The sequence below is a fragment of the Polyangium sorediatum genome, from assembly GCF_029946465.1.
In the GTDB taxonomy this organism is placed as follows: Bacteria; Myxococcota_A; Polyangia; order Polyangiales; family Polyangiaceae; genus Polyangium; species Polyangium fumosum.
The window spans coordinates 1-115343 of sequence record NZ_JARZHI010000010.1; the positions used below are offsets into that span (position 1 = coordinate 1).

The 115343-nt window shown below is 68.9% G+C and carries 93 protein-coding genes, 1 tRNA gene and 1 pseudogene (1 of these 95 running past the window's edge); 48 read left to right on the plus strand and 47 right to left on the minus strand.

Going from position 1 to position 115343, the window contains the following annotated elements:
* From QHF89_RS14110 to QHF89_RS14125, 4 genes and pseudogenes are all read left to right on the plus strand, one after another.
* Positions 1–897 (plus strand): annotated as a pseudogene (locus QHF89_RS14110) (hypothetical protein); the annotation flags it as partial.
* Positions 898–1078: 181 nt separating this feature from the next.
* Positions 1079–3094: an HTTM domain-containing protein gene (locus QHF89_RS14115; RefSeq protein ID WP_284720462.1), complete on the plus strand. Its 2016-nt coding sequence runs from the start codon at positions 1079–1081 to the stop codon at positions 3092–3094.
* A 72-nt stretch (positions 3095–3166) separates the two neighbouring features.
* Positions 3167–3242: transfer RNA gene (locus QHF89_RS14120), tRNA-Ala, on the plus strand.
* A 303-nt stretch (positions 3243–3545) separates the two neighbouring features.
* Positions 3546–4181, plus strand: a complete 636-nt coding sequence (locus tag QHF89_RS14125) for a DUF4360 domain-containing protein (protein WP_136966738.1) — start codon at positions 3546–3548, stop codon at positions 4179–4181.
* A 63-nt stretch (positions 4182–4244) separates the two neighbouring features.
* Here QHF89_RS14125 and QHF89_RS14130 read toward each other — a convergent pair whose 3' ends face one another.
* Positions 4245–4868, minus strand: a complete 624-nt coding sequence (locus QHF89_RS14130) for a histidine phosphatase family protein (protein WP_136966739.1) — start codon at positions 4866–4868, stop codon at positions 4245–4247.
* Between the two features lie 215 nt (positions 4869–5083).
* On the opposite strand from QHF89_RS14130, the gene QHF89_RS14135 reads away from it, so the two are divergent.
* The gene (locus QHF89_RS14135; RefSeq protein WP_136966740.1) at positions 5084–9022 is read left to right on the plus strand and encodes an isopeptide-forming domain-containing fimbrial protein; all 3939 of its coding nucleotides are present in this window, start codon (positions 5084–5086) and stop codon (positions 9020–9022) included.
* Positions 9023–9094: 72 nt separating this feature from the next.
* On the opposite strand, the gene QHF89_RS14140 is transcribed toward QHF89_RS14135, so the two are convergent.
* Positions 9095–10252 (minus strand): hypothetical protein, encoded by a 1158-nt coding sequence (locus tag QHF89_RS14140; RefSeq protein WP_136966741.1) that lies wholly within the window; start codon positions 10250–10252, stop codon positions 9095–9097.
* Between the two features lie 196 nt (positions 10253–10448).
* Between QHF89_RS14140 and QHF89_RS14145 the strand changes: the two genes are divergently transcribed.
* On the plus strand, positions 10449–11003 hold the full coding sequence (locus tag QHF89_RS14145) for a GNAT family N-acetyltransferase (RefSeq protein ID WP_284720463.1): 555 nt from the start codon (positions 10449–10451) through the stop codon (positions 11001–11003).
* A gap of 4 nt (positions 11004–11007) precedes the next feature.
* Here the strand turns inward: QHF89_RS14145 and QHF89_RS14150 are convergent, their stop codons facing one another.
* Both QHF89_RS14150 and QHF89_RS14155 read right to left on the minus strand, forming a co-directional pair.
* Entirely contained in the window at positions 11008–11886 is an 879-nt protein-coding gene (locus QHF89_RS14150) for a 1-acyl-sn-glycerol-3-phosphate acyltransferase (RefSeq protein WP_284720464.1), read from the minus strand.
* A complete protein-coding gene (locus QHF89_RS14155; RefSeq protein ID WP_284720465.1) occupies positions 11883–12656 on the minus strand; it encodes an alpha/beta fold hydrolase in 774 nt (257 codons plus the stop codon). The genes QHF89_RS14150 and QHF89_RS14155 overlap by 4 nt, the downstream gene beginning before the upstream one ends.
* A 387-nt stretch (positions 12657–13043) precedes the next feature.
* On the opposite strand from QHF89_RS14155, the gene QHF89_RS14160 reads away from it, so the two are divergent.
* From QHF89_RS14160 to QHF89_RS14170, 3 genes are read left to right on the plus strand one after another with little or no spacing between them, the layout of a single operon-like run.
* Positions 13044–13568 (plus strand): hypothetical protein, encoded by a 525-nt coding sequence (locus tag QHF89_RS14160; RefSeq protein ID WP_136966745.1) that lies wholly within the window; start codon positions 13044–13046, stop codon positions 13566–13568.
* A 31-nt stretch (positions 13569–13599) separates the two neighbouring features.
* Entirely contained in the window at positions 13600–14544 is a 945-nt protein-coding gene (locus QHF89_RS14165; RefSeq protein WP_136928817.1) for an ABC transporter permease, read from the plus strand.
* On the plus strand, positions 14541–15239 hold the full coding sequence (locus QHF89_RS14170; RefSeq protein ID WP_284720466.1) for a hypothetical protein: 699 nt from the start codon (positions 14541–14543) through the stop codon (positions 15237–15239). The genes QHF89_RS14165 and QHF89_RS14170 overlap by 4 nt, the downstream gene beginning before the upstream one ends.
* Before the next feature lies 1 nt (position 15240).
* Here the strand turns inward: QHF89_RS14170 and QHF89_RS14175 are convergent, their stop codons facing one another.
* Entirely contained in the window at positions 15241–16125 is an 885-nt protein-coding gene (locus QHF89_RS14175) for a hypothetical protein (RefSeq protein WP_136966746.1), read from the minus strand.
* A 68-nt stretch (positions 16126–16193) separates the two neighbouring features.
* Entirely contained in the window at positions 16194–16748 is a 555-nt protein-coding gene (gene orn / locus QHF89_RS14180; protein WP_136928815.1) for an oligoribonuclease, read from the minus strand.
* Positions 16749–16882: 134 nt separating this feature from the next.
* Here orn and QHF89_RS14185 point away from each other — a divergent pair, with 134 nt between their 5' ends.
* Complete coding sequence (locus QHF89_RS14185) at positions 16883–17980, plus strand: cation diffusion facilitator family transporter (protein WP_136966747.1); 1098 nt, start codon at positions 16883–16885, stop codon at positions 17978–17980.
* Positions 17981–17983: 3 nt separating this feature from the next.
* Here the strand turns inward: QHF89_RS14185 and QHF89_RS14190 are convergent, their stop codons facing one another.
* Together QHF89_RS14190 and QHF89_RS14195 are read right to left on the minus strand one after the other, a co-directional pair.
* Positions 17984–19192: a CAP domain-containing protein gene (locus QHF89_RS14190; RefSeq protein WP_136966748.1), complete on the minus strand. Its 1209-nt coding sequence runs from the start codon at positions 19190–19192 to the stop codon at positions 17984–17986.
* 19 nt (positions 19193–19211) lie between these two features.
* Complete coding sequence (locus QHF89_RS14195; RefSeq protein WP_136966749.1) at positions 19212–20522, minus strand: tetratricopeptide repeat protein; 1311 nt, start codon at positions 20520–20522, stop codon at positions 19212–19214.
* A gap of 110 nt (positions 20523–20632) precedes the next feature.
* Here QHF89_RS14195 and QHF89_RS14200 point away from each other — a divergent pair, with 110 nt between their 5' ends.
* The 4 genes from QHF89_RS14200 (at position 20633) to QHF89_RS14215 (ending at position 25763) form a co-directional block, all read left to right on the plus strand.
* Positions 20633–22099 carry an MlaD family protein gene (locus tag QHF89_RS14200; RefSeq protein ID WP_284720467.1) on the plus strand — a complete coding sequence of 489 codons (1467 nt, stop codon included), beginning with the start codon at positions 20633–20635 and terminating at the stop codon, positions 22097–22099.
* A 183-nt stretch (positions 22100–22282) separates the two neighbouring features.
* Positions 22283–22735, plus strand: coding sequence for a hypothetical protein (locus QHF89_RS14205; RefSeq protein WP_136928810.1), 453 nt, complete (start codon positions 22283–22285; stop codon positions 22733–22735).
* Between the two features lie 275 nt (positions 22736–23010).
* Positions 23011–24075, plus strand: coding sequence for a hypothetical protein (locus QHF89_RS14210; RefSeq protein WP_136966750.1), 1065 nt, complete (start codon positions 23011–23013; stop codon positions 24073–24075).
* A 56-nt stretch (positions 24076–24131) separates the two neighbouring features.
* Positions 24132–25763 (plus strand): multiheme c-type cytochrome, encoded by a 1632-nt coding sequence (locus QHF89_RS14215; protein ID WP_136966751.1) that lies wholly within the window; start codon positions 24132–24134, stop codon positions 25761–25763.
* A 207-nt stretch (positions 25764–25970) separates the two neighbouring features.
* Here QHF89_RS14215 and QHF89_RS50180 read toward each other — a convergent pair whose 3' ends face one another.
* On the minus strand, positions 25971–26207 hold the full coding sequence (locus tag QHF89_RS50180) for a helix-turn-helix domain-containing protein (protein ID WP_425440842.1): 237 nt from the start codon (positions 26205–26207) through the stop codon (positions 25971–25973).
* The gene (locus tag QHF89_RS14220) at positions 26093–26803 is read right to left on the minus strand and encodes a small ribosomal subunit Rsm22 family protein (protein ID WP_284720468.1); all 711 of its coding nucleotides are present in this window, start codon (positions 26801–26803) and stop codon (positions 26093–26095) included. Before QHF89_RS14220 ends, QHF89_RS50180 begins: the two co-directional genes overlap by 115 nt.
* Positions 26804–27003: 200 nt before the next feature.
* On the opposite strand from QHF89_RS14220, the gene QHF89_RS14225 reads away from it, so the two are divergent.
* Entirely contained in the window at positions 27004–28221 is a 1218-nt protein-coding gene (locus tag QHF89_RS14225; RefSeq protein ID WP_284720469.1) for a hypothetical protein, read from the plus strand.
* 2 nt (positions 28222–28223) lie between these two features.
* Here QHF89_RS14225 and QHF89_RS14230 read toward each other — a convergent pair whose 3' ends face one another.
* The 4 genes from QHF89_RS14230 to QHF89_RS14245 form a co-directional block, all read right to left on the minus strand.
* The gene (locus QHF89_RS14230) at positions 28224–28637 is read right to left on the minus strand and encodes a hypothetical protein (protein ID WP_136966752.1); all 414 of its coding nucleotides are present in this window, start codon (positions 28635–28637) and stop codon (positions 28224–28226) included.
* A 150-nt stretch (positions 28638–28787) separates the two neighbouring features.
* The gene (locus QHF89_RS14235) at positions 28788–29333 is read right to left on the minus strand and encodes a hypothetical protein (protein WP_136966753.1); all 546 of its coding nucleotides are present in this window, start codon (positions 29331–29333) and stop codon (positions 28788–28790) included.
* A 1-nt stretch (position 29334) separates the two neighbouring features.
* Entirely contained in the window at positions 29335–30078 is a 744-nt protein-coding gene (locus QHF89_RS14240) for a 3'-5' exonuclease (protein ID WP_136966754.1), read from the minus strand.
* Positions 30075–31139 carry a DsbA family protein gene (locus QHF89_RS14245; RefSeq protein WP_136966755.1) on the minus strand — a complete coding sequence of 355 codons (1065 nt, stop codon included), beginning with the start codon at positions 31137–31139 and terminating at the stop codon, positions 30075–30077. Before QHF89_RS14245 ends, QHF89_RS14240 begins: the two co-directional genes overlap by 4 nt.
* A 79-nt stretch (positions 31140–31218) precedes the next feature.
* Between QHF89_RS14245 and QHF89_RS14250 the strand changes: the two genes are divergently transcribed.
* Positions 31219–31962 (plus strand): response regulator transcription factor, encoded by a 744-nt coding sequence (locus QHF89_RS14250; protein WP_136966756.1) that lies wholly within the window; start codon positions 31219–31221, stop codon positions 31960–31962.
* Here QHF89_RS14250 and QHF89_RS14255 read toward each other — a convergent pair.
* The 4 genes from QHF89_RS14255 to QHF89_RS14270 form a co-directional block, all read right to left on the minus strand.
* Entirely contained in the window at positions 31925–33109 is a 1185-nt protein-coding gene (locus tag QHF89_RS14255) for a metallophosphoesterase (protein ID WP_136966757.1), read from the minus strand. The two genes, QHF89_RS14250 and QHF89_RS14255, sit on opposite strands and share 38 nt — an antisense overlap.
* Positions 33110–33166: 57 nt before the next feature.
* A complete protein-coding gene (locus tag QHF89_RS14260; protein ID WP_136966758.1) occupies positions 33167–34003 on the minus strand; it encodes a hypothetical protein in 837 nt (278 codons plus the stop codon).
* Positions 34004–34329: 326 nt separating this feature from the next.
* The gene (locus QHF89_RS14265; protein WP_136966759.1) at positions 34330–36399 is read right to left on the minus strand and encodes a fibronectin type III domain-containing protein; all 2070 of its coding nucleotides are present in this window, start codon (positions 36397–36399) and stop codon (positions 34330–34332) included.
* A gap of 62 nt (positions 36400–36461) precedes the next feature.
* A complete protein-coding gene (locus QHF89_RS14270) occupies positions 36462–38327 on the minus strand; it encodes a SpoIVB peptidase S55 domain-containing protein (RefSeq protein ID WP_284720470.1) in 1866 nt (621 codons plus the stop codon).
* Positions 38328–38561: 234 nt separating this feature from the next.
* Between QHF89_RS14270 and QHF89_RS14275 the strand changes: the two genes are divergently transcribed.
* Positions 38562–38813 (plus strand): hypothetical protein, encoded by a 252-nt coding sequence (locus tag QHF89_RS14275; RefSeq protein WP_136966760.1) that lies wholly within the window; start codon positions 38562–38564, stop codon positions 38811–38813.
* 21 nt (positions 38814–38834) lie between these two features.
* Here the strand turns inward: QHF89_RS14275 and QHF89_RS14280 are convergent, their stop codons facing one another.
* Positions 38835–39581: a hypothetical protein gene (locus tag QHF89_RS14280; protein ID WP_284720471.1), complete on the minus strand. Its 747-nt coding sequence runs from the start codon at positions 39579–39581 to the stop codon at positions 38835–38837.
* A 436-nt stretch (positions 39582–40017) separates the two neighbouring features.
* Positions 40018–40860, minus strand: coding sequence for a Uma2 family endonuclease (locus tag QHF89_RS14285; RefSeq protein WP_136966762.1), 843 nt, complete (start codon positions 40858–40860; stop codon positions 40018–40020).
* A gap of 165 nt (positions 40861–41025) precedes the next feature.
* Between QHF89_RS14285 and QHF89_RS14290 the strand changes: the two genes are divergently transcribed.
* Entirely contained in the window at positions 41026–42297 is a 1272-nt protein-coding gene (locus QHF89_RS14290; protein WP_136966763.1) for a serine/threonine-protein kinase, read from the plus strand.
* Between the two features lie 15 nt (positions 42298–42312).
* A complete protein-coding gene (locus QHF89_RS14295) occupies positions 42313–44439 on the plus strand; it encodes a DUF2169 family type VI secretion system accessory protein (RefSeq protein WP_136966764.1) in 2127 nt (708 codons plus the stop codon).
* 22 nt (positions 44440–44461) lie between these two features.
* Here QHF89_RS14295 and QHF89_RS14300 read toward each other — a convergent pair whose 3' ends face one another.
* Genes QHF89_RS14300 through QHF89_RS14320 form a run of 5 tightly spaced genes read right to left on the minus strand, consistent with a single transcriptional unit; the run spans position 44462 to position 49170 of the window.
* Positions 44462–45508, minus strand: coding sequence for a hypothetical protein (locus QHF89_RS14300; protein ID WP_136966765.1), 1047 nt, complete (start codon positions 45506–45508; stop codon positions 44462–44464).
* The gene (locus QHF89_RS14305) at positions 45505–45879 is read right to left on the minus strand and encodes a hypothetical protein (RefSeq protein ID WP_136966766.1); all 375 of its coding nucleotides are present in this window, start codon (positions 45877–45879) and stop codon (positions 45505–45507) included. Before QHF89_RS14305 ends, QHF89_RS14300 begins: the two co-directional genes overlap by 4 nt.
* Positions 45880–45883: 4 nt before the next feature.
* Complete coding sequence (locus QHF89_RS14310) at positions 45884–46726, minus strand: DUF4123 domain-containing protein (protein WP_284720472.1); 843 nt, start codon at positions 46724–46726, stop codon at positions 45884–45886.
* Positions 46723–47091 carry a PAAR domain-containing protein gene (locus QHF89_RS14315; protein WP_136966768.1) on the minus strand — a complete coding sequence of 123 codons (369 nt, stop codon included), beginning with the start codon at positions 47089–47091 and terminating at the stop codon, positions 46723–46725. Before QHF89_RS14315 ends, QHF89_RS14310 begins: the two co-directional genes overlap by 4 nt.
* A 3-nt stretch (positions 47092–47094) precedes the next feature.
* Positions 47095–49170 carry a type VI secretion system Vgr family protein gene (locus tag QHF89_RS14320; protein WP_136966769.1) on the minus strand — a complete coding sequence of 692 codons (2076 nt, stop codon included), beginning with the start codon at positions 49168–49170 and terminating at the stop codon, positions 47095–47097.
* Positions 49171–49259: 89 nt separating this feature from the next.
* On the opposite strand from QHF89_RS14320, the gene QHF89_RS14325 reads away from it, so the two are divergent.
* Positions 49260–50462: a hypothetical protein gene (locus QHF89_RS14325; RefSeq protein WP_136966770.1), complete on the plus strand. Its 1203-nt coding sequence runs from the start codon at positions 49260–49262 to the stop codon at positions 50460–50462.
* Positions 50463–50472: 10 nt separating this feature from the next.
* Here QHF89_RS14325 and QHF89_RS14330 read toward each other — a convergent pair whose 3' ends face one another.
* Positions 50473–51552: a DUF362 domain-containing protein gene (locus QHF89_RS14330; protein ID WP_136966771.1), complete on the minus strand. Its 1080-nt coding sequence runs from the start codon at positions 51550–51552 to the stop codon at positions 50473–50475.
* Positions 51553–51731: 179 nt separating this feature from the next.
* Here QHF89_RS14330 and QHF89_RS14335 point away from each other — a divergent pair, with 179 nt between their 5' ends.
* From QHF89_RS14335 to QHF89_RS14370, 8 genes are all read left to right on the plus strand, one after another.
* Positions 51732–52301 (plus strand): ComEA family DNA-binding protein, encoded by a 570-nt coding sequence (locus QHF89_RS14335; protein WP_284720473.1) that lies wholly within the window; start codon positions 51732–51734, stop codon positions 52299–52301.
* A 33-nt stretch (positions 52302–52334) separates the two neighbouring features.
* Positions 52335–53045: a hypothetical protein gene (locus QHF89_RS14340; RefSeq protein ID WP_136966773.1), complete on the plus strand. Its 711-nt coding sequence runs from the start codon at positions 52335–52337 to the stop codon at positions 53043–53045.
* Positions 53046–53138: 93 nt separating this feature from the next.
* Positions 53139–53903 carry a ribonuclease PH gene (gene rph / locus QHF89_RS14345; protein WP_136966774.1) on the plus strand — a complete coding sequence of 255 codons (765 nt, stop codon included), beginning with the start codon at positions 53139–53141 and terminating at the stop codon, positions 53901–53903.
* A complete protein-coding gene (gene rdgB, locus QHF89_RS14350) occupies positions 53900–54565 on the plus strand; it encodes an RdgB/HAM1 family non-canonical purine NTP pyrophosphatase (RefSeq protein ID WP_136966775.1) in 666 nt (221 codons plus the stop codon). Before rph ends, rdgB begins: the two co-directional genes overlap by 4 nt.
* Positions 54562–54969: an AtpZ/AtpI family protein gene (locus tag QHF89_RS14355; protein ID WP_284720474.1), complete on the plus strand. Its 408-nt coding sequence runs from the start codon at positions 54562–54564 to the stop codon at positions 54967–54969. Before rdgB ends, QHF89_RS14355 begins: the two co-directional genes overlap by 4 nt.
* Positions 54966–55454: an ATP synthase subunit I gene (locus QHF89_RS14360; RefSeq protein ID WP_284720475.1), complete on the plus strand. Its 489-nt coding sequence runs from the start codon at positions 54966–54968 to the stop codon at positions 55452–55454. The genes QHF89_RS14355 and QHF89_RS14360 overlap by 4 nt, the downstream gene beginning before the upstream one ends.
* A gap of 60 nt (positions 55455–55514) precedes the next feature.
* Positions 55515–56288 (plus strand): F0F1 ATP synthase subunit A, encoded by a 774-nt coding sequence (atpB, locus tag QHF89_RS14365; RefSeq protein WP_136928779.1) that lies wholly within the window; start codon positions 55515–55517, stop codon positions 56286–56288.
* A gap of 209 nt (positions 56289–56497) precedes the next feature.
* Positions 56498–56839 carry an ATP synthase F0 subunit C gene (locus QHF89_RS14370; protein ID WP_136928778.1) on the plus strand — a complete coding sequence of 114 codons (342 nt, stop codon included), beginning with the start codon at positions 56498–56500 and terminating at the stop codon, positions 56837–56839.
* 100 nt (positions 56840–56939) lie between these two features.
* Here the strand turns inward: QHF89_RS14370 and QHF89_RS14375 are convergent, their stop codons facing one another.
* The 4 genes from QHF89_RS14375 to QHF89_RS14390 all read right to left on the minus strand — a co-directional run bounded on the left by QHF89_RS14375 (position 56940) and on the right by QHF89_RS14390 (position 63539).
* Positions 56940–58658 carry an ABC1 kinase family protein gene (locus QHF89_RS14375; RefSeq protein WP_136966776.1) on the minus strand — a complete coding sequence of 573 codons (1719 nt, stop codon included), beginning with the start codon at positions 58656–58658 and terminating at the stop codon, positions 56940–56942.
* A 12-nt stretch (positions 58659–58670) separates the two neighbouring features.
* Complete coding sequence (locus tag QHF89_RS14380; RefSeq protein ID WP_284720476.1) at positions 58671–59963, minus strand: L,D-transpeptidase; 1293 nt, start codon at positions 59961–59963, stop codon at positions 58671–58673.
* A gap of 43 nt (positions 59964–60006) precedes the next feature.
* The gene (locus QHF89_RS14385; protein WP_284720477.1) at positions 60007–61776 is read right to left on the minus strand and encodes an FHA domain-containing protein; all 1770 of its coding nucleotides are present in this window, start codon (positions 61774–61776) and stop codon (positions 60007–60009) included.
* 113 nt (positions 61777–61889) lie between these two features.
* Positions 61890–63539, minus strand: a complete 1650-nt coding sequence (locus QHF89_RS14390) for a HEAT repeat domain-containing protein (RefSeq protein WP_136928774.1) — start codon at positions 63537–63539, stop codon at positions 61890–61892.
* A 218-nt stretch (positions 63540–63757) separates the two neighbouring features.
* Between QHF89_RS14390 and QHF89_RS14395 the strand changes: the two genes are divergently transcribed.
* From QHF89_RS14395 to QHF89_RS14410, 4 genes are read left to right on the plus strand one after another with little or no spacing between them, the layout of a single operon-like run.
* Entirely contained in the window at positions 63758–67096 is a 3339-nt protein-coding gene (locus QHF89_RS14395; protein WP_136966778.1) for an FtsK/SpoIIIE family DNA translocase, read from the plus strand.
* Positions 67097–67120: 24 nt separating this feature from the next.
* Entirely contained in the window at positions 67121–67489 is a 369-nt protein-coding gene (locus QHF89_RS14400) for a hypothetical protein (protein WP_284720478.1), read from the plus strand.
* Entirely contained in the window at positions 67486–68775 is a 1290-nt protein-coding gene (locus QHF89_RS14405) for an outer membrane protein assembly factor BamB family protein (RefSeq protein WP_136966780.1), read from the plus strand. The genes QHF89_RS14400 and QHF89_RS14405 overlap by 4 nt, the downstream gene beginning before the upstream one ends.
* A gap of 13 nt (positions 68776–68788) precedes the next feature.
* Positions 68789–71488, plus strand: a complete 2700-nt coding sequence (locus QHF89_RS14410) for a hypothetical protein (protein WP_136966781.1) — start codon at positions 68789–68791, stop codon at positions 71486–71488.
* A 38-nt stretch (positions 71489–71526) separates the two neighbouring features.
* Here the strand turns inward: QHF89_RS14410 and QHF89_RS14415 are convergent, their stop codons facing one another.
* From QHF89_RS14415 to QHF89_RS14425, 3 genes are all read right to left on the minus strand, one after another.
* Positions 71527–72258, minus strand: coding sequence for a hypothetical protein (locus QHF89_RS14415; protein ID WP_232379474.1), 732 nt, complete (start codon positions 72256–72258; stop codon positions 71527–71529).
* Between the two features lie 5 nt (positions 72259–72263).
* Positions 72264–73388: a M50 family metallopeptidase gene (locus QHF89_RS14420; protein WP_136966782.1), complete on the minus strand. Its 1125-nt coding sequence runs from the start codon at positions 73386–73388 to the stop codon at positions 72264–72266.
* Positions 73389–73560: 172 nt separating this feature from the next.
* Positions 73561–74136, minus strand: coding sequence for a hypothetical protein (locus tag QHF89_RS14425; protein ID WP_284720479.1), 576 nt, complete (start codon positions 74134–74136; stop codon positions 73561–73563).
* A 218-nt stretch (positions 74137–74354) separates the two neighbouring features.
* Between QHF89_RS14425 and QHF89_RS14430 the strand changes: the two genes are divergently transcribed.
* Entirely contained in the window at positions 74355–76403 is a 2049-nt protein-coding gene (locus tag QHF89_RS14430) for a TonB-dependent receptor plug domain-containing protein (RefSeq protein ID WP_136966783.1), read from the plus strand.
* 30 nt (positions 76404–76433) lie between these two features.
* On the opposite strand, the gene QHF89_RS14435 is transcribed toward QHF89_RS14430, so the two are convergent.
* The 3 genes from QHF89_RS14435 to QHF89_RS14445 form a co-directional block, all read right to left on the minus strand.
* Complete coding sequence (locus tag QHF89_RS14435) at positions 76434–78422, minus strand: hypothetical protein (RefSeq protein ID WP_284720480.1); 1989 nt, start codon at positions 78420–78422, stop codon at positions 76434–76436.
* A 48-nt stretch (positions 78423–78470) separates the two neighbouring features.
* Entirely contained in the window at positions 78471–80927 is a 2457-nt protein-coding gene (locus QHF89_RS14440) for a patatin-like phospholipase family protein (protein WP_136966785.1), read from the minus strand.
* A 113-nt stretch (positions 80928–81040) separates the two neighbouring features.
* Entirely contained in the window at positions 81041–81826 is a 786-nt protein-coding gene (locus tag QHF89_RS14445) for a hypothetical protein (protein ID WP_136966786.1), read from the minus strand.
* A gap of 585 nt (positions 81827–82411) precedes the next feature.
* On the opposite strand from QHF89_RS14445, the gene QHF89_RS14450 reads away from it, so the two are divergent.
* From QHF89_RS14450 to QHF89_RS14465, 4 genes are all read left to right on the plus strand, one after another.
* Positions 82412–83788, plus strand: coding sequence for a hypothetical protein (locus QHF89_RS14450; RefSeq protein ID WP_136966787.1), 1377 nt, complete (start codon positions 82412–82414; stop codon positions 83786–83788).
* Positions 83713–85200 carry a tetratricopeptide repeat protein gene (locus QHF89_RS14455; RefSeq protein ID WP_136966788.1) on the plus strand — a complete coding sequence of 496 codons (1488 nt, stop codon included), beginning with the start codon at positions 83713–83715 and terminating at the stop codon, positions 85198–85200. Before QHF89_RS14450 ends, QHF89_RS14455 begins: the two co-directional genes overlap by 76 nt.
* 76 nt (positions 85201–85276) lie before the next feature.
* Positions 85277–86044: a class I SAM-dependent methyltransferase gene (locus QHF89_RS14460; protein WP_136966789.1), complete on the plus strand. Its 768-nt coding sequence runs from the start codon at positions 85277–85279 to the stop codon at positions 86042–86044.
* A gap of 344 nt (positions 86045–86388) precedes the next feature.
* Positions 86389–86895, plus strand: coding sequence for a hypothetical protein (locus QHF89_RS14465; RefSeq protein ID WP_136966790.1), 507 nt, complete (start codon positions 86389–86391; stop codon positions 86893–86895).
* A 66-nt stretch (positions 86896–86961) separates the two neighbouring features.
* On the opposite strand, the gene QHF89_RS14470 is transcribed toward QHF89_RS14465, so the two are convergent.
* Positions 86962–87246, minus strand: coding sequence for a hypothetical protein (locus QHF89_RS14470; RefSeq protein WP_136966791.1), 285 nt, complete (start codon positions 87244–87246; stop codon positions 86962–86964).
* A gap of 188 nt (positions 87247–87434) precedes the next feature.
* On the opposite strand from QHF89_RS14470, the gene QHF89_RS14475 reads away from it, so the two are divergent.
* Together QHF89_RS14475 and QHF89_RS14480 are read left to right on the plus strand one after the other, a co-directional pair.
* Positions 87435–88370, plus strand: coding sequence for an ankyrin repeat domain-containing protein (locus tag QHF89_RS14475; RefSeq protein WP_136966792.1), 936 nt, complete (start codon positions 87435–87437; stop codon positions 88368–88370).
* A 99-nt stretch (positions 88371–88469) separates the two neighbouring features.
* A complete protein-coding gene (locus QHF89_RS14480) occupies positions 88470–89108 on the plus strand; it encodes a macro domain-containing protein (protein ID WP_136966793.1) in 639 nt (212 codons plus the stop codon).
* Between the two features lie 31 nt (positions 89109–89139).
* Here the strand turns inward: QHF89_RS14480 and mgtA are convergent, their stop codons facing one another.
* Both mgtA and QHF89_RS14490 read right to left on the minus strand, forming a co-directional pair.
* The gene (gene mgtA, locus QHF89_RS14485) at positions 89140–91587 is read right to left on the minus strand and encodes a magnesium-translocating P-type ATPase (protein ID WP_284720481.1); all 2448 of its coding nucleotides are present in this window, start codon (positions 91585–91587) and stop codon (positions 89140–89142) included.
* Complete coding sequence (locus tag QHF89_RS14490) at positions 91584–95027, minus strand: protein kinase domain-containing protein (RefSeq protein ID WP_284720482.1); 3444 nt, start codon at positions 95025–95027, stop codon at positions 91584–91586. The genes mgtA and QHF89_RS14490 overlap by 4 nt, the downstream gene beginning before the upstream one ends.
* A gap of 78 nt (positions 95028–95105) precedes the next feature.
* Here QHF89_RS14490 and QHF89_RS14495 point away from each other — a divergent pair, with 78 nt between their 5' ends.
* The 6 genes from QHF89_RS14495 to QHF89_RS14520 all read left to right on the plus strand — a co-directional run bounded on the left by QHF89_RS14495 (position 95106) and on the right by QHF89_RS14520 (position 101257).
* Positions 95106–96917, plus strand: a complete 1812-nt coding sequence (locus QHF89_RS14495; RefSeq protein WP_136966796.1) for a PD40 domain-containing protein — start codon at positions 95106–95108, stop codon at positions 96915–96917.
* Between the two features lie 69 nt (positions 96918–96986).
* Complete coding sequence (locus tag QHF89_RS14500; RefSeq protein WP_136966797.1) at positions 96987–97817, plus strand: SDR family oxidoreductase; 831 nt, start codon at positions 96987–96989, stop codon at positions 97815–97817.
* A gap of 74 nt (positions 97818–97891) precedes the next feature.
* Positions 97892–98383 (plus strand): thiol peroxidase, encoded by a 492-nt coding sequence (gene tpx / locus QHF89_RS14505; RefSeq protein ID WP_136966798.1) that lies wholly within the window; start codon positions 97892–97894, stop codon positions 98381–98383.
* Between the two features lie 220 nt (positions 98384–98603).
* Positions 98604–99992, plus strand: coding sequence for an NHL repeat-containing protein (locus tag QHF89_RS14510; protein ID WP_284720483.1), 1389 nt, complete (start codon positions 98604–98606; stop codon positions 99990–99992).
* 101 nt (positions 99993–100093) lie between these two features.
* Positions 100094–100555, plus strand: a complete 462-nt coding sequence (locus QHF89_RS14515; RefSeq protein WP_136966800.1) for a hypothetical protein — start codon at positions 100094–100096, stop codon at positions 100553–100555.
* Between the two features lie 63 nt (positions 100556–100618).
* Positions 100619–101257, plus strand: coding sequence for a hypothetical protein (locus QHF89_RS14520; protein WP_136966801.1), 639 nt, complete (start codon positions 100619–100621; stop codon positions 101255–101257).
* A gap of 4 nt (positions 101258–101261) precedes the next feature.
* On the opposite strand, the gene QHF89_RS14525 is transcribed toward QHF89_RS14520, so the two are convergent.
* Genes QHF89_RS14525 through QHF89_RS14545 form a run of 5 tightly spaced genes read right to left on the minus strand, consistent with a single transcriptional unit; the run spans position 101262 to position 106092 of the window.
* A complete protein-coding gene (locus QHF89_RS14525) occupies positions 101262–102068 on the minus strand; it encodes a carbohydrate ABC transporter permease (protein ID WP_136966802.1) in 807 nt (268 codons plus the stop codon).
* Positions 102065–102943 carry a carbohydrate ABC transporter permease gene (locus QHF89_RS14530; protein WP_136966803.1) on the minus strand — a complete coding sequence of 293 codons (879 nt, stop codon included), beginning with the start codon at positions 102941–102943 and terminating at the stop codon, positions 102065–102067. Before QHF89_RS14530 ends, QHF89_RS14525 begins: the two co-directional genes overlap by 4 nt.
* Positions 102940–104211, minus strand: coding sequence for an ABC transporter substrate-binding protein (locus tag QHF89_RS14535; RefSeq protein ID WP_136966804.1), 1272 nt, complete (start codon positions 104209–104211; stop codon positions 102940–102942). Before QHF89_RS14535 ends, QHF89_RS14530 begins: the two co-directional genes overlap by 4 nt.
* Positions 104208–105293: an ABC transporter ATP-binding protein gene (locus tag QHF89_RS14540; RefSeq protein ID WP_136966805.1), complete on the minus strand. Its 1086-nt coding sequence runs from the start codon at positions 105291–105293 to the stop codon at positions 104208–104210. The genes QHF89_RS14535 and QHF89_RS14540 overlap by 4 nt, the downstream gene beginning before the upstream one ends.
* Before the next feature lie 4 nt (positions 105294–105297).
* Positions 105298–106092 carry an HAD family hydrolase gene (locus tag QHF89_RS14545; protein ID WP_284720484.1) on the minus strand — a complete coding sequence of 265 codons (795 nt, stop codon included), beginning with the start codon at positions 106090–106092 and terminating at the stop codon, positions 105298–105300.
* A 190-nt stretch (positions 106093–106282) separates the two neighbouring features.
* Here QHF89_RS14545 and QHF89_RS14550 point away from each other — a divergent pair, with 190 nt between their 5' ends.
* Positions 106283–106666 (plus strand): translational machinery protein, encoded by a 384-nt coding sequence (locus tag QHF89_RS14550; protein ID WP_136966807.1) that lies wholly within the window; start codon positions 106283–106285, stop codon positions 106664–106666.
* Positions 106667–106672: 6 nt separating this feature from the next.
* Here the strand turns inward: QHF89_RS14550 and treS are convergent, their stop codons facing one another.
* Together treS and QHF89_RS14560 are read right to left on the minus strand one after the other, a co-directional pair.
* Positions 106673–109984, minus strand: a complete 3312-nt coding sequence (gene treS / locus QHF89_RS14555) for a maltose alpha-D-glucosyltransferase (RefSeq protein ID WP_136966808.1) — start codon at positions 109982–109984, stop codon at positions 106673–106675.
* The gene (locus QHF89_RS14560) at positions 109981–111993 is read right to left on the minus strand and encodes an alpha-1,4-glucan--maltose-1-phosphate maltosyltransferase (RefSeq protein WP_136966809.1); all 2013 of its coding nucleotides are present in this window, start codon (positions 111991–111993) and stop codon (positions 109981–109983) included. Before QHF89_RS14560 ends, treS begins: the two co-directional genes overlap by 4 nt.
* A 104-nt stretch (positions 111994–112097) precedes the next feature.
* On the opposite strand from QHF89_RS14560, the gene QHF89_RS14565 reads away from it, so the two are divergent.
* Positions 112098–112952 carry a DUF6929 family protein gene (locus tag QHF89_RS14565; protein ID WP_136966810.1) on the plus strand — a complete coding sequence of 285 codons (855 nt, stop codon included), beginning with the start codon at positions 112098–112100 and terminating at the stop codon, positions 112950–112952.
* A gap of 15 nt (positions 112953–112967) precedes the next feature.
* Here QHF89_RS14565 and QHF89_RS14570 read toward each other — a convergent pair whose 3' ends face one another.
* On the minus strand, positions 112968–114530 hold the full coding sequence (locus QHF89_RS14570; protein ID WP_284720485.1) for a 4-hydroxyphenylacetate 3-hydroxylase N-terminal domain-containing protein: 1563 nt from the start codon (positions 114528–114530) through the stop codon (positions 112968–112970).
* A 144-nt stretch (positions 114531–114674) separates the two neighbouring features.
* On the opposite strand from QHF89_RS14570, the gene QHF89_RS14575 reads away from it, so the two are divergent.
* A protein-coding gene (locus tag QHF89_RS14575) for a hypothetical protein (RefSeq protein ID WP_136928742.1) crosses the window boundary here: on the plus strand, positions 114675–115343 show its 5' portion. Its footprint extends 48 nt past the window's final position; the window shows 669 of its 717 coding nt (coding positions 1–669); the start codon lies at positions 114675–114677; its stop codon lies beyond the right edge, outside the window.

The following is a 115343-nucleotide window of genomic DNA, read 5'->3' on the forward strand; positions in this document are numbered from 1 at the left end:
GCCGCTCGCGCGAAGGGCACGGTCGCTCGCGCGAAGGGCACGGTCGCTCGCGCGAAGGGCAACGAGGCTCGCGCGAAGGGCAACGAGGCTCGCGCGAAGGGCACAGTCGCTCGCGCGAAGGGCACGGTCGCTCGCGCGAAGGGCACCGAGGCTCGCGCGAAGGGCAACGAGGCTCGCGCCAAGGGCAACGAGGCTCGCGCCAAGGGCACGGTCGCTCGCGCGAAGGGCAACGAGGGCGAGCTCGCCCCCCTGCTCGAATCCATTCACGTCGACAAGGGGACGTCGGCCAAGGACCTCGCGTTGAAGCTTGGCGAGACAGGGCAAAAGCTCGGGGCCATCGAGAACCAAAAGCCGCAGGCCGCCGCCGAGGCGCAGAAAATCGCAATTGCCCCGGCCGAGGTCCGAAAGCGCACGCGCGCTTGGGCCACGGTCGCGGAGACGATTCTCGCGAACCTGGAGCAATCGACCGCGCCCGCTGCGGTGGTGGACGCGGTTCGCGCCCCCTTGCTTGCGGCGGCGGAGAAGGCGACTGCGCGAAGGCGTCCGAAGCGCCTACGGATACGACGAAGGGTTGAAGAGGGGCGGGGGCTCGCCAAGAGAGTCGCGCCGCCGGAGGGCGCGAGCGTCACGCCGAAACGACGTAACCTTGTCAAGAACCAACCGAGAGCGCTCCGCCTACACCCCGCCCGTCCGAGCGCTCTCCGCGGGCGCCTCGGGTGCGGCCGGCGGCGAAACCGCTTCGGTTCGAGATTTCCACAGATGATGGATCACGCAGATCGCGCAAAGCGTCCAGGCGATCTGTGTCGCTCGATGGTCCAGCAGCCGGTCGAGGAGGACCTGCCGCGCGAAGTCCCATACCCGCGGCCCGCGGGGCGTCTCGCCGGGGATCAGGCATAACACCCCTGCGATGAACGTGCACCAGGCCAGGGTCTTCCGTTCCGTAGCGTCTAGCATGCGATAGCCCCGCGCTGGATACCCACGCGTGCGCCGAGCCTAACGCAAACGGCCATGTCCGGGAAGGGGAGGGGAAGGGAAGAGGTGCGGCGGCTCGAAATTCGCGCTAATGGGGGAGCGCCCCATGAGCTCCGCCACCGGCCAGCCGCCCATCGACGCAAGCACGGCCTCCGAGGCCCTCGACGAAGCGCCGGAAGAGCCTTCCGAAGCCGCACCCGCGAAGCCGACCGGGCTCGGGTGGCTCGCGTGGCACCTCCAGGGCTACTGGACGATCCTCCGCGACGTCTACCTCACCATCGACCGGCGGACCCTCGGCTTCGCCCGGATCATGCTCGGCTTCCTCCTCGTCACGGACCTCGTCCGGCGCACGCCGGACTGGCTCCACATGTACTCCGACAAGGGGGTCTTGCCGACGCACCTGAACCTCTTCCGCCCGCAGGCCTGGGGCGCGTTCACCCTCTTTAATGCCTTCTCCACCGCCCCGGAGTTATGGGCCCTCTGGGCGGTCCTCCTCGTCACGTTCACCTGCGTCCTCGTCGGCTACAAGACGCGGATCGCCCACGTGTTCGCCGCGATCTTCGTGGCCAGCATGAATGGCCGCATCCTCCTCATCGAGAATGGCGGATACGTCGTTTTCAACCTCCTCGTGATGTGGACCGCGTTCCTCCCGATGGGGGACCGCTTCTCCGTCGACGCCCTGCTCGACTCGATGCGCCGCCGCAAAGAGGCGAACGCGGACGAGCTCAACGACCGCACGGACGTCATCGATCCGCGGCGCCTCGCGCCCCACGTCTCGCTCGCGGCCGGCGTGATCCTCCTCCAGATCATCGCCATTTATTACTTCAACGTCATTCACAAGACCGGGGCGGCCTGGAAAAACGGCACCGCCGTCCATTACGTGCTCTGGGTCGACCGCATGGTCACCCCGATCGTGGCGGCCGTGCGGGGCCTCGTCCCGCCGGCGCTCATCATCGTCGGCACGAAGTTCGTCTTGATGGCCGAGGCCACGATCCCGATCTGCCTCGCCTCGCCGCTCGGCCGCGTCTGGGCCCGAAGGCTCGCGGTCGCGCTCATGTGCATCCTCCACATCGGCTTCGGCGCGACCTTCGTCCTCGGCCCCTTCGCCTGGGCCATGTGCGTCTTCTCCACGCTGCTCTTCACCTCCGACGACTGGAACCTCGCCGCCCGCACGATGCGCCGCGGCCACCGCGCGCGTGTCGTCCTCTTCGACGCCTCGTCCGGCGCCTCGCTCTGGCTCTGCCGCGTGCTCAAGCGCCTCGACCTCTACGAGCTGCTCGCGTTTCGCGCCGAGGAGGGCCTGACGCGGGGCGTCGCTGCCTCGCGCCCCAAGGACCACGCGCGCCTCGAACGGAGCGCCGCGCTCGCCGACATCATCGCCGCGTTGCCGCTCGGTCCTGCGATCGCCTGGCTCCTTCGCGTGCCTGGCCTCTCGCACCTCGTCGACGCGATCTGGAATGCCGTCACGACGCGCGACCTGTCGCGGATCTTCGGCCTGCGTGTCCCGCGCGCGCCGGGGGCGGTGAGCGTCGCGGAGCCCTCGCCGCTTCGCCGGAAGGCGGGGCGTTTCGTCGTGACGTTGCGCGAGCTCGCGGTGGTCGCGATGCTCGCGGGCGCGGTGAACCAGGCGATGGTCGAGCTCTGGGTCATCAACCGCCGCGTGAAGGTCCCGCACCCCGAGCCGCTGCGCGTGCTCGCGCAGAAGATGCGGTACTTGCAGGGCTGGTTCATGTTCTCGCCGAACCCCGTGATGGACGACGGCACGATCGTGGTCGACGCGAAGACCATCGACGGCCGCTCGATCGACCCGTTCACTGGCAAGCCGCCGGAGTTCGACCTCACGAAGGCGCAGAGCCTCCGGTACAACCAGATCTGGAGCGACTACTTCAACCGCATGCACCTGCCGGCGAACTCGGCGTACCGGGACGCGATGCGGGACTTCATCTACCGCTACCCGGAGCGCACGGGGCGCCCCGAGGACACGATCGTCTCGGGCGAGGTGTACTGGGTGCAGGACATGAACCCGCCCTTCGGCAAGACCGCGTCGTACAAGCTGGAGAAGAACAAGCTGTTCTCCTTCGAAAACCCCGCCGCCCGCGCCCAACCGAGGCCGGGGGGTTGACCGAGCGGCCGAAACGTAAACTTTCGTCTTGACTCGTGAAGCTCTATCAGTAGAGTCCCGCGAGTCGCTGACGGGCCTGTAGCTCAGTTGGGAGAGCGCTAGAATCGCACTCTAGAGGTCGCAGGTTCGATCCCTGTCAGGTCCACCAAGAACCCGCAGCGAAAGAAACGCCGTGTTCCAATCTGGAACACGGCGTTTTTCGTTTTCCATTTCCCCTCGCTTCCGCCAGGAGAGCAGGAGAGGGCCGGGGGGAGGCCGGCGCCTTCGAAAACGCGGGAAAGGAAGCGCGCCGTGAGCGCCGTCCGAGGCTTGCGGCTGCCTGCTCGCCTCCATAGGTTCGGAAGCGGACGGCACGGCGGGGGGCGGTCTGGGCGGACCCCTGCGCTCTCGTCGTGCCCATGCACCGCCGCGGGTCGTCACCCGCGAGCGATCGAACAAGGGGGGTATCAGAATGAAGAAGCTGCTCGTTGCGCTCGTCGCGGCCGGTTCGGCAGTCCTCGGCGTCTCTTCGCAGGCCGATGCACAGCCCTACGACCTCGTCGACGCACCCGAGGGCGTCCTGATCCGCGGGCTCGTGTACAACGGGACAGGCTGCCCGCAGGCCTCGGTCGCCGGCACCCTTTCCGAGGATCGAAAGGCCCTGGAGCTCATCTTCGGGGCGTTCACCGCCGAGGCGAGCCAGGTCGGGCTGCCGAGCGAGGCGCGCAAGTTCTGTCAGATCACCGTCGATCTGGCGTTCCCGCAAGGCTACAGCTTCTCGCTCGTCTCGGGCGACTACCGCGGTTACGCCGACCTGCAGGCGGCGGTCGTCGGCACGCAGACGTCGAGTTACTACTTCACCGGCGGCCTTGGTTACACCTTCCGGACGAAGCTCGTCGGGCCCTTCTCGGAGAACTACTTCCGCCGCGACAACCTCGCGCTCGAGGCCGCGGTGTGGTCGCCGTGCGGCGCGACCCGTCCGCTCAACATCAACACGCAGGCGGCCGTCTCGACGCTCGCGAACCGCGCGGGCAGTGGTCTCATGACCCTCGACACGCTCAGCCTCGTCGTGCGCCAGACGTACGGTCTCGCGTGGCGCAAGTGCTGACGCGCGTCTCGTGAACGAACCACGGGCCTCCGGACGAGCGTTCGTCCGGGGGCCCATTCCATTTCAGGTCAAACCGTCGAGGTGGCTGCGGTCGTTGATGCAGGCGATGCGCACGGTGTCGTCGTGGCGCTCGACGCGCTGGACCGAGCAGTTGTCCACGCGGAAGACGACGGGCGGCGGGGCTTCGACCGGCACGCCGAGCAGGTGGTAGAGGAGCTGGTTGATCGCGACGCCGTGGCTCACGAGCACGATCCGACCCTCGGCGCCGCGGGCGAAGAGGCCCTCGACGAAGCCCGCGATCCGGGCCCGGCAGTCGGCGTTCGACTCGCCGCCCGGCGGGCGGAAGAGCGGGTCACGCGCGAGCAGCGCCCGCCACACGTCGGGGTGGCGCGCTTCGATGTCGGCGAAGGAGGTGCCCGTCAGATCGCCAAAATTTCGCTCGCGCAGGGCCGGGTCTGCGACGAGCTCTACGCCTGTCTTCTCGACGATGGGCGCTGCTGTCTCCAGGGCGCGCGGCAGGTCACTGGCGTAGATCGCCGAGACCGACTTCTCGGCGATGCGTCGCGCGACAGCGTCAGCTTCACGACGCCCGCGCTCGGTGAGCGGGGAGGGGCCGTGTCCCGTGAAGACACGATCACGGTTTCCTTCGGACTGGCCGTGGCGAACGATGATGAGTTCGATGTGCATGGTATGAGAACGCTGCCCTGTGGTGCGCGGCGAGCATAACGCCTCCGCGCGGGGTGAGGACGACGAGCCGCACACGATCGATGCCTACAGGCATCGATATGAAACTTTCTTCATCGAGCAAGACCGCGCGTTTCTTGGGGATGACGTGCGCGTCGACTGCTGGTACGGAACTTGATCATAGCCAACGTGACCATCCGATTGCTTGGAGAGGATGAATGAGAAGAAGAACGGCCCTGGGCGGTATCGTCGCCACGCTCGTCTGCGGGGCGGCGGGGACTGCGAGCGCAGAACCGGCGCTGCGCGTGCAGGTCACCCAGCGGGGTGACTTCGCTTTGATCGGCAACACGCTCGCGCAGGACTGCGGCGCCAACGTCCCGGCACCCGTCGTTCCGGCGAACTTTAACAAGAATGCGTGCGGTCTCAACACGAGTGACACGGCGCCCGACGTGTACTTTCGCGCGGACGATCCTGGTGCGGGGCAGGTCTCGTACGACCTTCTCATGCTCCCAGGGCTCGCGCGGACGACCGCGAACTTGAGCCTGCCGGTCGACGCCACCGTCACGCACGCGTACCTCTACTGGGGCGCGCGGAGCGTCGCCGGCGTACCCGACCTCAGCGTGACCCTGGAGCGCCCAGGTTCGTTCTCCGAGGACATCACGGTCATGATGTCCGACGTCGTGATGGGCAATTCGAGCTTCATCACTTCCTATCAGGCCGTTGCCGACGTCACGGAGCTCGTGAAGCAGCACGGCTCGGGTGCCTACCGTCTCGGCGGCGTCGACGCGTTTCCGCTCGCGAACGTCAACAACGCGACGCCGTTCGCTGGCTGGTGGATGGTCGTGCTCTACGAGCTCCAGAGCGAGCCGCCGCGCAACATGGCGCTCTTCGACGGCTTCGAGGAGGTCACCGACGGCGCGAGCTCGACGGCCACGATCTCGGGCTTCAAGGTGCCGCTCGCCGGCTACAACGCGAAGCTCGGCGTCGTCGCGTACGAGGGTGACAACGGCTCGGTGGGCGACAGCCTGAGCTGGAACGGCACGACGCTCTCGAACGCGCTGAACCCCGCGAACGACTTCTTCAACAGCACGCGCTCGTTCCTCGGAATGCCTGTCTCCGTGGTCGGTGACCTGCCGCAGCTCACGGGCGGCTTGGGCAGCATGAGCGGCATCGATCTCGACGTTCTCGATATCACCGGCAACGTGATGCCGGGCTCGACGTCGGCCGCTATCGAGGCCGCATCGCAGGGCGACACCTACGTCCTCGGCGGCTTCATCACCTCGATCTCCACGCTCAAGCCCGACTTCACCACGTCCGCGAAGAGCGTGTCCGATCTCAACGGCGGCGTGGTCGATCCCGGTGACGAGCTCGAGTACACACTCCTCGTCACCAACACGGGCGACGACACCTCGAAGGACACGATCCTCACGGACAAACTGCCCGCCGAGGTCACCTACGTCCCCGGCTCGCTCGAGATCGTTTCGGGCCCGAACATGGGCGCGAAGACGGACGCGACGGCCGACGATCAAGGCGACTTCGACGCGGGTTCGGGCACGGTCACCGTCCGCCTCGGCACGGGCGCGAACGCCACCCTCGGCGGCAGCCTCAACGTCGGCCAGTCGACCTCGGTCCGCTTCCGCGTGACGGTGAACCCCGGCGTCGGCGGCAGCATCCTGAACCAGGGCGTGATCAACGCGAGCGGCACGCAAGGCGCGCCCGCCGAGGACACGCCCACCGACGGCAACGGCGGCGACCCCGGCGCGCCTCCCACCGTGATCATCATCGACTCGGACGGCGACGGCCTCTCGAACGACGACGAGAACGCGGCCGGCACGAATCCGAACGACGCCGACTCGGACGACGACGGCGTGCCCGACGGCGACGAGCCGCAGTGGAACATCGATTCCGACGGCGACGGCCTCATCAACGCGCTCGATCCCGACAGCGACAACGACGGTCTGCTCGACGGCACCGAGCTCGGGCTCGACTGTTCGAACCCCGCGACCGACGCCTCGAAGGGCGCATGCCGCCCCGACGCGGACATGGGCGCGACGAAGACCGATCCGCTCGACGCCGACACCGACAACGGCGGCGTGGGCGACGGCTCCGAGGACGGCAACCTCAACGGCCAGATCGATCCCGGCGAGGGCGATCCGAACGATCCGAGCGACGACAACACGATCGACGACACCGACGGCGACGGCCTCTCCGACATCGTCGAAGCCACGCTCGGCTCCAATCCGAACGACGCCGACAGCGATGACGACGGCGTCATCGACGGCGACGAGCCGAACCCCGGGATCGACACCGACGGCGACGGCGTGCCCAACGTGCTCGACGCCGACAGTGACAACGACGGCCTCTTCGACGGCACCGAGCTCGGGCTCGACTGTTCGAACCCCGCGACCGACACGAGCGCCGGCACCTGCCGGGCGGACGCGGACATGGGCGCGACGAAGACGAGCCCGATCGACGCCGACACGGACGACGGCGGCGTCTCCGACGGCTCGGAAGACACGAACCTCAACGGCCAGATCGATCCGGGCGAGACGGACCCGAACATCTTCGCTGACGACAGCACGAACACCGACACGGACGGCGACGGGCTCTCGGACAAACTCGAAGAGACGCTCGGCACCAATCCGAACGACGCGGACTCGGACGACGACGGCGTGCCCGACGGGCAAGAGCCGAACCCGGCCGAGGACTCGGACGGCGACGGCCTCATCAACGCGCTCGATCCCGACAGCGACAACGACGGTCTGCTCGACGGCACCGAGCTCGGCTACGACTGCAACGGGCCCGGGACGAACAAGGCCGTCTGCGTGCCCGACGCGGACATGGGCGCGACGAAGACGAGCCCGATCAACCCCGACACCGACGGCGGTGGCATCAAGGACGGCTCGGAGGACTCGAACCTCAACGGCCAGATCGATCCGGGCGAGAAGGATCCGAACGATCCGAGCGACGACAGCACCGTCGTCGACACGGACGGCGATGGCCTCTCCGACGACCTCGAAGAGTTCCTCGGCTCGGATCCGAACGACGCGGACTCGGACGACGACGGCGTGCCCGACGGGCAGGAGCCGAACCCGAGCGCCGATACGGACGGCGACGGCCTCATCAACGTGCTCGACGCCGACAGCGACAACGACGGTCTGTTCGACGGCACGGAGCTCGGCCTCGGCTGCGACAACGACGCGACCGACGCGAGCGCCGGCCGCTGCGTGCCCGACGGCGACATGGGCGCGACGAAGACGAACCCGCTCGACGCGGACACGGACGACGGCGGCCTCTCCGACGGCTCCGAGGACTGGAACCTCAACGGCGTCGTCGATCCGGGCGAGGGCGATCCGAACACCCCCGGCGACGACAACACGATCCTCGACACGGACGGCGACGGGCTCAGCGACGAGCTCGAGGGCTTCCTCGGCTCGGATCCGATGGACGCGGATACGGACGACGACGGCGTGATCGACGGCAAGGAGCCGAACCCGGCCGAGGACACGGACGGCGACGGCATCAAGAACGTCGTCGACCCGGACAGCGACAACGACGGCTTGCCCGACGGCCTGGAGCTTGGTCTCGACTGCTCGAACCCGGCGACGGATCCGGCGGCGAACATCTGCAAGCCCGACGCGGACATGGGCGCGACGACGACGAGCCCGATCAACGCGGACACCGACCACGGCGGCATCGCCGACGGCGTCGAGGACGCGAACGGCGACGGCGCGGTCGACGGCGGCGAGACCGATCCGAACGACCCGAGCGACGACATGGCCTGCGCGACGGACGCCGATTGCGGCGGCGAGACGAGCGGCATGGTGTGCAACCCGAACAAGGCTTGCGTCGAGGGTTGCCGCGGCGTCGGCGGCAACGGTTGCCCGACGGGGCTCGAGTGCACCTCGATGGACAGCACCATCGGGCAGTGCGTGGAACCGACCGGCGTGGGCGGCGCAGGCGGCGCCGGTGGCGCGGGCGGCGAGGGTGGCGTGGGTGGTGGTGGCACGGGCGGCGCCGAGCCGGACGACGGCATCGCGCTCTCCGGTGGCTGCTCGGGTTGCGCGGTCGCGTCCGACGACGACGCTTCGCGTGGCCTGCTCGCGGCGCTCGGCGCTGCGCTCCTCGCCTTCGGCCGCCGCCGTCGGCGCGCCTGAGACAAGGCAAAAGGGGCTCGGCCTTCCGCGCCGAGCCCCTCCTTCCCCCCGTTCATCCCTCCAAACCAGGGCTCACTTGCAGCAGAAGGTGACCGCGCCTTCCGGGCTGAGCTCTCCGGTCGGCTGGCCGCCCGTGGCGGTGCAGCCGCCGCTCGGCGTGGCCAGGACTTGCTGGATCGACCACGTGTTCGAGTCGAGCGACGCGCCCACGTTCCTGCACGTGTTGCTGTCGACGGCGATGGGATTGTCGCCGCCCTCCGTGCACATGTCGTAGTCGAAGAAGCGATACTGCCCGCCCGTGCACGTCGTCGGGGGCGCACACGAGCACGCGCTGCAGGCGCGCGTGTCCGTGGCGCTCTTGTAGCTCACCGTCTGTGTGAAGCCGTCGGGGCAGGCGTGATCGCCCTCCTGACGGATGCACAGGCTCTCCGTGTCCATGGCGGGCTTCGGCGCGCAGGCCGCGCCGGCGCCGCATCCGCCGTTCGAGGTCTTCGCGGCGCACGCGAGGATCCGCCCGGCGAAGGGCTCCTTGTTCTGGAAGTCGCTCACGGACGGCGGACAGCTCCCGGGCGAGGTCACCATCGCGCTCCCGTTCAGGCGGCAGGAGAGCAGGGCTGCGAAGCCGAGCAGGTCCGTCGGTTTCACGCAGGTGGCGCCGCTCTGGAACGCGCTCGTCCAGCTCGCGCCGCCGCCGAAACAGTTGCCCGAGTTCGGATGACATTGCAGCCCCGGCATCGAGCACGCCCCGCCTTGCAGATCCCCGCAGGTACACGCCGAGCACGCGGCCGCGCCCGCGGGATCCGTGAAGAGCTCCTCGGGCGCAGGGCCGTTCCCGCAGGACGGGGGCGGCGCGTCGCCTTCCGCGGTCCACGCGTACGACCAACCCGCGGGCGCCTCGTCCACGCAGGTAAACCCTGCCGTACAATCGGCGTCCTCGCAGTCGACGTCGCCGTCGCCGTCGTTGTCCTTGCCGTCGAGGCAGTCCTCGGACCCGCTCATCCCGGCGCCCGCGCCGCCTTGCCCGCCGCCGTCTCCGCCTTGCCCGCCCCCTGCGCCGGCTTGCCCTCCGGCCCCGGCCGAGCCGCCCGTGTTCGTGCTGTTTCCTGCGCCGGCGCTCCCGCCGGTCTGGAACACGTCCGACGTCTCGGCGCCGCATCCGAAGAGCGACGCGCCGAGGAGAGTGAGCGCACCACCGGCAAGGGCGGTGGACGTGATGACAGAGAGACGCAATGTGCGACGAGGCCGAACGCGGGTGAACATGGCAAGCTCCCGGGTTTTTTGAAGGATTCGAACAGCCCCGAGAGATATCGTGAAACGTGGGATTCGAGAAGGATCGTCTTGAACGTTACTGCTTCCATTGCGCGAGAAGGCGACTGCCCTTAGCATCGCGCCTCTCCGGACCCCCACCGCGCTCTTTGCGATGACGATGTCCTTCTCTGCGGTCTCGCGTGCTCTCCAGGTCCAGCTCGTGCCGCCGCGCGCCGCGCATGCGCTGCTTTGGTTCGGCTGGCGGAGCGAGGCGCACGCCCAGCGTCACATGCCGATCGAGCCCTGGTCGGTGGATGCGCTGCGCCGCCGCCTCGTCGCGTCGACGCCGGACCTCGCGGACCCCGAGAAGCAGGAGCATCGCTGGATCGTGCAGTGGCAGGAGGAGTGCGTGGGGATCGTCTCGATCCTGCGGCCGAGCCTTCGCCTCGGCCACGCCGAGCTCTCCTACCACGTCGCGCAGGCCCACCATCGCCGCGGCATCGCCACGGAGGCGGTGGCGGCGCTCGTGGATCGGGTCTTCGAGCAGACGGACCTCGCGCGGCTCTTCGCGTACATCAGCGAGCCGAACCGCGCCTCGCGCAAGCTCGCGGAGAAGCTCGGCTTCGTGCACGAGGGCACGCTGCGCGAGCATTTCATGATCCACGGCCGCCGCATCGATCAGTGCGTCTACGGCCTGCTCCGCCGCGAGTGGAGCTCGCCGCGCAAGCGCTGAAGGATCAGCCGAGGACGGGGTACTTGCGCTCGTCGTAGAGCTCGCCGAGGCGCTTGCGCATGCGGCCGACGACGAGGTCGAAGCCGGCCTGCACGATCTCCGGATCGGAGGCGTGATCGGGGTTCAAGTCACGGCCGAGCGCCTCGGAGAGGTGGATCGGGGGCAGCACCTCGGTCGTGATCTTCGCGGGCAGCGGGATTTGCGGCAGGAACGGCAGCGCCCACACGCCCCACGGCAGCCCTGCGAGCAGGGGCCAGACATCGGCGGAGCGGACGATTTTCGGGATGCCGAGCATCTTCGCGAAATCGTGGCCCCCCGACAGAACGACGACGGTCTCGTGCGAGCCGGCGGAGACCACGGGCGTGATGGGCAGCCCCCAGCGGATCGCCTGCGCGATGAAGCCCTTGCGGCCGCCGAGGTCGATGTTCTTGCGGTGCCAGAACGGGCGGAACGACTCGCGCGCGGCGCCGGGGAAGATCAGGACGGATTGCCCGCGCTCGAGCACGGCGTCCATGGCCTTGCGGTCGGCGCGGAGCAGGCCCGAATCCGCGAGCAGGCGGGAGAACGGATCCCACAAGCTGTGCAGGAGATCGTGCGTGAGGACGTAGAGCGGACGATCGAAGCCGAAATGGTCGTACCAGTGGACGCCGAGGCAGATGCCATTGATGGGCAGCACGCCGCCGTCGTGATGGGTGACGAGGATCGTCTGTGACGAAGGGAGCCTTTCGGCGCCGCGTATCTCGCTGCGAAAGTACGATTTCACGATCCGCGAGAGGATGCGGTGGGAGCGACGGACGACGTCGCTGCGAATCTCGGGAACGATGTGCCCGTGTCTCCGGGTGCTTCGTGACGCGCTCGAATGCTGCGCGACTGCGGATTTCATGCGGGGGCCGTCCTGGTCACCTCGGGCGCGATCACGGAGCCGAAAAAGCCCTCGATCGTCCGGACGACCTCGTCCGGGCATTCGATCATGGGCAAGTGGCCGCACCCAGGAATGACTCTCATTATAACCCTCGGTAGCTTGGCTGCCACCTCCGCCGCGCTCTCCTGTGGAATCAGCCGGTCTCGCTCTCCCCAGACGACCAGGACTGGCATGCGGAAGAGGTGCGCATTCTCCAGGATCGTCGGGGACACCAGATCCTTTGCCAGGTCGTGAAACACCTTCGCCATTTCATCCATGGTCGGGCGAACCGGTCTGTCGAGGGAGTCTTTCACGAATTTCTCGGTATACGCGTTTCGCGCGACGAACACGTGGTCGAGCATCGGCATCGCGAGCCGATCGAGCGTGCGCGACAAGAGCCAGGGCTGAAGGAGCGTCTCGGCGAGCCACGGCGTTCCAGGCGGGTACCGGCGCATCCCCGCCGAACCGATCAGCACGAGCCGCTCGACTCGATCCGGCGCTTGGAGCGCTGCCCGCGCCACGACCTGCCCCCCGGCCGAGTGCCCGATGAGCGTCACCCGGTGCATCCCGCGCGCATCCATCCATTCCAGGAGCGTATCGGCGTACCCCGCGATCGTGTTTCGCGTCGTCGGTTTGTACGAGAGCCCGCAGCCCGGAAGATCGAGCCCTGCGAGGCGAAATCGCCCGGCGAGGGGCTTCATGAGATGCTCGAAGTGCGTGAAATCACCCACGAGTCCGTGGACGAACACCACGCTTTCACCCTCTCCGGCGTCGAAGTAAGCGACGTTCCCACGGCGGAGCGCGGCGAAGCGCGTAGGGAACGGAAACGACTGCGAACGCCCCTGGCCCTGACCACCGGATACGACCACGGGCCCGAGGGTAGTGACGAGGCGAGCGACGTCGAGCGAAACCATTCGGCGTGACGCACCTCCGGGTCGGGGCGCGCGTCGCGCCGAACCCGTGAAATATTGCCCACATCACGCCACGACACGAAGGAAAGCTTTTTCGTAGGGTGCCTCGTGGGGGCTCGACGGCGCGCCCACACCGAAGTACATACGCCGCTCGCTCGGCCTCGATCCGGGGCTGGAACGGGCAAAATGACACCTCCTCGAAATCGGCGAAGGTCGGCCTCTCCTCGGGTGGAATCGGAAAACCACGGCGAGCCGGGCTTCGTGCACGCAAGCCGCGACGCGCAGGTCGATTGGGTCTTCGAGATCCTGTTCGGCAAGGGCGCGCTCGACAGGGACGACGCTGTCGGGCAAGCGCTCGACGCGCTCGTCCTGCTCGGTCTCGCCGACGAGGAGGACGAAGCCAAGAAGGCCAAAGCGCGCGTCGCCGTCGAGCGAGCGATCGACAACGGCCTGCGCGTGGGGCGCTTCGATCGGCCGAAGCGCGGCCAGATCCGGGCCATTCGTACCGACGCGAAGGATTATTCGTCCGAGGATTGGACGCTCTGCCTGATGAACGCGCTCGACCGCGAGCCGACCGATCGCGACGCGGCCTTGCGCTTCGCGGCCTACTGGGCCGCGTCGAACACGGGTCTGGCGTTTGCGCGTTTGCAGCGCGGCGGGTCGATCCTGACGGGCCTCGACGGGGCGCTCGAGTCGGCCCTGCGGCGGGGCCGCTTCCTCGACGTGGGCGGCGGCTGCGTACGCAAGGTCTGACAACCGATCGCTTCGTGATACGTTCCGCGCCATGTTCGGCCGGATCGGCGTCATCGCCCTGAACACGTACCGCGAGTCGGTGCGCGCGCGCATCTTGCTCGGGCTCGCGGTCATGGCCTTCTTCGTGTCGCTCTACGCGCTCGTGGTCGGCGCCTTCACGCTGAAGAACGCGCCGCGCGTCGTGAGCGACCTCGGCGCGGCCTCGATCTCGCTCTTCAGCTTGCTCGTGGCGATCGTCATCGGCGCGACCTCGCTCTACCGCGAGCTCGAACAAAAGACGCTTTTTCCCATCCTCGCGAGGCCGATTCGCCGCGGCGAGTACCTCGTCGGCAAGTACCTCGGCACGCTCCTCACGATCGGGGTCTTCGTCATGGCCGACGCGGGCCTCGTGCTCCTGCTCAGCGCGGGCCTTGGTGCGGGCGACGAGGTCGCGCATCTCTATCGTATCGGGGGCGCCGCGCTCGGCTGGCTTTTGCTCATGGGCCTCGTCGGCTGGAAAATCCCGGCGATGCGCACCTATGGCGTGATCCCGTGGGCCGCGGGCATGCTCGTGCTCGGCGTCGTGCTCTCCGGCGTCGCGCCCGACGAGCGGCGCGTGGTGCTCGCGTCGGGCGCGCTCACGATCCTCGAGATCGCGATCGTCGCCGCGGCGGCCACGCTTTTCTCCTCGTTCTCCACGCCCTTCCTTTCGGCGCTTTTGACGCTGGGCGTGTGGATCGTGGGCCGGCAGGCGGACAGCTTGGCGCGGCTGCCCGTGAAGCAATTCGGACAGACGATTCACGACATGGGTGTCGGGCTTTCGAAGATCGTCCCGAACCTGCAAATCTTCGTGCCGCCGCGTCCGCTGCTCGTCGGCGAGGCGATCGACGTGAAGCTCTCTTCGTACCTCGGCATGGCTTCGCTCACGTCGCTCGGCTGGTCGATCGGCCTCCTGGCCGTGGCTGCGCTCGTCTTCAACGAGCGTGATTTTCTGTGAGCGACGCGGCCCCTTCGCCCTCGATTTCGCCGGCGCGCGCGCGCTTCGTCACGCGGGTCGTACGCGCGCTCGGGGCCGCGGCGATCGTCGGGCTTTTGCTCGGCGCGGTGACGGCGCGTGTCGTGTGGTCGGGCGAATCGGAGATCGCCGAGAGCACGGCGGCCTTGCGGCGCGGCGATGCGTACGAGGCGACGGTGCGGGCGCGGAGGGCGGCGGGCTGGTATGCGCCGGGCGCGCCGCACGTGCGGGTCGCCTACGAGCGGCTCGCGTCGATGGCTACGACGGCGGAAGGTCTCGGCGATCGGGATCTCGCGCTCCTCGCCTGGCGCGGCGTCCGGACGGCGGCGATCGAGACGCGCTGGCTGCTCGTGCCGCACCAGGAGGACCTCGACCGCGCGAACGTGGCCATCGCGCGGATCGAGGCCGCGGCGCCGCGCCCGCCGGGCACGCGGACCGAGCCGCCGCAGCGCATCGAGGAGAAGCAGCTCGCGGCGTTGCTCCGGGACGAGGCGCCGCGCACGCCGTGGGTCGTGCTCCTGCTCGTCTCGTTCGTCGCGTGGGCGGGCGGCGCGGCGTGGGCCGTGCGCCGTTCGAGCGCGTCGCCGGGCGACTTCGATCTCGCGCGGGCGCGGGCGGGCGTCTTCGTCGCGCTCGTTGGTGTTTTCTTGTGGGTGCTCGCGCTCTGGCGCGCGTGATTCAGGGTTTGGCGAGGCCCATTTCCGAGGCCACGCCCGTCCCGGGCGAGGACGCGACGACGGGCGGGGGCAGGAGCTTCGGCCTCGGCTGCATGCCGTGCGTGGCCTCGGCGAAGGCGACGAGCGCGTTCGTCTGGACGTGCACGCGCTTGGCGAGCGAGCGGGCCCCGTCCGCCGCGATCTTTCCTTGCTCGTCGCGGTGCGAGCGCGCCGCGCCGATCATCTGCTCCTTCTTCGACACCTGGAGCGGCTCGGTCACCGAAAACAGGATCGTCCCCGTGCGTACGTCGAGGAAATCGGCCTGGGCGATCCCCTGGCTCTCGACCGTCACGCCGGGCGCGAGGAACATGCCGATGACGGTTGGATAGAGCCACGCCCAGCCGTTCAGGTGCGTGCTGTCCTCGAAGCGCTCCGAATAAAGGACGAGATACCGGAGCCGGTAGCGGGCGGCGATCACGCGCAGCCCCTCGATTCCGCCCACGTTCGGGAGATCGGTCGAGATGTCGGTGACCTGCGAGAAATGGGGGTTTCCCGCGAGGGCCTTGGCGAAATGGTGCGACGCGGTGTTGCGGAGGCCGAGGGAGGGCGCGCCCTTCGGATCAAAAGGTTCGGCCAGGGGAATCACGCCGATGCGGGCGGGGAGCTGCAGATCGATCGGGGCTTCGAGCACGGTTTGCAGGTCCTGCTCGGTGAGCGCGCCGGTGACGTCTTTCGTGAAGTACGAGCGCTGGAGCGGGGGCGCGGCGGGCGCGACCATTTCGGGCCGCGCGGCGGCGTAGGCCTGGGGGTCGGCCATCGGCGAAGGCGCGCCGCCGCAGCCGGCGAGGAGGGCGATCGAGGCGAGGACGGGGGCGATTGTCGAGGCGAGGTGGGTGCGGGCGATCATGGCGGGTTCCGTTCTCCGTGGCGTGTGCAGGAGAACGAGGCCCGAGGCTTCGCCTTACACGGCGATCTTCAGGTCCGCGCGAGAGGGGCAAAGAGCAGCGATCGATAATGGGCGAGCTCCTCGATCGATTCGCGGATGTCGTCGAGCGCGCGGTGCGTCTCCTTCTTCTTCGGCGCCTGCCGCTCGGGACACCACCGCTTCACGAGCTCCTTCAGCGTGGACACGTCGATCATGCGGTAATGCAGGTGCGCCACGAACGCGGGCATGTAGCGGTCGAGGAACTCGCGGTCCTTCCAGACGGAGTTTCCACACAGAGGCGCCGTCCCTTTCGTCACGTGCTTCTGCACGAAGGCGAGCGTCTGCGCGGCGGCGTCGTCGAGGGTGACGTTCGAGGCCGGGATCCGTTCGAGCAGCCCCGAGCGCGCGTGCAGGTCGCGGACGAAGTCGTTCATGGTGGCGAGCACCTCGGGCGGCTGGTGGATGACGAGGTTCGGGCCCTCCTCCACGACGCGGAGGTTACAGTCCGTGATGATCGTCGCGATCTCGACGATCGCGCAGCGCTGTGGATCGAGCCCGGTCATCTCGAGATCCACCCACACGAGGCGGTCCGACGGTTCGGCCATGGGGCGGAGCATAGTCAACGAAGCCCGTCCCCCGCCAAGTTTTGACCCGCTCGGCCCGCCCGAGCGCAGGGCCCAGGGCCCGAGCGCGTCGATCGGTGTCTTCGCCCGCGCGTGGATGGACTACCCTCCCGGCCATGGCCCGTGCGGCGCATCCCGACGACCACGCGCATCACGACCACGCGCATCCCGACGGTCATGAGCACGATCACGATCACGACCACGCGCACGACGATCACGACCACGCGCACGACAAACGCACGAAGGGCCACGCGCACGACGACCACGACCACGGCCACGCGCATGGCCTGAGTGAGCTACGGCGCACGCCGATCCGACGGCTCGTCGTGGCGTTCACGATCACCGCGGGCTTCATGGTCGTCGAGGCGATCGTCGGCTTCCTGTCGGGCAGCCTCGCGCTCCTCGCGGACGCGGGCCACATGCTCGCGGACGCGGCGGCGCTCGCGCTGGCCATGATCGCGCAGCGCATCGCGTCGCAGCAACGCACGCGCGCCCGCACGTACGGCTATCGCCGCGCGGAGGTGCTCGCGGCCTTCGCGAACGGCGTCGCGCTTGCGCTCACGGCCGTGTGGATCTTCGGCGAGGCCGTGCAGCGCTTCCAGGAGCCGCGCTCGATCGACGGCACGGCCATGACGGCGACCGCGGTGGGCGGCCTCGTGGTCAACCTCCTCGCCGCGGCGGTGCTCTCGCTGGGCGACAAGGGGCACAACATCAACACCCGCGCCGCGCTCGCGCACGTCCTCTCCGACGCGCTCGGCTCCGTCGGCGCGATCGTGGGCGGCGTGCTCGTCCTCTCGCTCGGCTGGACCCGGGCCGACCCGGTCATCAGCGGCGTCATCGCGCTCTTGATCTGCTGGGGCGGCTTCAAGCTCGTGCGCGACACGTCGCACGTGCTCATGGAGGGCAGCCCCATCGAGGTCGACATCGCGCACGTGGAGGAGACGCTCCTGCAGGTGCCTGGCGTCGTGGGCTTCCACGACCTGCACGTCTGGTCGATCTCCGAGGGCTTCGACGTGCTCACGGTGCACATCGTCATCGCGCGCGGCTTTCACGGCACCGACGTCGTCCAGGCCGTCGCCGCGCGCATGCGCGAGGCCCACGGCCTCGAGCACTGCACCATCCAACCCGAGCCCTCGTCCGAGCCCCAGCTCGTCCCCCTCCGCCGCAAATCCCAGCCGAAAAACCCTTCGACCTCCAACGAAGGGAAGAACTGAGCGTCACGACCCCGAGAACAGCTCCGTCACCCAGTACGACCCATCCGTCCCGCGCGACACGGCCACCCCCACGCGCGAAAATCGCTCCAGCAGCAGGTTGCCCCGGTGCGACGGGCTCGCCCAGAGCGCCCGGTGCGCGTTCGGCAAGGAGCTCGCGCTCGCCACGTTTTCCCCGGCGATCGTCGCCTGGATCCCCGCGGCCTCGATGCGCTTGCGTGGATCGCCGCCGCCCACGTCGTGGCCCACGAGCCGCGCCTTCATCATCTCCTCCGAGTGCGCCCGCGCCACCTTGTCGAGCGCTGCGTCCCGCACGAGCGGCTTGCGACCTTCGGCGATCCGCGCTGCGTTGATCATGCGCAACATCGCGTCCGCGTCGTCCTTCGCGCCCGCCGCGGCCTCCTCGCCCGGCACTGCGGCCCGAACGAACTCACTCGGCGGCTTTTGCCCGGCGTAGATCGTCGTCTCCAGCACGGGCCGCGGCCCCGTCGAAACCGTCGCGAGCACCTGCACGAGCCACGCGCCCGGCTGGTCCACGGCAAACGTCGAGCGAATCTTCCCGCCCGACAGCGAGCTCGGCACCGTGCGCGGCGCCGCGCGTGGCCCGAGCAGCACGACCTGCACGCCCGAGGCCGGCACGAGCATCGTCCCTTCCAGCGTGATCCACTGCCCCACGCGCGCTGCCGTCGTCACGGGCGCCATGTCCGCGAGCGCGTCGAACGTGATCACCGTCGCGACCGACGCGCCTCCCTCGCCGTCGAGCTTCGCGACCCCACACCGCCGCGCGCCGAGCGCCCGAAGCCCGTTGATCCAGCCCTTGAAGCGCGTCTCCGTGTCCGCGTCGTCGAGGTTCACCCCGGACAAGGACCACGCCTTCGGCCACACGTGCGGGTCTCCCGCGGCGCGCAGCGCGAAGGCGAGCTCGTCGGCCGTCAGCGCGCTCGCCCCGTCGAGCTGACGGCGCGCCACGAGGCCCGCGACCTCCATGAGCGCGCTGTCGGCGGGCCCGCAGAGGCCGAGCAGCGCGGCTTCGCGGGGCCCGGCCTTCGCGGCGGGGTGTGGGGACGAAACGGCTGGCTTCCAGGTGACGCGCAGCGCGCCGGCTTCGGCGGAGGCGACGAGCGGCAGCGCGAGGGCGGCCAGGGCGGGCAACGAGCAAACGAGCGCGTGGAGGAGGGACGGACCTCGGTGCAATCGGCGCGCATGAGCGTTCATCGACGATCTCCGGGTGGTGTCAACGCGCCGCCGTGTACACCCCTTGCGCGGGGTCGGCGACGAGCGGCGCGCCGAGCATCGTGCGTTCGACGTAGCGCACCATGGCCTGATGCACCTCGCGTGGCGCTCCTCGCGCCCGCTCGGGACGGTGCCGGCCCAGGATCTCGGTCATGACGTATCCGCCGAGCCCCTCCTCGTGGGCGACCTCGAGCAGCGCCTCCATCGCCGGATCCGCGGGCGCGCCCTCCTTCGACATCCGCGCGGCGATGTACGTCCCGATCGCGGACTCCAGGCAGATCAGCTCTTCCATCATCGTGAGGTGGTAGGGCACGTCCTCGGGCTGCTCGAAGATCCGCGCGCGGACCTCGGGCTCGTAGCGCATCACGGCGCGGCAGCCAGCGTAGATCCGGGCGGGATCGCCGCCCGAGGAGCCGACGTGGATCGCGCCTGCACTGTCGACGTCGAGGAAGACGTGGAACAAGGGCAGGCGCGTGTGACGCGACGAGGCAAGGCCGTTCGAGAGCCGGTCGGCCAGGGCCATCGCGCGGCGCGAGGCGGGCCAGAACGCGATGGCCTCGGCGAGCCTGCGGCGCGCCTCCTCGCGCTCCCCTCGCTTTTCGGCGAGCTCGGCGAGCCGGAGGTGCGCCGTCGCGAGCGTGGGGTCGATCCGGATCGCGTCCTCGAAGGCCTCACGTGCTTCCTGCGGATGCTTTTGCGCGACGAGCATCTCCCCGAGCTCGAGCGCGATCCCCGCGGCCCGCGTGAACCCGCGCGCCGCGCGAAACGCCTCGACGGCGGCCTTCGTCTCGCCCGCGTCGCGCTTCGATCGCGCTGTCGCGAGCGACGCCTTCGCCTCGTCCGAGAGCTTCACCGGAACCAGCGAGAGCGCGCGGTCCTTGCGAACCACCTCCACCGTTTGCCACGGATCCGGCTCTGCGGCCGGGGGCGGGCCGTACTGCGCGACCAGGTTCGCGAGCTCGGGGGCCGCTTTGTCGAGCGCGTAGAGCCGCGGTGACTTCTCGATCACCGTGATGATCAACGTCGAGAACCGGAGCGTCCTCTTGATGTCGTCGAGGCGCGCGGGGCCTGCGTACTCGAACCGATGCAGGTCCGGATACACGCGCGGCGCGGGCACCTGAATCGGCGTTTCGACGGGGGCGAGCAACGCCCGCTGCGCATCGGTGTACGCGGGGAGCCACGCCGGCGCGTCCCCTCTGGCTTGCGATTCTGTGGCCGGCGCCCCGGGGGCGGGCGTCATCGGCGCGGCGCCGGCGCAGCCCATCCCGCTGAGCGCGAACGTCACGAGCGCTGCCCGAGCTCCGCCACGCATGCCCCAGGTGGTAGCAAATTTCGGCGCGCCTGTCGCTCCCTGGTGATCGTCGCAGTGACCACGCGAAACGCGCGCGTCTCTTCGGCATTTCCGTGGTACGCTCGGTTTGCTTGGGCATCGAGGTCAATAAAGGCGCCAAGGTCGGCTTGATGACCGTCGCGCTCGCGGCTGCGGCGTGGGGCGCGTATCGCTTCATCTCGCCGGATGCGGGCACCGAGAACGGTTATCGCGTCTGGGCATATTTGCCCGACGTGACCGGCGTCGCGCCTCACTCGCGCGTGATGATCCAGGGCATCCAGGTCGGCACGGTCGACCGCATCTGGCTCGACGGCGGCAAAGCGCGTGTCGACATCAAGATGTTCCCGACGGCCCCGCTTTACGACGATGCCGCCATTGGCAAGCGCGCGACGAGCCTGATCGGCGAATACTACATCGTGCTGGCGCCCGGGACGGAAGGCACGCCGCGCATCCCGGATCGCGGGCAGATCACGCACTACATCGAAGAACCCTCGATCCAGTCCTTGCAGGGGCAGGTTTCGGAGATCCTGAAGGACGTCAAAACGGTGACCGAGTCCTTGAAGGGCACCGTCGGCAGCGACACGGGCAAGGATCAGCTCGAAAAGATCCTGAAAAACCTCGCCGAGGTGACCGAGGCGCTGAACGAGACCGTCAAAGAGAACCGCACGGCGGTCCGTGACACGATCAACAACATCAACACGATCACGCAGAACTCGCAGCCGAACATCAACGCGATCCTCGACAACCTGCGGCAGGTGACGGGCGACGTCCGCAAGATGACGAGCGCGCCCGGCGAGAACGGCAAAGGGGGCGAGCTCCGGAACGCGGCGACGCGCATCGACAAGGCGACGAGCTCGCTCGAGAGCGCGCTCGCCCATGCGGACAACGTCGCGGCGCGGATCGATCGGGGCGAGGGCACGCTCGGCAAGCTCTCGAAGGACGAGACGCTCATCAACGAGGTCGAGAGCGCCGTCGGCGACGTCGGCGACCTCGTCGGCGGCATGGGCCGGCTGCAGACCATTGTCGGCCTGCGGACCGATTACAACTTCCTCGCGAACACCATCAAGAGCTACGTCGAGCTGCGCCTCCAGCCGTCCGAGGACAAGTATTACCTCATCGAGCTCGTCAACGACCCGCGCGGCCTCACCACGTTCGAGCAGATCGACGTGGACACGACAAACCCGAACGACCCGCCGCATTACCGCGAGGTCCGCACGGTCACGACGAACGCCTTCCGCTTCTCGTTCCAGTTCGCCAAGCGATTTGGCCCCTTCACGGGCCGCTTTGGCATCAAGGAGTCGACCGGCGGCATCGGCCTCGACTTGCACCTGCTCGACGATCGATTCGAGCTCCGCCAGGACCTCTTCGGCTTCGGCGAGCAGGTCTCGCCGCGCTGGAGGGTCGCGCTCGCGTACGAGTTCATCCGCAAACTGTGGCTCCTCGGCGGCGTGGACGACATCTTGAACGCCGACCGGCGTGATTACTTCATCGGCCTTCAGCTCCGCTTCAACGACAAGGACCTGAAGACGATCCTCCCCTTCGCGCCGCCCGTGTTTTGACGTCCCGCGCGCGGGTGCGGAGCCCGCGCCGCACCGAACTCTCCGCACGTCGCCCCCGCGGCGACTCCTCCGCAGCCGATTTCCCGCGAAAATCGCGGATATGTCGCGCGAACGGGCTCGGCACGGTGCGTGCAATTCCTCCTCGCGAGCGCCGAGACAAGGCGCTGTCCCAAGGAGCCAGCCATGACGTACGTCCCCTCGTTCTTCCGCCCCCTCGCCGTCGCTCTTTGCCTCGCTTTCGCCGCCGCACCCACGGTCGCTTTCGCGGGTGAGGGCAGCGCCCCGGCCGGCGCCAAGGCCAAGGACGAGGCCGGCAAGAAGCCACGCATCGCCTTCCCGATCCCGGCCGAGCAGTTCACGAAGCACGTGGAGAAGCGCATCGAGAAGGCCCGCGGACGCATGGAGAGCCACATGAAGGAGAAGAACCTCCCCGAGGCCGACCGCGCCGCGCGCCGCAAGGCCTTCGACGCGAGCGCGACCGAGGTCCGCGCCGCCGTCAAGCGCGCCGCGCAGGACGGCACCGTCACGAAGGACGAGGCCCAGGAGGTGCGCAAGCTCGCGAAGGGCCTCAAGCAGGGCGGCCACGACAAGAAAAAGGGCCGTCACCACGACAAGAAGCCCGGAAAAGCGGCCTGATCCATCGCCCGCCCGCCTCGACCGGAGGCCCCCGCTGTACTACTGAACAACCGAACCCTGTTCACTCCGGTCGAGGCGCCTCGAAGAACGTATCCCATCCAACGTAGCGCCTGTTCGTCCCCTTGGAACTGCAGGCGTTTTTCCGCAGTGGATCCTGTGCCGAACCTGGATCGCGCGCCGGTTGACATGAACTGAAACTTCGTTCAGTATCCGGTCCAGGTCGCGCCTCGCCCGGACGTGCTGCTCGGGCGTGCTCGCGCGCCAGGGAAGTCGTCATGGCTCCGCCCAGCGCCAGTCATCGTGTCGTTTGCCTCGGGGTGCCCGGCGTTTCGCAGCTCGGGTGCGAAGAGACCAATGCGCTCGACGTGTTTCGCCTGTTCACGGGGGCGCTCGGGCCCACGGGCACCGTCGCGACGTGCCTCGTGGGCGAGGACGCCACGAAAAAGGCCGTCAACGGCGCATTTGATGCGGCGTCCCGCGAGAGCACACCGTTCTTCGTGGTGTATTTCTCCGGCCGGGCCACGGACAAGGGGCTTCACGTCGCGGATGGGTGCATTGGCGTCGAGGCGCTCGCTCGCCATTTCGAGCGCGTGCCCGCGCCGTCCGTGCTTTTCGTCCTCGATCTCGTGGTGGGGGCCGTCTCCGATGACGACGTCGTGCCGAAATGGGTCGAGGCGGTGGCGAGGGCGCGCAAAGGCCTGCGGGTCGCGGCGGCGCGGGCGACGCGGATCGGCGTCGGGACCGAGGGGGAGGGACGCGCGCGTTTCACCGGGGCCCTGCTCGAAGCGCTGCAGACGTCCGACGGGGATCTGGAGTTTCAGGGTGCGAAGTACATTTCGGATATGCGGGCGCTCGACGAGTCGCAGGCGATTTTGCAGCGACGGTGGCATGCGACCCACGTCCCCGTCCGCATGGGACCATTCGGGGATTTTCCACTCGCGCGGTGCCAGGGCGCCGCGGGCGTCGGCAAAGGAAGCATCCTCGGCGTCGCGGCGGGGACGCGCCTCTCTGCGACCGTGCGTTATTCGATCGAAGGGCGCGCCCACGTGCCGACGACGCTGCATTACGCGCTCGAGGATACGAGCCACGAGGTGCTCGGGGAGGGCGACGTCGTCGTGATTGCCGACGGCGACGTCCACGTGGGCCGCCAACGTATTCGCTTGCCCTCGCGCGTGCTCGCCCACCACACCGTGTGGGGGCCGACGCTCGACCTCGGCGAACGCGTGCACGTCCGCTGGCGCGTTTCGATGCGGGATGCTCGGGGCCGCACGCTCGATCGGAAGGTCTTCGGCCACGAATACGCGGCGCTGCCGAAGTCGTCCCGGCGCTCGCGCGGCTGAGCGGCGCGGCGGCCGGCCGGCGACGAAGCGTCGCGCGCTGTGCTACAAGCCGTCCGATGCCTCGCGCGCTTCCCAGCACGGCTCTCATCGTGTCCCTCGTCCTCGGAGCCACCGTGGCCGCGTGTCAGGGGTGCCGGACGCCTCCTGCCGTCACGGCCGAGGAGGACGCGGTCCCTGCGCAGCCGACGGTACGCCTTTACCTCCTGAGCACGGTCGCCGGCGCGATCGAGCCGTGTGGTTGCACGAAGGATCAGCTCGGAGGCGTCGATCACCTGGCGGCGTTCCTCCGCGCGGAGTCGGCCGCCGTGCCTGCGAGCCTGGTGCTCGGCGCGGGCCCGATGCTCTTCGGCGAGCCGACGCTCCGGCCCGAGGAGGTGACGCAGCAGTCGTGGAAGGCGGAGACGCTCGCGGCGGCGGCGAAAGAGCTTGGGCTCGTGGCGTGGGCGCCGGGCTTGAACGACTGGGCGGCGGGCGGCGAGGCGCTCACGAAGTACGTGTCGGCCGCGGGATCGGCGCTGCTCGCGGGGAACGTGGACGGCGTGCCCGGCGTGACGGGCGTCGTGGTGCGCGAGGTGTCGGGCGTGAAGGTGGGGATCATCGGCGTGGCCGAGCCGCGGGATCGCGCGGGGAAGCTCCCCGACGGAATCAGCACGAAGCCCGCGGTCGACGCGATGAAGGCGGGGGTCGCGGAGGCGAAAAAGCAGGGCGCGCGCGTGCTCGTGGGGCTCGCGGCGATCCCGCGCGGCGAGGCGCTGCGGCTCGCGGACGCGATTCCCGAGCTCGCGGTGCTGGTGCTCGGCAAACCGCAGGAGACCGACCACAACAACGACGCGCCGAAGCCGCCGATGCGCGTGGGCTCGACGCTCGTCGTGGAGACCTCGAACCACCTGCAAACGGTGGGCGTCGTGGATCTTTACGTGCGGGCGCGGGATTCGGAGGTCCTCGCGTTCGCGGATGCGAGCGGCATCGAGCGGGCCGAGGAACTCGTCTCGCTCGCGGGCCGCATTCGTGACCTCGAGACGCGCATTCAATCGTGGGAAAAGGGCGGCAAGGTGAAGGCCGAGGATCTCGCCGCGCGCAAATCCGACCTCGAAAAGCTGCGCGCCGAGCGGGCGAAGCTCGAAGAGCCGATGCCTTCGCCGAAGGGCAGCTTCTTCCGGTACAAGCTCGTCGAGGTGCGCGAAAAGCTCGGCGCTGACCCGACGATGGCGACGAAGCTCGTCGATTACTACAAGCGCGTGAACGAGCACAACCGCACGGCGTTCGCCGACCGCAAGCCCGTGGCCGCGGCGGCGGGGAAGGCGACCTTCATCGGCATCGAGGCGTGCACGGTTTGCCACGACGAGGAGCGCAAGGTCTACGACGGGACGGCGCACGCGAAGGCGTACGCGACGCTGCAGAAGGATTTCAAGGAGTTCAACCTCGACTGCGTGAGCTGCCACGTCACGGGTTACGACAAACCCGGCGGCTCGACGGTCACGTTCGTGGACAAGCTCAAGGACGTGCAATGCGAGGAGTGCCACGGCCCGGGGTCGCTCCACGCGAGGAAGCCGGATGCGGAGGGGCTCATCATCCTGAAGCCCGATCCGCAATCGTGCGTCTCGCAATGCCATCACCCGCCGCACGTCGAGAACTTCGACCCGGTGGCGAAGATGGAGCTCGTGCTCGGGCCGGGGCACGGCAAGTAGCATTCCGGCGCGCGGCCTGCGCGGCTGCGAGGGACCGCTCACCGCGACCGTGCTCGAGACCCAGGTCACCTCGCGCCACCGCGAGTTCGATCGGACGCCTCGCCGCCTGGGTCGGCGACGCTGTTCTCGACCTCTCCCCACAGGATCTCGCCGCCTGGATTGCCGTGACGAACGGCCATTGACGGCCGGGCGCCCTTCGCACCCCCCTTATCCTTTCCATCGCGGCCGCGGCATTCCCAGCATCTCCGCGGCGCGGGTCTGGTTCCCTCCGTAGGGCCCGAGCGCCTCGTCGATCCGACGACGCTCGATCGCCAGGTTTGCCCCTGTATTCAGCCGCGCGCGGACAACCCTGCGTTCATCATGACCCGCGTCGCATTGCCGTCCCCCTCGTCGATGCCCGGCTGGGCGCGGAGCACGACGCGGTCGCGGAAGCGGTACGTGCACTCGATCGACGAGAGGCCTGCTACGTCGAGGCGTTCTTCCAGCTCGGGGAGCTGAAGCCTGCGCACGGGCCCGTCGAGGCCGCCGCGAGCCCAGGGCGCGCCGAGCGTCTCGACGAGGAACAAGGTCCCGTTCGGCGCGAGCATGGCCGCGAGCTCTTCGAGCGCGCGATCGAGCCACGCGAGCCCGTCGCGGAGTGTCCCGCCGCGCAGCTCCATGATGGGCATGAGCACGCTGCCCACCGTGGCGACCGTGGCGAGCGGCGTGATGGCGAGCCCCCCTTCGCCGAGCCCCTGCGCGATCGACTTGATGCGTGTCGAGGAGCGCGTCAGGGCTTCCGCGAGCGACCGCTCGGCGCGGATGATCTTCTGGATGTTCGGCTCGACCAGCGTGATGCGGCCGAGCTCGGGGTACGCCGCGGCGATGAGGCGCGTCAGCTTGCCCGTACCGGCGCCGACGTCGACGAGGTGGTCGTCGGCGTCGAGCGGCGGGAGCGAAAGCACGAGCTCGCGGTAGTGCTCGGGCTCCCGCTCGGGCCCGGCCGTGAAGGTGGTGTCGTGCAGGTCGTACCAGTCGGGGTGCTCCCACGGGGGCAACATGCCCCGAGCTTATCGCGGCGCCGCCGTCCGCGCCACGCGCCGCCCGGCCGGCCCCGGGGGGCTGCGCGTCCGCTTCGGGCAGGTTCGGCCGGACGTACCCAGGGTTTGCCCTGGGACACACCCGTTGAAAAAAAACCGACCCGGGACAAACGTCGAGGTTGTCAAACGTGGTCGCGGAGCCTATAGTTTGCCTCGGAACAATGTTCGTCTGGACAATCGATGGCGAGACACACTGCGCGGGATTCGACGAGACCGGCGCGCTCTTCGGAGGCGCCGGTGCGCTCGTGTTCGGGGGGCTTCTCGCGGTGCTCCTCTCCCTGCCTTCGGCCTGGGTCCTCGGGGGGCTCGGGATCGTCGTCACGTTGTGCGTGGGCTGCCGGTATTCGATCCGGATCGGGCCGGACGGCATTCGCTTGACGCTCTACCGCTTCTGGCTCGTCCCCGTCCACCGGCGACATTCCTTGCTCGACGCGAACATCGACCTTCATCAAGACCTCGACGTGGCGGAGCTCCGGGGGCTCGTCATTCGCGAGCTGTACGCCGATCCCGGCTTCGACAACGAGTCTGACGTGTTCGGGCCTCGGTTCGGCCAGACGCGCCTCGTTCGTCTGCACGCGAGGCTCGTGGACGCGCTCGAAGCCATGCGCGCGGCCGCGGCGAGCGTGCCCGTGCCGCCCGAGCTCCGCAACTTCAGGCTCGGCCCGCAGATGGGCGCGTTCGACCTCGTCCGAGCGATTCGCGACGACCGAGGCCGCCTTCGACGGGTCCGATCCGTCTCCCCCGTCTACGTCGGCGAGGTCGAGGTCCCGCCGGGGTCGATGTTCCATTTCAATGAAGACCGCTTCCTCGATCCACGCCGCGAAGACCGGCTGCACGAGGTGGTGCTCGGCGGGCCGATTCCGCTGCTCGGAAAGACGATCCGCCCGGGGGCGAGCCTCGTCTTCACGCCCTCGGGGCGTTTGTCGAGCTTGCGCGGCGCCTTCGAATCGGAGGTGGAGATCGACGGGACCTGGGTGAACGGGCGCGACGTGCTGTCGTTCAATGAAGAGGGCGAGCTCATGGGCTTCACGCTGGCGAAGGACGGGCGCGCCGCCGGCCGTCGTTTTCCCGTGGGTAGCCGGTTTCAATGCTGGCCCGGCGACGCTCTCTTGCCCACGCGCTGGACCGTACGCCTCGGAGGTCCCCTCGAATTGCCCGACATCACGCTGCGCGCCGGGGAGTGGATCGAGCTCTCGGACGACATCTCCCGGATCACGGCCATCTGGCCGCGTTACGACGTGAAGGCCTACAGGCTCGTGGTGCGGGCCGGCATCGTGCCGATTCCGCTCCGCAAGGACGGTCGTATCGATCTGGCTGGCTGCTTGAAGAGCGGAATCTTGCGGCCCCGCGGGGAGGCCGAGGCGCAACGAGGCTGCTGACCTCAGGCCTTCGGCATCGGCGGCGTCGGCACGAAGAAGCCTTCGAATTCGTCCCAGCCTTCACGCGGACCGGGGAACCCGAGCACGGCGAGCGTCCGCCGCGCCGGCTCGACGACCCCGGGCGGCAATTGCTCCTCGATGGGAGCACCCCCCGGCAGCGCGTCGCAGATCTCCTCGACGAGCGTCGCCGCCTCGATCACGCGGCCGACGTCGCCCGAGAGCGAGCCGTTCCGAGACCGGATCCCTTCTGCCGTGCGCACGAACGCGCGGAGCGTCTCCGTCGCCGAGGCGAGCGCTTCGGGGCTGGCCGATCGGACGGAGGCGAACACGCGGGGCGCCGCGAACATGAAGAGGAGGTTCATGCACTGGGACATCGCATGCGCGACCTCGGCCGCGCGGCTGGCGCTCGCATTCATGGGGGGACATGGTACCACGGACTTTCGGCGTCGGAAAAGCCCTTCGCCGCCTACAGCACAGCCACGACGAGGCGCGCCCGCCGCTCCGTCCACAATGGAGAATGACCGTACGATCACTCCGCCGACGAGGAGAAAACTCGTTTGGCCGGGTCAATCGTGACGTTGTGGAGCCTGCTTTTCGGCGGGATGACGGCGCGCGACGCCCAGGCGGGCGCCCAAAAAGCCGAAGAGCGCGCCCAGCCCGCCGAGCACGACGAGCAGCGCGGCCCAGATCGGGGCGCCGGGGCCCGGCGTGGGCGCCGCCGCTGCGAGCGCCCACGCGAGGGCGGCCGCGACGAATCCGCCCACCGCGCCCTCCTTCGGCCCCGCCTTGCCGCCGAACCGACCCACGAGAAATCCACCCGCGAGCGTGGCGATCAAAAACCCCACGAGCTGCAGGCCGATGAACGCGAGCTGCGCCGAGAGCGGCACCGCGAGTTTTGCGTCCGCCGGCGCGGGGACGCCGAGCTCGGCTTGATCGACGAGCCGCGCGCCGAGCTTCGCCGCGATCGCCGCGAGCGGCAGCCAGACCAGGAACGTCGCGACCGCGCCGATCCCGGACCAGTGCCACGGCGGCCGATCCTCGGCGTCCGGCTCGTCCGGCGGCGGGCCCGCCTGCACGAGCGGCAGGCGTCGTTTCTTGTCTTCCGCGCTCACCCTAGCTCGGCTTGCGCCAGCGCGCGCGGGCCTCGTCCTGTATGCGGAGCAGCCGGCGCTGCTCCTGGATGAAGCTGCCGTAGGCGCGCGGGACACGCGAGTCCTTGGCGAGCGCGTAGAGCACGCGCAGCGCGGCCTCGGCGTCGTCGGTGGCGCGGTGCGCGTTGACGAGCTCGATGCCGAGCAGCGCGGCCATGTCGCCGAGCGCGCGGCTGCCCTCGTGCTTGTAGAGCTCACGCGCGAACGTGAGCGGATCGATCCAGTCGACCTCACGGCGCATCGCGGGCGGAGGGTTCTCCGGGCGAACCGAGGCGCGCTCGAGTTCGGCGAGCATGAAGCCGCGGTCGAAGACGGCGTTGTACGCGGCGGGGATCGCGCCCGCGAGCGTCGCGAGGATCTCGTTTGCGACCTCGGCGAACGCGGGCTTTCCGGCGACGTCCTCGTCGCGGATGCCGTGCACCGCGGTGGACTCGGCGGGGATCGGGCGGCCGGGGTTCACGAGCCAGCTATGGCGCGCGATCACGTCGCCGCGCAGGCCGATGACGACGGCGACCTCGACGAGCCGATCCTGCGCGGCGTTGCGACCCGTGGTCTCGACGTCGAGGAACGCGATCGGGAGATCGATCCACGGCGCGCTCGCGTCGAGCTCGGAGGCGACGCCGACGGCGCGCACCTTGAGCAGATGCGCGATGCCGGGGTAGTGCCTCCCGGTCGGGAAACAGCCGCAGGGATCGGCGACCTTCATTTCTTCGCGGGACCCGTCGCGGGAGCCGCCGAGCTAGCCGCGGGGATCGCGGAGCCGGCGGCAGGCACCGCCGAACCCGCCGCGGGGATCGCCGAACCTGCTGCGGGCGCGGCCGAACCTGCTACGGGGATCGCCGAACCTCCGGGCTTCGCGGGCGCCGGGGCCGGCTTGATGCCCGCGAGCTCGAGGTCGAGCTTGATCCACTCCTCGAGGTCTCCGTAGAGGTCCGTGAGTTTGCCGAGCTCCACCTCACGGCCGTTGATGAAGACCGTGGGCGTGCCCTGGAGACCCACGCCGTCGGCTTGCTTCTTGTCCTTCTCGATGCGCCCGCTCGTGTCGTCCGAGTTCATCTCCACGCGGAACTTCGCGACGTCGAGCTCGAGCTTCTTCGCGTACCGTTCGAGGTCCGACTGCTCCAGCCGATCCTGGTTGTCGAAGAGGAGATGGTGCATCTCCCAGAACTTGCCCTGCTTGAACGCCGCGTTCGCCGCGCGCGCGGAAATCTCTCCGTGGGGATGGCTGCCCAGCGGGTAGAACTTGTAGACGGCGCGGACCTGGCCCGGGAACCGCTTCACGAGGTCGTCGACCACCGGGTAAAACGCGCGGCACGCGGGGCACTCGAAGTCCGCCCACTCCACGATCGTCACGGGCGCGTCGGGAGGACCAAGCTCGGGGGAGCCGTCGGTCACCAGCGTGCGGACCTTCTTCGGATCAAAACGAGCCGTGTACGCTTCCTCGCGCTCTTGCTTGCTGCGCCCGGCTTGCACCTGTTTCAGGAGAAACTGCGCCGCGGGAAAACACGCCTTGCAGGGCCGCTTCTCCTGGATGCACTGGCTGATCGGGACCGGCGTCTCCGCGCAAGGGGCGAGCAGCGTCGAGACCTGCGCCGTCCAATCGCGCCGCTCCCGCGGCGTGAGCTGGCCGAGCTCGATCCCCGCGACGCTCGGATCCGGCGTCGCGGAGGGGGCGGGTTTCGGTTCACTCCGGTCGGACGAACCATGACAGGCGCCGCCGCTCCCGAGGAGAGCCAAGAGGAGAGGCGACCATCGCAGTAGGGCCATCGCGGCGCGAGCTTAGTCGGACCGTTCGTCAGGCGCTAGCCCCGTAGCCCCTTGGGCGAACTGGGTGTAGCGTGTGCGCGTGCGGAGCATCTGCTATCGGTTTCCCGACCCTCGGCAGTTCGAGCAGATGATCGGTTCGGCCGGGGATTCCGAGCTCGAGCTCGGGCTTCCTTCCGGCGAATCGGTGGAAGACGGCGAGTGGGTGCTCGCCATCTTCGACGTCGGTCCGGAGAGACGGGCCACGTCCGCGGCGGCGCGCGCCACGATCGGCCTCGAGGGTCCTCTCCTCGCGTTCGAACCTCGCGATTGGCGCAGGCTCGCGGACTTCGCGGCGATCGAGGCGTTCCATCGCCCCTCGTCGCGGCCGCCGGCGCGCGCCTCGCAGCCCGACATCGAGCTGCCGCCGAGCCTGCCGCGCTCGTGGCCGCCGCGCGCCGGCGAAGGCGCGCAGATCCTCGTCGTCGACGACGACCCCGACATTCGCGACGTCGTGAGCGCGATGCTCGAAGCCGTGGGCCTCGTCGTCACGACCCGCACGAGCGCGGAGGAAGCGCTCGAGACCGTGCAGCGCGAGAACTTCGATCTGCTCGTGCTCGACTGGAACCTGCCGAAGATGACGGGCATCGAGCTCTGCCGGATGATCCGGCGCGACCTCAACGTCACGCTGCCGGTCCTGTTCTTGACGGCGAACGCTTCGAGCCAGGACATGGTCGAAGCGTTCGCGAGCGGCGCCGACGACTACGTCGTCAAGCCCTTCCGCGCTCCCGAGCTTGGCGCGCGCATCTTCAGCTTGCTGCGCCGGACTGTAGTTCGAGGAGCGTGATCTCCGCGGGCGCGCCCACGCGCATCGGCGGGCCCCAGTAGCCCGTCCCGCGGCTCACGTAGATCTGCGTCTCGCCGAGGCGATCGAGCCCCGCGACGAAGGGCTGCTGCAGCCGCACGAACATCGTCGCGGGGAAGATCTGCCCGCCGTGCGTGTGGCCGCTGATCTGCAGGCCCACGCCGTGCGCGGCGGCCTCGAAGATCTGGCGCGGCTGGTGCGCGAGCAGCACGAGCTCGCGGTTCGGATCACGGCCCGCCACGGCCTTCGCCATGTCGGGGCCGTGCCCCTTCACGTACGAGCCGCCCGTCCAGTCGTCGACGCCCGCGAGGTCGAAGCTCGCCGCGCCCTCGCCGATCGACACGTGCTCGTTGCGCAGCACGCGCACGCCGATGCGGCCGAGCTCCTCCATCCATGCCTCCACGCCCGAGTAGTACTCGTGGTTGCCCGTGACGAAGTAGACGCCGTGCTTCGCGCGCAGATCCCCGAGCGGCGCGACGTGCTCGCGCAGCGCCTCGACCGAGCCGTCCACGAGGTCGCCCGTGATGACGACGACGTGCGGGTCGAGCGCGTTCACGCGGCCGACGATCTCCGCGAGCCACGCGCGCCCGATCGTCGGGCCCACGTGTACGTCCGTGAGCTGCACGATGCGCAGGCCCGAAAGCTCCTGCGGCAACCTGCGCAGCGCGACGTTCACCTTGCGCACCGCGACCTCGCCGAGCGCCTCCGCCGCGCCCGAGCCCGCGAGGCCGAACGTGATCACGCCGGCCGAACCGGCGATCGTGCGCGAGAGGAACTTGCGCCGCGCCTCGTCGAGCGGGCGCGAGGCGAGCTTCGAGAGCGCGTGCACCGCGGCGCGCATCGGCTCGCTGACGAGCAGCGTCGAGACGAGCAGCGCGGCCACGCCCATCCACGTGTACACGACGAACGAGACGAGCGCGCCCGCCGAGCGCGGCAAGAGCCGCACGAGGAACATCGACACGGGCAGCGCGACGCCGAGCGCGACGAGCAAGCGCTTCCCCCAGGTCTGCACGCGCTGGTGCAGCGCCGGCGCGCGCAGCAGGCGGTGCCAGAGGTAGTAGTGGATCGCGCCCACGAGCAGGGCGAAGACGACGAGGAAGATCGCGTACTGGAGGAGGGAGCGCTGCACGCGCGGCAGGATGCCACGCGTCTTTGCGCGGCGCTCCGTCCGGCCCGCTCGATCACACTACTTCACACAGACGCCGATCCCGTCGGGGTAGCTGTTCGCGCCGCCCTGGCAGAACATGCCCTCGGGGCAGTCGTTGCCGCCCGTGTGGCAGAGCGCGAGGCACTTCTTGAAGGCGGCCACGCAGAGGTAGCCCGCGGCGCACGGGCAGGCGCCGTCGAGCCCGCTCGCGCCCGGCGCCACGCAGCTCGTCGTGCCGTCCTCGCGCACGATCGTGCACGTCAGGCCCTCGGGGCACGACGTGTCGTCGAGCAGCGTGCACTCCGTCGCGGGGATGCACACGGGGATGGAGAGCGGCGTGGCGTTCATCGTGTCGTCCGCCATCGGCGCGGGCGCGCAGTACGTGTCCTCGGGACACGCCTCGACCGCGCCGCAGCAGTAGGGCCTGCACGAGCCCACGCTCGACCCGGTGAGCGCGCAGCCGAGCCCCGGCGCGCAGTCGCTCCCCTTCGTGCACGGGTCGCCGGCCTGGAAGGTGCCCGGCGTCAAACACTGGGCTGACGCGCCGTTCGGGGTCGGCACGATTTGACACGCCACCTGCGGCGTGCCGTCAGGGTTCATCGCGACGCCGCAGCCGAGCGCGCTCTCGCTCGACATGCACCCCGCGCCGCAGAGGTGCGTGTACGACGTGTTGCCGTCGGGCGGCGGGTTCGGCGGGGGAAAGTCGATGCCGCCGCCTCCGGTGTTCCCGCCCGTCCCGCCGACGCCGTCGCTCGTCGTCGGCCCTGTTGCTTCGCTGCCGCCGGAGGACCCGGAGTCGTAGTTCACCTCGTTCGAACGCTCATAACTGGCGTCGACCTGGAGGCTACACGCGACGCCGAGGACAGACGTGGCCACGAGGAAAGAGAGGAGGTGAAGGGAGTGGGGGGAGCGCTTCGTAGAGGCCATGGCAAGGAGGGGTGCGAGCGCGGGAAGGAATGCCCGAGGTTATCACCACCCCTCATTCACGTCCCGTGCCGCGGCCTCTCCACGCACGGGATCGACGCGTCAGGATCCCGCCTCCCGCCCGCGGATGCAGCACGAACGCCCCGCGGGGCACAGAGGAGGTGGGAGGCTTCGGCGTCGAGATATGACGCCCGTGTCGTGGCGCGAGGTCGAGGCACAGCACCCGGCTCTTCCCGCTCCGTCGACAGGCGCGGGAAGAGCGTCAGGGCGTCGTCGGGTTACTTCGCTTCGACGTCGCGCGTGACCAGGTTGCCGGCGCTGTCGTAGGCGCGGACGGCCACGATGTGCGCCCCGGGCGGCACGATCGACGCGATGTCGACCTCGAAGGCCTCGGCGGGCTCGTCGAGGACGCCGTCGCTCGGGAAGAGCGGGCGCCACTCGTCGGAGCCGGCGATCGAGACCTCGATGCGGGCGATGGGGCCGAGGCCGTCGACGACCTCGCCCTTCAGCTTGCGGCCTTGGATGGCGAGCGCCTTGTAGACGGGCGGCGTGTTGTCGACGAGGACCGTGGCCGATTCGAGCGAGTGCTTCTGCACGCGGTCGGGCGGGTTCGAAAGCTCGTCCGTCGCCTCGACGAGGATGCGGTAGGGGCCCTCGGGCAGGCCCGTCGTGTCCCAGTCGAGCTCGGGCCGCGTGAGCTTCTCGCCCGGCTTCTGCACGCTGCGCCACGTGTTCTGGCCTTCGAGGCGGTACGAGACGCGGTAGCGCAGGTCGTCTTGATCAGGGTTGTCGACGCGCCACGAGAGCTTGACCGAGCTCGACGGCCGCGGCGACTCGCCGCCCGAGGCGACGATGCCCATCTTGGCGCTCTTGCTGCCGCTGTTCTTCGCCGTCGCGTCGATCGAGGTGATCACCGCGCGCGCGTTGTCCGTGACGAAGTAGAGCGTGACCTCGCGCAGCACCGCCTTCGGGTCGCGGCCCCACCGCGCGCGGATCTGCACGTAGCGGCCCGGCGGGCTCTGCACGTCGCCGGGCGCGCCGAGGCCTGAAGACCACGCGCTCCACGTCGCGTCGGGCGTCTCGGTGTTGCCGCTGCGCGTGGACAGCTCGAGCTGACCTTCCGAGCGCCACGCGAGACGACCAAACGTCGCGCGCAGGCCTGCGTCGAGCACCTTGCTCGTCCACACCGCGTCGGCGCCGCCCGTTCCCTTGATCTCGCGGAACACCACGGGGTCGGTCGTCGCGAGGAAGCGCTGCTTGCCGCTCACCACGACGGCGCCGATCTGGCGCTCGTCCGTGTCGGCGACGAGGCTCGCGACGTGCGCGTCGTCGACCGTGTAGAGCCGCCCCTCGGCGCCCGTGCCCACGTACGGCGCGCCGCTCTCGTCGATCGCGAGCGAGACGTAGTGCGTGTCGTTGTCGGTGAGGAGCTGCTCGGCGATGCCGTCCTTGCCGAAGCGGTAGAGCATGCCCTTGCCGGGCTTCGCGGGCCGCGTCGACTGCGGGCCGGCCGAGCTCGTGCGGTTGCGCTTCGGCGGCGCGAAGCTCTCGCCCATCTTGTTCGCCACCACGAACATCGCGCCGTTCTTGCCGAACGCGATCGCCTTCACCTCGTCGGCGTCGAAGTCGTACGCGACCGTCGCGCGACCCGGGCCCGTGATCTTGTAGAGCAGGCCCTTGCCGTTCGAGCCCGCGTAGACCGTGCCGTCGTCGGCGACCGCGAGCGAGACGATGTGCGCCTCGTCGCTGTCGAAATGCACCTGCGCCTTGCCGGCTTGATCGACGCGGAAGACCTTCCCCTCGGGCCCCGTCGCCGCGTAGAGCGACTTCGACTTCGCGTCGTACGCGAGGGCCCACACGTCCTCCGCGCCCGGCAGATCGCCGAACGCCGCCGCGGGGCCGCCGTTGCCGCCGCCCGCGGGCAATCGATAGAGCTTGCCGTCGGGGAACGTCCCCGCGATGACGTCGCCGTTCCAGGCGAGGACGAGCGAGCTCACGGCCATCGCGCCCGTCGTCGCGACGAGCGTCGCCTTGCCGCCGGAGACCTTGAAGATCTTGCCGTCGCTGCCGGTGCCGAGCAGCACCGAGCCGTCGGGCAGCACGACCGAGCTCCACACGCTGCTCGCGTCCTGCACGGGGATCGAGCCGAGCGTGAGGCCCGCGCGCACGTTGCCGTTCGAGTCGACGCTCACGCCCGTCAGATCGCCGCCCTTCAGCTCGTCGATCGTGTCGAGCTGGAAGGTGCGGGTGCCGACGGCGGAGGCCGTCTTCGCGGGAACGACGGCGGCGGCGAGGACGAGCGCGCCGATGCCGAGGCGCGCGAGCTTTCCAGGAGAGAGGGATGTCATGCGTGGGGCTTTCTTCGGACGGCGAGAGATGATGGGCTTCAGAGGGGATGGGGGTGAGGGGGTCAGCGCAGGACGTTGCGGACCTTCACGCGCACGACGTCGCGACCGATCAGGAACTGCTTCAGCGGCACGGCGGTCTGCACCTGCGCGACGAACACCTCGGCCGAGTCGGAGTCGACGCTCGATCGGAGCGTGTCGAGCGCGCCGGCGGGCAGGCGCGAGGCGAGCTTGCCCTTGTAGGCGGCGCCGTTCTCGCGCAGCCGGAACGAGGCCACGATGCTCTCCGGATCGAAGGTCTGGTTCGGCAGGTTCGCCACGAGCTGCGCGACGTTCTCGGGCGAGGGCAGCGGGCGCTCCACCTCGTAGCCGGGGGCGAGCTCGATCTCGACCTCGCGGCCCGCGAGCTCCGTGGGCACGTCGACCTCGATGATCTTCGTCTCGGTCTTGCCCTGGTAGCGCTGCAATTCGAGCTGGATGTGCACCTTCGCGCCCGCGTCGATCTCCGGTTCGAGGATCTTCGCGCCGCGCAAGGTCACGACATCCCGCTCGTAGGAGACCTTGACCTCGGTCTCGATGCCTTCGATCGACACCGGCTCCCAGGGGTTGTTCATGAGCGAGCCGACCGCGCGCACGAGGCGGCCGCGCACGAAGTCCTCGGCGCCGGGCGGATTGCCGCTGCCGGCGCCGAAGTCCGTGAGCGTGATGGTTCCCCAGCGACCGATCTTCAGCTTGCTCGTGGCGCGGTAGGTGAGGTCGTTGCGCTCGGAGGCCGAGGTCTCGAACGCGTTGCCGATCGCCATCGCGACGAACGTGGGCGAGAGGAATTGATCCTGCGCGACCTCCAGGTTCCACGTCGGGTGCGGGACGCCGCCGGGCGCGGTGATCGTGACCTTCATCGGGAAGACGGGCGCCTTCACGCCCGCGTCGACGACGATCGCGGCCTGACGATCGTTGACGAGCGCGCCGACGGAGCGCACGGACTCGCCGATCTTGAAGCTCCGGTTCTGGCTCGCCATGATCCAGTGCACGCGCGCGACGGCCGTGGGCAATGCCTCGATGCCGCCGCCGAGCATGGGATGACCAAAGGCGACGAGCTTGTCGCCGCTCACGCGCGTGACCGTGCCGAGGCCCATCGCGGAGATGTCGCCACGGATCAACTCGACGCCGATCGCGCCGCCATCGACGAACTTCGTGGGCGCGTCGGCCGGGGGCTTCGTCGACGTGCCGCCGCCCGCCTGGAGCGGCTCCATCCCCATCGGCCCGAGCAGGTTCTGCGCGATCTTGAGCGACGATCCCGCGAGCCCGCCGAGCATGATGGGCGTCGAGGCGCGGGCGAGCGCGCTGCCCTCGGGCGGCGCGAGCAGGCTCGCCGCGCGGGACGCGAGCTGCGTCGCGTGTCCTTGGAGGTCATAACTTTCCGGCGCGCCGTGGAACGCGCGGGCGTGTTTGTCGCGCTTGACGCGGCCGTCGTCGTCGACAGAAGGCAGGGGGCCCTTGCCGGGGATGGGCATGATTGCCTTCGGCATCGGGCGGGCGAGCTCTTCGAGCATCGACTTGATGGGCGTGACGCCGGCGATGGGCTCGACGCCGAAGAGCCATCCGTAGGCGTAGGCGCCGATCATCTTGCCATTGAGGTAGATGGGGCTCCCGCTCATGCCGCCGACGGTGCGGGCGACGTCGAGGCGCGGGTGGTTCGGCGTCTTGATCAGGATGAGATCCTGGTTGGGCCGGAAATTCCTGAGCGTGGAGATGACCTCCACGTCGAAGCGCTCGGGGTTCGTCCCGGAGAACACGGTGAGCCCGTAGCCCTTCATGCCGGGCTTGACCTCGGAGAGCGGCAACGTGTCGGGCGGGTCCGTGACGGCCTCGGCGACGCCGACGCCCACGAGGGCGCTCGTGATCACGCCGAGGGCGAGGCCTGCGGGCACGACGCGGGAGCCGGGGAGTCTGTCGAGGAGGGAAGATCGAGGAGAGGCGGGGCGATCTGTGTCGCGGACGGGGAGGAGGCTTCTCGGCACGGGCAGAGCTTAGCGTGAAAATGGAGCGGGGACAGAGCCGCGAAGGTGGATCGATCGTGGGGATCGCGGCGGGTTCGTGGGAAAGGACGCGGGGAGACTGCGAAGTCGAGGCGAGTCGGCTCTGCCCGCGCTAGGCTCGGGCGCGTGTCCGGCAAGGACGTTGCCGTCGTCGTCCTCCTGATCGTGGGGTTCGCCTCGTTCGTGACCACGCATGTGTGGCTCGCGGGCAGGCTGATTCTCCACGGATCGTCCCGCCTGCGCGGGCTGCTCGCGCTCGTCGTGCCGCCGCTCGCGCCGATCTGGGGATATCGGCAAGGCTTCCGAAAAGGCGCCGTGTTGTGGGTGGCCACGCTCGTCACGTACGTGGCGGCGCGGGTCGTCGCGTATCTCGCGTGAGCGGGTGAGCGAGCGGATCGACTAACGCGTGAGCGGCTCGGGTGCCTCTTTGACGTGGCGCTCCCAGACGAGCTTGTTCGCGCCTTCGGCGACCCATCGATCCCGCACCTTCTTGGCGGCGTCGCGGTGCTCGGTGGCGACGACGGCGAAACCCTGGACGAGGCAGGTGCCCGGGAAGGACGGGTAGGCGGCGATGGCGCCGACGTAATCGTCGCGGCCGAGCAAGCTGTCGAGCCTGCCTTCGACGAGGTCGACGACCATGGGCCGGATCTCGGCGCCGACGCTTTGTGTCATGCGGACGCGTTGACGCTCGCCGATCCGGACGCCGTTCGCGTCGGCGATGGGCGTGGCCATATCGATGAACTTGGCGAGACAAGCCTCGGGCTCGTTCGGGCCTTCGATGGTCGTGTACCAGATGGAGGCGACGGCGTAGTGGTCATCGCCGTACCGATAGGAGGCGCGTGTGGGGTGGCCGAAGATGCGGACCCTGCGCCAGTTTTTCCAGTCGACGAGGGGAACGTGGAGGGTGTTCCAGAAGTCGCGGCGAAAGCCCCAGGGCTCGGCGCCGAGCCGGGCGAGGGCGGCGCTCTCGGGATCGTCGGCGTCCCCGCCCGGGTTTTCGCGGGTGACGGTCTTGGGCGTCGGGGGCGCGCCGGCGGGCTGCGTGTTCGTCTGCGAGGCGCATCCCTCGGCAGCGAGGAGAAGTGCAAGAAGAGGAAGCAAACGCGACATCGACATGGCGAGCCCCTCGGGGTGAACGAGCCTCAAGGCTAGCAGGTAGACGGAGGGCGCGTGCAGAGCACGCAGGGGCGCGGGCAGGATCGTGGGGCCTCGGGGTGGAGGTCGGGGAACTCGTGGACAAAGTCGGCGACCTCGTGGTGGAGGTCGTGGGACCTCCTGGACGAAGTCGCCGACCTCGTGGACGAAGTCAGCGACCTCGTGGTGGAGGTCGTGGGACCTCGTGGACGAAGTCAGCGACCTCGTGGACGAAGTCAGCGACCTCGTGGACGAAGTCAGCGACCTCGTGGACGAAGTCAGCAACCTCCTGGACGAAGTCAGCGACCTCGTGGTGGAGGTTGGAGAGCTCGTGTCGGAGGTCGAGGGACCTCCTGGACGAAGTCGGCGACCTCGTGGTGGAGGTCGTGGGACCTCCTGGTGGAGGTCGGAGAGTTCGTGATCGAGGTCGTGGACCTTGGGGTCGAGGTCAGGCGGGTTCGCCGATGGCGTTCGCGAAGGCACTCGCGCTCGTGGCGGTGGCGGCGAGGATGAGCCAGCGATCGAGCGTCTCGATGTCGGTGCACGTCGCAATGCGCGCGCGCGTCAGAGGCGGAACGACCAGGCCGCGAGCGAGGAGGACCCGTTCGATCGACGTGACACGACCACGTGTTTCCCCACGCGTCTCGCCGCGCGCTTCGCCTCGCTTCTCCACCCACTCGTCCGTGTAACGCGACACCTCGCGTTGATCGAAGAACGCGGTCACGGGCAGCGTCGTGAGCCCGTACTTGTCGAGCGCGGGGATCATCGGGACCTCCGCGCCGGGGCGGTAGACGACGGACGCGACGCCGCGGCGCAGGACCTCGACCTCGTGCCGCTCGGCGTGGACGATCCACACCTCGGGCCAGTCGTGTTCGAGGTAAAGCTTCACCTTCTCTTCGAGGTACTTCTTCGACTGCGTGCCGCGGATCTCGACCGCGAGCACCGGCGTGCCGCGATAGGCATCGTTTCGCGGGGCGGCGAGGTCGCTGACGACGACGACGTCGGGCGCGCGGAGCGAGGGGCCCTGCTCGTCGGTCAGGTCGCAGTAGATGTCGGCGAGGACCGTGTGTCCCTCCCGGGCATGCACGCGGAACAAGGCCGCGAGCAGGGCCATGACAATGGAGTCGGTGGCCTCGCCTCTCATTTGTTCCACCAGCTCGCCTCGGTGAAGCTCCCAGGGGCTACCGTCGTAGCAGTCGTCCGGGGTGCCGAGCCGAAGGCCGTTCGGTCCGAAGTCGCGGAGCTCGATCGGGCCGGTCCTGCGGGGAGGGCGGGTCGGTCGTGCGTCCATGGGGGGGACGTAGCACGAGCGGCCGGATCGCGACGTACGAGGGGACCGGACGTATCGGTCGGCCAGGGCGGAGGGCCGGCTCCGCGAAGGAGCGCTACCGCTCGCCGCGGGTGCGTCGCCGAAGGTCGGTGTGTTAGCGTCGCAAGAACGAGTTTTTCCGCCCGCATGAGCACCGATAGCGCCCCAAAGAGCCCCGCCGGTGCCTCGCCCGAGCCGAAGGCGCCTGAGCTGGGGGACGTCGTCGCGGGCAAGTACCGCGTCGAGCGCGTGATCGGAAAAGGCGGCATGGGGCTCGTGGTCGAGGCCCAGCACACGACGCTGCCTCAGCGCGTCGCCATCAAGATCCTCCTGCCCGAAGCGGCCAAGCAGGACGACGCCGTGGAGCGATTTCTGCGCGAGGCCCGCGCCGCCGTGTCGATCCAGAGCGAGCACGTCGCGCGCGTGATGGACCTCGGCACACTCGCGTCCGGCTTGCCGTACATGGTGATGGAGCTGCTCACGGGGGCCGATCTGCAAGAGATCGTGCGGCAGCGCGGGCCCTTGCCCATCGCGCAGGCCGTCGACGCGCTGCTGCAAGCCTCCGAGGCCATCGCCGAGGCGCACGTGCTCGGCATCATCCATCGCGACCTCAAGCCCGCGAACATCTTCGTCACCACGCGCCCCGATGGATCACCGCTCGTGAAGGTGCTCGATTTCGGCCTCGCCAAGGCGACGAGGGGCGGCGCGCTCTACACGAGCCTCACCGCGGCGAACGTGATCATCGGCTCGCCGTTCTACATGTCGCCCGAGCAGATCCGCGGGCTCAAAGGGCTCGACGCGCGCACCGACATCTGGGCCCTCGGCGTCATCCTGTATCAGATCCTCACCGGCAAGCGGCCCTTCGAGGCGGACGCGACGCACGCGCTTTTCCTGATGATCGGCGGCGATCCGCCCGCCCCGCCGCGCTGGCAGAGGCCCGAGATCCCCGCGGGGCTCGAGGCCGTCGTGCTGCAATGCCTCGAAAAAAAGCCGAGCGATCGCCCGCCGTCGGTCGCCGATCTCGCGCGGCTCTTGCTCCCGTTCGCCTCCGAGGAGGGGCGCATTTCGGTGGAGCGCATTCATCGCCTGCAAGGCGTCGCGCCGCCCGAGCGTCCGCCCTCGATCGTCGAGGGGACCGAAAAGGGCAGAGCCCTGGAGCAGGCCGCGAGGCAAGCCTTCGGCGAGGTCTCGATGTCGGACCAGGCGACGACGTTGCGACAACCAGCCAAAGCGCCTCCAGCCGAGGCGCCGAGCGCGCAGAATGGCGCCACCGTGGTGATCCCGAGGCCCGCGCCGATGCCCCCCGCGTCGATCGTCGAAGCGCCGACGTCGCGCTCGCGTGGCCTCGCCGTCGCCGTCGCGGCCGTGATCGTGGTCCTCGTCGTGATCGCCGCGGTGCTCGCCCTGCGCGCGTGGTGATAGCGTCGACGGGCCATGGACGTCGTCGCTCAAGGCCCGCTCCCCGTCGCTTCGCTTCACTGGCAATCGCGTCCCGGCGCGTGGGCGCTCACGGTGATCTGCAAAGCGACGTTTTTGCTCGTGCCCACCGAGGCGCAGCTCGCGCCCGAGCAGGATCCGATCCTCGAGCAGGACGAGCACTGGGACGACGACGAGACACGTAGCCTGCGCGCCGCGAGCGACATCGCCCCGCTCAAGCAACGCGCCGACGTCGTGCTCGTGGGCATGGCCTTCGCGCCCGAGGCGCGCCCCGTGCGCTCGTTCGTGGCGCGGATGATCGTGGGCGACATCGATAAATCGATCGAGGTGTTCTGCGACCGGGCCTTCACGCTCGACGGCGCGCTGCAAGAAGGGCCGCGCATCACGCGGATGTCCTTGCGTTACGAGCGCGCGGGCGGCGGGCCGGATACGTGGAACCCCGCGGGCATGCGGCCCGACACGCGGGATCGGCAGGGCCGCATCGCCGTCCCCAATTTGCAGCCGCTCGACAAGGTGGTGAGCGGCCCTGGAGATTTGCTGACGCCGATCGGATGGGGTCCGATCGCGGCGCGCTGGCCCTCGCGGCAGCAGAAGCTCGGTCGTCACGCAGGTCGATGGAGCCCCGCGGATCTCACGCGCGCGCCCGCGCCGGAGGACATCGAGATCGCGTATTTCCAGGTCGCGCCGCCCGATCAGCAGGTCGACGTGCTGCGCAGCAACGAGCGCATCGTGCTCGACAACCTGCACCCGACACACGCGCACCTCGTGACGAGCCTGCCGGGGCTCGAGCCGAAGGCCGTGCTCGCGGGGCGCGAAGGGGGGCCACGCGTGATCCCGATGCGGGCCGATACGCTGGTGATCGATACGGAGCGCGCGGCCCTCGTGGTGACGTGGCGCGCGCAGATTCCCCTGCGGAGCGAGAAGGAAGAGGGGCGCGTGGTGGTCACGCTCGACGCCCCAGCGAAAGCGTCCGAGGCGCCCGAGGAGAGGAGCCGGACGACGGTGTTCGCCCGCGAGGAGCGCGCGCCGTCCGAGGCCACGATGCCGTTCAAGGCGGCCTCGCCGGACGCGGTCGTCCCGTTCGCGTCGCCGCCGCCGCCACGCGCGCCGCTCGATCGGCCTCCCTCGGAGCGGACGGCGGCGATCGAGCGCGACGAGCTTCTCGCCCCCGCCGCGGCGTTGCCCTTTGCCGCATCGGCGGCGGAGGCGAACACGAGCGCGGCGGCGCCGGTGATCAAGCCGCCTGCGTTGATCTTCGACACGCCCGCGCCTTCCCCCGCGCCCGCGCCGAGCCCGTGGGCGAGCGGCGCGCCGCAGACGCCCGCGCCGGAGGCGGTGGAGCCGATCGTTGCTGCTCGAAAGACCATCGGCGAGGTCGTGGTCGAGGGCGCGCTGCCCGCGGCGCCTGCGGCATCGACCGCGGAGGCGCCGGGCTTCACGGTCGCGGAGGCGACGTACCGGGGCCCGGCGCGAGGGGATGCGCTGCTGCTCCTCTGGCTCGATCGAAAGAGCATGCCGCGCGTCGTGCGCAAGCGCGCGTGGCAGGAGATCCTCGACGCGCGGGAGGAGGAGCCGATCGATCCGGAGATCGATGATCCGGCGCTGTTCAAGGATCCGGCCGAGATGGAGGACCGCGCGCAGGCGCACGTGATCCTCGATCGCGCCGCGCCCGTGGGGTTCGGGGGGCTGCTCGACGTGGCGACGAGAGCGGCGAAGCGTGGCTCGCTCGTGCCGCCCCTCGAGATGTGCGAGGGGGAGCTCGTGCTGACCTTCGACGCGAGCGAGGCGTCGAGGCTCCGCGAATCGTACGCGGCGCGCACGCCCGCGCCCGCGGGGGAGGAGCGCGACGAGCTCGTCGCGCGCGCGCTCTGCGAGGAGCGGCATTACGAGCGGCGCCGGCTGCTCGGCGGGCCGCACCTGCGCGCGCTGCTGCACCCGCCGGGGGAGCCGGATCCGATGGTGGTTTATCTGCCGGCGGCCCTCGCCGATGAATTACCGCTGTTCTCGCGGTTTCCGGCGCGGCTCCTCGTGGAGGTGCATTTCACGGTGGACCCGCAGGAGAAGCTGCCGATTGCATTGCGGGCCGTGGCGCTCGGGCGGGTGGTTCGGCTGCCGCAGGCCTGACGCGCATCGCGGGATTGCCGGCTCAGAACTCCGCCACCCACTGGGTGCAGTGTGCGCAGCGCTCCTTGTATTTGAAATCGAAATCCGTGGCGTAGGTCTTGATCTGCTCCAGGCGCACTCCGCGCAGCAAGAGCTGAACGGCCGCGTCGACCTCTGCGCAGACGTAGACTTCCCAGGCCTCGGCCTTCTGGATGCCTTCGAGCACCGCGCGCAGCGGTTCGAGCTTCGTGGCATGGGCCTCCGCGGCTGCCGTGAAGTGGATACGCCCGTCCTCCCGCCGAAAGAAGGCCTGAAAGGGTTGGTGGTTTCCCACGGAGCTGATCCCGAACGCCATCATGTCCGTCCCTTCCACGACCGCCGTGCAGAGCGTGGGTTTTTCGTTGGGTTTTTCGTTGGCGATGGGCTTCAGTTTTTCGTTGATGGACTTCAGCACATCGGGATTTCTGAAGTGGTGCCTGTGAGCCTGCGCGAGCGCCGCCACTTCTTGCTGGTGCTGCTTCTCGCGCAGCTTCTTTTGCTCCTGCTCGGCCGCGATCAACGTCTCCTTATTCTTGTTGCCCTGCGTCCTCCTCTGCTCGTTTCGCTGGGTCAGCTTCTTCTGCTCGTTCTCCTTCTCGAACTCCCTCCGCTTGTCGTCGACGAATTCCTTGAGCGGGACGACCACGCTCTCCCACGTTTTGTAGAACGTGTTCCACACCAACTGGAAGTTCGTGTCGCTCTCGCTCGCCTCCTTTACCCTGGCCAGGGCTTGATAAAGCTGCGCGATGACCGGGGGATCCCAGAATGGTTGCTGGAAGCTGACGGCCGCGTCCACCATCTTCTCGACGTTGTCCGCGCGCAGCCAGAGCTGGTCGGCGGACATTTTCTTCTTCGCGGGTGCGCTCGACGACGGCTCGGCGACCTTGCCCGCGGCACATGCGACGCTCGCGCTGGGCGGCGTCGAGGGGAGCGCGACAGAGGCAGCGTTGATCATGCTCGTCGCCGCCGTCGAGGTCGTCGACGTGGTGGTCGTGGTCGTCGTGGTGGTCGACGTGGTGGTCGTGGTGGTCCGGGGATCGGGGGACATCATCGCGCCGTCACCTCCGGGCCCGAAGCCTCGCGCCATTCCTCTTCGGTGAGCCTGTCGCGGAGCGCGGCGATTCGCTCGTCGGGCGGGATCGCCTCGTCCGTCAGAATGGCGCGCACGGCCGGGTGCTCGTGAAACCTCGGCCCCACGACGATCGAGAGCCCCACGAACGCGCCGAGCGACGATTGCCACGTGAGCCCGAACGACCGCCCCTGCGCCACGCCCGCGCGGATGGCCGCGCGGAGGTGCGCGTCGTCGAGGCGATGAACCTCCGGTTCGGGACGCTGGCGGAGGAAGACGAAAATGCGCTCGACGAGCGCGTCCTCCACCAGCGGTTCGAAGGCCTTTTGCTGCCCCCGGCGCAACGTCAGCATCGTCCTATCCCTCCTGCCCGAGCCGCAAGAGCTCGCCCGTGGCGCCCTCGACGAGGAACGATTTGATCTCCGTCCCCAGGATCTCGCTCCGCTGCCGCGGCGTGCACGCCGGCCAGAAGAGGCGGAGGACGCGCGGATCATAGAACCTGAAATAAAGCCGCTTCCCGGTCTCCTCGTCCTTCACCAGGAGCGACCGGCGCAGCCTTTGGCGGACCTCCTTGAAGGGTCGCTCGCTCGCCAGATACACGCCCCAGCTCGCGCCCCACGCGTCCTCTACGAGGACCGAAAGCAGCGGTGAACCCGGCTGGAGGTGCACGAGGTACGGCGCCACCTCGGCGAGGGCCTCGCCTTTCGGGCCTTCGTAGAGCGAACGGAATTCCTCGTCGCATGCGGCGAGCAAGGCGCGGACGCGCCGATCCCGGGCTGCGTCCAGAATCGCGAAGAGATGCTTCTCCCGCGACAGCACCACGAGCGCCTCCCGGCGCGCCGAAAGCATCTCCGGCGAAGGCGGCGGCGCGGGCGGCGCCGGCGGCAGCTCCGACCGGAGATCCTCGCTGCGGATGCGGAACCAAAAACGCGTCGCGCCCGCGCCGATCCACGCGCCGTTCTTCAGCTCGGCCTCGTCCACGTGCTTGCCGTCGAGCTCCGTCCCTTGCCGGCTCCGGTCGCGCAGGCGGCACGTGGCGCCGTCCCATGCGAGATCGAAATGCGCCAGGGCCATTTTCTCGTCGTACGCCAGGATCAGATCCGCCTGCCCGCCGCGCCCCACGCAAAAGGGTCGCCCCAAAGGGAGCCGCACCTGCTGCCCCGCGGATCGCCCCGTGACGATGGAAAGAACGGCCTTCATGGCTCCCCGCTCGGCCCGGCGAGCGAGCTCGGCTCGCATTCCTCGCAGAAGGGCAAACCCAGCGCGGCGGCCAGGAGCAGCACCTGGATCTGCGGCGTCGTGCCGATGTTCACCGTGGCAAATCCGGTGCTGATCACCGCGCCGTCCACGGCCAGATCGTCGACGCGCGCGGCCGGCATTCCGCCGATGAACACCGTCTCGCAACCCTTGGCAATCTCGCTCGGCACCTCCTGGCAAAGGATCTCGTCCTCGACCCGCGCGGCCGGCTGGAAGCCGATGATCACCGTCGGGCACCCTTCGGTGATGATGCCCGCGCCGTGGACCTCGCACGTCAGCACGTCGTCGATGCGCGCTGCGAGGGGCATGGCCTAGCTCCCACCTTGGCCGGACGTGCCGCCGGTGCCCGTGCTCGAATTGCCCGCCGGCGCGCCGGGCGGCCTGTCGCGCGGCTCGGCCTCCGTCGCGTCCTCGGGCGCGTCGGGGGAGGCGCCCTTGCCGAAGGCCGGAAAACCGCCGCTGTTGATGTTGACGAGGAGCCCCACGATATCGATGCCCATCGGGTGGAAATCGATGAAGCCGGCCGGTCCCTTGATGGTCAGCCGCAGCCCGGCTTCGAGCACGAGCGTCATCCCCGCCTTGAGGTGGATCTCCTGCCCGGCGTCGAGCGCGTAATCGGCCCCCACCTTCTCCTGCTTGCCCATCTTCACGGTGAGCGAGACGCCGCCGTCGACCTGGCTGCGCTGGTCGAGCAACACGTGCAAATGGTCCTCCGATTCGATGAGCTGCTTGCGCGCGCCCTTCACCACGAGGTCGGACGTGCCGTCCACCGTCTCCATCTTGTTGTGCTGCGTGCGGAGCACCTCGTCGTTCTTGACGAGCTTGTGCAAGTCCCGCTCGGCCTGCACGTAGACGCGCTCCGATCCGGCCTTGTCGTCGAATTTGATCTCGTTGTAGCCGCCCGTGGCCGGGGAGGATTGGCTCTTCCACGTGCTCACGGTCATGTCGTCCGGCAGCTTGTACGGCACCTGCTCGATCGCATTGTAGACGCGGCCCGTCACGATCGGCCGATCCGGGTCGCCGTCGAGGAACGTGACAAGCACCTCCTGGCCGACGCGCGGAATCGTGATCATCCCGTACGCCGTGCCGGCCCAGCCCTGGCTGACGCGCATCCAGCACGAGGAGCGGTCGTCGCTCTGGCCCTCGCGATCCCAGGGGAACTGCACGCGGACGCGGCCGAATTCGTCGGTATGGATCTCCTTGCCCGGCGGGCCCACCACGGTCGCGCTCTGCACGCCGAAGACCCGCGGGCGCGGCGTCTTGACCGGCGGGCGATACGGGGCGGCGGGGTCGGAGAAGACCGCGGCGCCGCGCATGGTCCATGCGTCGCCCGGCGTGCCCTCCACGGCGAACGACGAGACGAGCAGCCGCTGGCTCGGCGCGAGCGAGGGGTGCAAATGGTCCTCGATCGTGAAGACCGCGCCGGGGAAGAGGTCGAGGGTGTTCGTGTCGAACGTGACCCGACGTCTGTCGGCGCGCAGCGATTGCAGGCGGCGCGTCGCGAGGTCTGTCCCGTATTTGGGGTCGTGCCGGGCGATGCCCTGATCGTCCGCCACCGGCGTGCCGCCGCCGCCCATCGTGCCCTCCACGAGGAACGCGCCCGGGCCGTAGGTGTATTGCTCGTATTTGCCCTCGGGGCCCGTCGCGGCAGGGGTGGCCTCGCCGAGGAGCTCGAAGGAGGGTTTGCGGAAATCGTGGTCGCGCATCACGTGCGCGCCCGGCCGGACCTCGTGGCCGAGGCGTACGAGCGAGAGGAACTCGCGCTGCGCGGCCTGGTTCGGGTTGTCGACGAAAGGAATGGGCGGGCGCGGCGCCGCCGCGTGCAGCTTGTCGCCGAACGTGAGCACGGAGCCCGCGCCGTCCTGGTCCGAGAACCAGAACGTGATGCCGGCCTCTTCGAGCAGGCGAGACAGGAACGTGAAATCGCTCTCGCCGTATTGCACCTTGAATTCGAGCTTCGGATAGAGCCCACGATCGATCTGCCAGGTGGGCTTGACGCCCCATTCGCCGAGGAGCACGTCGGCGATGTCGGGGATGGAGAGGTGCTGGAAGATGCGGTGGTTCGTGCGCTGCGTGAGCAACCAGAGGTCGGGGACGATGGACAGGTGATAGGTCGAGAGCCCCGTCTCTTCGGTCTGGGCCTGGTATTGCTCGATGTAGCTGCAGACGCCTTTCCAGGTGCGCGTGCCCTGGTCCTTCACGTAGGTCCATCCGGCCTCGATGTGGAGCGAGGCGGGTTTGCCGACGATCGCCTCGAGGTCGAGGTCCGGCCGCTGCGCCCGCGCCACGACGGAGACGTGGAAGAGCTCGGAGAGGGCTTCTTGCACGGAGAAGTTGTGCACGGAGAGCTTCGCTCCGCCTGATAACGTGAGTTCGAGGATCGGCATACAGGTCCCCCTTCGTCGCTCCGGAGGAGAAGCAAAACGGATCTCGTCGGCGCTGGCAAGCAAGTTCGTGGGCGTTGTAAGATCCGCGTATGAACGTTCCGCTCCATCGCGCGGCGATGATGGGTATCACGGCCGTGCTCCTATCGAGCTGCGTCCTCGGCGAGGACTACGACGAGTATGCCCCCAAGCCCCCGCCAAACCTCGCTTGTGCCGTGATCCCCTGCGGGGGCAGCGGGGAGGCGTGCGCGCCGTTCGTGATCGAGCCGAACGTCGTCATGGGGGCGCTGAGTTCGGACGCCGCGTCGATCGTCGTCCGGCAATACGAGACGCCCGGCTCGGTTCGGCGCTTGCCGAAGCCGGGCTGTTCGGCGCCCCTGCTGGACGTCGGGGGCCTACGGGTCGAATGGGCCGTGGTCTCGCACGATTTTCTCGCCTGGACCCAGCGCGGCAATGAGACCACGTGCCTCGGGTCGAATCTCTCCTGGTGCGACCCGAGGGACTGCAATCCCGACGTGATCCCCGTGCTCGGCGAGCAACCCGAGTTCGAAAAGCTCGCCGGGATCACCCTCGGAGGCGATTTCCTCTATTACATGCTCACGGACGGGCTCGTGGGGCGGGTGAAGAAGGGCTCGACGAAATACGAGGCGCTCTGGATCGACCCGGAATACAAGCAGGACAAGGCGGCCGCGCTGCTCTACGACATCCGCTTCAGCGAGAGCGACGGCCGGCTCTATTTCACGCGCTTCGCGCTGGGCGACGACGTGCCGAACTCGTGCGACGACGGCGAGAAGCCTTTGACCGGCGCGGTGTACACGATCGATCCGTCGGTGGGCGTGGGCGTGGAGGAAAAGGCGCTCGCGGCGGGCCTCAATTACGCGTCGAGCCTCGATGTCTCCGAGGACTACGTGTTCTTCTTCGCGCAGAACAACGCGCTCCTGAACCGCGTATCGAAGTCCGGTGGGAAGGTGGAGTCGTACGTGCCGAGCAGCGGCGAGCTCATCTTCTCGAATGCGGCGACGGACTTCACGCTCGCGGTCTTGCCGCCGGTCGAGGTGAATGGGGACTGGGTTTATTTCGGCGCGTCGACGTACGACGGGGGCAAGGCGATCGCGCGGCTGCCCGTGGGCGGCAAGAACTGGGGGAGCCAGGTGGCCGAGATCGTCGTGCGGCCGAGCGGGCCGTTCCATTTCACGGTCGACGACGAGGCGCTTTACTGGATCGAATGCGAGACGAACGCGCCGTGCGAGAACGGGCGGCTCAAGGCGCTCGTCCTGCCGCCCGCGGCGCCCTGAGTCGCTGCGGCTAGAGCGTGACTTCGCGCAAGGAGATGCGGTTCTTGTCGTAGACGCCGAGCCCGAGCTCGCTCGCGATGCGGATGTACGTGGGTTCGCGGCCGGCGTCCTTGAGCGTCGGCAGGCCGTTGTCCTTGCGCCATTGCTCGAGGATGCCCCAGCCGAGCGTGTCCATCGCGACGGGGTCCGTCGTCGCGTAGACGGCCTCGTGGAGCACGCGGCGCTTCTTGTTCTTGTCGAGCGGGCCCTCGTCGTAGATGAGCTTGAAGCCGTCGATGATGTGCAAGCGCACGCGGCTCCTGACGACGTCCTGCGCGTAAAGCTCGGCGATCTGCGGGCTCGCGTTGTGCTGGTGGAAGGCGTGCGGGTTGATCGTCGCGCCGTGCGTGATGTTCTTGAGGCAACCCGTGAAGCCGCAGATCGAGTGATCCTTGATCAAGCCGAGGTTGATCACGGCCGTCGCGTCGGTGAAGGGTCGGACGAACTTCGTCGGGATGCCCATCACGCTCCGCTCGGGCATCGTGGCGTCTTCGTTTTCGTGCACGGCCGTCGCGATGCCCGCGGGCAGCGCCGGGTCGGGGCCCTTGTGGCGATCCCAGATGCGCGTGCCCTCCAGGAACTTCGGGTACTGCTCGAAGATCATGATCTGGCTCGCGGGCACGCCGGCCGCCATGACGCCGCGGACGACCTCGAGGATGAGCTCGCGGTTCGTGGCCATCGTCGCGCCCTTTTGGCCCGCGATGCCGTTCGGCTTGATGGCGACCTTGTCGTCCTTGTGGACGAACTTGGCGAAGGCTTCGCCGAGATCACTCTTGCCCGTGAGCTCGGCCATGACGCGTTCGAGCATGACCTTGGCCGCGCCCTCGGTGGGCCAGAGGCCGTTCGGCTGCATCACGTTCGACTTCGCGACCTTCGCGACCTTCCCGGGGATCGAGAGGGGCACGAAGCCCGCGGGAGGTTTCGCGGCGAGGCCGGAGCCGGCCGCGAGCGCGTGATCGGCGCCGAGCAGCGCCGCGCCGGTCAGCGCAGCGCCGAGGAAGGTGCGACGCGAGAAAGCCTCGGGGTACGGGGAAAAACGCGGGTCGGACATGGTCACCTGCTCCCGCGCCATCGTAGCGCAGGTCCGCCGCAAGGTCCCGGTGGCGTCGCCATCCCGCCGCCATGGCGGCGCCACCCCCGCGCGGACCCTTTGCACCCCAAAGGCCGCGCTTTCCCGCGTCCCGTCCGTCGGCACGAAGATCGCCAAGGAGCCCGCGGAGGAGGCTCTCGGTGGAACGTTCAGCAGACGACAAGCAGGTCGGGGCGCGGGCGCGGGCGTTTTTCGGGTCGATCGGGGCGCGGCTCTGCGGGTCGGCATGGACGCCGCTCGCAGGGAAAGCCGCGCTCGGGGCGCTCGGGTTTCTGGCGCTCGCGTTCGTAGGGTCGGGCGCGGCGGCGGAGTGGATGCCGCGTCGCGTCGGGGCTTACCTCGGTCCGCCGGCGACGAGCATGAGCGCGGCGGTGCCGGTGCCGGCGGCGGTCGCGGATGCGGGAGCGGCAGCGGATGCGGGCGCGCATGCGGATGCGGCAGCGGCAGCGGTCGCGGATGCGGTCGCGGTCGCGGACGCGGGCGCGCCGATCGCCGCGGTGACGGCCGATGGAAGGGTGATCCTGAACCTCGCGACGGAGGAGGATCTGCGGAAGCTGCCGGGCATCGGGGCCACGAAGGCCAAGGCGATCCTCGCGCTGCGGGCGAAGCTCGGGCGGTTCAAGCGGCCGGAGGATCTCCTCCGGGTGAAGGGCCTCGGGCGAAAGTCGCTCGCGCGGCTCCGGCCGAAGCTCCTGATCGACCCGCCGTAGCGGACGAACAAGGGCGTGCCAGACTGCGCGCCCATGCGAACGCGCCCCTTCGCCGTCCTCGTCTCGATCGCCGTCGCCGCGTGTTCCCAGGAGCCAGCCGGGGACGCGGCCGCGCCCGCGCGAACCGGGACGCCCGCGCCCCCGTCCGCCGCGCCGCCGCCGGCCCCCGAGGCGGTCGCGGCGCCGGACGATCTCGACGTCGCCGCGCTGAAGAAGGCGCTCACGTGCGCGGCCGACGCGAAGAAGGGGCCGTGCGCCGTGCTCGCCGCGTTCGGGACGTGCAAGCCGTGGAACCCGGTCGTGCCCTCCGGCGACGGTCGATGGATCGGGCGGGGCCACCGCGTCGAGGGCGGCAAGACGAGCGACGAGTTCACCGTCGTCCGTTCGCGCCGCGTGCCCTCGAACGAGGTCGGCCCGGGGCAGCTCCCGGCGAAGGTCGGCATCAGCGATGTCGCCAAGCAGGAGGGTTCGGCGTTCTCCCAGGCAGACCGGCTGATCCGCACCCTCGAACGGTCGGACATCCCGCCGCGGAGCAACATGGCGCTCGATTATCTGAAGAAGCGCGAGTCGTGGCCGGAGGGGTTCTCGATGAAGACCGTCGGGGGCCAGGTGTACGTCGCGTCCGAGGGAGGCGCGTTCGCCTGCCAGGGACCCAAGCAGGAGCTTTATCTGGTGCAACGCGCCGCGACGCGCGGCGGGCCGGGCGACGGGCTCTACGCCACGGTCTACCCCGTGAGCTGGTAAAACCAGGCACCGGGCGCGCAGGCGGGACGAGGAGAGCGAGGGCCGGGCGTGAGGAGGCCCTACGCGGCGTTGCGCCTGTGCTAAGGACGCGGCGTGTCCCGTCCCGATGGCCGTAGCCCCGCCGAACCTCGCTCCGTCGAGATCGTCCCGCACTTCCACCGCAACGCGGAGGGCTCCGTGCTCTACCGCGCCGGCGGCACGGTCGTGCTCTGCACCGCGTCGATCGACGCCGTCGTGCCCGCATGGATGGCGGGCAAAGGCAAAGGCTGGTTGACGGCCGAGTACCAGATGCATCCGCGGGCGAGCCGCGCGCGAAGGGAAGCGCGTGAAGGGCGCGGCAAGGGGCCGAGCGGGCGGACGCAGGAGATCCAGCGGCTCATCGGGCGCGCGCTGCGCAGCGCGATCGACCTCGACGCGATCGGCGAGCGCACGATCGTGATCGACTGCGACGTGCTGGAGGCGGACGGCGGGACGCGGACGGCGTCGGTGACCGGAGGTTTCGTGGCCATGGCGCTCGCGCTCGCGAAGCTGCGCACGTCGAGCGCGGTCGCGCCGGTGCTGCGTGATCAGGTGGCCGCGATCAGCGTGGGCCACGTCGGCGGCGAGGCGATGCTCGATCTCGTCTACGAAGAGGACAGCCAGGCGCGCGTGGATCTGAACGTGGTGGCCACGGCGCGCGGGGCGATCGTGGAAGTGCAAGCGACGGCCGAGGGCGAGGCGCTCGAACGGCGCGCGCTCGACGGCATGATCGACGTCGGGCTCGCGGGCGTCGCAGCGCTCGTGTCGATGCAACGAAGCGCGCTCAGCGCCGCGGGGGTCGAGCTCGCTTCGCTCTTCCAGGCGGGGAGGTTCGCATGAGCGAGCCGAACCTGCCGCTCTCGATCCTGGTCGCCACGACGAACCGCGGGAAGCTCGCGGAGCTTTTGGCGATCTTCGCCGACCTGCCCATCCAGCTCCTGCCGCTCTCGCAGGTGCTGCCCGACCTGCCGCCGATCATCGAGGACGGCGCGACGTTCGTGGACAACGCCTTGATCAAGGCGCGCACCGGGGCCGAAGCCGCGATGATGGTGACGCTCGCGGAGGACGCGGGGCTCGAGGTCGACGCGCTCGCGGGCCGGCCCGGCGTGCGCTCGGCGCGCTTCGCGAAGGAAGGCGCGACGGACTCGGAGAACAACGCGGCGCTGCTCGCGGCGCTCGAAGAGATCGACGACGAGCACCGCACGGCGCGCTTTCGCTGCACGATGGTGCTGCTCGATCCGTGGAACGAGGTGCAGCCCGAGGTCATCTGCGAGGGCCGCTGCGAGGGGACGATCGCGCAGCAGGCGCGCGGCGCGGGCGGCTTCGGCTACGACCCGCTCTTCATCGTCAAGGGCGACGGCCGCACGATGGCCGAGCTCGGCGACGAGGAGAAGAACCGCATCAGCCACCGCGCCGAGGCGGCGCGCGCGATGCGGCCGGTGCTGGAGGCGTTGATCGAGAATCGGCGCGCGACGGTGACGCGCGTGGTAGGCGAGCGGTGAACGGCAAGGAGCGCAAGCGCCCGCCGAAGGTGGAGGAGTGGCGCGGCGTCGGGAGCCTCGGGACCATCGGGCTCGAGGTCGTCCTGTCGATCGCGTTCGGCTACTTCGGCGGCCGCTGGCTCGACGGCAAGTTCGGCACCGAGCCGTACCTCGCGATCCTCGGCTTTTGCTTTGGCATCGGCGCGGCCGTGAGGGCCTTTCAGCGCGCGCTGCGCGAGATGAAGGCGCAGGCCGAGCGCGAGGAGCGCGAGCAAGGCAATCCGCTTCCGCGCTACGACGCGCCCGACGAGCGCAAGGACGAGGCGCCGATCACGAGCGCGCGCGACGACGACGACACGAAGGGCGCGAAGGACGACGAGGGCGCGAGCGACGGCGACGAATCCGAGGGGAGGCGAGGCGGATGAGCGACGCGGAGAAGCCTTCCAAGCTCGACGCGCCGATGCGCGGGGCGCTCGTCGGGGTGATCGGGTCGGCGGTCGTCTTGACGATCGGCTCGTTTGCGCTCGGCGGGCCGCGGTTCGGGATCGGCGTGGCCATCGGCGGGGCGCTGGCGCCCTTGAACCTGTGGGTGTTCGCGCAGGTGGGCGAGGCGTTTTTGTCCCGGCGGGGGAACACCGCGCCTTGGGCGGTCATCGCCACGTTGAAGCTCGCGCTTTTGCTGGGCGGGGTTTGGCTCATTCTGCGCAGCGGGATTGCGTCGGGCCTCTCCCTCATCGTGGGGTATGGGGCGCTGCCCATCGGGATCACGGTGGGGACGCTGTTTGGCCCGAAGCCCCCCGACGACTTCGCGGACGGTGATCCAAAGCGCAGATCTTTCGGGGACGCGCCGCGCAAAGATGTGCTAAAGGCGAGGCCCGCCGACGAGGGGGACCCCTCGAACGAGCCCTGAGATCGAGCAGCGAGTACGAGTTCGAGATTGGAGCGCTCCGGTGATGGAGCGACGACGGTCATGCCCGAGCATACTGGTTTTCTGACCTTCCTCCTGGCCCACCTCCCTGGTCTCCGCGAGAACGCGAAGAACCTCGGCTACAGCTTCATCGGTCACGAGCCGATGAGTTACCACTCGGTCGAGCCGATCTTCGCGAGCCTGCTCATCGTCATCGTGTTCATCGCGATGGCGATGTCGGTGCGCTCGAAGTTCCGGCGGCTCGACGAGTCGGTGGTCCCGGACGACCGCCTCAGCCTGCGCACGTTCTTCGAGGCGTTCTTTGGCTACTTCTACAACATGGCCAAGGACGTGATGGGGGCGGAGAACGCCAAGCGGTACTTCCCGCTGATCGGCGGCGCCGCGGGCTTCATCTTCTTCTCGAACGTCTCGGGCCTGATCCCCGGCTTCTCGCCGCCCACGTCCAGCCTGAACGTCACGCTCGGCTGCGCGCTGCTCGTCTTCCTCTCCTTCAACATCTGGGGCATCAAGGAGAACGGCTGGAGCTACATCGCGCACCTCGCGGGGCCGAAGTGGTACCTGGCGCCGCTGATCTTCCCGATCGAGGTGATCTCGACGTGCGTCCGTCCGATCACGCTCAGCGTGCGTCTGATGGTCAACATCGCGGTCGACCACCTCATCGCCTCGGTCTTCTTCGGTCTCGTGGCGATCTTCCTGCCGCTGCCCGTGATGATGCTCGGGCTGATCGTGATCGTCGTGCAGACGCTGGTGTTCTGTCTGCTCAGCAGCATCTACATCGGCCTCGCCACGGAGCACCACCACGCAGACCACCACTGAGGCGCCCCCACCGAAAGATCGCGGTGGAAACCTCAAAAAGTCCCTAGCCAAACCGTCAGATTCGGATTAGAGCGGGGCCGCCCGAAGCGAAGCCCCCGAGCCCTCGGGACGTGAGACCGAAGAGTCGGTCCCCCCGAACCCCGTGGGTCGTCTCGATTGATGCATGCAGCCCCCCATGGGGGCGCGTGGCCTGAAAGGAGCAGAACCGGATGTCTCTCAAGAGCAAGCTCACCCTGTCCACGCTGGTCGCCACCGCGCTGGCCCTCGTTCCCAGCATGGCGTTCGCGCAGGATGCTGCTGCTTCGAACAAGTTCGACACGAGCGGCATGATCGCGCTGGCCGCCGGCCTCGCGATCGGCATCGCCGCCCTCGGCGGTACGCTCGGTCAGGGCCGCGCCGCTGCGGCCGCCCTCGAGGGCATCTCGCGCAACCCGGGCGCCGCGGCTCGTATCCAGACGCCGATGATTCTCGGCCTGGCGCTCATCGAGTCGCTCGTGCTCTTCGCGCTGATCATCGCGTTCTTGCTCCAGGGCAAGATCCCGCAGCTCTGATCGGACAGGCCACGCACGGACTTCACCGGGCCGCAAAGCAGGGCGTCGAGGAGACTCGGCGCCCTGCTGTGCACATGCGGCGGCCTGATGCAGACGGCGGCTAACGTAGGTGGCGGAGCACGTCGAGGACGACGTGCCCGAACATCACGAGCACGCCGAAGACGAGGAGCGTGATGCCGAGCGGGTCCTTGCGATCCGTTTGAAGCAGCCACGTCCCCGCGAAGACGAAGGTCGCCACGACGAGGCCCGCGAAGAGGCGACGTCCGAGGCGATCGACCGTGCGCGGGAGGGTCGGATCGGTGGTGCGTAAGGTCAGCCGCCCGAGGCGTAGGTCGTCGAAGATCTCGCGGAGCTGCTGCGGCATGTCGTAGGCAGCGCCGGAAAGGCGCTCGACGCCGCGCCAGAGCTCCATGCCGATGCGCTCGGGCGAGTAACGTTTGCGCAGGAGATCGAGGAAAAACGGACGCGCGACGCCAAAGACGTCGAGGTCCGGGTCGATCTCCTTGCCGACGCCTTCGATCGTCATGATCGCCTTGCCGACGAGCAGGAAGTCCGGCGGGATCTCGATGCCGTACTTGGCCGCGCCGCGCATGAGGTCGCTGATCATGGCGGCGACGTCGATTTCCTTGAGCGGCCTGCCGACGTACTTCTCGGCCAAGAGGCTGACCTCGGCGCGGTAGGCGCGCATGTCGATCTTCTTCGTCGGCGTGCCGATCGCGTAGAGCGCATCCGCGACGCCGAGGTGGTCCTGACGAACCGCCGCGATCATCAGGTCGAGCGTCTTGTCGCGCATCTCCGGCGACAAACGGCCGACCATGCCGAGATCGATGAGGCCGATCGTGGGGCTGTCGGGGTCGCCGGAGATCAAGATGTTCCCAGGGTGCGGGTCCGCGTGGAAAAACCCGTCCTCGAAGATCATCTTCACGACGATGCCGACGGCGGCCTGCGCGATCGCCGGGCCCTTGTGCCCATGGTGGCGGATCTCGTCGTAGACCTTGCCGCCGGGGAGGAGCTCCAGCGTGAGCACGGTCTTCGACGAGGCTTCGCGGTAGACGCGCGGGAAACGCGCGTGCGGGTGGCCTGCGAAGTTGCGCGCGAACTTCTCGGCGTGTTCGGCTTCGAGCGCGAAGTCGAGCTCGCTCGTGATCGCACGGTCGAACTGATCGACGAGCGCCGAGGGTTGGTACAAGGCCGATTCGGGGATCGTGCGCTCGATGAGCTTCGCGAGCGCGTGCAAGAGTTCGAGGTCTCGCGCGACGGTCGTGCGCACGCCGGGCCGCTGCACCTTCACGACGACCTCTTGCGGGCCGTCCGCGTGCTTGAGCACGGCGCGGTGCACCTGGCCGATCGAGGCCGCAGCGAGAGGTTTTTCCTCGAAGCCTTCGTAGACGTCCTCGATCGGCGCGCCGAGCGAGGCCTCGACCGCGCCCTTGATGTCGCTCCAAGGCAGCGGGTTGACCTCGTCCTGGAGCTTCTTCAGTTCGAGGATCCAGTCGTTCGGCAGGACGTCGGGGCGCGTGGAGGCGATCTGGCCGAGCTTCACGAACGAGGGGCCGAGATCCATGCACACGAGTCGCACGCGCTCGGGCAGCGAGATGCGCCGTCGTTCTTCCTCGCCGCGCTTCGTGTCGTCCTCGGGCGCTTCGACGAGCGCGTCGCTCGCCTCGTTGCCTGCGGGGAGCTCGGGCAAGGCTTGCGCGCGTCCACGACCGCCGAGCCCGAGCCGCTGCGCGAGCTCGCCGAAGCCGTGACGAACGAGCACGACGTAGATCTGGCGCAGTCGGCCGAGATCACGAACAGCGTTGACGATCGAGACCATGCAGGGCGCTCTCTAGCGTACACGCACGACGGTGCCCACGTCGTGCGTGCTCGGCAAGGCGGCCGTCCATCCGGCGGGCACGCGCGGCGTGGTCCAGAAGAAGAGCCGCTGCGCATCGAGCGGCGCGAGGTTCACGCAGCCGTGGCTGCGCACGTGGCCGAACGAGCGATGCCAGAACGCGCCGTGCAGGCCGACGCCCTTCGCGAAGAACTGCACCCACGGCACGTCTTCCATCCGGTAGTACCGCGTCGCGCCCTCGTCTTCGAGGTTGTCCATGTTCGACGTGAAGAGCTTCGCCCAGATCCGCGACGTGCCGCGCGGCGTGGCCGTGGCCGATCCTTCGCGGCCCTTGCCGGTCGAGACGAGCGTTGCGAACACGGGGCGTTTGCCCTCGTAGGCGACGAGCGTCTGGCTCTCGAGCTCGACGTCGATCCACTTCTCGCCCGCAGCGACGTCGACCTCGGGCGGCGGCGGGGCGATCGTCGCATGGCGGAGCTCCGACGAGCGGACCCATGCGCCCTCGCCGATGCGCGAGAAGCGCGCGCCGCCGACGTTTTTCTCCTCGAAGAAGGGCACACGCTCGAAGCGCGCGCGGCTCGACTCCACCTTGCCGAGGGCGCCCGGCGTCGAGAAGACCTTCGCCTTGTCGACGAGGATCCACGCGAAGGGCAAGACGTCCGCGGGCGCGTCGGGTTTGATCTCCTCACCGCGGAACGCGAGCGGTCGCGCAGGGCCGAGGTCGCGCATCGGGATCCAGAGTTCGTTGTGGCTGCGGCCGTAGCGCGCGCCCTCGACCACGCGCTCTTCCACGATCGCCACGGCGAACCCCGGTTCGAGCTGCATGTCGGGCGCGCCGATGTCGACCGCGTGAAGCTTTTTGTACGCAAACGATCCGTCGGGGCCGACGAAGTAGTACCGGAAGGGCAAACCATCCGCGGTCTCGCGGATCGCGCGGTAGGCGGCGTCCACGAAGGGCGTCTCCGCGAGCTCGACGGCGTCCTCGCAGACCCACGCGATCGGGCCGATCGAGAGGAACCGGCCCTTGCAGCCAGGGCCGCGGCGCGCGGCGAAGATCGGAAGGTGCACGTCGAGCGCAGCCGATCCGCGGCGCGGCGCGCCTTCCCACGGAGAAGCGAGGATCGGCTGGTCGGCCTTGAGGATGCGCGCGCTGACGATGCCCTGGGGCAGCGGCTCGGTCTCGGGCGCGACCCAAGGAGGCTCGTTCGAGGCGCGGGCGTGGCCCGTGATGAGGAGCGCGGCGAGCGTGAAGGAGAGGAGGGGCGGGGCGTGACGGGTGGCTCGCACGGTTTGTCCACGCGAGCCACCCATGACCACCCCCATCAGCCCATCAGCGGTAGGAGAACCGGACCTCGTGGTCGCAGATCCGGTACGAATCGCCTTCGCCGATCGCCTTGCGCGTGATGCGCTGGCCGTTGAACTCGACGCCGTTCGTCGAGCCCATGTCGACCATGTAGTACTGGCCGTTCAGGTACTCGACCATCGCGTGCTGGCGCGAGACGTTCGGGTCCTTGATCGTCAGGTCGCTCGACTGCTTGCCGCGGCCGATGATGAAGCGGTCCTTGTTCACGATGCTCCGCTCGCCGCCGTAATAGGCGAAGAGCGGGATCGCGCCCGGGATGCCGCCGGCCGCGGAAGGCGCAGGCGCAGGCGGGGCCGGCGGCGGGCCGGGAGGCGCCATGTTGCCGTACTGCGGCGGCGGAGGCGGCGGCGGAGCCCCGAAGCCGATCGCCGAGGGAGGTCCCGGCGGAGGCGGAGGCGGAGCGCCCATCATCGGACCCGGGGGCGGGGGCGGCGGCGCGCCCATCATCGGACCGGGCGGCGGGGGCGGCGGAGCGCCCATCATCGAACCGGGCGGAGGCGGCGGCGGCGCGCCCAGCGACGGCGGGGCCGGAGGAGCGCCGGTCGCCATCGGAGGCACCGGCGTGGCGGCCGGGGGCGGCACCGAACGCGTGAGCGGAGGCGGAGCACCCGGGCCCATCGTCTGCCGGTTCGGCGGCGGGGGCGGGGGCGGACCCCCGGGACGCGCGATGCCCGTGGGCGGCGGCGGCGGCACGTTCGGGCGCGACTGCATGCCCGGGCCCGGCGGCGGCGCGGGGACACTCGGCGGCCGGTTCCCCGGCTTCGGGGGCGGCGGCGGCGCGCCGGTCATCGAGGCAGACGGCGGACGCGTCGTCCCCGGCGGAGGCGGAGGCGGAGTCGCGGTCGCAGGGCCGGGCGGAGGCGGCGGCGGCGCGCCGAGGCCGGGGCCGGGAAGACCACCCATCGGGGGACCACCCATCGGAGGGCCACCCATCGGAGGGCCACCCATCGGAGGGCCACCCATCGGGGGACCGCCCATCGGAGGAGCGCCCATCGGGGGAGCGCCCATCGGAGCCCCTCCCATCATGGGCGGAGGACCAGGCGGCGCGCCTGGACCTGCGGTCCCCGTGAGGCTCGGCGGCGCACCCCCGTAAGGCGAGGGCGGCGGAGGCGGAGCGCCGTAGGGCGAAGGCGGCGGAGGCGGAGGCGCGCCGAGGCCCGGACCACCCATCATGGGCGGAGGCGCGGGCGGCGCGCCGGGGCCTCCCATCATGGGCGGAGGCGCGGGCGGTGCGCCGGGGCCTCCCATCATGGGCGGAGGCCCGGGGGGCGCGCCCGGACCTGCGGTCCCCGTGAGGCTCGGGGGCGCACCGTAAGGCGGGGGCGGCCCGGGCGGCGTGCCGAGCATGGGCGGCGGCGGCTGCGGCGCCGGGGCGCCGACCATGGGCGGCGGCGCGGGCGGCATCGCGGACATCGGGGCCGAGCTGTAGGCCGCGGGCATGGCGGGCGCGGCTGCGGCGGGGGCCGGCGGGTAGCCCGGCGGCGGTGACGGCGGCGGCGCGGGGATTCCCGGCGTCGACATCGGGCTGCCGCTTCCGGGGGCCGACTCGTTGCGGACCGCGCCGGGGAACGGTGTACGCGGGCTGTAGCTGCGCTGCCGCGCGTACTGCTTCATCGACTCGTTGATGAGGTAGTCGATCGAGCACTCCAGCTCGCGTGCCATCTGTTCGAACGTCTCCCAGAGGACGTCGCGGCACTGGAATGTCCTTGCGCTCTTCTTGTTCGGATCCGCGCTCATTTTTCCCTAATCGTCGTCGATGGTTCCGAGCCGTGCTGAGGATCCGGCACTCCCGATCCTCCGAGACCTGGGCGGCACGCTCGGCGATCACTCGCCGGGGCGTGCTCTGCCGCTCATTTCTTTTGCTCCTTGGCAGCTTCGGGTTTGCGCTCCTTCATGGCCGGCACGACGCAGTGGCGGACGAACTCGCCGATCGTCTTGATCTCTTTCTGCTCGCGCTCCTGGCTGCCCTCTTTCGGGACATCGCAGACCCATTTGCAGTCGGGGTCGCTGTCGCACTTCGGGGCCCTGCCCTCGTCGGACTCCAGCGACGACAGGGCGGAGACGTCCGCCGACGTCCCGTACGTGAAATAATACGCGATCGCGCTCGTCCGCGCTGCGGGTGATCCAGGGCCGAAGTATTTCTTCAGCGCATCGAGGGGCGTGCCCTCCTTCAGCTCACCCATATATGCGCCATACGTGAGCGCCTCGCCGAGGGCGAAGTTTTTGTCATCGGGGAGCTTGCCGAGGAACTCGCCCACGTCCTTGACCGTCGACATTTTGAGCACCGTCGTCGCGGCGGCGCGGCGCACCTTCCATTTGTCGGTCTTGAACAGGGCGTAGAGCTTCTCGACGACGGCCTCGCGGGGCAGCTCGCCGATGCGGCGGAAGGCTTGATCCAGCACCACGTCGGGCGCGTCGCTGCCCGCGATCTCGAGGATCCGCTTGACGTCGTCGGCGTTGTCCTTCTTGAGGTGCCCTTCGAGCGCGGCGAGCGCGGTTTGCCTTCGTTTCTCGCTTTGATCCTTGCGCGCCGCGAAGCCGAGCAGGTGATCGACCACGGGCCGGCCGCCGACCTTGCGCATGGAGGCGAAGACCTTGATCAGCTCGTCGTCCTGGAGCGCCTCGATCTGCTTCTTGAACTGCTCCTCGGTCGGCGTGAGCTTTTGCGCCGCGTTCGAGTCCTTGAGCTCGGGCGTGCGCACCTTCGTCCAGTCGTCCGAGAGGATCCACTTCGCGACCTCGACGAGCGCCGCCGACGCGGCTTCTTTTGTCTTCGCGTCGCCGAGCTCCGCCACGAGCGAGGCCATGGCGTCGAGCTTGCGCGTCTCCTTCGTCATCAGCTTCGGCAGCCCCACGACCGCTTCCACCCCGATCACGCGCAGGAGCTGCTCCATCCCGTAGGCCTGCCCGCGTGATTCGAGGCGGCGTTCGAAGTCGGCCATCGCCCACTCGACGAGCGCGCCGCGCAGCGTCTGCTTGAGGCCTTCGTCCGTGACGAGCGGCGGCTTGTCCGCCACGAGCATCGCGTAGGCCGCGTCTTTGTACGGAAACGATCCGTCCGCGGGCGCAGGCTGCCCGGGCTGCGCGACGGGCGGCGGGCGCTTCAGCTCCACGATGATCGAGGAGACGAGCTGCGACACGATCGGCCCTTGCACCTCGGCGCGCAGGCCCGAAAGCACGTCGACGAGGCTGCCTTTGCAGGCCTCGTTCTCCGGCGGATCCTCGCTGTCGATCTGCGTGAAGGCGAGGCGCCTGCCGGATCGCGGCTTCATGCGGATCAGCGCCAGCGCGCTCTCGACGCGGAGCGAGGTGTCGTACTTGTCGTACAGCAGCACGGCGCAGAGCTTTTTCGGGCCGTGGGCCGTGTTCTCCCAGCGGTGGATGTCGTTGTCGTCGACGCGGCAACCGCTCGACACGAGCCCCATGCCCAAGGCCACGAGGCACGTCGCGAGAACGCTCGCGGTCTTGGGGCGCGGCCCTGCTCCATCAACGCTTCGCATGCTGTCCTTGAGAATGGCGGCGATGGTACCGCTCGGGGCGTCCCAGGCTCAAAGAATTTCGGGTCCTTAACAAAGGCGCACCCGCGCCGCGCCGCGCCGAAGAGGAGGATCCTCTGTGCCCTCGACCACGAACCCGGCACGTCCCGCCGCCTTCGCCACCAGGGACTTGCATAGAAGGAAGAGTGGGAATATGTAGGCAAGGTAGGTTCAGGTAGGCCATGACCGTTCCCCTCTTCGCTCCGCGTCGTGTGCAGACCGCCCCGGGTCCCGGTGAAACTGTTTCGTCGCCCACGAAAAAGACGCGTGGCGGCGGAGGCCGGGGGGGCGAGGGCGAGAGCGCGTCCGCGGCGACGGCCGCGCCGGCGCGCCATACGTATGCGCGGGAGGCGGCAGCGCTCGTGCTGCTCGCGTCCGCGCTCTACACGTCGCTCGCGCTGGCGTCGTTCCGTGGAGACCCGCTGCGACCGGAGGTCGTGGGGCCGGACTGGGTCGGGCCCGTGGGCGCAGCGTTCGCCGGGTTCGCGGCGAGCACGGTGGGCGTCGTCGCGTGGGCGCTTCCGATCGAGCTCGTGGCGCTGTCGGCGCCGCTGCTCGGGGGCAAGCCGTCGCGCGCGAGCGTGTCGCGCTTCGGCGGGGACACGGTGGTCGTGGTGATCCTCGCGGCGCTCGCGCACGTGGCGTTTCCGGTGGCGACGTCGTTCGGCGCGATGCCGCTCGGCGGCGCGGTGGGCGAGCTCTTCGGCGAGGTGATGCGCTCGCTGTTCTCGGCGATCGGCTCGTACATCATCGGGTTGACGGTCGTCTCGTTGATCCTGGTCCAGCGCGCGACGTTCTCGTTCATCGAGCTCGTGCAGCGGATGCGGCGATCGCTGGAGAACGCCGGCGAGAAGGGCGCGTTCGGCCTCCGCGCGCTCGCGTCGGCGTGGCAGAAGGCGCGCGAGATCGAGCGCGCGAGCACGAAGGACGAGAAGGCCGAGCGCGCGGCCGACGCGAAGATCGTGGCGACGCCCGCGGCGGACGCGATCATCGCGGCGCTGACGGCCGGTGACGAGGGCGACGAGATCAAGAAGGACACGACGCCCGACGCGATGAACGTGGTGATCGCGAAGGGCGCATCCGAGCCGGCGCTGCCGGTCGCTGCGTGGAACGACGGCGGCGCGATCGCGAGTGCGCTCGTCGAGGCGGATGCGCCGAAGCCGCAACAACGCAAGCGGCGCGCGCAGCCGGCGAAGCCCGCGGCTGCGTCGGAGGAGACGGAGACGAAGGAGCATGCGGCGCCGGCTGCGGTGATCGTGTCGAACACGTCGGCGGCGCCGATCGAGGCCGCGCGATCGATCACGCTTGCGGCGTCGGCTGCGCCTGCACCGGCTGCGCTCACGCCCGCTGCACCGGCTGCGCGCGCTGCGATCGCGCCTGCCCCGATCGCGCCTGCTGCACCTGCGCCTGCCCCGATCGCGCCTGCTGCACCTGCGCCCGCGGCTGCGTCGATCACGTCGAGCGTCAAGGCTTCGACGGGCCCCGCGATCTTCGCGCCGCCCGCAGATCCCGCGGCGATCGTGGCCGTCTCCGACATGGCCGCGGGAGACTCGTTCTTCGAGGCCGCCGCCACGCCGACGCCGCCCGTCGCGCCGCCGAAGCCACAAGCGCCCAAGGCGATCACGAAGGCGCGCCCGATCGAGCCGCCGAAGACGCCGGCCGCGCCGCCGCCTCCGCCGCCCACGCCCACGCCCGCGCCCGCGCTCGTGAACGAGGAGATCGACGACGAGGAGGACGAAGCGGACGACGAGGACGGCGAGGACGAGCGCGACCTCGAGCACGACCTCGAGCACGAAGCACCGGCGAGCGAGGACGAACCGGACGAGGCGATCGACGAGAGCCCGATCGTGCCCGTGAAGGTCGAGGCCCCGAAGCCCATCGCCAAACCCGTGACGCCTCCGAGCGCCGTCGCGCAGGCCGCGCCGCTTGCTGCACCGCAGGCGATCCCGCGCGCGCCCGAGAAGCCGAGCGCGCCCGAGGTCGTGAAGGTCGTGCCTGCGGTGGGCAGGGGCTTCCGCTTGCCCACGACGGACATGCTCGAACCGCCCTCGCCCGGCGATCGCTTCGCCATCGATGAAGAGCAGCTCCGCGACAACGCCGCGCTCCTCGAAAAGACGCTCGCCGACTACGGCGTCAGCGGCAAGGTCGAGGAGATCCACCCCGGGCCGACCGTGACCACGTTCGAGGTCGCGCCGGCGGCGGGCACGAAGGTCTCGAAGGTCGCGAGCCTCGCCGACGACCTCGCGCTCGGCCTCTCGCGCAAGGTGCGCATCATCGCGCCGATCCCGGGCAAGAACCGCATCGGCTTCGAGCTGCCGAACGAGCGGCGTATGCCCGTCTCGCTCCGTGAGCTCGTCGAGGATCGACGCTTCCAGGAGATGAAGGCGCCGCTGCCTTGTGTCCTCGGCCGCGACATCATCGGCGCGCCGTACTTCGCCGACCTCGCGTCCATGCCGCACGTGATCGTCGCGGGCGCGACGGGCGCGGGCAAGAGCGTCGGGCTCAACGTGATGCTCGTCAGCTTGCTCTTCCGCAAGACGCCCGACGAGCTGCGCATGCTCATGATCGATCCCAAGGTCGTCGAGCTCGCGCCCTTCGATCGCATCCCGCACATGCTCCTTCCGGTCGTGACGGACATGAAGCAGGCGGCGAACGCGCTCAAGTGGGCCGTCGACGAGATGGAGCGGCGCTATCAGCTCTTCGCGAACGCGGGCACGAAGAACATCGGCACGTACAACGCGTGGGTCGAGAAGGTGCAGCGCGGCGAGGCCAAGCCCCCGCGGCCGCCGAAGAAGGTCGCCGCGATCTCGGCCGAGGGGCTCGAGGTCGAGGTCGACGCCGCGAAGGACGGAACCGACGTGGCCATGCCGGAGAAGATCCCGTTCATCGTGATCGTCGTCGACGAGTTCGCCGACCTCATGATGCAGCAGGGCAAGGACGTGGAGGCCAGCGTCGCGCGCCTCGCGCAGAAGGCGCGCGCGGCGGGCATGCACGTCATCCTCGCGACGCAGCGCCCGAGCGTCGACGTGATCACCGGCATGATCAAGGCGAACTTCCCGACGCGCATCGCGTTCCGCGTGGCGCAGAAGGTCGACAGCCGCACGATCCTCGACGAGCAGGGCGCCGAGCACCTGCTCGGCCGCGGCGACATGCTCGTGAAGATGAACGGCGCCACCGACACGCGCCGCGTGCAGTGCCCCTTCGCGAGCGAGGAAGAGGTGCAGCGAATCACCGACTTCCTGCGACTCCAGGGCGAGCCCGTCTACGACGAGGCGATCCTCAAGCCGCGCGACGAGGAGGGCCAGGAGGCGGACACGAATGATGCCGAGAACGATCCGATGTACGACGCTGCCGTAAGGATCGTGGCCGAGACGCGGCGCTGCTCGACGTCGTGGATCCAGCGCAAGCTCGGTGTCGGATACAACCGTGCCGCAAAAATCGTCGACGCCATGGAAAAGCGTGGGATTGTCGGTCCTGCGAACGGAGCGAAGGACCGGGAGGTGCTGATCGCGCCCCTCTGATCGCTATTTGTTTTCCGTCCCCGCGTGCTAGAGACACCGTTCGAGATGGCGTGCGAAGAAGAGCGCACACGGCTCATCGCTCAGATCGCGAGCCTCCTTCGGGAAAACGCGTTGCCGCCCGCCGCTCGGGAAGCGGGGCTGACGCTGATCGCGTGGCTTGCGCGGCGCATGCCCGGCGAGTCCGTCTCGCTCGCCGGCAAAGAAGAGATGATGCGTCGCTGCGTGGAGCACGGCTACACGCTGAACGGCGTGCACGGCGCGAACGGCGCGGCCACGAACGGCGCGCACGGCGCGCACGGTTCGTCGGGGTTGAACGGCACGAGCCCGGGGCAGATCCGCGGCGGCGAGAAGCGTAGCGGTTCGTCGCGCAGTCGCGGTCGTCGCGCGCGGTGAGGGTCGCGCCGGGGCCGCTCCTCGCGTCCGTGGCCGCCGCGACGATCGTCTCCGCACTCGCCGCCGGACGCGCGCCGCCGACGCGCATGACTGCGCGCGCGACCGAACAAGCGATCCTCGACCCAGCGCTCCGCCTCGCGGAGGCCTTCCCGCCGCCGCCGCCGCCTCCGCCGCCCGAGGTCGTCGTGCGCGGCCCGCCGAGTCGCACCTTCCGCGGCGACGCAAAACGCCGGCATCAAAGCCCCTTTTACGGCCCACGCGCGCTCCCCGCTGCCTCCGTCCTCCACGAGGCTGCCGCATCCATCGCCGCGATGCCTGCCATCCTCGAAGGCGGCGATCTCCTCGTCGCCTCGCTCGGCGGCACGCTCGCGCGCCTCTCGCCCACGGGGGATCTCCGCTGGAAGATCCAGCTCGGCGATCGCATCTACGCGAGCCCGCTCGTCACCGGGGATCACGCTGTCCTCGGCTCCGACGCCGATCGTGTCGTCGCCGTTCGCCTCTCGGATGGCCGCATCCGCTGGCAGCTCCTCGTCGATGGGGACGCGGACACCTCGCCGGCGGAGGCGCCCGATGGCTCGATCGTGATCGCCGCCGGCACCTCGCTCTACGTGATCCGCCCGAGCGGCGCCTTGCGCACGCGCATCCGCTTGCAGCGCAAGATCTACGGCTCGCCTGCGATCGACGACGACGGCACGATCTACGTCGGCGCGCAGGACGATCACCTCTATGCGTTCTCGCTCTCCGGCGCGCGTGTCTTCCGTCGTGATCTTGGCGCCGACGTCGACTGCGCCCCGCTCGTCGGCGACGACGGCGCGATCTTCGTCGGCACCGACGGCGGCCAGGTCTTCGCGTTCGAGAAGAGCGGCGCGCTTCGGTTTCGCGCGGACGTCGGCGGGTTCGTCCGTGGGGGGCTCTCGCTCGGCCGTGATGGAAGCGTGATCGCGGGAGTGTACGGCCCGAGGCCCGGCATTGTCGCCCTGGATCCGACGAGCGGCGTCGAGCGGTTTGCCTTTCGGGTACGTGAGGGCGGCCCCCGGGAGCTCGGCGTCCATGGCGGGCCCCTCGTCGATGCGGAGGGGCGCCTCTACTTCGGCGCGTCCGACGACCACGTCTACGCCGTCGATTCCCGCGGATCGCGCCTCTTCTCGGTGCCGCTCACGGGCGACGTCGACGCGCCGCTCGTCCTCGGCCCGGGCGGGGTCCTGTACGCCGGCGCAGAGGACGGTCGCCTCTACGCGATCCAGGGGGCGGCACTTCCCGCACCGACCAGAAACGGCCTGTGGTAGGGGTTGTCTGGTCATGGCCGAGCTTTCGGTGACGCTTCCCGATCCGCGCCCCGACGACGCGGAGGATGTCGTCTGGGGGTTGTCGACTGCGAAAACGTTGTGGGCGCGTGGTGAGCGGAGAGACGCGGTCGTCTGGCTCCGCCGCGCCGCCGAGGCCGCCGAGTCCTCGGGCAACGTCTTCCGCGCCTCCGAGCTCGGGATGTACGCCCAGGAGCTCGATGACGCGCTCGCCGCCGCGCCGGCCGTCGATGTGCCGCCTCCGCCGCGCGCGCCCTTGCCCTCGTTCGACATCGAATTCGATCCCAACACCGGCACGCCGCCGCCCGCGCACGTGAGGCCCGCGATCGTGCCGCCGGCGCCGCTCCCGCCGATGGCGCCGCCGCCCGTGCCGCCGCCCCAAGCGACGACGCCGCAGCCTCCCTCGGCCGTACCACACACCATGCGGCCGCCCTCGATGGCGCCGCCGCCTCTTCCTCCACAGACCACGCCGATCGCGCCGTCGCCCGGCTCCTTGCGACCGCCGCCTCCGCCGTCCGTGCTCCCGCCGGCGGCGTCGTTCGTCGCGTCGCCCCCGCCGAGCGTCGCGCCGCTCCCGCCGCCCGTATCGCCCATTCCGCCGGCGCCGCTCCCCGAGGGAGACCTCCTCGCGCCGCCGTCGCGCCCGCCGTCGGTGCGTCCTCCGCCTCGCTCGGTGACGCCGCCGCCGATGTCTGCGACGACCGCGCGGACGACCTCCACGCCCCCGCCGGGGCCGGGCAAGTCCGTCGCGCCGCCCCGCAAGACCCCGCTTCGCTCGCCGATCCTCGATCCCTGGTCGGAGGGAGATCCGCAGAGCGCGAACCTGCCGCGCGGCGAAGAGCCCGTGCAGCGGCGCAAATCGCCGACCGGCGAGTCGAGCGCCAGCCTCGCGCGGCCGCGTCTCCCGGCCGTGCACGAAGACGACGGTGTCCTCACCTCGGCCGCGCCGCTCGAGCAGACCCTCGGGAAAAAACGCGCCGTCCCGCCGCCGCTCCCCGGCGGCACCGCGCTCGCCGCGTCGCCGGCGTCGGCCGCTGCGCCGCCGGCCAAGCCGCCGCCTCCGCCGCTGCGCGCCTCGTCCCCCGCGAATCCTGCGGTCGCGCCGCCCGTGCCGTCTCCGGCCTCGGTGCGCCCGCCCGTGCCTCCGCAGCCGCCGTCCGTGCGGCCGCCGCCGCTTCCGCCGCCCGTCGTCGAAGCGCCGAACGAAGCTGCCGCCCCGCTTCCCCCGCCGGTCCCTGCGGCCCCCGAGCCGCCGGCTCCCGCGGCTGCGGCTTCGCCGGCTCCTGCGGCCGAAGCGAGCGGATCGAACGAGCCGGCGGCCGCGCCGCAGCCGGGACAGCTCGCCACCCAGGCCGCCGCCGTCCCGCAAAAGCAAGGCCCGCGCACGCCGAGCGTGCCTCCGAAGGCACCCACGCCGGCCATCGTGCAGAAGTCCGCGGGGCCCGCGACGACGCCCTCCCCGCCCGTCCTCGAGCCGCGCACCGAGGCGAAAACGCAGCCGCCCGTCCTCAAGGCGGATGCGCCGCCGCCCGAAGCTCCGAAGGCTCCTACGCCGACCAAGCCCGCGATCGGCGGCATCAACCCCGCCGCGCGTCGCGCCCTCGCCGACACGCTCCAGAGCCCCATCCCGGCGAGCGCGCTCCGGGTTCCGAAGCCTCCGACCGTCGCCACGCAACCGGCGCCGGACAAGGAGCCCGGCTGGGCCGTGCCTCCGCCGGCGAAGACGGCGCCCGCCGTGCCCGACGCCATGAAGCGGTCCGGCACCACGATGCCGCCGCCCGCGCCGCCGCGGCCTGCGGCCTCGCCTGCCGGTCGCGCCGCGCTCACCGCGCTCAAGCCCGACGCGGCGCAGCCTGTCGCCGAAGCGCCGAAGGCCGAAGCGCCGAAGGCCGAAGCCCCCAAGCCCGCGCCGCCGGCTGCTGCCGAGCAAGCGCCGCTCTCCTCGGGACCGCCGCGCATCGGCGACGTGATGCTCGAAGCGATCGAGCCGCTCACGGACCTGCCCGAGGACGTGCAGCGTGCCCTCTCGCGCGCTGCGAAGCTCGAGGAGCTCGGCCCCGGCCAGACGCGCGCGCTCGGCGTCATGCTGGTGATCGCGGGCGACGTCTCCGTCTACGCGACCGACGCGACCGTGCCGGGCCACGTCGCGGGTCCGCGCTCGTTCTTGACGTCGCGTGGCTCGTTCGAAGGTGGCTTCTCCATGCGATTCGTCACCGGCGCGAGCGGCGCGAAGATCGCCTCGTGGGACGAGGCCACCTTCGATCACGCGCTGCGCTCGTGCCCCTGGGTGCTCGACGACTGCAAGGCGAGCGCGGATCGCTTGCAGGCGCGCGCCGGCCTCGCGCTCGGCGCGCTCGGCGGGCTCGACGCCAAGACCCGCGACGCCCTCGTCACGCGCCTCGACATGCGCGTGCGCGAATCGGGCGAGATGATCACGCAGGAGAACGAGCCGATGCCTGGGCTCGTCTTCGTCGTCGGAGGCGGCGTCGAGATCCTGGAAGGTGATCCGCCGGCCGTCGTCGGCGAGGCGCGCGCCGGCGAGCTCCTCTTCGCCGACGCGTTATGGGCCGGCGTCCCTGCGCCGCTCTCGTCGCGCGCGATGGCCTCCGGCGTGATCCTCCTCGTCGGCGATCGCAAGCTCGCGCTCGAACTCGCGGCGGACGTCCCGCTCATCGCCGAGCTCCTCGCGCGCTGAGCCGTCTTCTCCCCTCTCCCGCGTGGGGGTGAGGGCGCTCAGCGAACCGCCGTCGTCGTGCCGCGTGGATCCGCGGCCGGCGCGTTCGGGCTTGCCGGATCCGCGGAGCTTGTCCCTTCGACGGGCCCCGTCTCTTCGATCATCCAGATGAGCTCGCTGTTGCCTTGGGCGCCGGCGAAGCGGACCCCGAACCACTTTGCTTGTGGCGAGATCGTCGGCCTCCCGTCCCCCGTCGAGCGCGGGAAGCGGATCCGGAACGCTTGCCTGTGCACCGTGCTGTACGGGAAGTACGTCCGTTCGAGCGCGTTTGGCTTCGTGATCGCGATGATCTCTTCCGGCGCCGTCTCGTTGCCCGTGTCGTCGATCAGCCGCACGATCCACGCGCTGTCGGCCTTCGTCAGATCATTGAACCGACGCTCCCCGCCGTAGAGCGCCACGAAGAACTGGTGCCGCTGCCGCGTCTCGTCGAGCGTGCGTTCGAGCAGCTTCTTTCGTTGATCGATCGTGAGCCGGTAGTCCTGCACGTAACGCACGACGTAGGCCCATCGGAAATCCCACGACTCGAACGTCGCCGTCGCGGTCAGGTAATTTTCGAGCTCGCTCACCGCGAACAGGTCTTCGGTGCGCGTCCACTTCCGCAGCACGCTCTCGTAGTCCGTCGCGACGTACTCGCGTGGACCTTCGGCGAGGCTCACGCGTGGGGTCACGCATCCTGTGGCGCCGAGGAAGAGCGTGGCCGCGAGCGTGGCGCCGAGGAGCGTGCGTTCCATCGTGATCACTTCGAGAGCATGTGCGGCACGTCTTTGAAGACCGTGATGTACAGCGCGAGCCCGAGCAGCGTCAGGATGCCGAAGCCGTTCGTGTAGACCTCGACCATCGCGTTTGGCTTGCGCCGCGTCACCGCCTCGTAGGCGAGGAACACGAGCCGCCCGCCGTCGAGCGCCGGGAACGGCAGCAGGTTGAAGATCCCGATGTAGGCCGACAGCACGCCGAGCAGCCACAGGTACGCGGCGAGCCCTTGCTTCGCGGCGTCCTCGGTCTCCTTCATCATCCGCAGCGGGCCGCCGAGGTCCTCCGTGTTGCCGCGGAAGAGCTGCGACAGACCTGCGCCGATGCTCTTCACCACCTTCGGCGGCTCGGTCAGCGCGAAGATCGCCGCCTCCTTGAGCGGCACGGGCAGCTTGTGCGGCGCGACGCCGATCTTGCCCTTGCCGTCCTCGTTCGAGGGCGTGATGTCGAGCGTCTTGCGCTCCTCGTGGTTCTCGTCGACCTTCCGCTCGACCACCACCTTGATCGGCTCGCCCGGGCGCTTCGAGATCTGCTCCGCCATCTCGTTCCACGTCCCGACGGGCGTGCCGGCGACCTCGACGACCTTGTCGCCGGGCTGCACGCCTGCGTTATGCGCCGGCCGGCCGGGCAATGCGTCGACGTACGTGAGGAGCTGCCGCTCGTTGTTGATGACGATCTCGGCTGCTTTGCCGCCGTAGAGCGTCGCGCCGAAGAAGAACACCGAGGCGAAGAGGTAGTTCGCGAGCGGGCCGCTGAAGATCGTCACGATGCGGCCCCACAGGCTCCCGTTCGAGAAGTTGCCCTTGTCCTTCGGGTCGACCTCTTCGAGCGGGTTCATCCCGTCGATCTGCACGTACGCCAGGAAGGGGATCATCGCGACCTGGTAGACCGTCGGCCCTTGCTTCTCGGCGTCGTGCTTCCAGAGCCTGAGCTTCACCTTCTCGGCGGCCGAGGTGAACCAGTAGTAGCCGTCCTTCGGGGAGATCTTGAAGAACGTCGGCCCGAAGCCGATCGAGAACTTCAGCACGCGCATCCCGAACGTACGCGCCGCGAGGAAGTGCCCCCCTTCGTGGACCACCATCAACAAGGCGAGGGCCAGGATCCCGAACATCGTCGCCAGTCTACCTGCCCGGCAGACGATCCGCACGCGTGAGATGCGCTCGGATCACCAGCTTTACCGTGCTTTTTGACTCGAATGAGGGGGGGCCGCTCGGGGGGGCCCGGAGCCGTTTGCGGGCGGGCCCGTCCCCCCGGGGGCGGGAAGGCGGGCCCGGGGGGCTCGGTCAGCTCCCGACGAAGAAGGACACGCCGACGCTGAACATCGGGTACCCGAGGCGGAAGGTCAGGGCGATGTCGTTGTTGAAGTGGATGCGCGTGCCGACCCAGATGGCCGGGTCGATGTCGACGTAGCGGAAGGCGCCCTCGCTGCGGAGGATGCCGCCGAACTCGGCGAACCCGCTCCAGCTCCGCGTGAAGAAGAAGTTCCACTGGAGCGCCACGGGCGACCAGATCGCGTAGTTGTCGCGGTAGTAGCGGCAGTAGCGACACTGCGTGAAATCGAGGCCGAACGAGATGCCGATCGTGTTGTTGATCTTCTTGATGAACATCGGATCGGCGAGCTCGATCGTGGCGCGGAAGCCACCGCCGAGCTCGGCGCCCGAGCCATATCGGCCGATGCCGTAGCCACGTCGGAACAGGATGAAGTTGGCGTGCGGCTCGAGCTCGGCCCGGTACGCCGGGTGCTGCGAGGGGTTCTTGATCACCCAGTCGACGGCGTGGGCGTCCGGCGAGTACGCCACGAAGGCCCCGGCGGCAGCGAGACCTGCAGCGAGCAAGCGGTGTGTCGTGCGCGTCATCATGGAACCTTCGTAGCAGTAGAGTTTCCGGGAAGGAAGGAACCAGCATCAACTCGTTCGCCCGGTGGTAACGCGAGATTCCAGCCCGTGAGCCGCTCTCCGCGTCTTTTTGCGTCGAGGGCGGCCCCCACGCAGCAAACGCTCGCCTCGCGGTGTGGATCGATCTACCAACGGCGCGGTTCGTCCCCGTGGGCGCACGGGTGACCACCGTCCCGGATCGCATGTCTCCTCGCACGAGCGCACGTTTCCTCGGCGCGACCGCGCTCGTCGCGGCGCTCGTGATCCCCGCGCGCGGCCATGCCGATGCGGACGCCGACGAACCCACGAAGCCCGCGCTCGACGTCACCGTCCGCGGCTCCACCACGCCTGCGTTCGTCTCGCGCGCCTCGATCGACGATCGCGCCCGCGAGCCTGTGGATGCCGCTTCGCTCATCGCCGAGCTGCCGAGCGTGCACGTACGTCGCCTCGGCGCGGACGGCGCGCAGGCCACACTCTCCATTCGTGGCTCCGCGTCCACGCAGGTCGGCGTCTTGCTCGCCGGCATCCCGCTCACGAGCGGCGCGGATCCTTCGTTCGACGTCGGCGCGCTCCCGCTCTGGCCCGGCGCGAGCTTCCGCGTCTACCGCGGCTTCGCGCCGGCCTCGCTCGGCGCCACCGGTTACCTCGGCGGCGTCCTCGTCATCGACACGCCGACGCCGCTCGCGGGCGCGCGCACGGAGTGGCAAGCGCTCGCCGGCTCCTTCGGCGCGCTCAAGGTCCGCGCGGGCGACGCGCGCAAGATCGGCGACGTCACGCTCGGCCTCGGCGTCTTCGGCGCGCGCTCCGACGGGGACTTCTCGTACGAGGTCACGGACCCGTTCACCGGAAAACGCGCCGCGCGCACGCGCACGAACGCGGGCGCCGTCTCTGCGGGCGCGGTCGGCCGCGTCGCGCTCGAACGATCGTGGGGCTCGGTCGGCGCGACCTTCCTCGCCGACGCGCGCCGCGTCGGGCTGCCTGGCTCTGCCACGTACACCACGCTCTTCCCGCGCCTCGAAACGGATCGCCTCGTCCTCGGCGTCGACGCCACCGTGCGTGACGTCGCGCGTGGCTCGCTCCGCCTGCAAGCGTGGGGACGACGCGAGGGAGCGACCTACGCGGACCCGTACGGCGAGATCGATCCCACACGTGTCGGCGTCGACGCGCGCCAGACGATCCTCGCGGCGGGCGGCTCCGTCGGTTACCGCGTCGTGCTCCCGCGCGCCTTGCGCTCGAACCTCGGCGTCTTCCTCGACCTCCGCGGCGAGTCGCTCACGCCGCCCGAGACGAGCGCCGTCCTCGCGGGCACCACGGCTTCACGCCTCGCGGGCGGCGCCGGCGTCGAGTTCGAAGTGCGCCCGTTCGAACCGCTTCGCCTCTTCGCGACCGCGCGCCTCGACGCGCGCCGCGACCGCGCGACCGACGTCCCTCCCTCGCTCTCTCCGACGGGCGACACGAGCCCCACGGCGGCGGACCTCGTCCCGAGTGGCCACCTCGGCGCCTCGTACCGCTTCTCCGACGCGGCGATCCTTTCGGCGCACGGCGGCTTCCTTCGCCGCTTCCCGAGCTTCGTCGAGCTCTACGGCGATCGCGGCAGCTTGCTCGGCGACCCGCGCTTGCGTGTCGAGGGCGCGCTCTCCGCCGACGTCGGCTTGCACGGTGACGTCGCGGCGGGCCGCGCGACGTTCCGCTACGAGCTCGTCGGGTTCGTCACGGCGCCACGTGACCTCATCGTCTTCCTCCCGCTCGGGCGCAGCACGTTCCGCGCGAGCAACGTCGACGCGGCGCGCATCGTGGGCGCGGAGGTCTCGGCCTCGCTCGTCGCCGCGAACCTCGCGACCACGTTGAGCTACACGCTCATGCACACGGAAAACCTCGGCGCGGATCCGCTCTCCTACGGCCGCCCGCTGCCGGGCCGCCCGCTGCACGACCTCTCGTACGACGCGGCGTATCGCTTTGGCCCGGTGCGGCTGCGGTATGGCATCGACGCGGTCGCGGGCACGACGGTGGACACGGCGGGCACGCTCCTCGTCCCGCCGCGCTTCTTCCACAGCGCGGGCGCCTCGCTCGACGTGCCGCGCGTGCGCGCGTTGCGGATCGGCGTCGAGGTGCAGAACCTGTTCGACGTGCGCACGTTCGGGGTGCCGTCGGAGCTGCTCGGGACGAGCGTGGCGATGCCGGTGAGCGACTTTTTGGGGTTTCCGCTGCCGGGGCGGACGTTGTGGGTGACGGCGCGGTATCGGGGGACGTGAGGATGTGCGCGCCCCCCGTCGCGCCTTTCCTCAGTAGTCGTTGTCGAAGCCTGTGCTGAAGGCTTCGAGAGACTTTCCGGTCACGAGCTGGGCGAGGTCCAGCCCCACAATCAGCCGGAGGTTCCTCTCGTCCCAGGGTTCGTGAAGCATGTATCCCGCGCCGACACGCAGGTTGGCGATTGCGACCGAAAGCTGTGCGCCGAAATGAAACGGTGTGTACTGTTGAATACCGTCGGCGTTCTTGACCGTGTCCCGCAGGCCGAGGAACCCGAGCCCAATGCGAGCGTCGGCGAACCGGTTCCAGAATCCCGAGCAGCGCCACTGGAACCGCAATCCGACCACGTCGATGATGGGGATGGCGTTATCGAGCTTGATCTCGCTGGATACCGTATCGTCCTTGATCGGAAAGGGCACGCCGTTCCACGCGCCGAAGGCGTACACCTGGAAAGGATCGTAATAGCTCATCTTGAGCTGCGACTCGCCCGCATCCGGCAAGGGATTGGCCGCTCGTTGCGGGAACAAGGTGTCGAGGTTCGTGGCTTGCGCGGCCAAGGTCAGGTAGAGGCGCTGCTGCGCTTCGGGCTTGACGAGGGCCATCTTCAAGTCGTCCAGCGTCTTGGGGAGCTTCACCAAGGCCTCGAGGGCGGTCGGAAGCTCCTGGAGGACGGACGTCATCGCTGTCGGCGTTGCGCCGTCCCCCAACACCTTCTTGCTCGCGGCAGCAATCACCGCTGCGAGCGCGCTCGGCTTGCCCCTCTTGGCCGCTTGAAGCGCGTCTTCCAGGCTGTTTCGCTCACAGTCGAAATCGTCGAAGATGAGTGGAACCGATCCGATTTTCCCTTTTCCTTCGGCGAGCGGCCGCAGGCGGAACCTGCGGTTTTCTGCCATGATGTCCCTGTAGTTGGGGTGGTTCTCTTTCGTCAACTCGCCCGTCTCTACCCATTTTTTGCTCCGGACGAGCTTCTTCGTCTTGCCATCGGTCGTAACATCGTACACGCCATTTTCTTCGGCCTTCGACTTCTCCTGTTGCCCCTTGAGGAGCACGCACGCGCCGTCCGCCAGCTTGGCGATACGAGCCTCCATTTCGCCCGATGGATTCTGGAGCGATCGATCGATGTGTTTTTCTGCGACAATCTCGCAGGTGGTTGTGTCTTTCTGGAAATTAAAATATGCGTCGTGCTCCGATGTCGAGGCCGGCGCTTTTAGCTTGTCCACCACGAATTCGACTTGGTGTGCCAAGCACGAGAGCTGGCCATAGGGATAGGACCCGGATTGCCCTGGGTCGACCAGGGCTTTCTTCAGGACGTCGACGATCCGCCTCACTTTATCCGGGGCCGCGGCCTGCTCGACGACCTCCGCGGCCTTCGCGATGGCCTGCTCATTATGGGACTTTGCAGTCACGTAGAGGCCGATATCGGTGTCGTGCGGCATGAAATCCATCGTCAGATCCCCGCCGTGGATGATGAGCGTGTGGTCGTTTGCGACTGTCGCGCCTCCGCTCGCGTGCTGCTCCGGAAGTTCCTTCAGCGGGATACCAGGGTTCCAGGCATACACGTTCACGCCGTTCGTCACGACACGGACCCGGTCGATAACCTCTGCCAGCGGCTTTCCTGCCGCGCCCCGCGTCGGCACGCCCGTCATGGGATCGAGATCGAAACCGCGCGTGGAGAACTCGAACGTCCACGGGATACCGTGGTTGAACCTCCCCGACCATGTGCACGTCTCGCCCTTGTCCTCGTTGCAATAGCGGTATCGCCGGACGTACCTGTAATCCGTCGTCGTAAAGACGCGCATCTCCTGTGGCATCACGACCGGCTCGCCTTCGTATTTGATGCAGACCGGATTCGTGAAGACGAAGTTGTCCTCGTAGACATCCACCTCGCCGTCGTCGGTGTACATCCGGAGCCAGAGCTCGCAGGACGCGCCCGCTTTCGCCGCCGTGGCGGCCTTGAGCTTCGGGTGGTCCGGTGGCTTGGCCTGGAATGTTTCTCCGCATCCGCTCAGCAAGCCGAGCGCCATCAGTTGGAGCCCGAAAAGATATCCTCGTATACGCATGCTGCACCTCCTTCAGAAGGAACGAACGCCCCAATAAATGAGACTTGGAATGTCGGCGAGCCCGAGGCGCACCGACCAGCTATGGGGCGCGCCATTGACGAGGTTCACGAGGTCCAGCTCGGTGGACACCCGGAGGTAGCGGAATGGCTGAAAGCCGAGTTCCAGACCGCCGCTTACGCGGTTCTCGACGTCCGTCGGGGTCGTGTAGAGGACTCGCGCATAGCCGCCGATATCGAGGGGCGACGGGATCCCGGCGACGTGGAACATCTTGAGGAACCCCAGACCGACGCGCCCTCCAACCGCGCTGGCATCGGAACACCACGTGCCGTCGAAGCAGGACAGAGGGCGAAGCGCCAGCGTCATTCCCATGCCAGACGTGAAGTACCGGTTGACGCGCAGGCCAAGCTCCACGCCGCCCGGGATCCGCGCCGTGACCTCGTACGGAAGCAACATTCTCCACCAGAGCCCACCGCCATGCGGGATGGTCGTCGCGTTTCCGTAGAACTCTCGCGGCGGCTCGGACAGCGTGTGGACGAGGAAGCCCGCCCCTCCGAAGATCTTTTTTCCCGTGTCGTCCCCGTCCCTCTCGCTCACGGCGAGCGCCCGTATGCTGAGGCGCTTTACGAGTTGTTGGATCCAGTGGTCGGGATCAGCGAAAAACGCCCTGTCCGATTTGCTCAGCGAATCGTCCTTGGAGAAGGACTCCTGCACCTCGCGGACGACCTGATCGAATGCCGCTATATCGAGGTCGCGCGGCTCTCGGCGGAGGTCGTGCATCTCGTCGTCGAGCCTGAGGTTGGCTTCGAGCAGCTCCAGGATCCACGGGTCCGGGCCCTCGACCTTCTCCGTGGCCCACGCGAGTTGTTTCGTCCGACGGAGGACGCTCTCGGCGGCCTCGCGGCTCCCCATGGCGCGCAGGAGCTCGCGGCGCAGGAGTTTCCGCACGACGGCGCTCGCGGTCCTCGGTCCCTGCGACGTCCCGTCGAGCCCAAGGCGGTCGTGGAATGCGCGTACGGTCAGGGCGATGCACTGTTCGTGCATCTCGTCGACGCTCCCCTGCCTATCTTTCAGAGCCTCGCACCGCCGGTCTGCCAGGGCGTAGATCCCGTCATAGACGCCTACGTAATAGTCGTGCTGTCGGAAGGGCTTGGCGACGAAAGCGCCGAATGCGGCGAGATGCTGGCCCATGATGGGCACGAGTCGCGTGACCGGCGTGAGTCGGGCCGTGCCTTCCGGGATGTTCGCGCGCGCCAGCATTTGTAGCTCGTATTTGCGCGAGACATTGACGAAGTTGCCGAGCAAGCTGGTGATCAGGGGCCAGCCTGCCGATTTCTTGTCGTCGATCTCGGCCGTGGGACGGGCCGCCCGGACGACGTCGGAGTCGATGTACAGAAACTCCGGGGCCAGCGAGGGATCTCCCGCGAGCACCTCGGCCTGGACAGGATCAAAGAGAATTCGTCCCGACAGGCCGGACAGGCCCATGGCGATGCCGATGGGGAGGTTGTCGAAGAGGCCGCCGTCGAAGAATTTCCCGAGCCCCGTGCAGGACGTCGGCCCGTCGGTCGGTTTGCAATAATGGAGCTTGACAGGCCCGAAGGCGATGGGGAATGCGCTCGACGCCTCGACCACGGCCATCAGCGTATTGTCTGGCACCGCGCCTCCCGCGGTCGGCAGGCGAAGGATCTCACCAAAGAGCGCTTCAGGCGCCAAACCCTGCCGATCGAACTGCTGAATGCGGAGGGACGAGCCGTCGCTCGTGGGCCTTGCTTGCAGGAGGACGGCCAGCCGTTGGGTGGGGATCTTGTGCGTGCCATTTTTCCCGAGATTCGTCATGACGGGGGTCTCCTTGCTGACCGTCACGCCGAAGGGCAATTCGCACGTCTTGATGAAATGGCCCTGCGCGAGCGTGGCGATCACGTGTCGCTCCGCGGCCACCAGCGCCTTGCGGGTCAGGAGTCCATCGTCGGGGTCGTAGACATCGTCCGTCTTGCATTCCGCGGCAGGGTCGAACTTCTCTTGAAACTCGCTGCAGGAAAGGGACTCGGGGGCGAGCCGCTCGAAGCCGACGTCGAGCCACGTCTGCTCGAAAATATTGTCGTCGACCTCCTCGTCCTCCACCTTGCACCACGAGATGGCTGTGAGGAGCGCATTGATGTTCCCTGCCGACGCGCCCGTCACCGCGGTGAGCGTCGCGGGGGGACCGAGTTCGCTTGCCTCGTAACGTCGTGCGCGGAGTCCCCGGACGAGGGCCCAGTTGAGCCCTGCCTCATAAGCGCCGAGGCTGATGCCGCCGCTGACGGTGAGCCCGTAGCGATGCGCATCGGAAGGCGTTTCCTTTGTGGGCTGCTCTGGTGGAGGGCGGGAGGTGGGGGGCGCCTGCTCCGGGCCCGGTGGCTGCGGGGGCAACGACAAACATGCCGAGACGAGCCCCGGGAGCAGGAGCGGTGTGATGCGGGTCGTGATGTGCATGGTGTGGAAGACTCCTGTTGTCCAGAACGGACCTGTAGAAGTCTTCCACGCTACATGTGTGATGCGCTCCTCGTCAAGTTGCCTAAGCGAACTCGTACTCCGAGGGAGGGGAATCAGCCGGTCGTCTCGGCGTCGGGCGGGACCGCCTTCTTCCCCCTCCGCGTCGCGCGGCTCGCCGCGACGGCCTTCGCATGGGCGATCGCGTCATTCAGGGGAGCGAGCAGGCCCCGATTCTCGCGGGCGACCTCGACGTGCCCCGCCGGCACGCGGCATTCGAGGTATTTGCGCAGCCGCCCGACCACGTCGACCCACGCGGCCTCCGCCTCCTTCCCCAGGCTGACATGGTCGCCGACCGCGCCGCGCGCCGTGGCTCTCTCCGCGAGCGCGAGGTCACTCTCTCCGACCGCGAACTCGAGCCGCTCGATCCATTCCATGGGAAACGAAATGCCCGCGAGCGTCGCAGCGTGCTCCGGTGCGCGGAGGACGGCGAGGATTCGCCGGACCTCCCGGTTCTCGTCGGGCACGTGATCGTCGAGGAATGCGCGCCCGCGCGGGAACGCGGCGGTATGGAGGGCGCGCGCCGAGACGACGTAGGGACCTGCCCGGCGGCTGCCCTCGACGTCGATGAACCCCTCGATGTGCCGGCCGATGGTATCGACCTCGATATCGGCCTTCTCGCTGCGGTCGGCATGCGCGGCGCGCGCGGCGCTCGTCTCGTCTTTGCCGGCGACGTGCGCTTCGAGGCGCGTCGTCGTGGCGTCGAGCTGGGGGATGAAGGCGTCGAGCGCGGGCTCGGGCGGGCCTTTCTGGGCGCGGAGGAGGAGGTTGTCGTGGACCTGGCGGCCGATGGTGGCTTTTTCGGCGCGGGAGAGCTTGGCGGGAGAATGATTCGTCGGCACGGGAAATACCTCGTTGAACCGAGCGCGGCGGAATGCCGCGCGGCGGGCTTCGAGGGATCGATATGGCAAGTCGGATGCCAGCGTGAAATGGGGCGGAAAAGAAGGGGGCGCGGGTCGGGCGCGGGGGGCGGGTGATCCGAAACGGAGCGGTGAGCGCTCCAAAATGGAGCGGGGTGCTCCAGAACGGAGCGGCGAAGCGCCAGGCGGAGGTCGGAGCGGTCCGGGAGGGGCTGGGCGAGGCGCCAGGCGGAGGTCGGGGAGGTCCGGGAGGGGCTCGGCGAAGCGCCAGGCCGGGGTCGGAGCGGTCCGGGAGGGGCTCGGCGAGGCGCCGGGCGGAGGTCGGGAGGGGAGGGGAGGGGCTTGGCGAGGCGCCGGGGGGAGGTCGGGAGGGGAGGGGAGGGGCTTGGCGAGGCGCCAGGCGGAGGTCGGGGCGGCAGGAGGGAGGCCAGGCTGCGCGCCGCGGAGAGGTCCGGGGGATCCGGGCGGAACCTGGCGACGCGCCGGGTGCGAAGGAGCGAGCGGTCCGGGGTGTTTGGCGCGGCGCCGAGGCGGACCTGCCGGTCGGGGCATGGTAGGGTGCGGGGCATGTCGGCGAGGCAGGACTGGGAGGAGGTCTACAAGCTGTTCGATCCCGAGCAGCCTGCGTACGACAGCCGGATTCGCGTGGATCGGACCGATGGCCCTGTCATGCAGATCGTGAAGGCCCTCGGGCGGACGTTCGGCACGCCGCGCGTGCTCTTCACCGGGACGACGGGGACGGGCAAGACGACCGAGCTTTTGCGGCTCGCCGAGCAGCGCCGCGGGATCGAGCTCGTCGTGTTCCTGGACCTCGAACGGCATTTTTCCGAGGTCGTCCAGGACCCGAACGCGCTCCAGAAAGTGAGCCCGTGGGAGGTCTGTTTCCTCGCGGGCCTGCACCTCATCGCGGAGTTTCGCCGGCAATGCGGGATGGAGCTACCGGAGGCGCTCGTCCGAGATTTCGCCGAGGCTTGGTCCCGGGCGGCGCGGCGGACCGAGACGCCGAGGGCCGCCGAGGTCGACGTGGGCGTCTTGACGAAAGCGCTGCTCACGGTGGCCTCGGGCGGCGTGGCGATGGCGACGGGCGCGCCGGCCGCGGCGGTGCCCGTGATGGGCAAGCTCGTCGCGGAGGCGTTCGGCGCGCTCAAATTGAGCTTGCCCGTGGGCCGCAGCGCGCGCGAATTGCCGGATCAGGACCCCGACATGCAGACGCTGCTCGGGTGCGTGAACAACCTCGTCACCGAGGCGCGCCGCAAGAGCCGCCCGGTGCTCTTCGTCATCGACGGCCTCGATCGGATTCGTGACATCGAGCGGGCCAAGGCGCTCTTCGTCGATTCGCAGATCATCTCGAAGCTCGAATGTCCGAGCATCGTCTGCGGCCCCTTTGCGCTGCGGCATCACCCGTCCACGGCGGCGGTTCGGGGCTGGAGTGCGGTCTGCGTCCTCGTGAACGAGCCGGTCCTTCTCCAAGCGGATCCCCGAAAGCCGGGTCCGGGGGTCGAGTTCTTCTGCAAGCTCTTCGACCGCCGGGTCGAGCACATCCAGCAAAGGAACAAGCAGAGGCTCATCCCCGACGACCTTCTTCAGCGGCTCGCCTATCGTTCGGGCGGACGGGCTCGGGATTTCATCCGTTTCGTGCAGGCGGTGGCAGAACAAGCCTGGGACGCCGAGGAGCCGGTCGCGTCCGAGAAGACCGTGAAGGGCGTGCTGGACACGATGCGGCGGCAGCGCGAGATGGGCCTGCACATGGGGCACATCCACATGCTGGAGCAGGTCGCCGCCGATCCCGAGCACCGTTTGCCGGAGCATCCGCTCGCGCAGGAGCTTCTGACGTATGGCACGCTTCTCCCGTACCCCAATGAGTCGGAATGGTTCTACCCGCACCCCCTCCTGACGATGCACCTCGTGAAGGAGCCTGGCTCGACGCCATCCTCCGCGAGCTGAAGCTAGCGGGCGAGGGCCGGGGCCTGCTCGTCCTCGTGGACCACGCGCGCCCGGAGCGGCTGCGCGACCTCGTCCTCGCGCTCCTGCCGACGTATCCGGACGTCGAGGTCTATACGGACGTGCGGGCCGTGTACGAGGTGCCGGAGGGCGCGGTGATGGTCCTGGCGCCGCGGGCGGAGGATGCGGACTGGCTGAACCAGCAGCGGCCGGTGTTCGCGCGGCGGAAGCTCAAGGTGATCCTGTGGTGTGAGGCGGAGACGTCGGTCGCGCTTGCGCAGAAGGCGGTCGATTTCTTCGATTGGATATCGCATCGGCACGAGTGCCCGCCGGGGGTGCCGATGCATGCGGTGTTCGGGATTCGGTCGGCGCTTTGTGCGCGAGCGCCAGGGATTGCGTGGGTGGGGGACAACCTGGAGGAGTGTTTTCGGGTGGCGCTGCCGGGGAGACGGCTCGTTCATTTGAGCGCGCGCCTTTCCTATAAGGAGCTCGTCCAGGCGATACGCAGCGCCGGGTGTGCGTGGATTGTATTGCGTGACGTCAAGGAGCCGTTCGCCAGGGAGAGGGCTGAGAAAGCGCTACACGAGTTGCGTATCAGGACCCGGGTGTTTTGGGACAGCTTCAGCAATTGGACGCTCGACGGCCGTTGTAGCGCCCTGGACAAGGCACGCGCGATCGTTGCGGCCCTGGGGACACATGCTCCGGGGCGTCTCGTCGCGCTCGCGGGGCTAGAGCCGGATGCGGTCGATGTCGTAGCATTCGCCTTGCGGTGCGGCGTCTCCGAGCCGGATCTTCAGGCGGTGATGCAGAGCGCCACCGATCCCGGCGCAGCAGCGGTGGCCCTGGTCGAACGTCATGCCTATCCAGTGTTGAGCATCTTTTGGCGTTCGATCCTATGGCGGGGAGGATTTCGGCATCGAGAGGAGCGTCGGCCTGACATTAATGAAGCGCAGCGAGCCTGGGCCGCATTCTTTTCCGCCAAGGACGCGCTCCACCGAGGAGAGCTTGGCGATGCGAGCATATGGGCTCTTTCGTGGTTCATTGGAGAGGTCAGCATCGGGAGTGTGGAGCACACCAATGCGCTCCGGGGGCTTGCGCTGGTCCAGTCCCGCCAGGGGAAATTCGATGTGGCCGTGTCCAATCTTCGTAAGGCGATTCGTGTCGCCGAGGTGCGCCTCGGCCCCGACGACCCCTTCCTCGGTGGCCTCTACGGCGACCTCGCCGAAGTCCTCGCCCAGAAGGGTGACTTTGACGAAGCCAAACGCCTCGCCGAGCGCGCCTTCCAGATCGAAAAAAGCATCCCCTCCCTGTCGAGCCCCTACATGAGCCGCGCCTACAAGCGCTTCGCATACATCCAATCCCTCGAGGATGCGGCGGCCGCTCAGGCCGAAGGCAGGAGTCAGGGCAGCGGATGAGAAGGAATGGTTCTGCCTGGGCGCACGGCACGTTGCACCGACGATGACGCGGTAGTAGTCCTGACGGACAACCACCATGCCCCCCCTTTCCACGCCCCGCTACGACCACATCGGCCAAGGCTACGCCCATACCCGCAAGGAAGACCCGCGCCTGCGGGATCGCATCCTGGCGGCGCTCGGTCCGGCGCGCACCGTCGTCAATGTCGGCGCGGGGGCCGGGTCGTATGAGCCGCGCGACCGCCACGTGGTGGCCATCGAGCCGAGTGATGTCATGGCCGGACAGCGCCCGCGCGAGCTCGCCCCTGCGATTCGGGCGACGGCAGATTCGCTCCCGCTGCGTGATGGCAGCGTCGATGCGGCCATGACCGTCTTGTCCCTCCACCACTGGGATGAAGGGCAGGAGCGGGGCGTGCGCGAGCTGCGACGGGTCGCGACAGGACCCGTGGTCATCGTCACCTGTGATCCGGAGGTCAGCGGCGCGATGTGGCTGATGGCCGATTATCTGCCCGAGGTCGCGGCGCTCGACCATCGGACCTTCCCCCGCCCCGCACAGCTCGCCGCCTGGCTCGGCGGCCGCACCGAAATCGTGGCGGTGCCCATTCCGCGCGACACCTCCGACTGGACGCTGATGTCGTTCTGGGCGCATCCCGAGCGGGTGCTCGAGGAGGACGCGCGCAACGCCACCTCGGGTTTTGCCCGGATGGAACCCGCGGTCGTGCATCGCGTGGTGACCGCGGTGCGCCGCGACCTCGCAGACGGCACGTGGGATGCGCGCCATGGCCACTTGCGGACGCTCGACGAATACGACGCCGGCCTGCGGCTCGTCCTCAACCTGCCTTCTTGACCGCGCGAATCCTGGAGGGCGGTCGGATCGGGTACAGCCACGCGTGCGCCCATCCGTCCTCTCCATGGATTGCATCCGCGCGCCCCCCATGCGCGTTCCTGTGGACGTGAGCGACACCGTCCATGCTTGCTCGTCCCGCTCCCGATGACCGCCGGCACGGCGTCCGTTCTTTCCGTGGATAACACGCCCCTTTCGAGGGCATCGAACGCGCGCCACGCGGCGGCTGTCCTTGACGCTCGGCCGGCGCGCCTCGATGGAACACGCGTAGGGTCTTCGTTCTCCGGCCGGCGCGCAGCGCGGCCGACGAGAAGAAAGGGCATCCTCGTGCCCTGGGGGAGGAAATCATGAAAACACAGATCGCGTGGTTCGCCGGGGCGGCCTTCGTCGCCATGGGCATGTCACCGACACGAGCGTGGGCATTGTTCGGGGTCGACCTCGTCCCGACCGGTCTCCGTTTCACCGAAGTCGTGAATGACGACGTCACGGGAAGCTACGCCCAGAGCGTCCACATCTTCATCAAGAACACAGGCACGGGGGCATGGGACAGGTCGAACGCTACGATGTCGGTCGCGATCGGTGACACCGTGGTCAAGGGGGTGATCTACGGGCCCACGGCCGGAGGAGGGTTCGTGTTGGGCGGCAGGATCGCTCCAGGAAAACGGGGGTTCGTCTCGCTCTCGTTGCCCTCTGGCACGCTCCACCACTGCCAGCGCGTCAGGGTGCGGATCGACCTCGGGCACGAGCACCAGACATTGATTCGCGCGTTGTTTCTCAACGATAGCGCGGTGCTCGGTGCCCTCGACACGACCAGGTCGACGGCGTGCGCCATGTTGCCGCCGCCGCACCGCTGAGGACCGATCTGGCCTCGTCGGGGTGTTTTGCCCGAGGACGTCCTTCCCTGAGAGGCGCCGCCCGCGTCACTCGACGCTCTCGCAGATCCGCTCCGGGGGCGAGGGCGGGTTTCCTGCCCCGCACCAGATCTCGATCTCGCAGATATGGTTCGTGCGTATCCCGCGCAGCGTGTTGCCCCTTGGCACGCCGTAGCAGGTGATGACCGTCTCGCGCCCCACGACGGTCGTATAACTGCTGGAGGAATAATAGTATCGCATGATCCTGTAGGCGGGTAGCGCGTTCCCGAGGGTCGCGACGAGCAGCACGCTCGCGCCGGCCAGGAGGGCCATGAACATTCGTGTTTTGGTCATCGTGCGTTCCGAAGGGCAGCTCGCATGCCAGGGCGAACGGCCCTGCGACGTACGGAAACCACACGTCCCCCGTCTGGAGCAGCCGCTCGTCGCGCCGGGCGCGAAGGAGCGAGTGGGATGGCTGGCATGTTTTGCGCGGCGCCGAGGCGGACCTGCCGGTCGGGGCATGGTAGGGTGCGGGCGACGTCATGGGACTCTACGATACGGTGCGCGTGAAGGGGCTCCAGGGCTGGACATGCTCCGAAGGACACGACCTCATGCAGGCCGAGTGGCAGACGCAAGATCTCGGCTGCACCATGGGCTCCTGGACCTTGGCTGCGAGGCTCGACGGAACACCCGGCTTCGAGGGAGAACGAATCGAGCTGCCATTGACCGACCGAATCGCCATCTACACGCATTGCATCCAGTGCCCGGCTCTCTTCGACGAGCTCGACGTCGGGGGCAACGTTATTCTTCCGTCCGTCGAATTCGAGGTCGACCTGGTGGAGAGTGTCGTTCGAAGAGCTGAACGGGTAAGCGAATCGACGCCGGAGCATCTGGCCCGGTGGATCGAGCGATACGGCTGTGAAGGTCCGATGACGTATGCGGAAGCGGTCGCGACGCAAATCACGCACGTGCCGGATCGGGCTCGGTCGCTACGGCGTTTCTTGACCAAGCTCGTCAGGAGGGCCTTTCGCGCTGAGCCGAGCGACGTCGAGATTCTCGCCCGGTTGATTCGAGAAGAGCCGACGCTGGTGCACGCTCGTGACGCCATCGGACGAACGCCTCTTCATCACCTGATCGAGCAGATCCGTGCCGATCCCCCCTCCCGTCCGGAGAACGTGACCCTCGAAGCGCTGGCGGAGCTTGTTCTGTTGAAAGGCGGCGATCCCAACGCGAGGGACGAAAAAGGGCTCACGGCGCTCTTCCTCGCATCGACGCCTCGAGCTGCCGCGCTGCTCGTTCGGCATGGGGCGCGTGTGAACGAGGCCAATCACCAGGGAAACACGGCGCTCATGCATGCGGTTCACGATCCGAAGCTATTTGATGCCCTGCTGAATCTCGGAGCAGATCCCCATCAGGTAAACTCCAGTGGACATAGCGCTCACACGTGGAAGATGCTTGACGAGGGACGGAAAACTTGATCGCATTCTGATACCGCATGGAATCCCCGCGGGACGCGGCGGCCGTTCAGGCCCACCCGGACCGCCCATCACACCACCGCTCCCCTCCTCGTTCCACCCATGACCCTCACCCTCGCCATTCACCTCCGATCCTTGAGCGAACCCCTCGTGCAGGCCTGGCGCGAGGAGTTCGCCGGCGTGCCGGGCGTCACCGTCTCGTACGGGGATATTTTCTTCGATCGACCCGGCCCGGTCACGGCGAAGGATGCCATCGACGTACACGCGGACGCCGTGGTGAGCCCCGCCAATAGTTTTGGCTTCATGGATGGCGGCATCGACGCGGTGTACACGCACCACCTCGGTCCCGAGCTCGAAGCTCGATTGCGGGCGACGCTCGCATCGCGATTCGGCGGTGAGCTTCCCGTGGGCCAGGCCATCGTCGTTCCGACGGGACACGCCGCCATTCCCTGGTGCATCAGCGCGCCCACCATGCGCGTCCCCGCGGACGTGAGCGACACCGTCCATGCGTATCTCGCGATGCGCGCGGCGCTGCTCGTGGTGCTCTCGCACAACGAGAGCGCGGCCGAGCCCATTCGGTCGGTGCTCTGTCCGGGGCTCGCGACAGGCGTCGGGCGCATGCCGCCCGCGCGCTGCGCGCGGCAGATGCGGGAGGCGTGGAACCAGGTCATCGGCCGACGGCCCACGCTCCCCTATTCGCTGTACGAAGCCATGGAGGAGGATAGCCGGCTTCGCGCGTGAACGCGCGTCGATTCGCTCGCGCGGCGGCGTCTCAAGCCCACCCGAACCGCCGATAAAACCACCGCTTCACGACCTCCACCGTCACCAGATACGCCGCCACGAGCGGGACCAGCATCAAGAAAAACACCGGCGGCAGCGGCGCGAAGCCCACCTTCGCCCCGAGCGATGTGAAGGGAAGGAACACCGCCAGCGCCACCACGAAAAGGCTCGTCCCGAAGAGCGCCCGGCTCGGCCTTCCCCGCAGCGCGCTCCCTTGCGTCCGGATCACGAAAATCACGAGCACCTGCGTCGCCAGCGATTCGACGAACCAGCCCGTCTGGAACAACCGCTCGTCTCCTTGGAAGAGGTGGAGCAGCAGCGCGAAGGCGGCAAAATCGAAGATCGAGCTCACGGGCCCGATCACCAGCATGAAGCGGCGAATGAACGGCATGTCCCACCGGTGCGGGCGGGCCACGAAGTCCGGGTCCACCCGGTCCGTCGGGATGGGCAGCTCCGAGAGGTCGTACAGGAAATTGTTCAAGAGGATCTGCGCCGGCAGCATCGGCAGGAACGGCAGGAAGAGCGACGCGCCGGCCATGCTGAACATGTTGCCGAAGTTCGAGCTCGTCCCCATCAGGATGTATTTGAGGATGTTGCCGAGCGTCCGGCGCCCCTCGACGATCCCCTCCGCCACCACCGAGAGGTCCCGTTCGAGCAGGAGGATGTCCGCCGCCTCCTTCGCCACGTCCACCGCGCTGTCCACCGAAATCCCCACGTCCGCCGAATGCAAGGACGGCGCGTCGTTGATCCCGTCGCCGAGATACCCGACCACCCGCCCTCGTTTCTTCAAGGCGAGGATCACCCGGTTCTTTTGCGTCGGGTTCAGCCGGCAAAACAGGTTCACGCTCTCCACGCGCGCCCCGAGCGCGTGCACGTCGAGCGTGTCGAGCTCCGCCCCCGTCAAGCATCCACGCACCGGAATGCCGAGCTTTTGGCAGACGTGCGTGGCCACGTGCTCGTTGTCCCCCGTCACGATCACCACCGACACGCCCGCGTCCGCAAGCGCGCGGAGCGCCGCGCCCGCGCTCTCCTTCGGCGGATCCTCGAAGGCCGCGAACCCCGCGAAGACGAGCTCCATCTCGTCGCCTTTCACCACGTGCTGGCACGCGGGCGCCTCGGCTTTCCAGGCGATCCCGAGCACGCGGTATCCCTCCCGCCCGAGGGCCTCGAATCGCTCGAACAAGGCGCGCCGCGCCGCCGCGTCGAGGGGACGGACGTCCTCGGGACCCTCCCCCTCATAGCGCGTCGAGACCCGCAGGACCTCCTCGAACGCGCCTTTCACGACGAGCCGCGTGTCGCCATTTCGACGGACCAGCACCGAGATGCGCCGGCGCTCGAAATCGAAGGGCACCTCGTCGAGTTTCTCCCAGCCGCGGACGTCCACCGTCTCGTGCCGCAGGATCGCCTCGTCGAGCGGGCTCCGCAGGCCGGACTCGAAATGGCTGTTGAGGTACGCGAGCTCGAGCACCCGCGGGCTGTCCCGGCCCTGCGGGTCGAGGTGCTTTTCCAGGCGAATGCGCGCTTCGGTCAGCGTGCCCGTCTTGTCCGTGCAGAGCACGTCCATGCTGCCGAGGTCGTGAATGGCCGAGAGCCGCTTCACGAGCACCTTCTTTTTCGACATCCGCAGCGCGCCGCGCGCCAAGGTCACCGAGACGACCATGGGGAGCAGCTCCGGCGTGAGGCCCACCGCGAGCGCGAGCGCGAACAGGAACGACGTGAGCCACGTGCGCTCGCGGACGAGGTTCACGAGCAGCACGAAGAGCACCATCCACATCGCCAAGCGCAGGATGAGCAGCCCGAAACTCCGCGTGCCGAGCTCGAATGCGGTGGGCGGCGGCTTTCCCGCGAGCGCGACGCCGATCTTGCCGACCGCCGTCTTCGTCCCCGTCTGTGTGATCACGGCCTTGCCGCTGCCGCTGAGCACGGACGTGCCCATGAAGACCTCGTCCGTCTTCGGCCCGGGATGTTTTTCCACGGGATAAGGTTCGCCCGTCAAGAGCGCCTGGTTGACGAAGAGGTCGCGCGCTTCCAGCAGCGTTCCATCGGCGGGGATGAGGTCCCCGGCCGCGAGGAGCACGACGTCGCCGGGCACGATCTCCTCGATGGGCACCTCGCGCGGCGCGCCGTCCCGCACGACGGTCGCGTGGACCCGCGTCGCTTTGCGCAGCGCCTCGACCGCGCGGCCGGCGCGGTGCTCCTGCAGGAAATCGAGCACCACGCTGAGCACGACCATGATCATGATGATCGTCGAGCTCCCGAGGTCCCCCGTCACCGCCGAGACGACACACGCCGCGAGCAAAAGGAGAAGGAGGGGGTTCTTGAAGCGAGCCAAGAACTCCACGATCGCCGCGCGGCGGCGCCCGCCGAGGAGCTCGTTGCGCCCATGCAGCGCGAGGCGCTTCGACGCTTCGGCCTGTGAGAGCCCTTCGTTCGTGCTCAAGACGCCTCCCCAAGGCCGAGCTGCTCCGCGAGCGCGAGCGTCCTCCAATGCGCCGGCACGTCTTCGAGGAAGCTCCGCCGATAGTCGGGGTCACCGATGCGCGCCGCTGTCGTGACGAGCAGCTCCCTCGCCTCGATGCATGCCTCGCGCGCGGCCTCCGTATCTCCCGTGGCCCATCGGGCCTCCACCACGGCCAGACGAAATCGACTCTCGCCGACGCCCAAGCTCCCGGGCCCTTCGAGCCGACCGAGGTCTTGCTCGGCCATTTCGCGCGCCTCGGCCGCGCGCCCCTGCCGGAGGAGCGCCGTGACGAGGTACGACGACGCGAGCAGACGATAACTCGGCATCGTCGTCAGGCTGTCCCGTGCCAGGCGGGCCTCCGCCTCGGCGCTCGCGAGGTCGCCTTCGTGGAGCGCGGTGCTCGCAAGGCAGATGTGGGAGAACGCCGAAAACAGGCTGGGCCCGGGGTAGACGTGGAGGTTCTCGCGCGAGATGCGGATCTGCTCCTCGATATGCCGAGCGTCGTCGAGCAGGGCCCATTGGAGCGTGCTTTGGGCGTATGCCCGCACGAGCGGGTCCCGCACGCGCTGGGCGAGCACCAGCATTTTTCGTGCGCCCTCGATGCTCGCCTCACGCTGCCCCATCCAGAACAGCATGACCGTGGCCCCATTCTCCACGAACACCTTTTGCCGGAGGTCCCCCACCTCCGTGAAGCCTGCGGCGGCCTTCCGGAAGAGGACGAAGCTCTTCCAGGGATCCTGGTCCCGGAGCATGAGGTACCACGCTCGGGTTTGCCAGGCATGGCAGCGCTCGCGGAGGTCTGTCTCCTCCAAACGATCCGCCACGCGCTGCAAATAGTCGAGCATGTCGCGCGCAATCGAGCCCTCGCCGACCGCGGCCAGTCCCCCGACGACGATCACGAGGAGTTCCATCACGACGGCGCGCCCCGAGGTGTCGGGTGAGGTCGCGGCGATTTCCCTCGCGAGCCTGATGGCGTACTCCCGCTGACCGGTGAACATGCAATGGGAGCACAAGACGTGGGTGACCCGGTACCACGCGGCGCTGCCGGGCCTCGCCTTCGCCCGCGCTTCCTCGGCCAGGCGAATCACCTCCTCCGTGAAGCTCCCTCGGAAATTGTGCGCCATGAGCTGCCAGCTCCGGAGCGCGAGCAGCACCTCGCCGCGCGCGCCGCACGCGACCCCGCGCTCCACGTGCGCGAAGACGCCGTCGAGGTCGAACCGCGCGAAGGATCGCTCGGCGGCGCGCGTGTGGTACTGGCAGGCGCGTTCGAGGTCGCCGCCGCGCTCGAAATGCTCGGCCAGCACCGTCGGGTCCTGCTCGCCGTGCCGTTCGAGCCATGCTCCGGCGAGGAGGTGGCCGAGCGCGCGGTCCTCGCCGAGGAGCATCGAAGACGCGCCTTCGCGGAGGAGGGCGTGACGAAAGCGGAATTCCTCCTCGCCAGGGAATCGGCTCTCGTGCGCCTTTGCGATGAGCTCGCCGTCCATGAGCCGCGCAAGCGCGTCCTGTATTTCGGACGCGTGGAGGCTCGCGCCGAGCAAGGCCGCGACGCCCCCGGCCCAGAACGTCTCCCCGAAGACGCTCGCCGCCCGCAAGATGCGCCGCGCCGGCCCGTCGAGCTGCGCGAGCCGCGATTGCACCATCGACACCACGGTCGCCGGGAGCGTGGTTTGTTTCTCCTCCGCCGCGCGGATGAGCTCCTCCAGGTAAAACGCATTGCCGTCGGAGAGGGCGCAGATGCGCGTGACGGTCTCCTCGGACGCCGCGTCGCCGAGCACGTGCCGGACGAGCTCCTCGCTCGCCTTCGGGCCGAGCTTGCGGAGCCGGAGCTCGTACAAACGCCGCTTCGACCAGAGGTTCGGAAAGGCGTCGTGGACCTCCGGCCTCGCCAGCGCGAGCACGAAGAGCGGAGCGCTCCCGCATTCCCGCAGCGCGGCGTCCACGAGCTGCACCGTCGGCCGATCGCTCCATTGCAGGTCGTCGAGCACGAGCAGCACCGGCGCCGCGCTGCATTCGGCCTGCACGAAGGAGAGCCAGGCGTCCTGGATGCGATCGGCGAGGAGCTGGGCGTTCTTGCGCGCCTCGCGGAGCTGTGCGCTCTCCGCGTCCGGAAAGGGCGCGGAGGTGATCTCGCCGAGCATCTCGGCGACGGGCCGCCCGGCGGGGCCCATGCGCTCGGTGATGCGCGCGAGCAGCGCCTCCCTCCGCGCTTCGAGCGGCAGACCTTCGCGAAGCCCGCACGCGCTCCGGAGGGCCTGCCCGAGCAGGCCGAGCGCCGAGCTTTGCCGGAGCAGATCGGCGCGCGCGTGCCAGATCGAAAGGAACCCGTTTCGCGCGCGCAGCTCCCGCACGAACTCGTGGGCCAGGCGCGATTTGCCCATGCCCGGTGGCGCCACGACGAGCACGCCCTGCGCGACCCCGTCCTCCACGCATTCGTCGAAGAGCTGCAAAGCCAGCGCGAGGTCGCGCTCCCGGCCCACGTACGGCGTCGGTTTTCCGAGGAGCAAACGCGGGCCCTCCGCGACCTGCCGCCGCACGACCGTGCGCCGCTCGCTCCCGGTGAGCGCGCTCCGGGGGCCCTCCTTTGCCGGGGCGTCGTCGACGAGCCACGACGTCGAGAGGGCCGCAGCGACGGCCCGCCCATCGGCCGGCCGGCCCTCCGGGTGTTTCGAAAGCATTCGCGCGAGGAGCATTTCGAGCCCCTCCGGCGCCCGAGGGACGAGCGCCCGCAGCCGCGGGGGTTCGTCGAAGAGCGTCTTGCTCAGGACGGCCAGGAACGTCGCCCCCGGAAATGCGCGCTGCCCGGTCAGGCATTCGAAGAGGACCGCGCCGAGCGAAAAGACGTCGGCCCGGGCGTCGACCCCTTCACGATCCCTCGCTTGCTCGGGGGCCATGTACCCGGGCGTGCCGAGGATCAACCCCGTGTCCGTCAGCCGCGACGCGCCGGGGAGCTGCGCAATGCCGAAATCGAGGACCTTCAATCCCTCGATGCGCCCGCCGACGAGGAACAGGTTGCCCGGCTTGACGTCCCGATGCACGACGCCCCGCGCGTGCATGGCGCCGAGCGCCTCGGCCGCGGCGCGGAGCAATCGAACGCCCTCGGCGACGCCGAGCGGACCCCGCCGGAGGCGGCTCGCGAGGTCCTCCCCCTCCAGCCACTCCATCACGAGCCAAGGCTCTCCGGACGGCAGCACCCCGCGCGCCACGTACCGCACGATATGCGGGTGCGAGGACGTGGACAGGATCGCCGTCTCCCGCTCGAAGCGCGCGGCCGCGTCGTCCCGGCCGGCCCGGAGCACCTTCACGGCGAGCCGCTTGCCCGTCGAGCGCTCCCGCGCTTCGTAGATCTCCCCCATTCCGCCGGTCCCCGCGAGCCGCACGAGCTCGTACCGCCCCCCCAGGGTCTCCCCGATCCCGAGCATAGGTTCCCCCCTCCGACGCGGACGGGCCACGCTACCATTGCCTCCGGCCCGCCGCGAGGTTATGCGCGAACGACGGCCATGACCACTCCCGCCGAGCCTGCCGAGACCGAGACCGAGATCCCGCCGGAGCTCGTCCCCAAGAAGCGCCGCTTCTGGCCCGTCGCCGCCGTGTTCGCCGCGCTCGCGGGCGCAGCAGGCTTCTTCGGCTTGCGCTCGCTCGCCGAGCCCGAGCCGCTGCGTGTGATCGTCGCCGTGGACCTCGACGGGCACTTCTGGGACGGCTCGCGCGCCTCGGCGCGGCTCGTGAACGAGCTTTGCCAGCGCCTCGACGCGATCGGCTTCGAGCCCGTGCGCGCCGGGGACCCCGAGGTCCTCGACGTCCTGCGCGAGGCCGAGAGCCCCGAGGCGGCTGCGAAGAAGCTCCGCGCCGCGTTCATCGTCAAGGCCAAGCTCACGCCCGAGACGATCGAGCATCCGGTCTCCGGCGGGTACTTCGAGGTCCGCGCCGACGCTTCGTTCGAGGTTCGCCACGTCCGCGACGAGGTCGCGCAGAGCGGCCGCCTCGTTGGCTGGGCGGGCGGCAAGCAGAAGGTCGACGCCTTGCGCCGCCTCGCCGACACGCTCGCGCTCCAGGCCTTTGATCAGGTCGTCCCGCACCTGGTCAAGCACCCGGCGCTCCAGAGCATTTTCCAGGGCAACGACATCAAGCTCGCCGACCACGTCGCCAAGGCGAAAAAATACGTCGAGGTCCGCGGCGGTCGCCTCGGCGACGCGCAGCGCACGTACGAGGACCTGGAGAAGCGCCGCAAGGAGTTCGACAAGGGCCCCGCGAAGGTCACCTACCACAGCGTGCTCGGCGCGGACGACGCGCTCGGCGGTTCGGCCGCGCCCGGGTTTCTCGTGAAGACGGCCGACATCACGCCCTTCGTCGCGCCGCGCACGATGAACCTCTCGTGGATCACGGGGCTCGAAACGCTCGAATGGCGGAAGCCCGGCGGCGAACGGAAGCTGCTCTGGAGCGGGTATCACCTCTTCAGTTATCCGGCGGCCGCGCCGGACGGCGGGCGCGTGGTGTTCGCGGAAGATTTGTTCGGCTGGGCGAAGACGCTCACCGTGGTCGAGCCCGACGGCAAGGCGCGGCGCCTGCGGATCGACGAGGATCACCGATTCTCGTCGCCCGAGGTCGCGCCCGGCGGCAAGGCGACCGCGCTTTATGATCGCCCCTGCCGCGATTGCCCGAGCAACCTGCTCGTCGTCTCGCTCGACGACGGCAAGACGCTCTACGAGCGCGCGCCCGAGGGCGGCTTTTTCTCGGGTTTCGCCTGGCTCGACCCGAACCGGCTCGCGTTCCTGCACATGCCGGGGTTGCAGGAGGATGCGCCCGCGCCGAGCGAGGAGGCGTCGGGCGAGGCCGCGTTCAAGCCTCTGCACCAGACGTTGTACGTCGCCGACCTCGGGGCCTCGCCGCCGGCCGTGACGCGGCTCTACGAGGTGGACCCCCACGACCGCTTTTCGGCCCTCGAAGCGAGCCGCGACGGCAAAAAGCTCGTCATGGAGACCCAGGGCCTTTCGATGTTCGACATGGAGGCGGGCAAGCTCCTGCGCTTCGACATCGGGTCGGTCGAAAACCCGAGTTTTTCGCCCGACGGCAAGCTCGTCACGTTCACCCGGCACGGGGACGTGTTCCTGTTCGACGTGGAGCAAAAACACGTCCGTCGGTTCACGCAGAACCCCTGGAAGGAGCGATATCCGCTTTTCTCCGAGGACGGATCGCGTATCTACTTCGAGTCCACGAGCGACGACCCGAACTACGAGCGCCGCACGATGTCGCTCATCGGTTCCGTCGCGGTCAAGGACGCCGGGCCGCCGGAGCCCGCGAACGCGCCTTGACGGTCTGATTCCCCCTCCTTACACCCTTCTTCCTTTTTGCTCCCGCGTGCGGGAGAGGTAAACGGCATCATGTCCCAGCAGCGGATCGTCCTCGTCACCGGCGCGACCGACGGAATCGGGCGCCAGACCGCGCTCGAGCTCCTTCGGCGCGGCGCCCGCGTCCTCGTGCACGGGCGGACCACGGCCAAGACGAACGCGGTCTGCGAAGCGCTCGCGCGGGAGAGCCATTCGAACGACCTCGTGCCCGTCGCCGCGGATCTCTCGTCGATGTCCTCCGTCCGCGCGCTCGCCGCAGAGGTCGCGGGCCGCGTGGAGCGGCTCGACGTGCTGCTGAACAATGCCGGCGTCTTCATGCACGAGCGGAAGCTCACGGAGGACGGATTCGAGATGACGTTCGCCGTCAATCACCTCGCGCCGTTCCTGCTCACGCACCTCTTGCTCCCCAAGCTCCGCGCGAGCGACGGCGGCCGCATCGTCACCGTGAGCTCGATCGCCCACAACCGCGGGCAGATCGAATTCGGCGATCTCACGTCCGAGCGATATTTCCACGGGTATACGGCGTATGCCACGTCGAAGCTCGCGAACGTGCTCTTCGCGTATGAAATGGGAAGGCGGCTCGCCGGGACGCGCATCACCTCGAACGCGCTGCATCCGGGGGTGATCGGCACGAAGCTCTTGCGCAGCGGCTTCGGCATGGGCGGGGGCACGGTCGCGCAGGGGGCCGCGACGTCCGTGCGGCTCGCGATCGACCCTGCGCTCGCCGAGGTCACCTGCAAATACTTCTCCGACGAGCACGAAGAGGCCTCGTCGAAAGCGTCGCACGATCGCGCGCTCCAGCGCCGGCTCTACGAAGTCAGCACGAAGCTCGTGGGCGTCGAGGGTCTGCCGGACATCACGTAGGGTCACGTTCGCCCCTTGTGGCGTTCGCCCTTGTGTGTACACTCCGCGCCAAACCAAACCGGGAGACGATCCACATGGCGACGATCACGCTGAAGGGCAATCCGATTCACACGTCCGGCGAACTGCCGAAGCAGGGCAGCGCGGTGCCCGATTTCCAGCTCCTCCGGGGCGACCTCGCCCGGGCCTCGCTCGCGACGTTCTCGGGCAAGAAGATCCTCAATATCTTCCCGAGCATCGACACGCCCGTTTGCGCCATCTCGGTCCGCAAGTTCAACGAGTTCGCGTCCAAGAAGGGCGTGACCGTGCTGAACATCTCCGAGGACCTGCCCTTCGCGCAGAAGCGCTTCTGCGGCGCCGAGGGCCTCGCCAACGTCGAGACGCTCTCCGCGTTCCGCTCCTCGTTCAGCAAGGATTACGGCCTGGAGATCACCGACGGCCCCCTCGCCGGCCTCGCGGCGCGCGCCGTGCTCGTCCTCGACGGCGACAACAAGGTCCTGCACGCCGAGCTCGTCCCCGAGATCGCGCAGGAGCCGAACTACGACGCCGCGCTCGCCGCCATCGGCTGATCTCCGCCGCCTCGCCCCCCGCCCGCCTTCCCTGCGAAAAAGATTACACATTTCCAGAAGTTGACGCCGCTTCCAGGCGCCTCGACAATCTGGCGCATTGCGTCGTGCTCACGCCTGCTTGGAAGGCGCCGGCCCGGCGCTCCACGGGAGATGGCGTATGAGGAAGCTTGCGCTTGCGGTGGTTCTCGGTTCGGGTCTCGCTTCCGTGGGGGGATGCACGGTGTCGCAGTACGAGCCTCCGCCTCCGCCGGGGCTGGGCGATGGCTGCACGGCGGAGGTGGCCTGCAAGGGGACGCCGGTCGCGGTCGAGCACGGGGTCGTCACCGCGAAGGACGACGCCTTCCATGCGGTCGCGGCCTCGAACGACGGCGTGGTGTTCATGGGCGGCTTCGGGTCGGGTGTGGCGGAGGCCGACGGCGTGCCGAAAGAGGGCAACGTCCTGCTCACCCGGCGCGGCCCTGACGGGGCGATCTCGGATTGGTCTACCAAGTTCCTGCCGGAGGCGGAGGGCAAGCTCATCACCGTCGCGAGCCTCGCGATCGCGCCGAACGGGGACGTCGCGGTGGCCGGGTATTTCAGTGGCAAGATCCAGATCGGAATCGAGTCGTACGCCTCGCAGGCGAACTCGCGGGACGCGTTTCTGGCCGTGTTCGACGCGGGTGGCGCGCTGAAGTACCTCAAGGCCCTCGGGGACCAGGCCTACCAGGTGGCGCACGCCGTCGCGTTTGATCCGGCGGGCAACGTGTACCTCGGCGGCTCGTTCGCAGGGACGGTGGATTTCGGCGACAAGGCAGCCCTCGAGGCGTCAGGGACGGGCGACGGGTTTTTGGTGTCCTACGATCGCACCGGCAAGCTCCGCTGGAGGGTGCCGGTGCGCGGCGCCGGATTCCAGGCGGTCTACGCGCTCGCGGTCACGGACGACGGCGACGTCATCGCGGCGGGGCTCATGGATGGGGAGAGCTCCCTCGGGCCGCTCGAAGGGGAGCTCACGCAGGGGAAAGACATGTTCCTCGCGCGCCTCGACGCGGCGTCGGGGGATGTGAAATGGGCGCAGAGGATGGGCGGGTCGGGCGACCAGATCGTCGACGCGATCGACATCTCCCCGAAGACCGGTGAAATCGCGCTCGTCGGCAATTTCCGCGGCGGGACGATGGACCTCCTCGGCAAGGAATACAAGAACGACGACATGCTCGTATGGGACATGTTCGCCGCGTTTTATTCGCCGTCGGACGGCGCGCTCCTCCGAAGCGCGGCCTTTCAAGGACCCGGGATCCAAGCCGGCACCGGCGTCGCGTTCGATCCGGCCGGGGATGTCGTGATCGGCTGCCTGTTCTCGCAGCAGCTCCAGCTCGGCATCAAGCTCCTCGCAACGGAGAGCGGGCTCGACGCTGACGCCTGCGTCTTCAAGCTACGGGGCGGGACCCTCGACGTGGTCTGGGGCCACGACTTTGGCGACGCCTGGGCGCAGGGGATCACCGCCGTCGACGTCTCCCCCAAGACGGGCCGTCCGCTCCTCGTCGGCGGCTTCCAGAGCAAGCTCGTGGGTGTCCTGGACGAGCCCGCGAGCGCCGGCGGGTTCGACGCGTTTTTCCTCGAACTTTCGCCCTGACCGGGCCGCGATCGCCTCGTCCCGAAAAAAAGTTGGTCACATCGAGGCCCGACCTCGCCACATGGCGAGCGCGCTAAGCTTGCGCTCGGAGGGAGGAACCGATGGTGAACGTGTGGAAGGTCTCGACGCTCGTGCTCGCGGGAGCGCTCGTGGTCGTCGTCGGCAGGGGCGCGGTGCAGGAGTCGGCCGCGTGTGACGCGGAGCTCCCCTCGGCCGAGCAGGTGACGCGGCTCAAGCTCGCGCGGGGCCTCGCGTTCCTCGATCGCGCCGAGCAAGAGGTCGAGCAAGCCACGGCGGCCCGGCCGCGGGAGCGCGCGAATGCGCTCGCGCAGATCGCCAAGGCCAAGGCGTCGATCGAGCTTGCCCTCGGCCCGGCCGTCGAGCCGCAGCCCCTCCCCAAGCCGCAGCCCCTGCCCCAGCCTCTCCCCAAGCCCAAGGTGCGCATCCCGCGCAAGCCGGTGAGCGAGACGCCGGCCACGCAGGCGGCGACCACGACGGTGCAGCCGCGCGGCAATCCGTTCCTGGTTTCCACGCGCAAGGACCCGCTCGGCGGCCGCGACTGAGCGCGCGGCCGCAAAATCTCATCCTCCCGCAAAACCGATCGCTCAATCGTGCGTCCAAGGGCCATGGCCTACCGCGACGACGAGCACGCCCTGGAGATCAAGAAGGCCGAGATCGAGGCGCGCCTCGCGCAGATCGAGGCGCAGCAGCGCGAGCTCGAAGGCCTCTCGCGCGAGGGGGCGGACCTCGGCAAGGAGCTCGTGGACGTGACGCGCCGCCTCGACGAGAAGCGGCGCTTGCCTTTGCTGTCCCGCGTCGAGGTTGCGGCCCCTTGCAGCGCGGACTGGGCCTCGATGGTGGGCGACGATCGGGCGCGGTTCTGTACGTCCTGCGAGAAGAACGTCTACAACCTCTCCGCGATGACCGCCCAGGAGGCGGAGCAGCTCATTCGGTCCAAGGAGGGCAACCTCTGCGTCCGGTACTTCCAGCGCAAGGACGGGACGGTGATGACCTCCGATTGCCCCGTCGGCGTGCGGAGGAGGCGCGTGCGGCGTGTGCTTTCCGTGGTGGCCGTCGGGGTGGGCGCGGTGGGCGCGGCCTGGGCGGGCCTGGGCATGCGCGTGGAGAGGGCGATGGGGCAGATGCAACTCGCGCCGGAGCGTCACACGGCACGCGTGACGATGGGCGAGCTCACGCCGGAGCAATTCCTGGTGCACGACGACACGGCCGGGAAGACGCCGAAGCAGCCCGCAGAAAAACCTTAGCGGCTCAGCCGACGCGCGCCGTCACCGCCCGCAGGATCTGCTTTTGCACCGCCGCGAAGAGCGCGAGGACGGGCAAGCTCAGGATCACGTTCCCCGCCATCACGATATGCCAGCGCACGCCCGTGCCTTGCTCGCGGAGCAAGGCCACCGCGAGGGGCAAGGTGCGCACGTCGTCGTCGGTGGTCATGACGAGCGGCCAGAAATAATCGTTGTAATGGAACACGAAGCTGAAGAGGAAGAGCGACGCGAGCGTCGGCCGTAACATTGGGGCGAGCAGGCCGTAGACGATCCGAAGCTCGCTCGCGCCGTCGAGCCGCGCCGCCTCGATCATCTCGTCGGGCACGGAGAGCAGCGCTTGCCGCACGAGGAACGTCCCGAGCGCGCTCACGCCGAACGGCAAGACGAGCGCCGCGAACGTGTTCACGAGGCCGAGCGGGCCGAGCATCGAGAAGACCGGGACGAACGTCACCTGCGCTGGAATGAGCAGGCACGCGAGCACGAGGGCAAACGCGACCTTCTTGCCGACGAAATGCAACTTGGCGAGCGCGTATCCCGCGGGCAAGGCGAGCAGGATCTGGAGGAGCGCGATGGCCATGGCCATGACCGTCGTGTTGAGGAAATACCGACCGACGGGGATCGCCGTGAGGACCTCGCGGTAGGCGTCGAACTGGATCGATTTCGGGAGGGGCCACGCGGGCGCCGCCACGATCTCCGGCAAGGTCCGGAGCGAAGTCAGCACCATCCACGCATACGGCCCGACCCAGAGCAGGGCCACGACGACGAGCAGGAGGCGCGAAAAGGCGAGCTTCATGCGCGCCTCGCGCCGGTTCGGCCGAGCCGCCAGGACCCGAGCTGCAAGGCCGTGAGCCCGAGCAGGAGCACGAAAAACGCGACCGTCATCGCGCTCGCCCGCCCGACGCGCAGGTTCACGAAGACGTGCTCGTAAATCGCGTAGACGAAGACCGTCGTCGATTTCACGGGCCCGCCTTGCGTCATCACGCGGACCACGTCGAAGGCCTGGAACGAGAGGATCAAGCTGGTCGTCCCGACGAACGACGCGCTCGGGCGCAACATGGGCCAGGTGACGTGGAGGAACCGCGAAATGGGCCCGGCCCCGTCGAGCGCCGCGGCTTCGTGCAAGGAGCGCGGGATGTCCTGGAGGCCCGCCAGGAAAATCACCATCGAATACCCCGTGATTTTCCAGACGCTCACGGCCGCGAGCGTGTAGAGCGCGACCGCGGGATCCCCGAGCCAGTTCTTGGGGACGATGCCGATGGAGCGGCAAAGCGTGGAGAGCAGCCCGCCGTCCGCGTCGAGGATCCACATCCACAAGAGGGCCACGGCGACCCACGAGACAACGTACGCGCTGAAGACCGCGCCCCGCACGAAGGCATACAGCTTTCCGGGGCGATCGAGCGCGAGCGCGAGGCCGAGGCCGAGGCCGAGCGAGATCACCACGACCACGACGCTATAGGAGAGCGTCCGCCCGATCGTGCCCCAAAGCTCGCCGCTCGCGAGGATCTGTCCGTAATTCGCCGTGCCCACCCATTCGGGAGGCGTGAGCATGTCCCACCGATAAAAGCTGTTCTTGAAGACGAGCGCGAGCGGCCAGAAAAAGAAGAGGCCGAGCACGAGCGCCGTCGGGGCGAGGAAGAGATAAGGATCGAGCGGGCGCTTCGGCTTCATGGCTCCCCCGCCGCGCGGCGCGCCTCGTCGAGCGTCGCCCGCGCGTCCCTCCTGGCGAGGACGGCCTCTTCGAGCCGCGGCTGCACCGCCTCGCGCTGGATGCGGAACAAGGACGGCGCCCACGGCCACGCGAACGCGTCCTTCAATTGATCGAGCGCGACCCGGTCATTCGGGTGCTCGCGGTAATACCCGCTCGCTTCGAGTTCGGCGAGCCCCTTTTGCGAGACGGGCAAATACCCCGTCCGCGTGGCCCATTCGTTCGCTTGCCGCGGCTCCATCATCCATTGCAGGAAGGCGCGGGCCGCGGGGCGCTCGTGCTCCGAGGAGGCGGTCGGCACGACGAACATCGTGCCGCCCGTGGGCACGCTCCGGCGTACGTCCCCCGGCAGCGGCGCGGCGCCGACCGGGAATTTGGCGTTCGTTTCGAGGTACTTGAGGAACGCGGTCGAGGTCCAGATCATCGCCACGCGGCCCGCGAGGAAATCGGTGTTCGTGGCTTGCCAGGCATTGTAATCACGCCCGGGCGGCGGCTTCATCGTGCGCTCCTCGTGCACGAGCCGCTGCCAGAATTCGAGCGCGCGCACCCCGGCCTCGCCGCCGAGCGAGGGCGTCCCGTCGTCCTCGACGACAGTCCCGCCCGCTTGGCCCACGAGCGCGACCCAGAACCACCAATCGATGGGGCAAGCGAATCCATGGCGGGTCACGGTCCCGTCGTTGGCACGGACGGTCGCTGCGCGGGCCACGGACTCGAGCTCTTTCCAGGTGGTCGGCGGGCGCAGGCCGAGCGCGTCGAAGATCGCGCGGTTGTAATACGCAATCGGCGTCGATCGATTGAAAGGCGCGCAGACGATCGGCCGCTCGCCGCCTCGCACGAAACACCCCGTTTGCCCGAGGGCGGCGACGACGTCCCCGGTCACCGGGTGGGTCTCGTCGATCGGCAGGAGTGCGCCGGCCTGCGCGAGGTACGGCACGACTTCGCCGACCACGTGCGTGAGCGCCGGCGCCGCGCGCGCCGCGATGGCCGTGCGGAGCTTTGCCAGGGCCTCGAAATAGTCACCCTGGTAAATGGCCTTGATGCGATACGTGGATTGCTCGGCGTTGAACCGATTCACCAGCGAGAGCAGCACTTCGCGGTTGGTCCCGCCATACGCGAACCACAACGACGCCTCGCCGTCCTTGCCGCCGCGCGCGCAGCCGGCCCCCGCGAGGGCGGCGAACGACGAGGCGAGCGTGATCAACGCGTCCCTGCGCCCGAGGCGCGCGCTCATTTTCGCGCCTCCGTGAGCCTTTGGCCCGTCCTGGCATCAAAGAACAGGCAATGGCGCAGCTCGACCGCGGCCACGAGCGCGTCGCCCGGCGCGAAGGACCCCCAGCCCGGCATGCGCGCCGCAATCCTCGTCCCCGCCGCGTCGAGGTACAGATACGTCTCGGCGCCGAGGGGCTCGGCGTGCACGACCTTTGCGGTGATCGAAATGTCGTCGGGGCGTGGTTTGTCGCGCACGATCGATACATGCTCCGGCCGGATCCCCACGACGACGCGGTTCGGCAGCCCGAGCGTGACCGGCACCGAAAAAAGGAGGCTCGGCGCCTCGATCGTACCGGCGTGGTACGTCGCCTCGATGCGATTGATGGCCGGCGTCCCGAGGAACGAGGCCACGAAGACATTGGCCGGCGCCTCGTAAATCTCCTTGGGCGTCCCCACCTGCTGGAGCACGCCGCTCTTCATCACGGCGATACGATCGCCGATCGTCATCGCCTCGACCTGATCGTGCGTGACGTAAATGCTCGTGACGCCGAGCCTGCGCACGAGCGAAGCGAGCTCGACGCGCAGCTCCGCCCGGAGCGCGGCGTCGAGGTTCGAGAGCGGCTCGTCGAACAAAAAGACCCGCGGCGAACGCACGATCGCCCGCCCCATCGCGACCCGTTGCCGCTCCCCGCCCGAGAGCTCGCCGGGGCGCCGATCGAGCAGCTTCGACAAACCGAGCATCTCCGCCGCCTCCCCGACCTTTTTGTCCTGCTCGGCACGCGGCATGCTGCGCATTTTGAGAGGGAACGCCAGGATCTCGCGCACCTTCATGTGCGGATACAGGGCATACCCTTGAAACACCATGGCGACGTCCCGATCCTGCGGCGCGACATGCGTGACGTCGCGCCCGTCGATCCGGATTGTCCCGGCGTCGGGCGTGTCGAGCCCCGAGACGAGGCGCAGCGTCGTCGATTTGCCGCACCCCGAGGGGCCGACGAGGACGAGCATTTCGCCGTCACGCACGTCGAGATCGAGTTTGTCGAGGGCGGGGATTTCGGTGCCGGGGTGCTTTCGGACGAGTCCGCGGAGCTCGATCGTCGCCATGGGCTCAGGTCCCAACGACGACGAGGCTCGGCATCTCGGCCGCGCGCGCGAGCAATCCCGCCTTCGGCCGCACCCCGACCGGCACGTGCGACGAAGCGAGCATGGGCACGTCGTAACTCGAATCCCCGAACGCGCCGAGCAGCGTCGCGCCCGGGCACGCCTCGCGCAGCGCGAGGGGCTTGTGGTCCCCATAAACAGGCCGCCCGGCGAGCTCGGCCGCGATGCGCCCGTCCTGGATACGAGGCGTCATCGCGACAACGCGATTCGCCGGGATTCCGAGGAGCGCGACGCCAACCTCGACGATCCAGCGCGGCGAAGCCGAGACCACCCACACGGGCACCTTTTCCGCCTCGGCCCAGGCGAGGACGGGCGAAAGAAATCGGTGCAGCCGCGCTTCGAGCCCGCGCGACGCGACGACGCGCGCGGCAAACTCCGCCACCTCGCCCAGGGAAAACCCCGCGAAGACCCAGGCCATCATGGCGAAGGCGCGCACTTCTTCATACGTGCCTTCCGCGAGCGCTTGGTAGAGGCCTTGCGCGATGTCGAGCGTGCGGCTGTCGGCCTTCACGCCGGCCGCGCGGGCTTCGACGATGAGCGCCTCGCGCGCCTCTTCGCGCACTGCCGACTCGGCGATCAGCGTCTCGAAGAGGTCGTTGCCGACGTCGCCGCTCCAGAGCGTCCCGTCGGCGTCGAACGCGAGGACCAGGTCCTCCTCGCGCGGGAGCGCCGCGCGCGCGGCCACGAGGCGCCGAACGACGCCCTCGGGGGTCTCTTGCATCGGGGTTCGACCTTCCTGCACGGTCTCCCCCCTACCACATCCGCGGCGCGGCGGGCCATCCAGCCAGCAGGCAAACGCGTTCGTCGCAGTCCTTGCGCCGCCACGCACGCCTTGCGTTTCGTGACGACGCGATCTGTCGCGCTTCGCGTTCTCCGGAGCGAGTTTCTGTGGATCTGCCCCGCGGCACGTCCGTTGCGATGGCAGCTTTGCCATGACCACCCGACATGCCGTCGTTTGGCTCGATCACAATGAGGCCCACATTTTCCACCTCACGCCCGAGAGTTATGCCGGGGAGGTGATCAGGTCACCCCACGCGCATTCGAAGCTGCACCGCAAGGCGGGTCCGAAGGCCTCGTCGGGGCACGCGAGCGAGGACCCGCATTATTATCACGATGTCGCGATGCTCCTCGCCGGCACCGAGGAGATCCTCGTGGTCGGGCCCGCGAACGCGAAAGACGCGTTCGTCCGGCACCTGGAGAACCACCACCACGACCTGAAATCGAGGGTCGTCGCGGTGGAGACCCTCGATCACCCGACCGACAAGCAAATCGCCGCCCATGCGCGCGCGTACTTCAAGCGCGAGGGGACGCTGTAGGGTGGCTCAGCCCTCGAGCATGCGCGCGAGGCCGCGGAGCGGGATGGTGAGCCAATCGGGACGATTGTCGAGCTCGTAGCCGATTTCGTAAATGCATTTTTCGAGCACGTAGAAATCGAGGAGCAGGTCGATGTCGGGGTCGTGTTTCGGGAGAAACTCGCTCCCCGCGGCCGCGCCGAGGTACCCGGCGAGGTAGACGGCCTCGGCCCAGGCGGCCCATGCATTCGTCCAGGGTTCGAGCACGGGCACGTCCTCGGGACGCGCGCGGCCGGAGGCGAGGGCGGAGGCCGCCGCATAATCGAAGGAGCGGAGCATACCGGCCACGTCCCGGAGCGGGGTGCGGCGGTAGCGGCGCGTCGCGAGCGGGCGCATGGGTTCGCCCTCGAAATCGATGAAGACGAAATCGTCGCCGGTGAAGAGGACCTGGCCGAGGTGGAAGTCGCCGTGGCAACGGATCCGCGTGGCGTCGACCTTGCGCGCGCCGATCGCCTTGAACCGCCGGTCGACCTCGTCCTCGCGTCGCACGATCTCTCGCGCGAGCTCTGCCGCGCCCTCGGGCAAGGCGCGCGCCCGCCGGCGAAGCGCGTCGAAGGTGCGCGCGAGCATCGTGTGCGCGCCCTGATAAAGGGATTGCTGGTGCAAGGTGGAATAAGGCTCGCGGCCGAACGTGCCATCGGTCGTGTCGGCCGCGAGCGCCGCGTGGAGCTCGGCCGTCCTCTGGCCGAGTTTGTTCAGCCAAACCACCTGCGCGCCGAGCAGGTCGTGCGCGAGGGGCGGCGTCGCGCCGCGCGCGCGCTCGGTGAACGTGCCCCGCGGCAGGGGCGGCACGGCGCCCGAGCGCGCGGCTTCATCGGCGAGGACCCTCTCGAAGAAGAGGTCGATGGATTCGAGCGCGAGCTGGAACGCATTCCCCCGGCTCGGCACCCATTGCTGGACCATCCCGAGCACTGTGCGATCACGCCCGGTCACCTGGTATTCGATGGCGCCCCCGAGTCGCGGGACGTTGGGGTAGCCTTGCGCGTCGAGGAACGCCTGGACCTCGAACTCGGGATTGATGCCCTCCTCGACCTGGCGGAAGAGCTTGAGCATCACGGATTCGCCATACACGAGGATGCTGTTCGATTGCTCGGCCGAGAGGAGCCGGCCGCGCTCGGTGGCCTCCTCGGGCACGTTTTGCAGGAAGGGATGCGGGACGAACCGGATCTCGCCGCGCGCCCCGGCAAACCTCGCGCCCTGGCGCACGAACCGAAGGAGCGCATTCGCGAGATCGGGGTCGACGAGCGCGTCGACGAGCGTGCCTTCGATGACCTCGGTGTGCCCATTGCTCACGTGCAGCCGAACGGCCGCGATGACGGCGTGGGCCGCGCTGGTTTCGAGCTCTCGCGCGCGCTCGCCCGTCACGAAGGCGATGGGCAGGACGTAGGTCTCTGGAGGCCCTGAGGCGAAATCGACGCGGACGAAGAGGAGCCACGCGAGCGGGGCGCTGGGATCACCGAGAGGAATGGCGTCCAGGATCGTGGCGCTCGAACGCGCGCGGCCTTTGCTGCGGAAATACCGCCGCGTCGCGAGGTCATTGCAGAGGACACGTTCGAGCGCGCGCCGCCCCTCGGGCCGCTTCACGAGGCTCTCGATGGATTGCTCGGCGAGCAGGACCGGGAGCCTTTCGCGCGCGGCGATCGTGAGAGGCGCGGTGCGCTCGAGGCCGAACCAGAAGAAATCGTGTGGCCCGAGCGAGAGCGGGTATTTGCCTTCGACCTCGGGGAAGCGGGTCCGGCCGAAGAGCTCCGTGGGCACCATGCCGCGGAAGCGCGAGAGGTCGAGCTCGACGAACTGGCCATACCGCGAGAGGTTCGCGACGACGAGCACGTGCTCGTCCCGGTGGGAGCGGATGAACGCGAGGACGCGGTGGTTGTCGGGCTGGAGGAACTCGATCGTGCCGCGGCCGAAGACCTCGTATTGCTTGCGCAGGCCGATGAGGCGCTTCATCCACCAGAGCAAGGACTGCGGGTTCGCCTGCTGGGCTTCGACGTTGACGGCCTCATAATGGAACTCGGGGTCGACGATGACGGGCAGGTAGAGCCGCTGCGGGTTGCAGCGGGAAAACCCCGCATTGCGATCGGAACTCCATTGCATGGGCGTGCGGACGCCGTCGCGGTCACCGAGGAAGATGTTGTCGCCCATGCCGATCTCGTCGCCGTAATAGAGGACGGGCGTGCCCGGCAGCGAGAAGAGGAGCGCGTTCATGAGCTCGATGCGGCGGCGCGTGCGCATGAGCGGGGCGAGGCGGCGGCGGATGCCGAGGTTGATGCGCGCGTTGCGCTCCTCGGCGTAGACCTTGACCATGTAATCGCGGTCCTCGTCGGTGACCATTTCGAGCGTGAGCTCGTCGTGGTTCCGGAGGAACGTCGCCCACTGGCAGGACTCGGGGATCGACGGGGTCTGGCGGAGGATGTTGACGATGGGAAAGCTGTCTTCGAGCTCGACTGCCATGAACATGCGCGGCATGAGCGGGAAATGGAAGTTCATGTGGCACTCGTCGCCGGCGCCGAAATACGCGGCGGCGTCGGTGGGCCACTGGTTCGCCTCGGCGAGGAGCATGCGGCCCTCGTGGCGAGAATCGACGTGGGCGCGGAGTTTTCTCAGGAACGCGTGCGTCTCGGCGAGGTTCTCGCAGTTCGTCCCCTCGCGTTCATAGAGGTACGGCACGGCGTCGAGGCGCATGCCGTCGACGCCCATGTCGAACCAGTGATCGACGACCTTGAGCAGCGCCTCGTGGACGGCGGGGTTGTCGAAATTGAGGTCGGGCTGGTGGGCATAAAATCGGTGCCAGTAGTAAGCCCGCGCGACGGGATCCCAGGCCCAGTTCGAGCTCTCGAAATCCTGGAAGATGATGCGCGCCTCCTCGAAGCGGTTCGGCGCGTCGCTCCACACGTAAAAATCACGGTACGGGTCGCCGGGCGGGGCGCGGCGCGCGCGCTGGAACCAGGCGTGCTCGCTCGACGTGTGATTGAGGACGAGCTCGGTGATGACGTGGATGTCCCGCTCGTGGGCCTCGCGGAGCAGGCGGGCGAAGTCCTCGCGCGTACCGTAACTCTCGCTGACGCCCGTGTAATCGGCGATGTCGTAGCCGCCGTCCCGGAGCGGCGAGGGATAGAACGGCAGGAGCCAGATGGCCGTGACGCCGAGGTCCTGGAGATAATCGAGCTTGTACGTGAGCCCCGGGAGATCCCCGATCCCGTCGCCGTTCTGATCGTTGAACGCGCGGACGTGCAGCTCGTAGACGACGGCGTCCTTGTACCAGAGGGGATCGCGTTTCATAGGAAATACTCGTAATCGGTCTCTCTGCGGGCGAGCCTCCGCGCATGGAAGACACAGGCGGGCGAGGTCCGCGGATCGAGCTCGACCCAGTTTCGCTTTCCTCGGAACGTATAACGCGCGCTGCTCAGGAGGTCATGGACCTCGAAGCCTCGGCCCGCGTCCGTGAGGCCCGGCAGATCGAGCTCGACCCACGCGCCGTGCTGGTGATACGGATCGAGGTTGACGACGACGATCAGCGTATCGTCCCCGTGCGTCTTGCCATAGGCTAGGATGAGGTCGCTGTCCGTCTGGAAAAATTGGAGATTGTCGTTGCGCGCCAGCGCAGGGTGCTCCATCCGGATGCGGTTGATGCGCGTGATCATGGGGCGCAGGCTGTCCGGGCGGCGGAGGTCCCAGCGGCGGAGTTCGTATTTCTCGCTGTTCGCATATTCCTCGGCGCCCTCGCGCGGGGGATTGTGCTCCATGAGCTCGAACGCCGGGCCATACATGCCGTACGAGCTCGACAGCGTGGCGGCGAGGACGAGGCGGATGAGGAATGCCGCGGGCTCGCCGTTCTGGAGGTGCTCGGGCAGGATGTCGGGGGTGTTCGGCCAGAAGTTCGGCCGGTAAAACTCGGCGACCTCGGTCTTCGTGAGGTCGTGCATGTAGGACGTGATCTCGTCCTTGGAGACACGCCAGGTGAAATAGGTGTACGACTGGGTGAAGCCGCGTTTGGCGAGGCCATGCATGAGCGCGGGGCGCGTGAATGCCTCGGAGAGGAAAATGACCTCGGGGTGGTCGCGCTTGATCGAGCGGATGACCCACTCCCAGAACGGCAGGGGCTTCGTGTGCGGGTTGTCGACGCGGAAGAAGCGGACGCCGCGGGCGATCCAGAACCGGAAAATGCCTTCGAGCGATCGCCAGAGTTCGGGCCACTCTTCGGCCTCGAAATCGAAGGGGTGGATGTCCTGGTACTTCTTGGGAGGATTCTCGGCATGCCGGGCGGTGCCGTCGGCGCGGCGCGGGAACCACCCCGGATGCTCCTGGACCCAGGGGTGATCCGGCGAGGCCTGCAAGGCGATGTCGAGCGCGACGTCGATGCCGAGGCGCGCTGCGGCCTGGAAAAATCGATCGAAATCGTCGAGGGTGCCGAGCGAGGGGTGCACCGCGGTATGGCCGCCCTCGGGCGCGCCGATGGCCCAGGGGCTGCCGACGTCGCCCCGCTGCGCGACGAGGGTGTTGTTTTTCCCTTTGCGGTTCGTCTGGCCAATCGGATGGATCGGCGGGAGGTACAGGACGTCGAAGCCCATTTCGGCGACGTACGGCAGGCGCGCCTCGGCGTCGGCGAAGGTGCCGTGGCGACCCTCGGGGCCGAAGGAACGGGGAAAAAGCTCGTACCAGGTGGAGAAGCGGGCCTTTTCGGGGTCGACGACGACTTCGAGGATGCCCGGGTATCGCGTGGCGAGGCGGCGGTCGGGGTGCCGCGCGGCGGCCACGCACAGGCCGCTGTCGAGCGCGAGCGTGATTCGTTCGGTGAGCGGAATCGTGTCGTCGCGCAGACGCGCAGCCACGGCCGCGAAGGAGCGGGCGTCGTCGCCGGTCGCATCCTTGGCGGCCTGTTCGAGCAGAGTCGCGCCGTCGAGGATGTCGACGGAGACGTCCTGCGCCGCCTCGACGCGTTTCTTGAGGTCGCGGCGGAACGTGCCGAACCGATCGATCAAGGCCTCGATGGTGTATTGCCAGAGGCCGATCGTGTCGGGCGAAAACGATGCGATGAATCGATCGGGCTCCGCGGTGGCTTCGAGCTTGGCCGAGAGCCAGGGCGGATCGGGATCCCCGATGGACGGCGCGGGGCGATAGAGGAGCGAGCAGGCGAGCAGGTCGTGCCCGTCGGCGTACACGAGGGCCGAGACGTCGATGCGATCGCCGAGGATTCGCTTGATCGGGAAGCGCCCGCCGTCGATCTCGGGACGGACGCGCTCGATCTGCACACGCCGGCGGCCTTCTTCAGGGAGCTTGTCGAGATCCACCGAGGCGCTTCGATGCGCCGCAGGCGAGGGGAGTTGTCCGAGCGGGCGGGCCCGGGAAGAGAAAGGTTGTCGTCCGGCCGAGGTCCAGGGTAAGAGCGGACGTCGTGATCAAAGCCTCCCTGGATCCCCATTTGCGCGCCCGCATCCTCACGTCCCGGCCCCTGCCCGGGGTGCGAGCGGGATCGGCGCTGGTTTGGCACGACCAACGATTGCTCGTGATCCAGGACGACGCCTTCTCCGTGGTGTGGGTCGATCCGGCGTCGGGTGTGATGTCGCGCGTGAGGCTCGAAGGGAGCGGGGAGGAGCTGCCGAAATCCAAAAAACCGGATTTCGAGGCTGCGTTCGTGGGGCCGGGGCGGGTCGTGACGGTGCTCGGGTCGGGCTCCGCGGCTGTGCGTCGGCACAAGGCGTCGGTGGATCTCGATTCGGGCCGCGTGCAGGTCACGGACCTCGGGCCGCTCTTCGACGCCGTCGAGGCGCGGATCGGCGTCCGGCCGAACATCGAGGGCGCGTTGCTGGCGGGCGAGGTCTTGCGCCTCTTCCATCGCGGCGCGGGGCCCGGGGCGAGCGCGACCGTGGATGTGGCCGGGAGCGTGCTCCAAGGCCACGCGGTGGAGATTTTCGGGCACACGTCGTACGATCTCGGATTCGCGGAGGGCGTGCCGCTGCATTTCACGGACGCGTCGGCGTTCGGCGGGCGGACGCTTTACCTCGCCGTCGCCGAGGGGACGCCGAACGCAATCGACGACGGACCGGTCGTGGGCGCCGCCGTTGGGTTTGTCACGGGCGAGCAGGCGCGTTATGCCATGCTCGAAGAACCCTCGGGGGAGGGCTCGTGCCGCAAGGTCGAGGGGATCACGTTCGATCCGGAGCGAAAGACGATCTGGGCCGTCACCGATCCCGACGATCCCGAGCGGCCTGCGGAGCTTTGCGCGATCGCGCTGGAAGGGTTTTTCTGAGGCGAGGCCGCGGCTTCACCACGACGACGGCCGCCTCCGCGAGGAGACGACCGGGACGAGCTCGTTCGGCGTCAAGAGATCCTTGGTGCGCCAACCTTGGAGGTCGTACTCGTCGAGGCAGCGGCCCGCGAAGGCCTTGCAGCGCTCGGCGAGGCCACTCGTGGTGGCCGCGGAGAGCACATCGATGCGCATGTCGTCGGCGCTCTCCAGGCGGTCGCCCGAGGCGAAATGGCTGTCGATCTGGCCGCCGAGCGCGTCCCAGAGCAGCTTCGTGAGCTTGACCCGATCGAGCGCGGTGTAGCCATTCTCGCCACGCACGAAGCGCTCGAGGTACGCCCGCGTCTCGGGGTTCATGAAGTCGCTCGCGTTCGCGGAGAGGAAGACCTGGCCGGTGCCCACCGCCCGCTCGATGACGTCGCGCAGCCGCGGATAAGCGAGGGTCGAAAAGATGCGGAAGGACAAACCATGTTCGGGGTTCGGGAGCAAGGCGCCGTTCGCCCAGGGCGCCGGGACCCGCGCCTGCGCCTCGGTCAGGCCCCAGAACAGATTGCGGTAGGAGAGGACTTCGCCGAGCGCGGCGCGTACCTCCGGCGAGCCGCCCGTGCCCGCCGCCTCGACGGAGCGCAAAAGCAGGCCCGCGAGGAATTCGAGCTTGATGCTGAGGCGCGTGCACTCCTGGAAGCTCGCGCGCGCGGCGAAGGAGGCGCGCTGGAAGGCCGCGGCTCGTCCGTCTTCATCGCGATACAGAAATACGTTTTCCCAGGGGATGAGGACCTCGTCGAACGAAAGGACGGCGTCGTCCTCTTCGAGGCGGCTCGTCAGCGGGTGGTCGAAGGGGCTGCCGTGGAGCTTCGTGTTCGTGGTGGCGCTCGCGCGGCATTGCAGCTTCACGCCGCGGCTGCCCATGGGCACGACGAACGAGAGGGGGATCTCCTCGTCGCCCACGATCCCCGGATGCACGACGAAGCTGCCATGGGAGAGCGCCGCGACCGAAGGGACGGGCGTCGCGCCATTGAGGACGATCCCCGCGTCGGTCTCGCGCTCGACGTAGAGAGGCGCCGGGGCCGCGGCATTCGGCGGGTGCGTGCGTCGTTCGAGCATCGCGTGATGGAAAAAGAGGGCCTGCGTGCTCGCATTGCGATACCAGGTCCGCGCGTTGTCGGCGAAGCGGCCATAGACCTCGGGCGCGGCGCCGAGCGTCGCGACGAGGCTCGCGCCTTCCTCCGGGCTTTGCCCCATCCAGCCGTACGTGATGCGCGCCCATTCTGCGATGGCGTCGCGCGTCGCCACGAGATCGTCGATGCTCCGCGGGATGCAGAAGAAGCGGTGCGTCCGGGCGCCCGAGCCGAGGGCCGTCTCGGCCGTGAGCGCGCTTTGCCGCGCGGGATCGTGCAGGGCGTCGTAGAGGCGCGCGAGCATCCGCGTGGCGTTGCGGAAGACCGGGTGGTTTGGCAGGTCGGTGACGCGCTCGCCGCGGATCCAGACGTCACGCCCGTCGCGCAGGCTCTCGAGGTACTCCGCGCCGGTGAGCGGGCGCATGCGAGGGGCCGCGGTGCCATTCGTGCGAGGGGCGCTCATGACGTCGTCTCCTGGGCAGCCCGGTAGTCTAGCCCGGTCTGCCCGTTCTACCGCAGATTTCGTCGAGAATATCCCGCAGCGTCGCGAAAGGACCGCGCTTTTTTTGGCGCCCCCGGCTGTCCGGTGCAACATCGCGGGCGCCCCATGCGGAGCTCGCTCGTCCGAACGGTCGCCCTCGCCTGCGCGCTCGCCCTCGGCGCAGGCTGCTCGCGCGAGGTCGCGGAACTCGACGCGTCCTTCCTTCTGCCGCCCCTCTCCACGGCCGAACCACGCGCCGCGCTCGCCCTCGACTGCGACGATCTGCCCAACCTGTCGCCCGAAGAAGCCGCCCGTCCGCCGTTATCGCCGCCGCGCCTCGAAAAGTCGACACCACGGGGAAAACCGCCGGCCTGGAATGCCGTCGCGGACGTGACGCTGCCGGATCCGGTCGCGGACAAGGTCGACGCGATCGACGAGGCGTACTTCCGGCGGACGGGAAAACACGTCACGGTCACGAGCGGGACGCGGGACGCGGCGCGGCAGGCCAAGGCCATGTACAAGATGCTGCGCGTCGGCGGGGATCCGCTCCGGCTCTACCGGAACAAGGAGGCTGCGCGCGAGATCACGCAGGCCTACGAGAAAGCACGCGCGGCGCGGAAGGAGCCGGACGACGTCGTGGCCGCGATGTACGAGGTGCTCAAATCGCAGATCGCCCGCGGCGTGTACATTTCGGCGCACCTCCGCGCGGGGGCCGTGGACGTGCGAAGCCGCGACATGTCGTCGTCCGACAAGAAGGCATTCGTCGCGGCCGTGAACGACGCGAAAGGCGTGACC

What these genes read in the sequence shown, in the direction of transcription:
- QHF89_RS14115 (WP_284720462.1), top strand. Translation starts at nt 1,079, where the DNA reads ATGAGCTCCGCCACCGGCCAGCCGCCCATCGACGCAAGCACGGCCTCC.
- QHF89_RS14125 (WP_136966738.1), top strand. Translation starts at nt 3,546, where the DNA reads ATGAAGAAGCTGCTCGTTGCGCTCGTCGCGGCCGGTTCGGCAGTCCTC.
- QHF89_RS14130 (WP_136966739.1), bottom strand. Translation starts at nt 4,868, where the DNA reads ATGCACATCGAACTCATCATCGTTCGCCACGGCCAGTCCGAAGGAAAC.
- QHF89_RS14135 (WP_136966740.1), top strand. Translation starts at nt 5,084, where the DNA reads ATGAGAAGAAGAACGGCCCTGGGCGGTATCGTCGCCACGCTCGTCTGC.
- QHF89_RS14145 (WP_284720463.1), top strand. Translation starts at nt 10,449, where the DNA reads ATGTCCTTCTCTGCGGTCTCGCGTGCTCTCCAGGTCCAGCTCGTGCCG.
- QHF89_RS14150 (WP_284720464.1), bottom strand. Translation starts at nt 11,886, where the DNA reads ATGAAATCCGCAGTCGCGCAGCATTCGAGCGCGTCACGAAGCACCCGG.
- QHF89_RS14165 (WP_136928817.1), top strand. Translation starts at nt 13,600, where the DNA reads ATGTTCGGCCGGATCGGCGTCATCGCCCTGAACACGTACCGCGAGTCG.
- QHF89_RS14175 (WP_136966746.1), bottom strand. Translation starts at nt 16,125, where the DNA reads ATGATCGCCCGCACCCACCTCGCCTCGACAATCGCCCCCGTCCTCGCC.
- orn (WP_136928815.1), bottom strand. Translation starts at nt 16,748, where the DNA reads ATGGCCGAACCGTCGGACCGCCTCGTGTGGGTGGATCTCGAGATGACC.
- QHF89_RS14185 (WP_136966747.1), top strand. Translation starts at nt 16,883, where the DNA reads ATGGCCCGTGCGGCGCATCCCGACGACCACGCGCATCACGACCACGCG.
- QHF89_RS14190 (WP_136966748.1), bottom strand. Translation starts at nt 19,192, where the DNA reads ATGAACGCTCATGCGCGCCGATTGCACCGAGGTCCGTCCCTCCTCCAC.
- QHF89_RS14195 (WP_136966749.1), bottom strand. Translation starts at nt 20,522, where the DNA reads ATGCGTGGCGGAGCTCGGGCAGCGCTCGTGACGTTCGCGCTCAGCGGG.
- QHF89_RS14205 (WP_136928810.1), top strand. Translation starts at nt 22,283, where the DNA reads ATGACGTACGTCCCCTCGTTCTTCCGCCCCCTCGCCGTCGCTCTTTGC.
- QHF89_RS14210 (WP_136966750.1), top strand. Translation starts at nt 23,011, where the DNA reads ATGGCTCCGCCCAGCGCCAGTCATCGTGTCGTTTGCCTCGGGGTGCCC.
- QHF89_RS14215 (WP_136966751.1), top strand. Translation starts at nt 24,132, where the DNA reads ATGCCTCGCGCGCTTCCCAGCACGGCTCTCATCGTGTCCCTCGTCCTC.
- QHF89_RS14220 (WP_284720468.1), bottom strand. Translation starts at nt 26,803, where the DNA reads ATGTTGCCCCCGTGGGAGCACCCCGACTGGTACGACCTGCACGACACC.
- QHF89_RS14225 (WP_284720469.1), top strand. Translation starts at nt 27,004, where the DNA reads ATGTTCGTCTGGACAATCGATGGCGAGACACACTGCGCGGGATTCGAC.
- QHF89_RS14230 (WP_136966752.1), bottom strand. Translation starts at nt 28,637, where the DNA reads ATGAATGCGAGCGCCAGCCGCGCGGCCGAGGTCGCGCATGCGATGTCC.
- QHF89_RS14240 (WP_136966754.1), bottom strand. Translation starts at nt 30,078, where the DNA reads ATGAAGGTCGCCGATCCCTGCGGCTGTTTCCCGACCGGGAGGCACTAC.
- QHF89_RS14245 (WP_136966755.1), bottom strand. Translation starts at nt 31,139, where the DNA reads ATGGCCCTACTGCGATGGTCGCCTCTCCTCTTGGCTCTCCTCGGGAGC.
- QHF89_RS14265 (WP_136966759.1), bottom strand. Translation starts at nt 36,399, where the DNA reads ATGACATCCCTCTCTCCTGGAAAGCTCGCGCGCCTCGGCATCGGCGCG.
- QHF89_RS14285 (WP_136966762.1), bottom strand. Translation starts at nt 40,860, where the DNA reads ATGGACGCACGACCGACCCGCCCTCCCCGCAGGACCGGCCCGATCGAG.
- QHF89_RS14290 (WP_136966763.1), top strand. Translation starts at nt 41,026, where the DNA reads ATGAGCACCGATAGCGCCCCAAAGAGCCCCGCCGGTGCCTCGCCCGAG.
- QHF89_RS14295 (WP_136966764.1), top strand. Translation starts at nt 42,313, where the DNA reads ATGGACGTCGTCGCTCAAGGCCCGCTCCCCGTCGCTTCGCTTCACTGG.
- QHF89_RS14300 (WP_136966765.1), bottom strand. Translation starts at nt 45,508, where the DNA reads ATGATGTCCCCCGATCCCCGGACCACCACGACCACCACGTCGACCACC.
- QHF89_RS14305 (WP_136966766.1), bottom strand. Translation starts at nt 45,879, where the DNA reads ATGCTGACGTTGCGCCGGGGGCAGCAAAAGGCCTTCGAACCGCTGGTG.
- QHF89_RS14310 (WP_284720472.1), bottom strand. Translation starts at nt 46,726, where the DNA reads ATGAAGGCCGTTCTTTCCATCGTCACGGGGCGATCCGCGGGGCAGCAG.
- QHF89_RS14315 (WP_136966768.1), bottom strand. Translation starts at nt 47,091, where the DNA reads ATGCCCCTCGCAGCGCGCATCGACGACGTGCTGACGTGCGAGGTCCAC.
- QHF89_RS14320 (WP_136966769.1), bottom strand. Translation starts at nt 49,170, where the DNA reads ATGCCGATCCTCGAACTCACGTTATCAGGCGGAGCGAAGCTCTCCGTG.
- QHF89_RS14325 (WP_136966770.1), top strand. Translation starts at nt 49,260, where the DNA reads ATGAACGTTCCGCTCCATCGCGCGGCGATGATGGGTATCACGGCCGTG.
- QHF89_RS14330 (WP_136966771.1), bottom strand. Translation starts at nt 51,552, where the DNA reads ATGTCCGACCCGCGTTTTTCCCCGTACCCCGAGGCTTTCTCGCGTCGC.
- QHF89_RS14340 (WP_136966773.1), top strand. Translation starts at nt 52,335, where the DNA reads ATGCGAACGCGCCCCTTCGCCGTCCTCGTCTCGATCGCCGTCGCCGCG.
- rdgB (WP_136966775.1), top strand. Translation starts at nt 53,900, where the DNA reads ATGAGCGAGCCGAACCTGCCGCTCTCGATCCTGGTCGCCACGACGAAC.
- QHF89_RS14360 (WP_284720475.1), top strand. Translation starts at nt 54,966, where the DNA reads ATGAGCGACGCGGAGAAGCCTTCCAAGCTCGACGCGCCGATGCGCGGG.
- atpB (WP_136928779.1), top strand. Translation starts at nt 55,515, where the DNA reads ATGCCCGAGCATACTGGTTTTCTGACCTTCCTCCTGGCCCACCTCCCT.
- QHF89_RS14370 (WP_136928778.1), top strand. Translation starts at nt 56,498, where the DNA reads ATGTCTCTCAAGAGCAAGCTCACCCTGTCCACGCTGGTCGCCACCGCG.
- QHF89_RS14375 (WP_136966776.1), bottom strand. Translation starts at nt 58,658, where the DNA reads ATGGTCTCGATCGTCAACGCTGTTCGTGATCTCGGCCGACTGCGCCAG.
- QHF89_RS14385 (WP_284720477.1), bottom strand. Translation starts at nt 61,776, where the DNA reads ATGAGCGCGGATCCGAACAAGAAGAGCGCAAGGACATTCCAGTGCCGC.
- QHF89_RS14390 (WP_136928774.1), bottom strand. Translation starts at nt 63,539, where the DNA reads ATGCGAAGCGTTGATGGAGCAGGGCCGCGCCCCAAGACCGCGAGCGTT.
- QHF89_RS14395 (WP_136966778.1), top strand. Translation starts at nt 63,758, where the DNA reads ATGACCGTTCCCCTCTTCGCTCCGCGTCGTGTGCAGACCGCCCCGGGT.
- QHF89_RS14410 (WP_136966781.1), top strand. Translation starts at nt 68,789, where the DNA reads ATGGCCGAGCTTTCGGTGACGCTTCCCGATCCGCGCCCCGACGACGCG.
- QHF89_RS14415 (WP_232379474.1), bottom strand. Translation starts at nt 72,258, where the DNA reads ATGGAACGCACGCTCCTCGGCGCCACGCTCGCGGCCACGCTCTTCCTC.
- QHF89_RS14420 (WP_136966782.1), bottom strand. Translation starts at nt 73,388, where the DNA reads ATGTTCGGGATCCTGGCCCTCGCCTTGTTGATGGTGGTCCACGAAGGG.
- QHF89_RS14425 (WP_284720479.1), bottom strand. Translation starts at nt 74,136, where the DNA reads ATGATGACGCGCACGACACACCGCTTGCTCGCTGCAGGTCTCGCTGCC.
- QHF89_RS14430 (WP_136966783.1), top strand. Translation starts at nt 74,355, where the DNA reads ATGTCTCCTCGCACGAGCGCACGTTTCCTCGGCGCGACCGCGCTCGTC.
- QHF89_RS14435 (WP_284720480.1), bottom strand. Translation starts at nt 78,422, where the DNA reads ATGGCGCTCGGCTTGCTGAGCGGATGCGGAGAAACATTCCAGGCCAAG.
- QHF89_RS14440 (WP_136966785.1), bottom strand. Translation starts at nt 80,927, where the DNA reads ATGCACATCACGACCCGCATCACACCGCTCCTGCTCCCGGGGCTCGTC.
- QHF89_RS14450 (WP_136966787.1), top strand. Translation starts at nt 82,412, where the DNA reads ATGTCGGCGAGGCAGGACTGGGAGGAGGTCTACAAGCTGTTCGATCCC.
- QHF89_RS14455 (WP_136966788.1), top strand. Translation starts at nt 83,713, where the DNA reads ATGGTTCTACCCGCACCCCCTCCTGACGATGCACCTCGTGAAGGAGCC.
- QHF89_RS14460 (WP_136966789.1), top strand. Translation starts at nt 85,277, where the DNA reads ATGCCCCCCCTTTCCACGCCCCGCTACGACCACATCGGCCAAGGCTAC.
- QHF89_RS14465 (WP_136966790.1), top strand. Translation starts at nt 86,389, where the DNA reads ATGAAAACACAGATCGCGTGGTTCGCCGGGGCGGCCTTCGTCGCCATG.
- QHF89_RS14470 (WP_136966791.1), bottom strand. Translation starts at nt 87,246, where the DNA reads ATGACCAAAACACGAATGTTCATGGCCCTCCTGGCCGGCGCGAGCGTG.
- QHF89_RS14475 (WP_136966792.1), top strand. Translation starts at nt 87,435, where the DNA reads ATGGGACTCTACGATACGGTGCGCGTGAAGGGGCTCCAGGGCTGGACA.
- QHF89_RS14480 (WP_136966793.1), top strand. Translation starts at nt 88,470, where the DNA reads ATGACCCTCACCCTCGCCATTCACCTCCGATCCTTGAGCGAACCCCTC.
- QHF89_RS14490 (WP_284720482.1), bottom strand. Translation starts at nt 95,027, where the DNA reads ATGCTCGGGATCGGGGAGACCCTGGGGGGGCGGTACGAGCTCGTGCGG.
- QHF89_RS14495 (WP_136966796.1), top strand. Translation starts at nt 95,106, where the DNA reads ATGACCACTCCCGCCGAGCCTGCCGAGACCGAGACCGAGATCCCGCCG.
- QHF89_RS14500 (WP_136966797.1), top strand. Translation starts at nt 96,987, where the DNA reads ATGTCCCAGCAGCGGATCGTCCTCGTCACCGGCGCGACCGACGGAATC.
- tpx (WP_136966798.1), top strand. Translation starts at nt 97,892, where the DNA reads ATGGCGACGATCACGCTGAAGGGCAATCCGATTCACACGTCCGGCGAA.
- QHF89_RS14515 (WP_136966800.1), top strand. Translation starts at nt 100,094, where the DNA reads ATGGTGAACGTGTGGAAGGTCTCGACGCTCGTGCTCGCGGGAGCGCTC.
- QHF89_RS14520 (WP_136966801.1), top strand. Translation starts at nt 100,619, where the DNA reads ATGGCCTACCGCGACGACGAGCACGCCCTGGAGATCAAGAAGGCCGAG.
- QHF89_RS14525 (WP_136966802.1), bottom strand. Translation starts at nt 102,068, where the DNA reads ATGAAGCTCGCCTTTTCGCGCCTCCTGCTCGTCGTCGTGGCCCTGCTC.
- QHF89_RS14530 (WP_136966803.1), bottom strand. Translation starts at nt 102,943, where the DNA reads ATGAAGCCGAAGCGCCCGCTCGATCCTTATCTCTTCCTCGCCCCGACG.
- QHF89_RS14535 (WP_136966804.1), bottom strand. Translation starts at nt 104,211, where the DNA reads ATGAGCGCGCGCCTCGGGCGCAGGGACGCGTTGATCACGCTCGCCTCG.
- QHF89_RS14540 (WP_136966805.1), bottom strand. Translation starts at nt 105,293, where the DNA reads ATGGCGACGATCGAGCTCCGCGGACTCGTCCGAAAGCACCCCGGCACC.
- QHF89_RS14550 (WP_136966807.1), top strand. Translation starts at nt 106,283, where the DNA reads ATGACCACCCGACATGCCGTCGTTTGGCTCGATCACAATGAGGCCCAC.
- treS (WP_136966808.1), bottom strand. Translation starts at nt 109,984, where the DNA reads ATGAAACGCGATCCCCTCTGGTACAAGGACGCCGTCGTCTACGAGCTG.
- QHF89_RS14570 (WP_284720485.1), bottom strand. Translation starts at nt 114,530, where the DNA reads ATGAGCGCCCCTCGCACGAATGGCACCGCGGCCCCTCGCATGCGCCCG.